At 68.7% G+C, this 114,579-nt stretch carries 98 protein-coding genes, 4 tRNA genes and 1 pseudogene (2 of these 103 only partly in view); 66 read left to right on the top strand and 37 right to left on the bottom strand.

The features are described from left to right. The 13 genes from ACFOGJ_RS02165 to ACFOGJ_RS02105 form a co-directional block, all read left to right on the top strand. On the top strand, window positions 1–119 hold the 3' portion of the coding sequence (locus ACFOGJ_RS02165) for a PaaI family thioesterase (RefSeq protein ID WP_379897762.1). It extends 388 nt beyond the left edge of the window; 119 of the gene's 507 nt are visible here — the last part of the coding sequence; the start codon falls outside the window, past its left edge; the stop codon is at window positions 117–119. Continuing rightward, entirely contained in the window at window positions 116–1,525 is a 1,410-nt protein-coding gene (locus ACFOGJ_RS02160; protein WP_379897761.1) for an amidase, read from the top strand. The genes ACFOGJ_RS02165 and ACFOGJ_RS02160 overlap by 4 nt, the downstream gene beginning before the upstream one ends. A gap of 37 nt (window positions 1,526–1,562) precedes the next feature. Next, window positions 1,563–3,062, top strand: coding sequence for an NAD(P)H-hydrate dehydratase (locus tag ACFOGJ_RS02155; RefSeq protein ID WP_379897760.1), 1,500 nt, complete (start codon window positions 1,563–1,565; stop codon window positions 3,060–3,062). Between the two features lie 67 nt (window positions 3,063–3,129). After that, window positions 3,130–4,701 carry a malonyl-CoA decarboxylase gene (locus tag ACFOGJ_RS02150; protein ID WP_379897759.1) on the top strand — a complete coding sequence of 524 codons (1,572 nt, stop codon included), beginning with the start codon at window positions 3,130–3,132 and terminating at the stop codon, window positions 4,699–4,701. Window positions 4,702–4,932: 231 nt separating this feature from the next. Continuing rightward, window positions 4,933–5,019 (top strand) — tRNA-Leu (locus tag ACFOGJ_RS02145). Between the two features lie 146 nt (window positions 5,020–5,165). After that, window positions 5,166–6,593, top strand: coding sequence for a trigger factor (gene tig, locus ACFOGJ_RS02140; RefSeq protein WP_379897758.1), 1,428 nt, complete (start codon window positions 5,166–5,168; stop codon window positions 6,591–6,593). Window positions 6,594–6,815: 222 nt separating this feature from the next. Further along, window positions 6,816–7,472: an ATP-dependent Clp endopeptidase proteolytic subunit ClpP gene (gene clpP / locus ACFOGJ_RS02135; RefSeq protein ID WP_379897757.1), complete on the top strand. Its 657-nt coding sequence runs from the start codon at window positions 6,816–6,818 to the stop codon at window positions 7,470–7,472. A 445-nt stretch (window positions 7,473–7,917) separates the two neighbouring features. After that, the gene (gene clpX / locus ACFOGJ_RS02130) at window positions 7,918–9,186 is read left to right on the top strand and encodes an ATP-dependent Clp protease ATP-binding subunit ClpX (protein ID WP_379897756.1); all 1,269 of its coding nucleotides are present in this window, start codon (window positions 7,918–7,920) and stop codon (window positions 9,184–9,186) included. 392 nt (window positions 9,187–9,578) lie between these two features. Continuing rightward, entirely contained in the window at window positions 9,579–11,990 is a 2,412-nt protein-coding gene (gene lon, locus ACFOGJ_RS02125; protein WP_379897755.1) for an endopeptidase La, read from the top strand. Between the two features lie 339 nt (window positions 11,991–12,329). Further along, entirely contained in the window at window positions 12,330–12,710 is a 381-nt protein-coding gene (locus ACFOGJ_RS02120) for an HU family DNA-binding protein (RefSeq protein WP_379897802.1), read from the top strand. A gap of 166 nt (window positions 12,711–12,876) precedes the next feature. Next, window positions 12,877–12,952: transfer RNA gene (locus tag ACFOGJ_RS02115), tRNA-Val, on the top strand. A gap of 212 nt (window positions 12,953–13,164) precedes the next feature. After that, window positions 13,165–14,511: an adenylate/guanylate cyclase domain-containing protein gene (locus tag ACFOGJ_RS02110; RefSeq protein ID WP_379897754.1), complete on the top strand. Its 1,347-nt coding sequence runs from the start codon at window positions 13,165–13,167 to the stop codon at window positions 14,509–14,511. A gap of 78 nt (window positions 14,512–14,589) precedes the next feature. Then, a tRNA-Asp gene (locus ACFOGJ_RS02105) sits at window positions 14,590–14,666 on the top strand. Between the two features lie 59 nt (window positions 14,667–14,725). Here the strand turns inward: ACFOGJ_RS02105 and ACFOGJ_RS02100 are convergent. Beyond that, window positions 14,726–15,157, bottom strand: a complete 432-nt coding sequence (locus ACFOGJ_RS02100) for a MarR family winged helix-turn-helix transcriptional regulator (RefSeq protein ID WP_379897753.1) — start codon at window positions 15,155–15,157, stop codon at window positions 14,726–14,728. Between the two features lie 95 nt (window positions 15,158–15,252). Between ACFOGJ_RS02100 and ACFOGJ_RS02095 the strand changes: the two genes are divergently transcribed. The 20 genes and pseudogenes from ACFOGJ_RS02095 (at window position 15,253) to ACFOGJ_RS02000 (ending at window position 35,645) form a co-directional block, all read left to right on the top strand. Beyond that, a complete protein-coding gene (locus ACFOGJ_RS02095; protein ID WP_379897751.1) occupies window positions 15,253–16,071 on the top strand; it encodes an amidohydrolase family protein in 819 nt (272 codons plus the stop codon). A gap of 409 nt (window positions 16,072–16,480) precedes the next feature. Continuing rightward, entirely contained in the window at window positions 16,481–16,846 is a 366-nt protein-coding gene (locus ACFOGJ_RS02090) for an NADH-quinone oxidoreductase subunit A (RefSeq protein WP_379897750.1), read from the top strand. Between the two features lie 116 nt (window positions 16,847–16,962). Continuing rightward, on the top strand, window positions 16,963–17,514 hold the full coding sequence (locus tag ACFOGJ_RS02085) for a NuoB/complex I 20 kDa subunit family protein (RefSeq protein ID WP_379897748.1): 552 nt from the start codon (window positions 16,963–16,965) through the stop codon (window positions 17,512–17,514). Between the two features lie 30 nt (window positions 17,515–17,544). Further along, complete coding sequence (locus tag ACFOGJ_RS02080) at window positions 17,545–18,180, top strand: NADH-quinone oxidoreductase subunit C (protein ID WP_379897746.1); 636 nt, start codon at window positions 17,545–17,547, stop codon at window positions 18,178–18,180. A 94-nt stretch (window positions 18,181–18,274) separates the two neighbouring features. Continuing rightward, entirely contained in the window at window positions 18,275–19,453 is a 1,179-nt protein-coding gene (locus tag ACFOGJ_RS02075; RefSeq protein WP_379897744.1) for an NADH-quinone oxidoreductase subunit D, read from the top strand. After that, window positions 19,450–20,100, top strand: coding sequence for an NADH-quinone oxidoreductase subunit NuoE (nuoE, locus tag ACFOGJ_RS02070; protein WP_379897743.1), 651 nt, complete (start codon window positions 19,450–19,452; stop codon window positions 20,098–20,100). The genes ACFOGJ_RS02075 and nuoE overlap by 4 nt, the downstream gene beginning before the upstream one ends. A gap of 83 nt (window positions 20,101–20,183) precedes the next feature. Next, entirely contained in the window at window positions 20,184–21,467 is a 1,284-nt protein-coding gene (gene nuoF / locus ACFOGJ_RS02065) for an NADH-quinone oxidoreductase subunit NuoF (protein WP_379897742.1), read from the top strand. 92 nt (window positions 21,468–21,559) lie between these two features. Next, window positions 21,560–23,683 carry an NADH-quinone oxidoreductase subunit NuoG gene (gene nuoG, locus ACFOGJ_RS02060; protein ID WP_379897741.1) on the top strand — a complete coding sequence of 708 codons (2,124 nt, stop codon included), beginning with the start codon at window positions 21,560–21,562 and terminating at the stop codon, window positions 23,681–23,683. Further along, window positions 23,676–24,722, top strand: coding sequence for an NADH-quinone oxidoreductase subunit NuoH (nuoH, locus tag ACFOGJ_RS02055; protein ID WP_379897740.1), 1,047 nt, complete (start codon window positions 23,676–23,678; stop codon window positions 24,720–24,722). The genes nuoG and nuoH overlap by 8 nt, the downstream gene beginning before the upstream one ends. A gap of 69 nt (window positions 24,723–24,791) precedes the next feature. Next, complete coding sequence (gene nuoI / locus ACFOGJ_RS02050; RefSeq protein ID WP_379897739.1) at window positions 24,792–25,280, top strand: NADH-quinone oxidoreductase subunit NuoI; 489 nt, start codon at window positions 24,792–24,794, stop codon at window positions 25,278–25,280. 129 nt (window positions 25,281–25,409) lie between these two features. Further along, the gene (locus tag ACFOGJ_RS02045) at window positions 25,410–26,024 is read left to right on the top strand and encodes an NADH-quinone oxidoreductase subunit J (protein ID WP_379897737.1); all 615 of its coding nucleotides are present in this window, start codon (window positions 25,410–25,412) and stop codon (window positions 26,022–26,024) included. Between the two features lie 177 nt (window positions 26,025–26,201). Beyond that, entirely contained in the window at window positions 26,202–26,519 is a 318-nt protein-coding gene (gene nuoK / locus ACFOGJ_RS02040; protein ID WP_379897736.1) for an NADH-quinone oxidoreductase subunit NuoK, read from the top strand. Window positions 26,520–26,527: 8 nt separating this feature from the next. Beyond that, window positions 26,528–28,465, top strand: coding sequence for an NADH-quinone oxidoreductase subunit L (nuoL, locus tag ACFOGJ_RS02035; protein ID WP_379897735.1), 1,938 nt, complete (start codon window positions 26,528–26,530; stop codon window positions 28,463–28,465). Between the two features lie 5 nt (window positions 28,466–28,470). Then, on the top strand, window positions 28,471–29,979 hold the full coding sequence (locus ACFOGJ_RS02030; RefSeq protein ID WP_379897734.1) for an NADH-quinone oxidoreductase subunit M: 1,509 nt from the start codon (window positions 28,471–28,473) through the stop codon (window positions 29,977–29,979). A gap of 10 nt (window positions 29,980–29,989) precedes the next feature. Continuing rightward, window positions 29,990–31,441 (top strand): annotated as a pseudogene (nuoN, locus tag ACFOGJ_RS02025) (NADH-quinone oxidoreductase subunit NuoN); the annotation flags it as partial. Window positions 31,442–31,573: 132 nt separating this feature from the next. Then, the gene (locus tag ACFOGJ_RS02020) at window positions 31,574–32,335 is read left to right on the top strand and encodes a biotin--[acetyl-CoA-carboxylase] ligase (RefSeq protein WP_379897733.1); all 762 of its coding nucleotides are present in this window, start codon (window positions 31,574–31,576) and stop codon (window positions 32,333–32,335) included. A gap of 34 nt (window positions 32,336–32,369) precedes the next feature. Then, complete coding sequence (locus ACFOGJ_RS02015; RefSeq protein ID WP_379897732.1) at window positions 32,370–33,167, top strand: type III pantothenate kinase; 798 nt, start codon at window positions 32,370–32,372, stop codon at window positions 33,165–33,167. Between the two features lie 10 nt (window positions 33,168–33,177). Then, window positions 33,178–34,875: a ribonuclease J gene (locus ACFOGJ_RS02010; protein ID WP_379897731.1), complete on the top strand. Its 1,698-nt coding sequence runs from the start codon at window positions 33,178–33,180 to the stop codon at window positions 34,873–34,875. A gap of 67 nt (window positions 34,876–34,942) precedes the next feature. After that, window positions 34,943–35,347, top strand: coding sequence for a methylmalonyl-CoA epimerase (gene mce, locus ACFOGJ_RS02005; protein WP_379897730.1), 405 nt, complete (start codon window positions 34,943–34,945; stop codon window positions 35,345–35,347). A 37-nt stretch (window positions 35,348–35,384) separates the two neighbouring features. Then, a complete protein-coding gene (locus tag ACFOGJ_RS02000; protein WP_379897729.1) occupies window positions 35,385–35,645 on the top strand; it encodes a DUF1467 family protein in 261 nt (86 codons plus the stop codon). Between the two features lie 9 nt (window positions 35,646–35,654). Here the strand turns inward: ACFOGJ_RS02000 and ACFOGJ_RS01995 are convergent, their stop codons facing one another. Next, on the bottom strand, window positions 35,655–36,731 hold the full coding sequence (locus tag ACFOGJ_RS01995) for an aspartate-semialdehyde dehydrogenase (protein ID WP_379897728.1): 1,077 nt from the start codon (window positions 36,729–36,731) through the stop codon (window positions 35,655–35,657). A 634-nt stretch (window positions 36,732–37,365) separates the two neighbouring features. On the opposite strand from ACFOGJ_RS01995, the gene ACFOGJ_RS01990 reads away from it, so the two are divergent. The 5 genes from ACFOGJ_RS01990 (at window position 37,366) to ACFOGJ_RS01970 (ending at window position 42,049) form a co-directional block, all read left to right on the top strand. Continuing rightward, entirely contained in the window at window positions 37,366–37,971 is a 606-nt protein-coding gene (locus ACFOGJ_RS01990; RefSeq protein ID WP_379897727.1) for a hypothetical protein, read from the top strand. A 161-nt stretch (window positions 37,972–38,132) separates the two neighbouring features. After that, a complete protein-coding gene (gene proS / locus ACFOGJ_RS01985; RefSeq protein ID WP_379897726.1) occupies window positions 38,133–39,449 on the top strand; it encodes a proline--tRNA ligase in 1,317 nt (438 codons plus the stop codon). A gap of 42 nt (window positions 39,450–39,491) precedes the next feature. Further along, window positions 39,492–40,787 carry a lipoprotein-releasing ABC transporter permease subunit gene (locus tag ACFOGJ_RS01980; RefSeq protein WP_379897725.1) on the top strand — a complete coding sequence of 432 codons (1,296 nt, stop codon included), beginning with the start codon at window positions 39,492–39,494 and terminating at the stop codon, window positions 40,785–40,787. Between the two features lie 5 nt (window positions 40,788–40,792). Beyond that, on the top strand, window positions 40,793–41,464 hold the full coding sequence (locus tag ACFOGJ_RS01975) for an ABC transporter ATP-binding protein (RefSeq protein ID WP_449288564.1): 672 nt from the start codon (window positions 40,793–40,795) through the stop codon (window positions 41,462–41,464). Between the two features lie 126 nt (window positions 41,465–41,590). Beyond that, window positions 41,591–42,049 carry a hypothetical protein gene (locus ACFOGJ_RS01970; RefSeq protein WP_379897723.1) on the top strand — a complete coding sequence of 153 codons (459 nt, stop codon included), beginning with the start codon at window positions 41,591–41,593 and terminating at the stop codon, window positions 42,047–42,049. A gap of 152 nt (window positions 42,050–42,201) precedes the next feature. Here the strand turns inward: ACFOGJ_RS01970 and ACFOGJ_RS01965 are convergent, their stop codons facing one another. The 8 genes from ACFOGJ_RS01965 to ACFOGJ_RS01930 all read right to left on the bottom strand — a co-directional run bounded on the left by ACFOGJ_RS01965 (window position 42,202) and on the right by ACFOGJ_RS01930 (window position 49,544). Then, complete coding sequence (locus ACFOGJ_RS01965; RefSeq protein ID WP_379897722.1) at window positions 42,202–43,083, bottom strand: pirin family protein; 882 nt, start codon at window positions 43,081–43,083, stop codon at window positions 42,202–42,204. A 125-nt stretch (window positions 43,084–43,208) separates the two neighbouring features. Then, entirely contained in the window at window positions 43,209–43,673 is a 465-nt protein-coding gene (locus tag ACFOGJ_RS01960; RefSeq protein ID WP_379897721.1) for a hypothetical protein, read from the bottom strand. Window positions 43,674–43,818: 145 nt separating this feature from the next. Then, window positions 43,819–44,739 carry an allantoinase PuuE gene (gene puuE, locus ACFOGJ_RS01955; RefSeq protein WP_379897720.1) on the bottom strand — a complete coding sequence of 307 codons (921 nt, stop codon included), beginning with the start codon at window positions 44,737–44,739 and terminating at the stop codon, window positions 43,819–43,821. Beyond that, window positions 44,736–45,731, bottom strand: coding sequence for a branched-chain amino acid ABC transporter permease (locus ACFOGJ_RS01950; RefSeq protein WP_379897719.1), 996 nt, complete (start codon window positions 45,729–45,731; stop codon window positions 44,736–44,738). The genes puuE and ACFOGJ_RS01950 overlap by 4 nt, the downstream gene beginning before the upstream one ends. Further along, window positions 45,728–46,612 (bottom strand): branched-chain amino acid ABC transporter permease, encoded by an 885-nt coding sequence (locus tag ACFOGJ_RS01945; protein ID WP_379897718.1) that lies wholly within the window; start codon window positions 46,610–46,612, stop codon window positions 45,728–45,730. The genes ACFOGJ_RS01950 and ACFOGJ_RS01945 overlap by 4 nt, the downstream gene beginning before the upstream one ends. Then, on the bottom strand, window positions 46,609–47,397 hold the full coding sequence (locus tag ACFOGJ_RS01940; RefSeq protein WP_379897717.1) for an ABC transporter ATP-binding protein: 789 nt from the start codon (window positions 47,395–47,397) through the stop codon (window positions 46,609–46,611). The genes ACFOGJ_RS01945 and ACFOGJ_RS01940 overlap by 4 nt, the downstream gene beginning before the upstream one ends. Further along, entirely contained in the window at window positions 47,394–48,146 is a 753-nt protein-coding gene (locus ACFOGJ_RS01935) for an ABC transporter ATP-binding protein (RefSeq protein ID WP_379897716.1), read from the bottom strand. The genes ACFOGJ_RS01940 and ACFOGJ_RS01935 overlap by 4 nt, the downstream gene beginning before the upstream one ends. A 111-nt stretch (window positions 48,147–48,257) precedes the next feature. After that, window positions 48,258–49,544 (bottom strand): ABC transporter substrate-binding protein, encoded by a 1,287-nt coding sequence (locus ACFOGJ_RS01930; RefSeq protein WP_379897715.1) that lies wholly within the window; start codon window positions 49,542–49,544, stop codon window positions 48,258–48,260. A 205-nt stretch (window positions 49,545–49,749) separates the two neighbouring features. On the opposite strand from ACFOGJ_RS01930, the gene ACFOGJ_RS01925 reads away from it, so the two are divergent. The 4 genes from ACFOGJ_RS01925 to ACFOGJ_RS01910 are packed head-to-tail and all read left to right on the top strand — an operon-like array spanning window position 49,750 to window position 54,162. Then, window positions 49,750–51,081 carry a glutamine synthetase gene (locus tag ACFOGJ_RS01925; protein WP_379897714.1) on the top strand — a complete coding sequence of 444 codons (1,332 nt, stop codon included), beginning with the start codon at window positions 49,750–49,752 and terminating at the stop codon, window positions 51,079–51,081. 2 nt (window positions 51,082–51,083) lie between these two features. After that, entirely contained in the window at window positions 51,084–51,893 is an 810-nt protein-coding gene (locus ACFOGJ_RS01920) for an N-formylglutamate amidohydrolase (protein WP_379897713.1), read from the top strand. 35 nt (window positions 51,894–51,928) lie between these two features. After that, window positions 51,929–52,588: a cysteine hydrolase family protein gene (locus tag ACFOGJ_RS01915; protein ID WP_379897712.1), complete on the top strand. Its 660-nt coding sequence runs from the start codon at window positions 51,929–51,931 to the stop codon at window positions 52,586–52,588. Between the two features lie 14 nt (window positions 52,589–52,602). Beyond that, window positions 52,603–54,162: a class I adenylate-forming enzyme family protein gene (locus ACFOGJ_RS01910; protein ID WP_379897711.1), complete on the top strand. Its 1,560-nt coding sequence runs from the start codon at window positions 52,603–52,605 to the stop codon at window positions 54,160–54,162. A 22-nt stretch (window positions 54,163–54,184) separates the two neighbouring features. Here the strand turns inward: ACFOGJ_RS01910 and ACFOGJ_RS01905 are convergent, their stop codons facing one another. Continuing rightward, window positions 54,185–56,266 carry a hypothetical protein gene (locus ACFOGJ_RS01905; protein WP_379897710.1) on the bottom strand — a complete coding sequence of 694 codons (2,082 nt, stop codon included), beginning with the start codon at window positions 56,264–56,266 and terminating at the stop codon, window positions 54,185–54,187. A 104-nt stretch (window positions 56,267–56,370) separates the two neighbouring features. Next, entirely contained in the window at window positions 56,371–57,684 is a 1,314-nt protein-coding gene (locus tag ACFOGJ_RS01900; protein WP_379897709.1) for a M20 family metallopeptidase, read from the bottom strand. A 271-nt stretch (window positions 57,685–57,955) separates the two neighbouring features. Here ACFOGJ_RS01900 and ACFOGJ_RS01895 point away from each other — a divergent pair, with 271 nt between their 5' ends. From ACFOGJ_RS01895 to ACFOGJ_RS01870, 6 genes are all read left to right on the top strand, one after another. Beyond that, a complete protein-coding gene (locus tag ACFOGJ_RS01895) occupies window positions 57,956–59,011 on the top strand; it encodes a sensor domain-containing diguanylate cyclase (RefSeq protein WP_379897708.1) in 1,056 nt (351 codons plus the stop codon). A gap of 177 nt (window positions 59,012–59,188) precedes the next feature. After that, window positions 59,189–61,867, top strand: a complete 2,679-nt coding sequence (locus ACFOGJ_RS01890) for a peroxidase family protein (protein WP_379897707.1) — start codon at window positions 59,189–59,191, stop codon at window positions 61,865–61,867. A gap of 125 nt (window positions 61,868–61,992) precedes the next feature. Continuing rightward, a complete protein-coding gene (locus tag ACFOGJ_RS01885) occupies window positions 61,993–62,394 on the top strand; it encodes a VOC family protein (RefSeq protein WP_379897705.1) in 402 nt (133 codons plus the stop codon). Window positions 62,395–62,523: 129 nt separating this feature from the next. Next, window positions 62,524–63,942 (top strand): ethanolamine ammonia-lyase subunit EutB, encoded by a 1,419-nt coding sequence (locus ACFOGJ_RS01880; protein WP_379897704.1) that lies wholly within the window; start codon window positions 62,524–62,526, stop codon window positions 63,940–63,942. Window positions 63,943–63,945: 3 nt separating this feature from the next. Beyond that, complete coding sequence (eutC, locus tag ACFOGJ_RS01875; protein ID WP_379897703.1) at window positions 63,946–64,740, top strand: ethanolamine ammonia-lyase subunit EutC; 795 nt, start codon at window positions 63,946–63,948, stop codon at window positions 64,738–64,740. 339 nt (window positions 64,741–65,079) lie between these two features. Continuing rightward, window positions 65,080–65,328 (top strand): hypothetical protein, encoded by a 249-nt coding sequence (locus tag ACFOGJ_RS01870; protein ID WP_379897702.1) that lies wholly within the window; start codon window positions 65,080–65,082, stop codon window positions 65,326–65,328. A 31-nt stretch (window positions 65,329–65,359) separates the two neighbouring features. Here ACFOGJ_RS01870 and ACFOGJ_RS01865 read toward each other — a convergent pair. Next, a tRNA-Ser gene (locus ACFOGJ_RS01865) sits at window positions 65,360–65,449 on the bottom strand. Between the two features lie 158 nt (window positions 65,450–65,607). On the opposite strand from ACFOGJ_RS01865, the gene ACFOGJ_RS01860 reads away from it, so the two are divergent. The 12 genes from ACFOGJ_RS01860 to ACFOGJ_RS01805 all read left to right on the top strand — a co-directional run bounded on the left by ACFOGJ_RS01860 (window position 65,608) and on the right by ACFOGJ_RS01805 (window position 79,189). Then, window positions 65,608–66,435, top strand: a complete 828-nt coding sequence (locus ACFOGJ_RS01860; protein ID WP_379897701.1) for a hypothetical protein — start codon at window positions 65,608–65,610, stop codon at window positions 66,433–66,435. Between the two features lie 44 nt (window positions 66,436–66,479). Then, window positions 66,480–67,256, top strand: a complete 777-nt coding sequence (locus ACFOGJ_RS01855) for a YdcF family protein (RefSeq protein WP_379897700.1) — start codon at window positions 66,480–66,482, stop codon at window positions 67,254–67,256. A gap of 124 nt (window positions 67,257–67,380) precedes the next feature. After that, window positions 67,381–68,469, top strand: coding sequence for a lytic murein transglycosylase (locus tag ACFOGJ_RS01850; RefSeq protein WP_379897699.1), 1,089 nt, complete (start codon window positions 67,381–67,383; stop codon window positions 68,467–68,469). Continuing rightward, window positions 68,466–69,485: a septal ring lytic transglycosylase RlpA family protein gene (locus ACFOGJ_RS01845; RefSeq protein ID WP_379897698.1), complete on the top strand. Its 1,020-nt coding sequence runs from the start codon at window positions 68,466–68,468 to the stop codon at window positions 69,483–69,485. The genes ACFOGJ_RS01850 and ACFOGJ_RS01845 overlap by 4 nt, the downstream gene beginning before the upstream one ends. A gap of 97 nt (window positions 69,486–69,582) precedes the next feature. Next, window positions 69,583–70,767, top strand: a complete 1,185-nt coding sequence (locus tag ACFOGJ_RS01840) for a D-alanyl-D-alanine carboxypeptidase family protein (RefSeq protein WP_379897697.1) — start codon at window positions 69,583–69,585, stop codon at window positions 70,765–70,767. Window positions 70,768–70,790: 23 nt separating this feature from the next. Beyond that, window positions 70,791–71,450: a dTMP kinase gene (tmk, locus tag ACFOGJ_RS01835; RefSeq protein ID WP_379897696.1), complete on the top strand. Its 660-nt coding sequence runs from the start codon at window positions 70,791–70,793 to the stop codon at window positions 71,448–71,450. 17 nt (window positions 71,451–71,467) lie between these two features. Then, window positions 71,468–72,643, top strand: a complete 1,176-nt coding sequence (locus ACFOGJ_RS01830) for a DNA polymerase III subunit delta' (RefSeq protein WP_379897695.1) — start codon at window positions 71,468–71,470, stop codon at window positions 72,641–72,643. Between the two features lie 72 nt (window positions 72,644–72,715). Continuing rightward, on the top strand, window positions 72,716–74,278 hold the full coding sequence (metG, locus tag ACFOGJ_RS01825) for a methionine--tRNA ligase (RefSeq protein WP_379897694.1): 1,563 nt from the start codon (window positions 72,716–72,718) through the stop codon (window positions 74,276–74,278). 2 nt (window positions 74,279–74,280) lie between these two features. Further along, the gene (locus ACFOGJ_RS01820; protein WP_379897800.1) at window positions 74,281–75,105 is read left to right on the top strand and encodes a TatD family hydrolase; all 825 of its coding nucleotides are present in this window, start codon (window positions 74,281–74,283) and stop codon (window positions 75,103–75,105) included. Next, window positions 75,102–75,860: an MBL fold metallo-hydrolase gene (locus ACFOGJ_RS01815; RefSeq protein ID WP_379897693.1), complete on the top strand. Its 759-nt coding sequence runs from the start codon at window positions 75,102–75,104 to the stop codon at window positions 75,858–75,860. The genes ACFOGJ_RS01820 and ACFOGJ_RS01815 overlap by 4 nt, the downstream gene beginning before the upstream one ends. Before the next feature lie 30 nt (window positions 75,861–75,890). After that, window positions 75,891–78,071: a class I SAM-dependent methyltransferase gene (locus tag ACFOGJ_RS01810; protein WP_379897692.1), complete on the top strand. Its 2,181-nt coding sequence runs from the start codon at window positions 75,891–75,893 to the stop codon at window positions 78,069–78,071. A gap of 149 nt (window positions 78,072–78,220) precedes the next feature. Continuing rightward, complete coding sequence (locus tag ACFOGJ_RS01805) at window positions 78,221–79,189, top strand: mitochondrial fission ELM1 family protein (protein ID WP_379897691.1); 969 nt, start codon at window positions 78,221–78,223, stop codon at window positions 79,187–79,189. A gap of 293 nt (window positions 79,190–79,482) precedes the next feature. Here ACFOGJ_RS01805 and ACFOGJ_RS01800 read toward each other — a convergent pair whose 3' ends face one another. Further along, the gene (locus ACFOGJ_RS01800) at window positions 79,483–80,010 is read right to left on the bottom strand and encodes a superoxide dismutase family protein (RefSeq protein WP_379897690.1); all 528 of its coding nucleotides are present in this window, start codon (window positions 80,008–80,010) and stop codon (window positions 79,483–79,485) included. A gap of 281 nt (window positions 80,011–80,291) precedes the next feature. Between ACFOGJ_RS01800 and ACFOGJ_RS01795 the strand changes: the two genes are divergently transcribed. Continuing rightward, window positions 80,292–81,329, top strand: a complete 1,038-nt coding sequence (locus tag ACFOGJ_RS01795) for a leucyl aminopeptidase (RefSeq protein ID WP_379897689.1) — start codon at window positions 80,292–80,294, stop codon at window positions 81,327–81,329. Window positions 81,330–81,400: 71 nt separating this feature from the next. Here the strand turns inward: ACFOGJ_RS01795 and ACFOGJ_RS01790 are convergent, their stop codons facing one another. From ACFOGJ_RS01790 to ACFOGJ_RS01780, 3 genes are read right to left on the bottom strand one after another with little or no spacing between them, the layout of a single operon-like run. Beyond that, on the bottom strand, window positions 81,401–82,642 hold the full coding sequence (locus ACFOGJ_RS01790) for an acetyl-CoA C-acetyltransferase (RefSeq protein WP_379897688.1): 1,242 nt from the start codon (window positions 82,640–82,642) through the stop codon (window positions 81,401–81,403). A 54-nt stretch (window positions 82,643–82,696) separates the two neighbouring features. Next, window positions 82,697–83,476, bottom strand: coding sequence for an SDR family NAD(P)-dependent oxidoreductase (locus ACFOGJ_RS01785; protein ID WP_379897687.1), 780 nt, complete (start codon window positions 83,474–83,476; stop codon window positions 82,697–82,699). Beyond that, a complete protein-coding gene (locus tag ACFOGJ_RS01780; RefSeq protein ID WP_379897686.1) occupies window positions 83,473–84,255 on the bottom strand; it encodes a TetR/AcrR family transcriptional regulator in 783 nt (260 codons plus the stop codon). Before ACFOGJ_RS01780 ends, ACFOGJ_RS01785 begins: the two co-directional genes overlap by 4 nt. A 385-nt stretch (window positions 84,256–84,640) precedes the next feature. Between ACFOGJ_RS01780 and ACFOGJ_RS01775 the strand changes: the two genes are divergently transcribed. Beyond that, window positions 84,641–86,674, top strand: a complete 2,034-nt coding sequence (locus ACFOGJ_RS01775; RefSeq protein WP_379897685.1) for a sensor histidine kinase — start codon at window positions 84,641–84,643, stop codon at window positions 86,672–86,674. 10 nt (window positions 86,675–86,684) lie between these two features. Here ACFOGJ_RS01775 and ACFOGJ_RS01770 read toward each other — a convergent pair whose 3' ends face one another. The 8 genes from ACFOGJ_RS01770 to mtgA all read right to left on the bottom strand — a co-directional run bounded on the left by ACFOGJ_RS01770 (window position 86,685) and on the right by mtgA (window position 95,592). Continuing rightward, complete coding sequence (locus tag ACFOGJ_RS01770; RefSeq protein ID WP_379897684.1) at window positions 86,685–87,497, bottom strand: enoyl-CoA hydratase/isomerase family protein; 813 nt, start codon at window positions 87,495–87,497, stop codon at window positions 86,685–86,687. A 177-nt stretch (window positions 87,498–87,674) separates the two neighbouring features. After that, entirely contained in the window at window positions 87,675–88,118 is a 444-nt protein-coding gene (locus ACFOGJ_RS01765) for a nuclear transport factor 2 family protein (protein ID WP_379897683.1), read from the bottom strand. Window positions 88,119–88,179: 61 nt separating this feature from the next. Next, on the bottom strand, window positions 88,180–89,697 hold the full coding sequence (locus tag ACFOGJ_RS01760) for a dihydrolipoamide acetyltransferase family protein (protein WP_379897682.1): 1,518 nt from the start codon (window positions 89,695–89,697) through the stop codon (window positions 88,180–88,182). Window positions 89,698–89,702: 5 nt separating this feature from the next. Next, the gene (locus ACFOGJ_RS01755) at window positions 89,703–90,689 is read right to left on the bottom strand and encodes an alpha-ketoacid dehydrogenase subunit beta (RefSeq protein WP_379897681.1); all 987 of its coding nucleotides are present in this window, start codon (window positions 90,687–90,689) and stop codon (window positions 89,703–89,705) included. After that, on the bottom strand, window positions 90,682–91,785 hold the full coding sequence (gene pdhA / locus ACFOGJ_RS01750; protein WP_379897680.1) for a pyruvate dehydrogenase (acetyl-transferring) E1 component subunit alpha: 1,104 nt from the start codon (window positions 91,783–91,785) through the stop codon (window positions 90,682–90,684). The genes ACFOGJ_RS01755 and pdhA overlap by 8 nt, the downstream gene beginning before the upstream one ends. Window positions 91,786–91,800: 15 nt before the next feature. After that, on the bottom strand, window positions 91,801–93,732 hold the full coding sequence (locus ACFOGJ_RS01745) for an aconitate hydratase (protein WP_379897679.1): 1,932 nt from the start codon (window positions 93,730–93,732) through the stop codon (window positions 91,801–91,803). Between the two features lie 87 nt (window positions 93,733–93,819). Beyond that, window positions 93,820–94,800 carry a diacylglycerol/lipid kinase family protein gene (locus ACFOGJ_RS01740; protein ID WP_379897677.1) on the bottom strand — a complete coding sequence of 327 codons (981 nt, stop codon included), beginning with the start codon at window positions 94,798–94,800 and terminating at the stop codon, window positions 93,820–93,822. A gap of 87 nt (window positions 94,801–94,887) precedes the next feature. Beyond that, a complete protein-coding gene (gene mtgA, locus ACFOGJ_RS01735; RefSeq protein ID WP_379897676.1) occupies window positions 94,888–95,592 on the bottom strand; it encodes a monofunctional biosynthetic peptidoglycan transglycosylase in 705 nt (234 codons plus the stop codon). Window positions 95,593–95,684: 92 nt separating this feature from the next. Between mtgA and mazG the strand changes: the two genes are divergently transcribed. Further along, on the top strand, window positions 95,685–96,614 hold the full coding sequence (gene mazG / locus ACFOGJ_RS01730; protein WP_379897675.1) for a nucleoside triphosphate pyrophosphohydrolase: 930 nt from the start codon (window positions 95,685–95,687) through the stop codon (window positions 96,612–96,614). A 25-nt stretch (window positions 96,615–96,639) separates the two neighbouring features. Here mazG and ACFOGJ_RS01725 read toward each other — a convergent pair whose 3' ends face one another. From ACFOGJ_RS01725 to dusB, 11 genes are all read right to left on the bottom strand, one after another. Further along, the gene (locus ACFOGJ_RS01725; RefSeq protein WP_379897674.1) at window positions 96,640–97,503 is read right to left on the bottom strand and encodes an inositol monophosphatase family protein; all 864 of its coding nucleotides are present in this window, start codon (window positions 97,501–97,503) and stop codon (window positions 96,640–96,642) included. A 16-nt stretch (window positions 97,504–97,519) separates the two neighbouring features. Then, window positions 97,520–97,807 carry a co-chaperone GroES gene (locus ACFOGJ_RS01720; protein ID WP_379897673.1) on the bottom strand — a complete coding sequence of 96 codons (288 nt, stop codon included), beginning with the start codon at window positions 97,805–97,807 and terminating at the stop codon, window positions 97,520–97,522. A gap of 82 nt (window positions 97,808–97,889) precedes the next feature. Next, window positions 97,890–99,179, bottom strand: a complete 1,290-nt coding sequence (gene hflX, locus ACFOGJ_RS01715; RefSeq protein ID WP_379897672.1) for a GTPase HflX — start codon at window positions 99,177–99,179, stop codon at window positions 97,890–97,892. 230 nt (window positions 99,180–99,409) lie between these two features. Further along, window positions 99,410–99,664 carry an RNA chaperone Hfq gene (gene hfq, locus ACFOGJ_RS01710; RefSeq protein ID WP_379897670.1) on the bottom strand — a complete coding sequence of 85 codons (255 nt, stop codon included), beginning with the start codon at window positions 99,662–99,664 and terminating at the stop codon, window positions 99,410–99,412. A 166-nt stretch (window positions 99,665–99,830) separates the two neighbouring features. Then, complete coding sequence (locus ACFOGJ_RS01705) at window positions 99,831–100,685, bottom strand: D-amino-acid transaminase (protein WP_379897669.1); 855 nt, start codon at window positions 100,683–100,685, stop codon at window positions 99,831–99,833. 60 nt (window positions 100,686–100,745) lie between these two features. Then, window positions 100,746–102,122, bottom strand: coding sequence for a Trk system potassium transporter TrkA (trkA, locus tag ACFOGJ_RS01700; protein WP_379897668.1), 1,377 nt, complete (start codon window positions 102,120–102,122; stop codon window positions 100,746–100,748). A gap of 137 nt (window positions 102,123–102,259) precedes the next feature. Next, window positions 102,260–103,663, bottom strand: a complete 1,404-nt coding sequence (gene ntrX / locus ACFOGJ_RS01695; RefSeq protein ID WP_379897667.1) for a nitrogen assimilation response regulator NtrX — start codon at window positions 103,661–103,663, stop codon at window positions 102,260–102,262. Beyond that, a complete protein-coding gene (locus tag ACFOGJ_RS01690) occupies window positions 103,656–105,941 on the bottom strand; it encodes a sensor histidine kinase NtrY-like (RefSeq protein WP_379897665.1) in 2,286 nt (761 codons plus the stop codon). The genes ntrX and ACFOGJ_RS01690 overlap by 8 nt, the downstream gene beginning before the upstream one ends. 243 nt (window positions 105,942–106,184) lie before the next feature. Further along, window positions 106,185–107,636 (bottom strand): nitrogen regulation protein NR(I), encoded by a 1,452-nt coding sequence (gene ntrC, locus ACFOGJ_RS01685; protein WP_379897664.1) that lies wholly within the window; start codon window positions 107,634–107,636, stop codon window positions 106,185–106,187. An 88-nt stretch (window positions 107,637–107,724) separates the two neighbouring features. After that, window positions 107,725–108,927 (bottom strand): two-component system sensor histidine kinase NtrB, encoded by a 1,203-nt coding sequence (locus tag ACFOGJ_RS01680; protein WP_379897663.1) that lies wholly within the window; start codon window positions 108,925–108,927, stop codon window positions 107,725–107,727. Continuing rightward, window positions 108,927–109,925 (bottom strand): tRNA dihydrouridine synthase DusB, encoded by a 999-nt coding sequence (gene dusB, locus ACFOGJ_RS01675; RefSeq protein ID WP_379897661.1) that lies wholly within the window; start codon window positions 109,923–109,925, stop codon window positions 108,927–108,929. Before dusB ends, ACFOGJ_RS01680 begins: the two co-directional genes overlap by 1 nt. A 232-nt stretch (window positions 109,926–110,157) precedes the next feature. Between dusB and ACFOGJ_RS01670 the strand changes: the two genes are divergently transcribed. From ACFOGJ_RS01670 to ACFOGJ_RS01660, 3 genes are all read left to right on the top strand, one after another. Beyond that, on the top strand, window positions 110,158–111,384 hold the full coding sequence (locus ACFOGJ_RS01670) for a bifunctional 2-C-methyl-D-erythritol 4-phosphate cytidylyltransferase/2-C-methyl-D-erythritol 2,4-cyclodiphosphate synthase (RefSeq protein ID WP_379897660.1): 1,227 nt from the start codon (window positions 110,158–110,160) through the stop codon (window positions 111,382–111,384). Between the two features lie 68 nt (window positions 111,385–111,452). After that, window positions 111,453–111,956 carry a CinA family protein gene (locus ACFOGJ_RS01665; protein ID WP_379897659.1) on the top strand — a complete coding sequence of 168 codons (504 nt, stop codon included), beginning with the start codon at window positions 111,453–111,455 and terminating at the stop codon, window positions 111,954–111,956. A gap of 381 nt (window positions 111,957–112,337) precedes the next feature. Further along, a complete protein-coding gene (locus tag ACFOGJ_RS01660; protein WP_379897658.1) occupies window positions 112,338–114,053 on the top strand; it encodes a sensor domain-containing diguanylate cyclase in 1,716 nt (571 codons plus the stop codon). A gap of 60 nt (window positions 114,054–114,113) precedes the next feature. Here ACFOGJ_RS01660 and ACFOGJ_RS01655 read toward each other — a convergent pair whose 3' ends face one another. Next, on the bottom strand, window positions 114,114–114,579 hold the 3' portion of the coding sequence (locus ACFOGJ_RS01655) for a type II toxin-antitoxin system RatA family toxin (protein WP_379897657.1). The gene runs 26 nt beyond the window's last position; 466 of the gene's 492 nt are visible here — the last part of the coding sequence; its start codon lies off the right edge, out of view — the gene reads right to left on this strand; it ends in the stop codon at window positions 114,114–114,116.

Genomic DNA, 114,579 nt, shown 5'->3' with positions numbered 1-114,579 from the left:
CCACGGCGGACGCGGTGTTCCGCCTGCTGCCGCGCCGCCACGCCGAGCAGCCCGACAGCGGCCCGTCGCAGACGCAAGCGCCACCGTCGGAGAGAACCGAACCAGGAGAGACAGGATGACGGACGATATCGGCTTCATGCCCGCCGCCGAGATGCTGGCGGGCTTCCGCGACCGGCGCCTGTCGCCGGTGGAGGTGATGGAGGCGGTCCTCGCCCGGGCGGAGGCGCTGCAGCCCCGCCTGAACGCCTTCACCCTGATCGATGCCGAGGGCGCGCGTGCTGCGGCGCGGGCGTCGGAGGCGCGCTGGCAGAGCGGACAGCCGCTCGGGCGCCTGGACGGCGTGCCCGTCACCGTGAAGGACCTGCTGCTGACCCGCGGCTGGCCCACCCGCCGGGGCTCCCACACGGTGGATCCCGACCAGCCCTGGACCGAGGACGCGCCGGTCGTCGCGCGGCTGCGGGAGCATGGCGCGATCCCCTTCGCCAAGACCACCACGCCGGAATATGGCTGGAAGGGGCTCGACGACAGTCCGCTAACCGGCTTCACCCGGAACCCCTGGAATCCGGAGCGGACGCCGGGCGGCTCCTCCGGCGGTGCCGCGGCGCAGGTGGCGGCCGGCATCGGCCCGCTGGCGCTCGGCACCGACGGCGGCGGCTCAATCCGGATCCCCGCCGCGTTCTGCGGCATCTTCGGCCTGAAACCCTCCTTCGGCCGGGTGCCGGCCTGGCCGGCCAGCCCGTTCTCCACAGTCGCCCATGTCGGGCCGATGACCCGCAGCGTGACCGACGCGGGGCTGATGCTGACCGTCCTGGCGGAACCCGACTGGCGCGACTGGTATGCGCTGCCCCCGTCCGGCGCGGACTATTGCGACGGGCTGGAGGCGGGCATCGCCGGCCTGCGGATCGCCTGGTCGCCCGATCTCGGCCATGCCGACCTGCATCCGGAAGTCGCGGCACTGACGGAAGCGGCACTGGACGGGCTGCGCGAGCAGGGCGCGCAGGTGGAGCGGATCGACCCGCCTTTTGCCGATCCGGCGGAGACGTTCTGGACCCACTGGCTGATGGGCGCGCGCAACCTGCTGCGCAACCTGACCCCGGCACAGCGGGAGAAGCTGGACCCCGGCCTGCGGCACTGCTTCGAGGATTCGCTGGACATCACCGTGGAGCAGATCCTGGATGCCCAGAACGCCCGTGCCGCGCTGGGCCTGACGATGAACCGCCTGCACCAGGACTACGACCTGCTGGCGACCCCCAGCCTTGCGGTGCCGGCCTTTCCCCTGGGCCGGCTGGATCCGGACGGCCGGGAGGACCGTAATTGGCTGGGTTGGACCCCCTTCTCCTATCCCTTCAACCTGACCCAGCAGCCTGCGGCGACGATGCCCTGCGGCCTGACCGCGGACGGCCTGCCGGTCGGCCTGCAGCTGGTCGGCCCGATGCATGCCGATGCACTGGTGCTGCGGGCCGCACGGGCCTTCGAGCAGGCGCGCCCCTGGCACGACCGCCGGCCGCTGCTGCCGGCGGGCTGAGCAGCCGCGCCGGCAAGCAGCCACGGAGGCGGGCAGGATGACCGGCCATGGCATCGCGGCGGCGGCCTGGCGCGACCTCGCCCTGCTGAGCACGGCGGAGATGGGCGAGGCCGACCGGCAGGCCATCGCCGGCGGGACCCCCGGCTTCACCCTGATGCAGGCGGCGGCCGCCGGTATCGTGCGGGTGACGACGGAGATGTTCTCGCCCCGGCCGGTGACCATCCTCTGCGGCCCCGGCAACAATGGCGGCGATGGCTATGTGGCCGCCGACATGCTGCGCCGACGCGGCTGGCCGGTGACGGTCCAGGCGCTCGGCGATCCGGCGCGTCTGGCCGGCGACGCGCTGACGGCCTGGCGTCGCTGGGATGCGCCGGTGGCGCCGCTGACGGATGCACCACCCGCCGGCACGGCGCTGGTGATCGATGCGCTGTTCGGCGCCGGCCTGGCGCGCGACCTTGAGGGACCGGCCGCCGCGGCCCTGGGCGGCGTGGCCGCCGCCGGCCTGCCGTCGATCGCCGTGGACGTGCCCAGCGGCCTGGACGGCAATAGCGGGCGGATCCGCGGCACCTGCCTGCCGGCCACCGCCACCGTCACCTTCTTCCGCCTGAAGCCGGGCCACCTGCTGCTGCCCGGCCGCGCGCTCTGCGGGCGGTTGGCGCTGGTCGACATCGGCATCCCCGAAGGCGTCCTGGACGCGATCGCGCCGGGCTATGCCCGCAACCACCCGGCGCTGTGGCAGCGGGTCCTGCCGCTGCCACAGGCCGCCGGCCACAAGTACAGCCGCGGCCATCTGCTGGTCCGCGCGGGCGGGGCGGCGGCGACCGGTGCGGCGCGGCTCGCCGCGACGGCGGCCCTGCATGCCGGTGCCGGCCTCGTGACCCTGGCCGCCGACGCGGCGGCGATCCGGACCGCCGCCTGCCAGCTGACCGCGGTGATGCTGGCCGCGGCAGAGAATGCGGCTGCCTTCGACGACCTGCTGCAGGACGAGCGCCGCAACGCGGTTCTGCTGGGCCCCGGCAACGGGGTCGGGGCGGACACCCGGCAGGCCGTCCTCGCCGCCCTGGGACGCGGCAGGGCCTGCGTGCTGGATGCCGATGCCCTGAGCAGCTTCCGCGACGACCCCGATGTGCTGTTCGGCGCGCTGCACCGCGCCTGCGTCCTGACTCCGCATGACGGCGAATTCAAGCGGCTGTTCCCCGACCTGGCCGATCCGGCCGCCGGCCCCAAGACGGCGCGCGTGGCCGCCGCCGCGGCCCGCAGCGGTGCGGTGGTGCTACTGAAGGGCGCCGACACGACCATCGCCGCACCCGACGGGCCCTGTCTGGTGAACGCCAACGCACCGCCGGCCCTCGCCACGGCCGGTGCCGGCGACGTCCTGGCTGGCATCATCGGCGGCCTACTGGCCGCCGGCATGCCGGCCCTTGCCGCCGCCGCCGCCGGCACCTGGCTGCACGGCGCTGCGGGAACCCTGGCCGGGGCAGGGGCGAGTGCGGAGGACCTTGCCGCCGCGGTCCCGGCAGCCTGGCACCAGCTGTGAGAACCGGGGTCCGTCCATGGTTGCAGAGCCCCCATCCGAGCCTCAAATACCCGTGATGACAGAGCCGATGACCGACCGCACCGATACGTCGACAGCCGCCACCGCGCCCGCTGCGCTGCCCGAACCCCGCCTGCCCGACAAGCCTGTGGCCGAGGCACATGGCGCCAAGACGCGCCTGCCCGAACGTCGCCCCGGCGCGCCGCGCGCCCGCGAGGCGACCCTCCTGGACCGGACCGTGACCCGGCTGGGCCGCGCCTGGCGCGAAGCGACGGGAACGGCACGGCTGCGCCTGGCCGGTCACCTGCGGCCGGACCTTCCCGATGACGATCTGGAGCGTCTGCGGCGGCAGATCGACGATTGCCTGGCCGGGCGGGGCGGGGAAGTGGCGGCGCGGCTGCGCGCGGCGGAACTCGGCCGCGCCTACCTGACCCTGTCCGCCACCGGGCGGGAGCGGTTCTTCCGGCTGCTGGCCACGGAATACGGGCCCGCGCCGGGCGCCCTGGAAGAAGCGGTCGCTGCCTGGCAGGCCGCCACGGACGAGCTTGAGCGCCATCGGGGCGAACGGCGGATGCGCCAGGCCCTGGCATCGCCAAGGATCGTTTTGCTTAGGCAATTCAATATATTGGACCAGGGTGTTAAATTTCTGGTCGATATGCGGGCCGACCTTCTGGCATTGCGCGACAGCCTGCCGGAAGCCGACGCCGCGGTCTTCCAGCCGGTCGACGACGATATCCGCGAGATCCTGGTGGGCTGGTTCGACGTCGGCTTCCTGGACCTGACGCGGATCACCTGGCAGGCGCCGGCAGCGCTCCTGGAGAAGCTGATCGCCTATGAGGCCGTGCACCGCATCGAGTCCTGGGACGATTTGAAGAGCCGCCTGGATTCCGACCGGCGCTGCTATGCCTTCTTCCATCCGCGCATGCCGGACGAGCCGCTGATCTTCGTCGAGATCGCCCTGGTCGACGGCATTGCCGGCGATGTCCAGGAACTGCTGGAGCGGGAAGCGCCGCCGCTGGACCCGCGCGAGGCGGACACCGCGATCTTCTATTCGATCTCCAACTGCCAGAAGGGCCTGCGTGGGGTCAGCTTCGGCAACTTCCTGATCAAGCGGGTGGTGGAGGAGCTTCGCCGCGACCTGCCGAACCTGAAGACCTTTTCCACCCTGTCGCCGATTCCCGACTTCCGTCGCTGGCTGGACAGGGAACTGGCGGAGAAGGGCGACGAACTGCTGCTGGAGACGGAGCGCCGGGCGCTGGCGCCCTTTGCCTCCGGGCAGGTGGAAACCGCGCCGGCGGCGGTGCTCGCCGGGCTTCTGCAGCGCCCCGACTGGCCGGAGGACGGGGCGGTACGGGAGGTGCTGGAGCCGATCCTCATGCGGCTCTGCGCCGGCTATCTGCTGACCGCCCGGCGCGGCCGCCGGGCCGCCGACCGGGTCGGACATTTCCACCTGTCGAACGGGGCGCGGATCGAGCGGCTGAACTGGCTGGGGGACCGCTCCGCGAAAGGCCTGCGCGAAGCCGCGGGACTGATGGTCAACTACCGCTACAAGCTGGACGAGATCGACGAGAACCACGAGGCCTACCGTACCGATGGCACGGTGACCGCACTTGGCAGCGTGCGGCGGCTTGGCCGCAGCTGAACGGCTTGCGCATTCGGCTTTTTGTGTTTCCGACAGCCGTGCTATAGACGCGGGCTATTTTCGATCGCAAGGCCTGATTGCCTTCCGAAACGGGTGTGTTCTGCCTTGCCGGGACCGTCCGCCGGAGCGGCAGCGGCCGGATCCGCAGATGCGGCGGACCGGCTCGCAGGAGGCCTGGGCTCCGGACCGTCTGTTGCAGACTGTACAGGCCCGGGCGCTCCCGACACCGATGCGGGCGTGGCGGAACTGGTAGACGCGCCAGGTTTAGGTCCTGGTGGCAGCAATGCCGTGGGGGTTCAAGTCCCTTCGCCCGCACCAGCCCGTCCTGTCGCGGGGCCGCCGAGGCGCGGCCTGCCGCGTGCAGCTGCGGCGGGCGACGCGGCGTCGCCCCGGCCGGGCCCTTGCGATCGCACGAGAGCTGAAGCCGATGCGCTGAGAGAGGGCGACAAGGAATGGATATCAATGTGAGCGCACCGGAAGGCCTGCGCCGGGAAATCAAGATCAACGTGCCGGCCTCGGAGCTGGACGCGAAGGTCGACGAGAAGCTGAAGGACCTCAGCAAGCAGGTCCGCATGCCGGGCTTCCGCCCCGGCAAGGCACCGGTGAAGCTCCTGCGCAAGCAGTACGGCAAGGCCGCCTTCGGCGAGGTCGTCAGCGAGACGGTGAACGAGGCCATGCAGAAGTGCATGGCGGACAACAACCTGCGCCCCGCCACCGAGCCGGATGTCGATTTCGGCGAGCCGGAGGAGGGCAAGGACCTCGTCTGCTCCGTCAATTTCGAGGTGATGCCGGAGTTCGAACTCGGCGATTTCTCGACCATCGAGCTGGAGCGCGCGACCTCCGGCCCGGAGGACGAGAAGGTCGAGGAGCAGCTCAAGGCGATCGCCGAGCAGCAGAAGAACTTCGCCCGGATCGAGGAGGCACGACCCGCCCAGAACGGCGATTCCCTGCTCATCGATTTCGTCGGCCGGGTCGACGGCACCGCCTTCGAGGGTGGCGCGGCGGAGGACTACGCCCTAGAGATCGGCTCCGGCACCTTCATTCCGGGCTTCGAGGAGCAGTTGACCGGCGCCGCGGAAGGCGAGAAGCGCGACGTCACGGTCACCTTCCCCGAGGACTACGGCAATGCCGAACTGGCCGGCAAGGAGGCCGTCTTCGAGGTGACGGTGAAGGAGATCCGGGCGCCGGAAGCGGTCGAGCTGAACGACGATTTTGCCCAGAAGCTCGGACTGCAGAGCCTGGACGAGTTGCGCGACATGGTGCGCCAGCAGATGCAGGGCGAGTTCGACAGGGCCTCGCGTTTCATGGTGAAGCGCAAGCTGCTGGACGCCCTGGCCGAACGCTACGATTTTGCCGTCCCGGCCGGCATGCTGCAGGGCGAATTCGACCAGATCTGGGGCCAGGTCGCCCCCGACGAGGCGGCGCTGGAAGCCGAGAAGGAGAAGACCGGCAAGGGCGAGGATGAGCTGAAGGACGAGTACCGCGCCATTGCCGAGCGCCGCGTCCGGCTGGGACTGGTGCTTGCCGAAGTCGGCCGCTTCAACAACATCCAGGTGCAGCAGGACGAACTGCAGCGGGCGCTGCTGGACGAGGCGCGGCGCTATCCGGGCCAGGAGCAGCAGGTGCTGCAGTTCTATCAGCAGAACCCGGAGATGATGCAGCGGCTCCGCGCCCCCATATACGAGGACAAGGTCGTCGACTTCGTGCTCGAGATGGCCAAGGTGAACGAGAAGTCGCTTCCCGCGCAGGAATTCATGGCGCTGGCCGAGGCGGAGGACGAAGAGGACGGCCACGACCATCACCACCACGATCATGATCACCACCATCATGACCACGACCATGATCACGACCATGACCACAGCCACGACCATGCAGGCCACAAGGAGGCCTGACCGGCCGGCAGCGTAGCCCGGCGGCAGGGGCCGGGAGCGGCCGCGCAGGCGGCTGCCCAGCCCCGCCGCAGGACCGTCGCAGTGCCGCCGGCCGCGACGGTGGGAAAGGGATCGGCCGCCAGCTTCCCGATCCCACCGGCCCGCGCCCGCAACCTTCGACCGACCGGGATCCTGGCCAGGTCCCCCGGCCGGACCAGCCGATCAAGCCCGAGGACATCCGAGATGAGAGATCCGGTACAGACCGCCACCAGCTATCTGATCCCCATGGTGGTGGAGCAGACCAACCGCGGCGAGCGGTCCTACGACATCTATTCGCGCCTGCTGAAGGAGCGGATCGTGTTCGTAACCGGGATGGTCAACGACGAGATGGCCACCCTGATCACCGCCCAGCTCCTGTTCCTGGAGGCGGAGAACCCGAAGAAGGACATCGCGATGTACATCAACAGCCCGGGCGGTGTCGTCACCTCCGGCCTGTCGATCTACGACACGATGCAGTACATCCGTCCCGAGGTCGCCACACTGTGCCTCGGCCAGGCCGCATCGATGGGGTCGCTGCTGCTGACCGCCGGCGCGAAGAACAAGCGATTCGCGCTGCCGAATGCACGGATCATGGTTCACCAGCCCTCCGGCGGCTTCCAGGGCCAGGCGGCGGATATCGAGATCCATGCCCGCGAGATCCTGGAGATCCGTGCGCGGCTGAACGAGATCTATGCCAAGCATACCGGCAGGACCGTCGAGGAAGTCGAGAAGGTGATGGATCGCGACACCTTCATGCTGCCCAGCACGGCGAAGGACTTCGGCCTCATTGACGATGTGGTAACCAGCCGCGAGGTAGTGGAAGAGAAGGCCGGACAGGACAGCAAGGACGGGAAGGACTGATCCTATCCGTCCGGACAGTCTTGGCGGCGCGCCGCACCGGCACCATCATTCACGGGACCCCGCCGGAGCGGGCAGGTTCAGAGCCTGCGGGCCGGCAACGCCCGGAACGCGTCTTGCAAATGAAGCAGGCCGGAGCGGAACGCCGCATCGACCTGCGTTCCGGCCTGCGACGCCGACGCGGCGCCGGATTGCGGTCCCGGCAGCGGCAGGGCAGGGTTTCGCCCCTGGTTCCGGGCCCTGCCTGATCGGGACCGCGGCGGCGATCGAAAGGCTGAACTTGAGGCAGGCTGCCTCCGCTTTGGGCGGCCCTGCCGGGCGCGAGACATTGGGGCCGGGATCGGCTGTTGCACGCGGGTCAGGTTGTCTAAGATGACCCGACGTGCCACATCTCGGTCATGGACGGACCGCCGGACGCGGCGGGACGGCATGGAGTGACGGAGTTTTCATGACGAAGATCAGCGGCGGCGATTCCAAGAATACGCTCTACTGCTCCTTCTGCGGCAAGAGCCAGCACGAGGTGCGCAAACTCATCGCGGGACCGACCGTGTTCATCTGCGACGAGTGTGTCGAACTCTGCATGGACATCATCCGTGAGGAGCACAAGAGCACGCTTGTGAAGACCCGGGACGGGGTCCCGACCCCGCGCGAGATTTGCGACGTTCTGGACGATTACGTGATCGGCCAGAAGCATGCGAAGCGGGTCCTGTCGGTGGCCGTCCACAACCACTACAAGCGCATCAACCACGGCGCGAAGAACAACGATGTCGAGCTGGCGAAGTCGAACATCCTGCTGATCGGCCCGACCGGCTGCGGCAAGACGCTTCTGGCCCAGACCCTGGCGCGGATCCTGGAAGTGCCGTTCACCATGGCGGACGCCACGACCCTGACCGAGGCCGGCTATGTCGGCGAGGATGTCGAGAACATCATCCTGAAGCTGTTGCAGTCCGCCGACTACAATGTCGAGCGCGCGCAGCGCGGCATCGTCTATATCGACGAGGTCGACAAGATCAGCCGCAAGTCCGACAACCCCTCGATCACCCGCGACGTGTCGGGCGAAGGCGTGCAGCAGGCGCTGCTGAAGATTATGGAAGGCACGGTGGCCAGCGTGCCGCCGCAGGGCGGCCGCAAGCATCCGCAGCAGGAGTTCCTGCAGGTCGACACCACCAACATCCTGTTCATCTGCGGCGGCGCCTTCGCCGGGCTGGACAAGATCATCAGCCAGCGCGGCCGCGGCACCTCGATCGGCTTCAATGCCGACGTGCAGGCCCAGGACGACCGGCAGACCGGCGAGATCCTGGCCGAGGTGGAGCCGGAGGACCTGCTGAAGTTCGGCCTGATCCCGGAGTTCATCGGCCGCCTGCCGGTCGTGGCCACCCTCGCGGATCTCGACGAGGAGGCCCTGATCGAGATCCTCTCCAAGCCGAAGAACGCCCTGGTGAAGCAATACCAGCGCATGTTCGAGCTGGAGGATGTCACCCTGACCTTCTCCGAGGATGCACTGCGCGCGATCGCCAAGAAGGCCATCGCCCGCAAGACCGGCGCGCGCGGCCTGCGCTCGATCCTGGAGGCGATCCTGCTCGACCCGATGTTCGACCTGCCGACCCATGACGGCGTCGAGGAGGTGGTGATCTCCGCGGAGGTCGTCGAAGGCAATGCCAAGCCGCTGCTGATCTATGCCGATCGCAAGCGGGAGGATGTCGGCACCTCCGCATAGGATGCCGGGCCGCAGGCCCCGTCGGCCGGCCAGGCGCCAGAGCCGACGAGGTCTTGCGGTCACGCATTCCTGATGGTCAATATTTAGGCGTCTGCGGGGCCAATCCCGGCCCGATGCCTTGAAGCCGTAGGTTCGGCGCGCCATTTGACTGGACAGAGCGGTGCCTCACGGGCCGCCAAACGTCAGTGTCAGCCGCTGGCGTGCCGTTCCACCGAGATCCGTCGGGCCGCAAGGTATGGCCCCACAGTCAGGTTCATGTCGTTCGATTGCCGCGCATGCGGCCATGCGACAGGGACCGGGCAGAGGGTTTGCGCGTCGGGCCCCTGCCATTCCTGCGGGGCCGAAGGGCCGCCGGATCGTACTGGGCGCCACGCGGCGATTGGAGAGAGCACATGCTGGACACCCCTCAGAAGCACGTCTTCCCGGTCCTGCCGCTGCGAGACATCGTCGTCTTCCCCCACATGATCGTGCCGCTGTTCGTTGGGCGCGAGAAATCGGTGCGGGCACTGGAAGACGTGATGAAGGACGACAAGCAGATCCTGCTCGTCGCGCAGAAGCAGGCATCGCAGGACGATCCCGGGCCGGACGACATCCACGATGTCGGCACCGTCGCGTCGGTCCTGCAGCTCCTGAAGCTGCCGGACGGCACCGTGAAGGTGCTGGTCGAGGGCGGCCGCCGGGCGAAGCTGCTGAAGTACACGGAGACCGACGCCTTCTTCCAGGCGGAGGCGGAGACGATCGAGGACCGCGACGGCGATGCCCGCGAGCTGGAGGCATTGTGCCGGTCCGTGATTTCGCAGTTCGAGCAGTACGTGAAGCTCAACCGCAAGATCCCGCCGGAGGTGCTGGTCTCCCTGAACCAGATCGAGGATCCCTCGAAGCTGGCCGACACCGTCGCCTCGCACCTGACGATCAAGATCGCCGAGAAGCAGGAGCTGCTGGAGATCGAGAGCGTCGCCGACCGTCTGGAGAAGATCTACGGCATGATGGAGGCCGAGATCGGCGTCCTGCAGGTCGAGAAGCGGATCCGCAGCCGCGTGAAGCGGCAGATGGAGAAGACCCAGCGCGAGTACTATCTGAATGAGCAGATGAAGGCCATTCAGAAGGAGCTGGGCGAGGGCGAGGACGGCCGCGACGAACTGGCCGAGCTCGAGGAGAAGATCAAGAAGACCAAGTTGTCCAAGGAGGCCCGCGAGAAGGCGCAGGCGGAGCTGAAGAAGCTGCGCAACATGTCGCCGATGTCCGCAGAGGCCACCGTCGTCCGAAACTATCTGGACTGGATGATCTCGATCCCGTGGGGCAAGCGCTCGCGGGTGAAGAAGGATCTGAACAACGCCGAGAAGATCCTGAACGACGACCATTACGGGCTGGAGAAGGTCAAGGAGCGGATCCTGGAGTACCTTGCGGTCCAGCAGCGGCTGAACAAGGTCAAGGGGCCGATCCTCTGCCTGGTCGGACCGCCCGGTGTCGGCAAGACCAGCCTGGGCCAGTCGATCGCGCGTGCCACCGGCCGCAACTTCATCCGCATGAGCCTGGGCGGCGTCCGCGACGAGGCGGAGATCCGCGGCCACCGGCGCACCTATATCGGCTCGATGCCCGGCAAGGTCATCCAGTCGATGAAGAAGGCGAAGTCGGTCAACCCGCTGTTCCTGCTGGACGAGATCGACAAGCTGGGTGCCGATTTCCGCGGCGATCCGTCGTCGGCCCTGCTGGAGGTGCTGGATCCGGAGCAGAACGCGACCTTCAACGACCACTACCTGGAGGTCGACTACGACCTGTCGGACGTGATGTTCATCTGCACGGCCAACACGCTGCGCATGCCGCAGCCGCTGATGGACCGCATGGAGATCATCCGGCTCGCCGGCTACACCGAGGACGAGAAGGTCGAGATCGCCAAGCGCCACCTGCTGCCCAAGCAGATCAAGGCGAACGGGCTGAAAAAGGACGAGTGGTCGATCTCCGACGACGCCCTGCGCGACCTGATCCGCTATCACACGCGGGAGGCCGGTGTCCGCAACCTGGAGCGCGAGCTGGCCAACCTGGCCCGCAAGGCGATCAAGGCGATCCTGTCGGGCGAGACCAAGTCGATCAAGGTCACCCGCAAGACCCTTGAGAAATATGCCGGCGTGCGGAAGTACCGCTTCGGCGAGGCGGAGGCCGACGACCTGATCGGCGTCACCACCGGCCTGGCCTGGACCGAGGTCGGCGGCGAGCTGCTCTCGATCGAGGCGGTGATGCTGCCGGGCAAGGGCCGGATGACGATCACCGGCAAGCTCGGCGACGTCATGCAGGAATCGGTTCAGGCGGCGAAGTCCTATGTCCGCGCCAACGCGGTGCAGTTCGGCGTGCGTCCGCCGACCTTCGACAAGAAGGACATCCATATCCACGTGCCGGAAGGGGCGACCCCGAAGGACGGCCCCTCGGCCGGCGTGGCCATGGTGACCTCGATCGTATCTGTCCTGACGCAGATCCCGGTCCGCAAGGACATCGCCATGACCGGCGAGGTCACCCTGCGCGGGCGGGTGCTGCCGATCGGCGGCCTGAAGGAGAAGCTGCTGGCCGCGCATCGCGGCGGCATCAAGACGGTGCTGATCCCGAAGGACAATGAAAAGGACCTGCCGGAGATCCCGGACAATGTGAAGCGGGGACTGGAGATCATCCCGGTTTCGACCTGCGACGAGGTCCTGCGCAACGCCCTGACCGCCCCCCTGACCCCGATTCAGTGGGACGAGGAGGACGAGGAAAAGGTCGCGCCGAAGGCCCATGAGGATGACGGCGACATGGACGCGATGATCACCCATTGAGGGCCGCCGCCGCCGGTGCGGCGGACGCATCGCCATCGCTTTGACAAGGGGAAAAGGCCGCAGAACTGCGGCCTTTTTCTTTGCGGGGGGCGAGGCCTTTCGCTAGAGTGCCTTCCGCAGGGACGGGCCACCCGCCACGCGTCACAGGCCATCTTCCCGACCGGGCCATCGTTCCGACCGGGTCGACGGCCGAAGGCGCTGAGGCGTTGGATCGGAAAGACGGGATGCATAACGATAAGCAGGCCTTCTTGGCACTGAATCATCCTGCACTTTCCGGATCGACAGGCGGAACCGCTGCAGTGACGAGCCGAACAGGTGGGATTCTGGCGAATTCGTCCGATGCGGTCGGGGGGCTGCCCGCCGCTTGGAAGCCGGTACCGTGACCTGTCCGACGTGACGGCGCGGCCGGTCGCATGCACAGCAACTTCAATTCAGGGGACTGAATCCGTGAACAAGAACGATCTGATTGCCAAGGTGGCCGATGCCGCCAGCCTGTCGAAGGCCGACGCGACCCGCGCGACCGATGCGGTCTTTGACGCGATCACCGCGGCACTCAAGGCCGGCGACGAGGTTCGGCTGGTCGGCTTCGGCACGTTCCACGTGACCGAGCGGGCCGCCAGCGAGGGCCGCAATCCGCGCACCGGCGAGGCAATCAAGATTCCCGCCTCCAAGCAGCCGAAGTTCAAGGCCGGCAAGGGCCTGAAGGACTCCGTAAACTGATCCACGGCGACGCCGCGGCGTCGCCACGCAGCCAGTACCGTGTGCCGGCCTGACCGCCCTGCACGGTGCCCGGCAAAAGCCTATCCGCACTTCGTCCCGTCGCCCGGCGCTGCCGGCGGACGGCACCGGTTCCGGCCGGCGGGGCGGAGGCGGAGTGGCTTGCCACGGGCGGTTAGCTCAGCTGGTAGAGCATCTCGTTTACACCGAGAGGGTCGGCGGTTCGAACCCGTCACCGCCCACCACCCTTCGCCCCTCAAGAATTGTCCCGGCGGGCTTCGGGTGGCATGCCACCCGGAACAGGATCTTGGGCGACGGCGTGTCGTCCGAAGCCCACCGGAGAACTTTCCCGGGAGCGAAGGGGGGCCGGGGAAACAGGCGCCGCGTCCTGCCGGACCTGCGGGCCTGACGTTACCCCGCACACCATTCCTGTCCCGATATCCCGCCATGCACCACCATGGCCGCTGACCCGACCGGCTTCGCGAGCGAGGAACTGGACGGCATCCGGCTGGGGCTACGCCTGCGGCTGATCGTGCTGCCGGCAGCGATGGCCCTGGTCCTGGTCCTGGTGCCCTGGCCGCAGAGCCTCTTCTACCTGCCGATCCTCCTGCTGATCTGCGCGCTGGGCTATGCGAACTATCGCCTGCGCTGCGGTCCGGCCGGGCGGCCCTGGCATTCCTACCTCTTCGCGCTCGCCGACGCGGTGATCATCTGCATTGCCGTGGCGGTGCCGAATCCGCTGTTCGCCGATCCGCTGCCTGTGCCGGTCGTGCTGCGCTTCAACGCGGCCGGCTTCCTGGTCCTGATCATCGTGATGGCGGCCTTCAGCCTGTCGCCGCGACTCGTGCTGTTCACCGGGCTGGCAACCGTCGCCGCCTGGACGGCGACGATCCTGCTTATCCTTGCCCAGCCGGGCGTGCGGACGGATGTCGGCCGGATCGGCGGCAGCAGCACGCAGTTCAGCAATGCCGACATCCTGTCGGCGATGGGCGATCCCGGATTCGTCGATATCGGCGTGGAGCTGCAGCGGGTGGTCATCCTGCTGCTGCTCACCCTGGCGGCGACCGAGGTGGCGCGGCGCTCCCGCGCCTATGCCGTGCGCCGGTCCGAGGCAGTGCGGGCGCGCAGCAACCTGGAACGCTATTTCCCGCCGAACCTCGTCGCCGAACTGGTGGACAGCCACGAACCCTTCGCCGTCCGCAGCGACCAGCCCGCGGCCGTGCTCTTCGTCGACCTGGTCGGTTTCACCCGGCTGGCAGAGCGGCTGCCGCCCGACGAGATGTTCGCGCTGCTGCAGCAGCTGCACCGGATCCTGGAGGACGTGGTGTTCCAGCACGGGGGCACGCTCAACAAGTTCCTCGGCGACGGTGCCATGATCACCTTCGGCACCCCGCGCGCCGGCGCCCGCGATGCCGTCGCCGCCCTGAGCTGCGTGGTGGACCTGCAGGCCGCGATGGCGGCCTGGAACGGCAGGCGCGCCGCAGCCGGCAAGCCGGTCCTGCGGCTGGCGGTGGGCGCCCATTACGGTCCCGTGGTCCTGGGCGATGTCGGCAGCGAGCGGCAGTTCGAGTTCGCCGTCCTGGGCGATGTTGTCAATGTCGCCGCCCGGCTGGAGGAGGCGACTCGCAGCCAGGGATGCCTGGCGCTGGTCAGCGAGGCGCTTGTCGGCCGCGCCGCCGCGGAGGGGGGCGAGGCCTGCCAGGGGCTGCTTTCCGGCTTCTCCGATCCGCAGGAGATCGCGCTGCGGGGCAGGGCGGAACGGCTTCTTGCGAGAAGCTTCGGCGCCGATGCGAGATCTGCTTGACACCCTGCCTGGGAGCGCTTACATGCAGCGCTCCGTCACCGGCGATACGCATCGGCGCGCTGACGGAACCGGTTGGATGCGGGTGTAGCTCAGTTGGTTAGAGCGCTGGCCTGTCACGCCAGAGGCCGCGGGTTCGAGTCCCGTCACTCGCGCCATCCTGCCGGTGCCCGGATGCCGGGCAAGGCGCATCCGCCGCAGCGGGTGTCTCCGGACCTCAGTCGGCGCGGAACGCGTCGGACAGCCGGTCCAGGCAGTCGGCCAGCGACTGCATCTCTTCCTTCGACAGCACCTCCTCGATCCGCCGGTTGACCCCTGCGAAGGGGGTCTCGATGCGTGCCAGCACCTCGCGCCCCGCCGGGCTCAGCCGCAGTTCCCAGGCCCGCTGGTCCGCGGCGCTGCGGGTGCGGACCAGATAGCCGGCCGTCAGCAGCCGGCCCACCATCGCCGTCACCGCGGATTCGTTGAGGCCAAGCGCCTCCGCCACGCCCCTCTGCGAGGCCGGCTCGCCATCCATCACCACGGCCAGGACCGCGGCCTGCGCGGTCGTCAGGTCGGCGGCTTCGACGACCCTGCGGTCGGCGGCCTTCTTCAGGTCATGGGCGGCGCGCTGCAGCCGGTGGTAAAGGCGCAGCTCCCGGGCGGTCATGGCGCCGGTCGCATCGGTCGGGGCTGCCCTGGTCCGGGGGCATCGATCCGGCTATATACTTCATACATGAAGTTATAATCGGATGGAGGCCGCCGATGGCGATCATCGATGCATGGGCACAGATCACGACCGAACGGATGGCGGAGGCGCCCTGGATGGCGACCCTGCTGCGCTGGACCGGGCGGAGCGGCCGCCGGCCGGTGCCGACGGTGCCGGAGGCGCTGGCCGCGATGGACGCGGGCGGGGTAGAGATCGCGCTCCTCTCGGCCTGGCACGGCCCGCAGGGCGCCCTGATTTCCAACGCGGAGGTCGCGGCGCAGATCGAACAGGCGCCCGACCGGCTCCGCGGCCTGGCCAGCGTGGACCTGACCGACCCGATGGGAGCGGTGCGTGAGATCCGTCGCTGGGTGGACGGGCGCCGCTTCGTCGGCGTGCGGGTCGTGCCCTGGCTCTGGGACCTGCCGCCGAACGACCGGCGCTACTATCCGGTCTACGTCGCCTGCATCGAGGCCGGCGTCCCGTTCTGCACGCAGATCGGCCATACGGGCCCCCTGCGGCGCTCGGAGACCGGCCGCCTGATTCCCTATCTGGAGGACGTTCTGCTCGACTTTCCGGACCTGACCGTGGTCGGCGGGCATGTCGGCTTTCCCTGGCTGGACGAACTGGTCTCCCTGACCGTCAAGTTCCCGAACTTCCATGTCGACACCTCCGCCTACACCCTGGCGCGCCTTCCCGCCGGCTTCGTGGAGTATATGCACGGCCTGGGGCAGAGCCGGGTCATGTTCGGCACCAACTACCCGATGATCACGCCCGCGAAATGCCTCGAAGGCCTCGACGCGCTGGGCCTGGACGATGCGCAGCGGGCGGCTTTCCTGTCCGGCAATGCCCGGCGGGTCTTCCGCCTCCAGGCGTAGCGAGCCGGCAGGCGGGGCAGGGCAAAGTCCCGTTAACCTCTTCTGTCGGCTTCGGAATCGCAGCCGATGCGGCTTTGCCTCCGGCCCCGCCGACCACTATACTCCGCCCCGCGAAGCCTTCGCTGCGCTGCACACTGAATGTCGCACTGCGATGGCGAATGTCGCAGTGCAATGGCAAACCGGTTGGCAAAGGCGTCCGACCGGTATACGGCTAGCGACCGATATCCGCAGCGGCCCCCGGCGTTTCGCCGTCCCTGTCGAAACGGGGCAGCGGGCCCCAGCCAGGCGGGTGAGCGCCGGCCGCGCGGGCGAACGAGACAGGGCAAGAGTAGCCGGACTGGGCAAGAGAAGCCGGACTGGGCAAGAGAAGCCGGACTGGGCGAGAGAGGCCGGACAGGGCGAGAGAAAGATGGACGCACTTCTGCAGGAATATCTCCCGATCGCGATCTTCATCGCCCTTGCCGGCGGCCTGTCGGTCGTCCTGATCTTCATCCCGTTCATCACCGCCCGGCAGAACCCCGATCCCGAGAAGGTCTCCACCTACGAATGCGGCTTCGAGCCGTTCTCGGATTCGCGCCGCCAATTCGACGTCCGCTTCTACCTGGTCGCCATCCTGTTCATCATCTTCGACCTCGAGGTGGCCTTCCTGTTTCCCTGGGCGATCACCCTGGGCGATATCGGCATGTTCGGCTTCTGGTCGATGATGGTGTTCCTGGGCGTGCTGACGATCGGCTTCGTCTACGAGTGGAAGAAGGGCGCCCTGGAATGGGAATGAGCCCGCGGACGTTGACCGGGCAGGGACGGGGGTGCTTCCCGTGCCGGAGCCGAATGGTGCTCCGCCGGGCCGGAGCCCCGGAATGCCCTGCGCATTGTTGATGCTGGAGTAGTCAGATGTCTGTCGCGACACCCGGACCCGCCGTCCAGGACAGGGCGGCACAGGACCTGTCCCAGGACGCCTTCTTCAGGGAGGTCAATGCCGAGCTGGCCGATCGCGGCTTCCTGATCACCAGCCTGGACAAGCTGGTGAACTGGGGCCGGACGGGCTCGCTCTGGCCGATGACCTTCGGCCTGGCCTGCTGCGGCGTGGAGATGATCCATGCCTACATGGCCCGCTACGACCTGGACCGCTTCGGGGCGATGCCGCGGGCCTCGCCGCGGCAGTCCGACGTGATGATCGTCGCCGGCACCCTGACCAACAAGATGGCGCCGGCGCTGCGCAAGCTCTATGACCAGATGCCGGAGCCGCGCTACGTGATCTCCATGGGGTCATGCGCCAATGGCGGCGGCTACTACCACTATTCCTATTCGGTGGTGCGCGGCTGCGACCGCATCGTGCCGGTCGACATCTACGTGCCGGGCTGCCCGCCGACCGCGGAGGCGCTGGTCTACGGCATCCTGCAGCTGCAGCGTAAGATCCGCCGGACGTCGACCATTGCCCGCTAGGCGGGACGCGCAACAGAAGGGACGGGGCAAGTGAGCGAGGCGGCGGACCAGGACCACGCGCTGCACGAACTCGGCAGCTATATCGCCGGGGCGCGCAGCGACGACGTGCTTGGCACCGATGTGGCCCATGGCGAACTGACGATCCAGGTGCGCGCGGACCATGTCGTCGGCGTGATGACCTTCCTGCGCGACGACAGCAATTGCCAGTTCGCGATGCTGGTCGACATCTGCGGCGTGGACTATCCGGACCGGCCGAAGCGGTTCGAGGTGGTCTACCACCTGCTGAGCCTGCGCCTGAACCAGCGGCTGCGGGTCAAGCTGGCGACGGACGAGGAAACCCCGGTGCCGTCGGTGACCGGCGTGTTTTCCTGCGCCAACTGGTTCGAGCGCGAGGTCTGGGACCTTTACGGGGTCCTGTTCTCCGACCATCCGGACCTGCGGCGGCTGCTCACCGACTACGGCTTCGAGGGGCATCCGATGCGCAAGGACTTCCCCCTCACGGGGCATGTCGAAGTGCGCTATGACGCCGAGCAGAAGCGGGTGGTCTACGAACCCGTGACCCTGACCCAGGAGTTCCGGGGCTTCGACTTCATGAGCCCCTGGGAAGGCGCGCAATATGTCCTGCCCGGCGACGAGAAGGCCGAGGCGGCGGCGGAAAAGAAATGACGGCCGGTCCCGCGGCCCGGGCTGCGGGACGAACGGCAGGTGCAGACGGGCATGCCGCAGGGCATGCCCGGGACGGATCTTGAGGAGCGGCGCGATGGGCGAGGTCCAGATCGCCAACTACACGATGAACTTCGGGCCCCAGCACCCGGCGGCGCATGGCGTGCTGCGCCTGGTGCTGGAGCTGGACGGCGAGGTGGTCGAGCGGGCGGACCCGCATATCGGCCTCCTGCACCGCGGCACCGAAAAGCTGATCGAGCACAAGACATACCTGCAGGCGGTGCCCTATTTCGACCGGCTGGACTATGTCTCGCCGATGAACCAGGAGCATGCCTACGCGCTCGCCGTGGAACGGCTGCTGGGCCTGACCGTGCCGCCGCGCGGCCAGTATGTGCGCGTGCTGTTCAGCGAACTGACCCGTGTCATGAACCACATGCTGAACGTCACCACGCATGCGCTCGACGTCGGCGCCACCACGCCCGCGCTCTGGGGCTTCGAAGAGCGCGAGAAGATGATGGAGTTCTACGAAGGGGTCTCCGGCGCGCGCATGCACTGCGCCTATTTCCGCCCCGGCGGCGTCCACCAGGACATGCCGGCCGGCATGGCGGAGGAGATCTACAAGTATTGCGACCGGGTCGGAAAGGTCATCGACGATATCGAGGACCTGCTGACCGAGAACCGCATCTTCAAGCAGCGCAACGTCGATGTCGGCCCGATCACGCCGGAGGATGCCATCGACTGGGGCTTTACCGGCATCATGCTGCGCTCCGCCGGCGTGCCCTGGGATCTGCGCAAGGCGCAGCCCTACGACGCCTATGCGGAGATGGATTTCGACCTGCCGGTCGGCAATAACGGCGACTGCTATGCCCGCTATCTCTGCCGGGTGGAGGAGATGCGCCAGAGCGTGCGCATCATGCGCCAGTGCATCGAGAAGATGCCCGGCGGCCCGGTCCATGCCGACGACCGCAAGGTCGTGCCGCCGCCGCGGGCGGAGATGAAGCGCTCGATGGAGGCGCTGATCCACCACTTCAAGCTCTATACCGAGGGCTATCACGTGCCCGCCGGCGAGGCCTATGCCGCGGTGGAATCCACCAAGGGCGAGTTCGGCGTCTACCTGGTCTCCGACGGCAGCAACAAGCCCTATCGCTGCAAGATCCGCTCCCCGGCCTATGTCCACCTTCAGGCCACGGATTTCCTGTCGAAGGGCTACATGCTCGCCGATGCCGTCGCGATCGTGGGCAGCATGGACATCGTGTTCGGGGAGATCGACCGATGACGGCACCGACCATCGCGCCGCCCGAGGCGCAGCCCGACAGCTTCGCCTTCACCGAGGCCAATGCCGAAAAGGCGAAGCGGGTCATCGCCAAGTATCCGCCCGGCCGGCAGCAGAGCGCGGTGATCCCGCTGCTGGACCTGGCGCAGCGCCAGCACGACAACTGGCTGCCGCAGGCCGCGGTGCGTCATGTCGCCGAGCTGCTGGACATGCCCTACATCCGGGCCTGGGAGGTCGCGACCTTCTACACGATGTTCAACCTGGCACCGGTGGGCCGCCACCTGGTGCAGGTCTGCACCACCACCCCGTGCTGGCTGCGCGGCTCCGACGCCATCGTCGCCGCCTGCGAGAAGCGGCTCGGCATCCACCTGGGGCAGACGAGCGCCGACGGCGCCTTCACCCTGAAGGAGGTGGAGTGCCTGGGCGCCTGCGTGAACGCGCCGATGCTGCAGATCGGCGATGGCTATTACGAGGACCTGACGCCGGAGAACGTGGTGGAGCTGCTGGACGCTGTCGCGGCCGGCAAGGCGCCGCCGGCCGGTTCCCTGGCGGGGCGGCAGACATCCTGCCCGGCCGGCGGACAGACGAGCCTCGTGGCATCGGACGTCAACTACGGCGAACCGGCCAGGCGCGGCGACGCGGCGGAGTGACCGGCGGACGCGGCACCTGGTGTCGCGGGAACAAGAACGGGGCGGGCCGGAAGCGGCGCGCCGGAAGTGAGCGGATTTAGGCGATGCTTGCGGATCAGGACCGGATCTTCACGAACCTCTACGGCCACCATGACTGGCGCCTGAAATCGGCCCGCATGCGTGGCGACTGGGACGGCACGGGCGAGATCCTGGCGCGCGGCCGCGACGCGATCATCGACGAGATGAAGAAATCCGGCCTGCGCGGCCGCGGCGGGGCCGGCTTTCCGACCGGCCTGAAATGGTCCTTCATGCCCAAGCAGTCCGACGGTCGCCCGGCCTATCTGGTGGTCAATGCCGACGAGGGCGAGCCCGGCACCTGCAAGGACCGGGACATGATGCGCCACGATCCGCACAAGCTGATCGAGGGTTGCCTGGTCGCCGGCTTCGCGATGAACGCGGTGGCGGCCTACATTTATATCCGCGGCGAGTTCCACGACGAGGCCGACGTGCTGGAGGCCGCGATCGACGAGGCCTATGAGGCCGGCCTGGTCGGCCGCAATGCCTGCGGCTCGGGCTACGACTTCGACGTCTACGTGCATCGCGGGGCAGGCGCCTATATCTGCGGCGAGGAAACGGCGCTGATCCAGAGCCTGGAAGGGCATAAGGGCCAGCCCCGGCTGAAGCCGCCGTTTCCGGCCAATGTCGGCGTCTGGGGCTGCCCGACCACGGTGAACAACGTGGAGAGCATCGCGGTCGCGCCGACCATCCTGCGCCGCGGCGCGGAATGGTTCGCCGGCCTGGGCCGGCCCAACAACACCGGCACCAAGGTGTTCTGCATCTCCGGCTGCGTGAACCAGCCCTGCAATGTCGAGGAGGAGATGGGCATCCCGCTGCGGGAGCTCATCGAGAAGCATGCCGGCGGCGTGATCGGCGGCTGGGACAACCTGCAGGCGGTGATCCCGGGCGGCGCCTCTGTCCCGCTGCTGCCGAAGGCGACCTGCGACGAGATCCTGATGGACTTCGATTCGCTGCGCGAGGTGAAGTCCGGCCTGGGCACCGCGGCCGTGATCGTGATGGACAAGTCGGTCGACGTGGTGCGCGCAATCGCGCGCCTGTCCAAGTTCTACAAGCATGAGAGCTGCGGCCAGTGCACGCCCTGCCGCGAGGGCACCGGCTGGATGTGGCGGGTGATGGAACGCCTGGTCCGCGGCGAGGCCGAGCTGTCGGAGATCGACACCCTGCTGGAGGTCACCTACCAGGTCGAGGGCCATACGATCTGCGCGCTCGGCGATGCGGCGGCCTGGCCGATCCAGGGGCTGGTGCGGCATTTCCGCCCGGAACTTGAACGCCGGATCAAGGAGCGCTACGCCCCGCAGGCCGCCGAGTGAAGCGGCGGCACAGCGGGATGACGGGCCAGTGATGACGGGCGAGAGCGGAGCGGGCAGGGTGATGCCGAAGTTTGCGAAAGGCGGGAGCTGAGATGCCGACGCTCACGGTTGACGGAATCGAGGTCGAGGTCGAACCCGGCACGACGGTCCTGCAGGCCTGCGAGATGGCCGGCAAGGAAGTGCCGCGGTTCTGCTATCACGAACGCCTGTCCATCGCCGGCAATTGCCGGATGTGCCTGGTGGAGATGGAGCGCTCGCCGAAGCCGATCGCGTCCTGCGCGATGCCGGCCGGCGACGGCATGGTGATCCGCACCAACACGCCGCTGGTCCGCAAGGCGCGCGAAGGCGTGATGGAGTTCCTGCTGATCAACCATCCGCTGGACTGCCCGATCTGCGACCAGGGCGGCGAATGCGACCTGCAGGACCAGAGCATGGCCTACGGGAAGGGCGGCAGCCGCTACGACGAGAACAAGCGCGCCGTCAAAGACAAGTATATGGGTCCGCTGATCAAGACGGTGATGACCCGCTGCATCCACTGCACCCGCTGCATCCGCTTCGCCGGCGAGGTGGCCGGGGTGCCGGAACTCGGCGCGACGGGCCGCGGCGAGGACATGGAGATCACCACCTATCTGGAACATGCGATGACGTCGGAGCTGTCCGGCAATGTCATCGACCTCTGCCCGGTGGGGGCGCTGACCTCCAAGCCCTATGCCTTCACCGCCCGGCCGTGGGAGCTGAAGAAGACCGAGAGCGTCGACGCGATGGACGCGGTCGGGGCCAGCATCCGGCTGGATGTCCGCGGCCGCGAGGTGATGCGGATCCTGCCCCGCCTGAACGAGGCGGTGAACGAGGAATGGCTTTCCGACCGCAGCCGCTTCGTCTTCGACGGGCTGCGTTCGCGGCGGCTGGACCGGCCCTATGTGCGCCGCGACGGCAAGCTGCAGGCGGCCGGCTGGCCGGAAGCGTTCGAGGCGATCCGGGCGCGGCTGGACGGCGTGGCGGGGGAGAAGGTGGCGGCGATCGCCGGCGACCTGGCCTGCGTCGAGGGGATGACCGCCCTGAAGGACCTGGTCACGGCGCTGGGCAGCAGCAACCTGGACTGCCGCGCCGATGGCGCGACCTTCGACCCGACCGACCGGGCCGGCTATCTGCTGAACAGCACCATCGCCGGCATCGAGGAGGCCGACGCGGTGCTGCTGGTGGGCAGCTATCCGCGCTGGGAGGCGTCGCTGGTCAATGCCCGCATCCGCAAGACCTGGCTGCAGCGCCGCGGCCATCTGCCGGTGGCCACGATCGGCGAGTTCCAGGACTGGAACGGCGGCGACCTGACCTATGACGCCCAGCATCTGGGCAACGGCCCGGCCACCCTGACGGACCTGGCGGAGGGGCGGCACAGCTTCTTCGAGGTGCTGGAGAAGGCCGAACGCCCGCTGATCATCCTCGGCATGGGCGCCCTGGCACGGCCCGACGGCGCCGCGGTACAAGCCACCGCCCGGGCGCTGGCGGACAAGGTCGGCGCGGTGATTCCGGCGAGCGAGGAAAGCCCCGGCTGGAACGGCTTCGGCGTGCTGCACACGGCGGCATCCAGGGTCGGCGGCCTGGATATCGGCTTCGTGCCGGGAGAGGGCGGCCGCGACACTGCCGGCATCCTGGCGGCTGCGAAGGCCGGCGAGATCGAGGTGGTGTTCCTGTCCCATCACGACGAGTTCGAAAAGGACGCCTTCGGCGATGCCTTTGTGATCTATATGGGCAGTCACGGCGATGCCGGCGCCGCGCGGGCGGACGTGATCCTGCCGGCGGCCGCCTATCCGGAAAAGGACGCCATCTGGGTCAACACCGAGGGCCGGGTGCAGCTGGGCCGCAAGGCCGCCGCGCCGCCCGGCGATGCGCGGGAGGACTGGAGCATCCTGCGCGCCCTCTCCGCGGTGCTGGACAAGAAGCTGGGCTATGACGACCTGGCCGCGCTGCGGGCGCGGATCCTGGAGCTGGCGCCGCATTTCTCCGCCGTGGACGAGGTGACCCCGGCGGAATGGACGGCCGGCCGCGGCAAGGTGGAGGCGATGGGCGACGCGCCGTTCGTCAGCCCGATCCGCGATGTCTATCTGGTCAATCCGATCACCCGCGCCTCGGCCGTGATGCAGGAATGCAGCGCGCTGGTCCGAGCCACGGTGGCGGGGACGGCGCATGGGGCGGGGGGGACCGGCACCGATGGCTGATCCAGGCTTCTGGACTATTTTCTGGCAGGGCTATCTGTGGCCGGGCCTGATCATCCTGGGTCAGATCCTGCTGCTTCTGGTCCCGCTGCTGATCTGCGTCGCCTACCTGACCCTGATGGAGCGCAAGGTGCTGGCCGCCATGCAGCTGCGCATGGGCCCGAACGTCGTCGGCCCGTTCGGCCTGCTGCAGCCCTTCGCGGACGCGGTGAAGGCGGCGTTCAAGGAGACGGTCATACCTGCGGGCGCCAACCGCATCGTCTTCTTCGCCGCGCCGATGATCACCTACATCCTGGCGATGATCGCCTGGGCGGTGATCCCGGTCAGCGAGGGCTGGGTGATCGCCGACATCAATATCGGCATCACCTACCTGTTCGCGGTCTCCTCCCTCGGGGTCTACGGCATCATCATGGCCGGCTGGGCGTCGAACTCGCGCTACGCCTTCCTGGGCGCGCTGCGGTCGTCGGCGCAGATGGTGTCCTACGAAGTCTCGATGGGCCTGATCATCATCTCGGTCCTGCTCTGCGTGGGCTCGCTGAACCTGACCGACATCGTGCTGGCGCAGGAGAAGATCTGGTTCTTCATCCCGCTCTTCCCGATGTTCGTCATGTTCTTCATCTCCACCCTGGCGGAGACCAACCGGCACCCCTTCGACCTGCCGGAGGCGGAGTCGGAGCTGGTCGCCGGCTACCAGGTGGAATATTCGTCGATGGCGTTCGTCCTGTTCTTCCTGGGCGAATACGCGAACATGATCCTGATGAGCGCCATGACCACGATCCTGTTCCTGGGTGGCTGGCTGGCGCCGTTCGGGGTGGCGCCGTTCACCTGGATCCCCGGGATCATCTGGTTCGTCCTGAAGATCATCCTTCTGCTGTTCGTGTTCATCTGGGTCCGCGCGACGATCCCGCGCTACCGCTATGACCAGCTGATGCGCCTGGGCTGGAAGGTGTTCCTGCCGGGCTCGCTGATCTGGCTGGTGATCACCGCCGGCGTGCTGATGGCCACGGGCTGGATACCGACCTCGACCGGCGCGCCCGGCTGAGGCGAAACATCGTCCCGCCGGGCAGGCCGCGCAGAGGGCCCCCGGCGGACGGGATTGGAGAGTTTGGAGATGTCATTCCTGGATCGCAGCGCCCGCGCGCTCTTCCTGTCGGAAATGGCCTCGGGCATGGCGCTCACCTTCCGCTACATGTTCCGGCGGCGGGCGACCCTGAACTATCCCTACCAGAAGGGGCCGCTCAGCCCGCGCTTCCGCGGCGAACATGCCCTGCGCCGCTATGCGACGGGGGAGGAGCGCTGCATCGCCTGCAAGCTGTGCGAGGCAATCTGTCCGGCGCTCGCCATCACCATCGAGGCGGAGCCGCGCGAGGACGGGTCGCGGCGCACCACCCGCTACGACATCGACATGACCAAGTGCATCTATTGCGGCTTCTGCCAGGAAGCCTGCCCGGTGGATGCGATCGTTGAGGGGCCGAACTACGAGTTCGCGACGGAAACGCGCGAAGAGCTCTTCTACGACAAGGAAAAACTCCTGGAAAACGGGGACCGGTGGGAATATGAAATCGCCCGGAACATCGAGGCCGATGCGCCGTATCGCTGATATCTGGCGGCTGCCCGGCGGCACGGCGATCTCCGGCCCGGCGATCTCCGGCCTGGGGGTGTCCGGCCTGGGGGTGTCCGGCCGCGCGGCCTGCAGCCGCACTAGACGTCTCCGGGGGGCGCTGCGTCCATGATCATCCAGAGCATCGCCTTCTATATCCTCTCGGCCGTGACCATCGGGTCGGCGTTCATGGTGATCGCCTCCCGCAACCCGGTGCATTCGGTCCTGTTCCTGATCCTGGCCTTCGTCAATTCCGCCGGGCTGTTCGTCCTGATGGGGGCGGAATTCATCGGCCTGATGCTGATCGTCGTCTATGTCGGCGCGGTGGCGGTGCTGTTCCTGTTCGTCGTCATGATGCTGGACATCAACTTCGTCGAGCTGCGCCAGGGCTTCCTGCAATACCTGCCGGTGGGCGCGCTGGTCGGCGCGATTCTGCTGGTGGAACTGTTCCTGGTGATCGGCGCCTGGGCCTATTCGCCGGACGTGCCGGCCGTCTCGCGCCTGCCGATCCCGGCCTTCACCGAGGTCACCAACGCGCATGCCATCGGGCAGGTGATGTACACCTACTTCATCTACGCCTTCCAGGTGGCGGGTCTGATCCTGCTGGTGGCGATGGTGGGCGCGATCGTGCTGACCCACCGGGCGCGGGTCGGCGTGCGCAAGCAGAACATCGCCGCCCAGAACGCGCGCCTGCGCAGCGAGGCGGTGAGCCTGAAGAAGGTGGAGCCGGGGCAGGGTATCTGACCGCCGGCGCCAGCGACGACATGGCCGCCAGGGGGCGGCCGGCCTGCCGAGGGGGCAGGGCAGAGACTTGAACCACCGCACCCGGCAATCGGGGAGCGGGTCAGTGGAGGGGATGCCGGCCCCGGCGGCCGGCTGCCCTCTTGGGAATAGCCGGCCGACCGGGCCGGCAAGGGGGACATGACCGTGCCGGATATCGGACTAGGACATTTCCTGACGGTGGCCGCGATCCTGTTCGCGCTGGGGATCTTCGGGATCTTCATGAACCGCAAGAACGTGATCGTCATCCTGATGTCGATCGAGCTCATGCTGCTTGCGGTCAACATGAACCTCGTCGCCTTCTCCACGCATCTGGGCGACCTCACCGGTCAGATCTTCGCCCTGCTGGTGCTGACCGTGGCGGCGGCGGAAGCGGCGATCGGCCTGGCGATCCTGGTGGTCTATTTCCGCAACCGCGGGACGATCGCCGTGGAAGACATCAACATGATGAAGGGCTGAGCGGGCGTATGTATTCCCTGATCGTCTTCCTGCCGCTCATCGCCGCGATCATCGCCGGCCTGGGCGGCCGGATCATCGGCGACCGCGCCAGCATGTGGACATGCAGCGCCGCGGTGGTGATCTCGTTCATCCTGTCGGTCATCGCCTTCTTCGAGGTCGGCCTGGGCGGCGAGGTCGTGCATGTGAAGGTGATGACCTGGTTCCGCTCCGACACCATGGCGGTCGCCTGGGGCATCTATGTCGACCAGCTGACGGTCTGGATGCTGCTGGTGGTGACCCTGGTGTCGTCGGTCGTGCACATCTATTCGATCGGCTATATGGCGCACGACCCGCACAAGCCGCGGTTCTTCGCCTACATCTCCTTCTTCACCTTCGCCATGCTGGCGCTGGTGACCGCCGACAATTTCGTCCAGATGTTCTTCGGCTGGGAAGGGGTCGGCGTCGCCTCCTACCTGCTGGTCGGCTTCTGGTTCAAGCGCACCAGCGCCAACAACGCCGCCTTCAAGGCCTTCGTGGTCAACCGGGTGGGTGATTTCGGCTTCGCGCTGGGCATCTTCGCCGTCTTCTACATGTTCGGCAGCGTCGACTTCGCCACCGTGTTCCAGGCAACCCCGGACATGGCCGGCCGGACCATCTCCTTCCTCAGCATGGAGCTGGACTTCCTGACGGTGGCGACCCTGCTGCTGTTCGTCGGCGCGATGGGCAAGTCGGCACAGCTGGGGCTGCACACCTGGCTGCCCGACGCGATGGAGGGCCCGACCCCGGTCTCCGCGCTGATCCATGCCGCGACCATGGTGACCGCCGGCGTCTTCCTCTGCGCCCGCATCTCGCCGATGCTGGAATACGCGCCCGTCACTCTGGCGGTGATCACCGTGATCGGCGCCTCCACCTGCTTCTTCGCGGCGACGATCGGCCTGACCCAGTTCGACATCAAGCGGGTGATCGCCTATTCGACCTGCAGCCAGCTGGGCTACATGTTCTTTGCGATCGGCGTCAGCGCCTATCCGGCCGCCATGTTCCACCTGGGCACCCACGCGATGTTCAAGGCGCTGCTGTTCCTCAGCGCCGGCTCGGTCATCCACGCGATGAGCGACGAGCAGGACATGCGCAAGATGGGCGGCCTGTGGAAGTATATCCGCATCACGTACATGTACATGTGGATCGGCAGCATCGCGATCGCCGGGCTGCCCTTCTTCGCCGCCTTCTATTCCAAGGACTTCATGCTGGAAGCCGCCTGGGGCGCCGGCACCGGTGTCGGGCTCTATGCCTGGGTGCTGGGTGTCGCGGCCGCCATCCTGACCGCGGTCTATTCCTGGCGGCTGCTGTTCATGACCTTCCACCAGGAGGAGCGGGGCTCGCCGGAGGCGATGGCGAAGATCCACGAGAGCCCGCTGGTGATGATCGCCCCGATGGCGCTGCTGGCGATCCTGGCAGTGTTCGGCGGCATGCTGTTCTACGACCTGCTGGTCGGCCATCACTGGCACGACTACTGGAAGGACTCGATCCTGGTGCTGGACAGCAATCCCGCCATGGAGGCCGGCCACAATGTGCCCCTGTGGGTGAAGCTGGCGACCCTGGTCGCCGCGGTGTCCGGCGTGCTGATCGGCTGGCAGTTCTGGATCCGCAACCGCGCCATCCCGGGCCAGCTGGCGGAACGCAACAAGCCGCTGCACGCCTTCCTGTTCAACAAGTGGTACTTCGACTGGCTCTACGGCCACATCTTCATCGACCCGTATATCTGGGTGTCGAAGCGGCTGTGGCGGGACGGCGACGGGCGGATCATCGACGGCTTCGGTGCCAACGGCATCGCCCGGGTGATGGCCAATGCCTCGCGGCGGGTCGCCGCGCTGCAGTCCGGCTATGTCTATCACTACGCCTTCGCGATGCTGATCGGCATCGTGGCGTTCGTGACCTTCTATTTCTTTGAAAGCGGCGGCGGGCACTGATCGCGATGACCGATGCTCCGATCCTCTCGATCCTGACCTTCCTGCCGCTCGTCGGCGTGGTCTTCATCCTCGGTGTCCGCGGCACCGAGCAGACGGTGGCCCGCAACGCCCGCAACGTGGCCTTGTGGACGACGGTGATCACCTTCGCGGTGTCGCTGATCCTCTGGTTCGGCTTCAACCGCGAGACGGCCGACTTCCAGTATGTGGAGCAGGGCGACTGGCTGGCGGACGGGATCCGCTACCAGCTGGGCATCGACGGCATCTCGATGCTGTTCGTGCTGCTGTCCACCCTGCTGATGCCGCTGTGCATCCTCGCCTCGTGGAACAGCATCACGAAGCGGGTGCGGGAATACATGATCGCCTTCCTGGTGATGGAAACCCTGATGATCGGGGTCTTCACCTCCATGGACCTGGTGATGTTCTTCATCTTCTACGAGGCCAGCCTGATCCCGATGTTCCTGATCATCGGCGTCTGGGGCGGGCAGAACCGGGTCTATGCCTCGCTGAAGTTCTTCATGTTCACGTTCGCCGGCTCCGTCCTGATGCTGCTGTCGATCCTGTACATGTACTGGCGCACCGGCACGACCGACATCCCGACCCTGATGGAGTTCGACTTCACGGCACAGGAGCAGTACTGGCTGTGGATCGCCTTCTTCATCTCCTTCGCGGTGAAGGTGCCGATCTGGCCGGTCCATACCTGGCTGCCGGACGCGCATGTCGAGGCGCCGACCGCGGGCTCGGTGCTGCTGGCGGGCGTGCTGCTGAAGTTCGGCGGCTACGGCCTGCTGCGCTTCTCGATCCCGATCTTCCCGCTGGGCTCCGATTTCTTCGCGCCGCTGATCCTCGCCCTCTCGATCATATCGATCATCTACACATCGATGGTCGCCCTGGTGCAGGAGGATATGAAGAAGGTCATCGCCTACTCATCCATCGCCCATATGGGCGTGGTGAAAGTGGGCATGTTCTCCTTCACCATCATCGGCATCGAGGGCGCGATCATCCTGATGCTGGCGCACGGCTTCATCTCCGGCGCGCTGTTCCTGTGCGTCGGCGTGCTGTACGACCAGATCCACAGCCGCGACATCGCCAGATATGGCGGCGTGGTGAACAAGATGCCGATGTTCGCCCTGGTGTTCATGATATTCATCATGGCATCGGTGGGCCTGCCCGGCCTGGCCGGCTTCGTCGGCGAATTCCTGTCGCTGGCCGGCGCCTTCAAGGCGAACACCTGGGTCGCTTTCCTGGCCACCACCTCCGTCGTCCTGTCGGCGGTCTATTCCCTGTGGCTCTACCGCAACGTGATGTTCGGCGAGCTGGTGAAGCAGGACCTGTTCGGGCTCAAGGACCTGAGCATGCGCGAGATCCTGATCTTCGCGCCCCTGGTGATCCTGGCGTTCTGGTTCGGCCTGTACCCGCAGCCGTTCCTGGATGTCATGGATGCGTCGGTGCAGAAGCTTGTGGCCGACCACGCCGCCTCGCTGGAGGCGGCGGGCCTGAACCCGAACCGGTTCTGAGGACGGATTGATGAACGAGCTCGCAACAACCGTCCCGACGATCTGGCCGGCGCTGCCGGAGATCTTCCTGGCCGCCGCGGTCCTGGTCCTGCTGATGGTCGGCGTCTTCATCGGCGACCGCGGCACCCGCCTGGTCGCCTGGCTGTCGGTCCTGGTCCTGGCGGTGATGCTGGTCCTGGTCTGGCTCGGCCCGGCCGACCGCACCGTCGCGCTGAGCGGCCTCTACGTCACCGACAGCCTGTCGCGCTTCGCCAAGACCCTGATCCTGATCGGCTCGATCGGGGCGCTGATCCTGTCGCTGCACTACAACCGCCAGGAGCGGATGGAACGCTTCGAGTTCCCCATCCTGGTGCTGACGGCGACCATCGGGATGACCCTGATGGTCTCCGCCAACGATCTGATCTCGCTTTATGTCGGCCTGGAGCTGCAGTCGCTGTCGCTCTACGTGATCGCCGCATTCAAGCGGGATTCCGGCCGCTCGACCGAGGCCGGGCTGAAATACTTCATGCTGGGCGCCCTGTCCTCGGGCCTGCTGCTCTATGGCTGCTCGCTGCTCTACGGCTTCAGCGGCACCACCTCGTTCGACGGGCTGTCGCAGGTCTTCGCCAACGGCCTGACCGAGAACCGGGTCGGCGTCGTCGTCGGCCTGGTGTTCCTGATCGCCGGCCTGGCCTTCAAGATCTCGGCCGTGCCGTTCCACATGTGGACGCCGGACGTCTATGAGGGCGCACCGACCTCGGTCACCGCCTTCTTTGCGGTGGCGCCGAAGGTGGCGGCGATCTGCCTGCTGCTGCGTGCCCTGATGGAGCCGCTGGGCGGCATCGACGACCAGTGGCGCCAGATCATCGTGGTGATCTCCGTCCTGTCGATGGTGCTGGGCGCGGTCGCCGCGCTGAACCAGCGCAACATCAAGCGGCTGATGGCCTATTCCACGATCGGGCATGTCGGCTATGCGCTGATCGGCGTTGCCGCAGGCACCGAGGAAGGCGTGCGCGGCGTGCTGCTGTACATGGCGATCTATATCGTCATGAACCTGGGCATGTTCGCCTGCATCCTGGCGCTGCGGAACCGGGACGGCATGGTGGAGAATATCGACGACCTGGCCGGCATGTCGCGCACCCATCCGGGCCTGTCGCTGGCGATGGCGGTGTTCCTGTTCTCGCTCGCCGGCGTGCCGCCGCTGGCCGGATTCTTCGCCAAGTTCTACGTCTTCATGGCGGGCATCAATGCCGGCCTCTACACCCTGGCCGTGATCGGCATCCTGGCCAGCGTGATTGGCGCCTTCTATTACATCCGCATCATCAAGGTGATGTATTTCGACGTGCCGGAGGGCGAGCCGCTGGAGCGGCCGATGCGCCCCGAACTGGCCGTCGTCAGCCTGGTCACCGGGGTGCTGGTGCTGTTCTACATCGTGCTGCCCGGGCCACTGGTCAGCAGCGCACAAAGCGCCGCGCAGCAGCTGATGGCCAACAGCCATGCCCGCATGGATGCGGAGCAGGCCGCCGACAAGGCCCATCTGGAAAAGGAAGCGGCGGGAGAGACGCCGGCGCACGACTAGGGCGTCCGGCAGGCGAACCGCACAAGGACCGGCCGGATGCCGATCGCTGCCCCCGGATGGCGGGTGGAACGGCTGCGCCAGGTCGGCAGCACCAACGACGAGGCGCGCGACCGGGCGCGGGACGGCGATCCCGGCCTGCTGCTGATCATTGCCGAGGAGCAGCTCAGCGGTCGCGGCCGCCGCGGCCGCCAATGGCATTCGCCGCCCGGCAACCTCTACTGCTCCGCCCTGCTAAGGCCCGGCATGCCGCCGCAGGAAGCCGGCCTGTTTTCCTTCGTCACGGCCGTCGCGCTGGCGGCGGCAATCGACGAATGCGCGCCGGCGGCGTCCGCGCTGCTGACCTGCAAATGGCCGAACGACCTGCGGATCGCCGGTGCGAAGCTGTCCGGGATTCTGCTTGAATCCGGGGCACGCCCCGACGGCGGCCTGGACCATCTGATCATCGGTACCGGGGTCAATGTCCGCTTCGTCCCCGACGGCGCCACGGAACGCTATCCGGCGACCTGCCTGGCCGATCATGGCCAGGACGATCCGGAGGCGGTCGCCGCCGCCTACCTGGTCCACCTGGCGGACTGGTGCAGCCGTTTCGCGGCCGAGGGCTTCGCGCCCGTCCGCCGCGCCTGGCTGGATCGCGCGGAGGGCCTGGGGGCCGCGATCACCGTCCGCCTGGGCCGGGAGGAGCTGCAGGGCCGCTTCCTCGACTTCGGCCATGACGGCGCCCTGATGCTGGAACGTCCCGACGGCAGCGTCCGCACCATCGTCTCCGGCGAGATCGTGCAGACCGTGCCCGCCACCTGACGGCCATCGGGCCGACACCAGGACAGCCATCGCCATGCTGCTCGCCATCGACGCCGGCAACACCAACATCACCTTCGCTGTCTTCGACGGCATGGACCTGCGGGCGGAATGGCGGATCGCGACGGATGCCGGACAGCGGACCGCCGACGAGTATGCGGTCTGGCTGACCCAGCTGATGGCGCTCAAGGGGGTCCGCCCCGAAAGCATCGATGCCGCGATCATCTGCTCCGTGGTGCCGACGGTGATGTTCGCGCTGAACCGCCTGTGCCACGACTATTTCAACGCCAGGCCGCTGGTCGTGGGGGAGGCGGGCTGCCGCCTGGAGATCCAGGTCTTCGCCCAGGGTGTCGGCGCCGACCGCATCGTCAATGCCGTCGGTGCCCACCTGATCACCCGGATGCCGAAGATCGTCATCGACTTCGGCACGGCCACAACCCTGGACCTGGTGGACGGGCAGGGGAACTATTGCGGCGGCATCATCGCGCCGGGCGTGAACCTGAACCTCGACGCACTGCACCGTGTTTCCGCCATGCTGCCGCGCATCACCGCGGACCGTCCGCCGGACGACCGGGTGATCGGCACCGACACGATCAGCGCCATGCGCTCCGGCGTCTACTGGGGCTATGTCAGCATGATCGAAGGTCTGGTCGCGCGGGTGAACCGCGAATATGGCCAACCGGCCACGGTGGTCGCCACCGGCGGCCTGGCGCCGCTGTTCGGCGGCGCCACCGAAGCCATACAGATCGTCGCAGGCGACTTGACGATGCGCGGCCTGAGGGAGATCTATCGACGCAACAGCGCCAGCGAGACGGGCGAAACCAAGACGGAATGATTGGAGCGACATGACGCAGCATCAGGACCCGGAAACGCCGGGAATCGATCCGGCCAGCCTGGTGTTCCTGCCGCTCGGCGGTGCCGGCGAGATCGGCATGAACCTCAACCTCTACGGTTGCGACGGCAAGTGGCTGATGGTGGACCTCGGCATCACCTTCGCCGACGACACCATGCCTGGCATCGACCTGCTGACCCCGGACCCCAGCTGGATCGCCGACCGCGCCGAGGACCTGGTGGGGCTGGTGCTGACCCACGCGCATGAGGACCATCTGGGGGCGGTGCCACATCTGTGGCCGGAGCTGGAATGCCCGGTCTACGCGACCCCCTTCGCGGCGGCCCTGCTGCGGCGCAAGCTGTCCGAGTTCGGGCTGGAAGGCGAGGTACCGATCCATGAGTTGCGGCCGGACGAGGCGCTCGCCCTCGGGCCGTTCCGGATCACGCCGGTCGGCCTGACCCACTCGATTCCGGAGATGCGGGCCCTGTCGATCGAGACCCGCCACGGCCGCGTGCTGCATACCGGCGACTGGAAGCTGGACCCGGATCCCCTGGTCGGCCCGGCGAGCGACCTGGCCGCGCTGGAACGGCTGGGCGATGAAGGCGTCCTGGCCCTGGTCTGCGATTCCACCAACGCGCTGTCGCCCGGCACCAGCGGCTCGGAGGCGGATGTCCGGCGACACCTGATCGACCTGGTCGCGAAGCAGACCGGCCGGGTGGCCATCGCCACCTTCGCCTCCAACGTCGCTCGGGTCGAGACGGTGGGCGAGGTGGCGAAGGCCACCGGCCGCCGGCTCTGCATCGTCGGCCGCTCCCTGCACCGGATCACGGAGGTCAGCCGGGAATGCGGCTATCTGGGCGGGATGCCGGACCTGGTGGACGAGCGCGACGTGGGCTACCTGCCGCGCGAGGAGGTCCTGCTGCTCTGTACCGGCTGCCAAGGGGAACCCCGCGGCGCGATGGCCCGCATCGCCGGCGACACCCATCCCAACATCACCCTGGCGCCCGGCGACACAACGATCTTCTCCTCCAAGATCATCCCCGGCAACGAGCGCACCCTTTTCGCCCTGCACAACCTGCTCGCCTCCCGCGGGATCGAGGTGCTGACCGAGAAGGACGCGCCGATCCACGTCTCCGGCCATCCCTGCCGCGACGAGCTGGCGGAGATGTACCGGATCGTCCGCCCGCAGATCGCGGTGCCGGTGCATGGCGAGGCGCGCCACCTGATCTCGCACGCAGCCCTTGCGCGGTCGCTGGGCGTGGGCGAGGCCGTGGTCACCCGCAACGGCCATGCGGTGCGCCTGTCGCCCGGGCGGCCGGCGATCGTGGCCGAGGTGCCGGCCGGCCGGCTGGCCGTGGATGGCGAGGATCTGGTCCTGCCCGACGGGCCGGTGCTGCGCACCCGCAGGCGCCTGATGCGCAACGGCGCAGTGTTCGTGACCCTGGCGCTGGACGGCAAGGGCCTGCCCATGGGAGAACCGATGATCGCGCTGTCCGGCGTGGCCGAGGACGATGACGGTGCCCTGGCCGGGGAAGCGGGCGAGGCGGTTCTGTCTGCGGTCCGGCGCCTCTCCAACGCCGACAGGAACATCGACGAAATGGTGGAAGATGCCGCCCGGCGCGCCGTACGGCGCATGTTTCGCGGCCTGAACGGGCGCCGGCCGATCGTCGAGGTGCATCTGGTCCGCATGACCGGGGTCAAGGCCGCCTGACGAAGGCCGTCAGAATGGATGGGCGCGCCGGCGGGGCGCCCGCAGCAGGGATCGAGAAGGGATTGAGATGATCGGACGCCTGAACCACGTGGCCATTGCCGTGCCGGATCTGGAGGCCGCCTCCACGACCTATCGCCAGATGCTGGGCGCCAAGGTGTCGGAACCGGTGCCGCAGCCCGACCATGGCGTCACGACGGTGTTCGTGGAACTGCCCAACACCAAGATCGAGCTCCTGCATCCGCTGGGGGAGGGCTCGCCGATCGCCAAGTTCCTGCAGCGCAACCCCGATGGCGGCATGCACCATGTCTGCTATGAGGTCGACGACATCCTTCAGGCGCGGGACCGCCTGAAGGAAGAGGGCGCCCGGGTCCTGGGCGATGGCGAGCCGAAGATCGGCGCCCATGGCAAGCCCGTCCTTTTCCTGCACCCGAAGGACCTGCACGGCACGCTGGTGGAGATCGAGCAGGTCTGAGCGGCGGCGTCCGGCGCAACAGCCAGGGAAGCACGAGTTGGACTACGGATCTGCCATCGTCACCTTCATCATCCTGTGGTGGCTGGTGTTCTTCTGCCTTCTGCCCGTCGGCGTGCGGACGGCGGAGGAGGAGGGCCAGGTGCCGGAAACCGGCCACGCGACCTCCGCCCCCGTCCGCCCGCAGATCGCCCGGAAGATGCTCATCACGACCGGTATCGCCGCCATTCTCTTCGTCGGCACCTACCTGGTGGTCGAGATGAATCTGTTCAGCTTCCGCGACTGGGCGGCGCGTTCCTGAACGGGTCCCTCATCGGCCCTGCAGCAGCAGCTCCGCGATCTGCACCGCGTTCAGCGCCGCCCCCTTGCGCAGGTTGTCGCCGCTGACGAACAGGGCCAGGCCGTGCGGCACGGTCGGGTCGACCCGGATCCGGCCCACCAGCACCGGGTCCTGCCCGGTGGCCGCGAGCGGATTGGGCACATCCTCCAGCATCACGCCGGGCGCTGCGGCAAGGATGCGGCGCGCATCCGCCACGGACAGCGGCCGCTCGAACTCGGCATTGATCGATAGCGAGTGGCCGGTGAAGACCGGGACCCGGACGCAGGTGCCGCAGACGGGCAGGGCAGGCAGGTCCAGGATCTTCCGGCTCTCATCGCGGAGCTTGGCCTCCTCCTCGGTGAAGCCGTCCTCTTCCAGGCGGTAGTTCAGCGGCACCACGTTGAACGCCAGCGGCACCGCCCACTTCGCCGGCGCCGGAAACGACACCGCCGCACCGTCGAAGGCCAGCGCGGCGGGATCGCTGCCGGCAGCCGCCAGCTGCGCTGCGAGTTCGGCGATGCCGGCCTGGCCGGCGCCGGATGCCGCCTGGTAAGTGCTGGCGACAAGGCGCTTCAGCCCGGCCGCGTCATGCAGCGGCTTCAGCACCGGCATGGCGGCCATGGTGGTGCAGTTGGGATTCGCCACGATGCCCTTCGCGATGCGGGCAAGGGCATGGGGATTGACCTCCGCCACCACCAGCGGAACATCGGGATCGGCCCGCCAGGCGGACGAATTGTCGATCACCACGGCGCCGGCTTCGGCGACCTTCGGCGCCAGGGCCCGCGACGTCGCACCGCCGGCGGAGAAAAAGACGATATCCAGGCCGCCGAAGTCCGCCGCGGCGGCATCCTCCACGGCGATATCCTCACCGCACCACGGCAGGGTCTTGCCGGCCGAACGGGCGGACGCGAACAGGCGCAGGTCTGCGACCGGAAAGCCGCGCGCCTGCAGCAGCTGCAGCATCATCTGGCCGACAAGGCCGGTGGCGCCGACGAGGCCGACGCGGGCGCCGGCAGCCGCCCGCATCCGTCGGACGGCCGATCCGTCCAGGGGCTGTTGATCTCCCATACCTGTCACTCCTCTTCAGGGAGGCACGGGATCAGCCGGTCAGGGAGGGGAAGGGGCTGCCCCGCGCGTCCGCGGGGCTGGTGTCCGGATTATGCGCGGTCAGTTCGCACGCGCATCGGCCCACGCCCCGCCAAGGCGGGTGGTTTTCCGGACGGTGGTTTTCGTCGGTGCGTGGGTCATGGCCGGTCTCTTAGACCGCTTGCGACGTCCGGTAAATGCCGGAACGACAGAGTCATATGCGGGAATGGAGCGCTGTGGCGACGATGCCACGGTGCGTCGTCGCCGCGAGTCTGGAACACAAGGCAGCGCCCCGCCGCCTCTGCACGTCAAATGAGCGTTTGACCGCCCTCTTTATAGGCAGGTGATAGAAAAATGCGCAACTTACTGAGTTGGCAGGAAAAAATGGCAAAAAAAATAGCAAGACCGAGTTTTCGATCTTGCCATGTCGCAATGCAGCATTCAGGATGTTTCTTACGCAAACGGGCTGAGCCCGCGAGCGTACGCTTGATGGCGTTTCCTCCCTAAACTTGGGCTGCGCCCTCTTGGACACAGGAGGGCGTGGCCCTCTCTTTTTTTCTTGGCGGCCAGTGTACGCAAATCGGGCGGTTGCATGCAAGCGCTTCGGCACCGTTTGTTGTACTTTTTCGAGCAGATCGCATCTTGCCTTTCTCCCCGCCTAGAATTGCGGGGATTTGCCGAAAGGAAAAAGCGGGAATTCATGCTCGACAGACCCATCATGCCGTCCCGAAACCCTCCGATGATTTCGCCACCGACGATCATGCGCCGCGCCTTCCTGGCCGCAGCCCTCGCCCCGCCGCTGTTTCTGGCGCCTTGTCCGCCGGCCGCGGCACAGTCGCAGACACCCGAGCCGGCATTGACCGCCGAGGAGTGCCGGTTGCTGCTGGCCCGCAATGCCGCGGGCACCGCCAGTGGCGCCGACTATGTGCCCGGGGTCAGCACCACCGGACAGACAGTCGCGCCTGCCGACCTGCCGCCTGACCCCGGGGTCTCCGCGGATGCCGGCGGCGCCGCATCCGCCTTCGATCAGGTGGAGATCAAGCTGCTGGGACCGATCGAGGCGGAAGGCGGGACCGGAATCGGCGCACAGCTGCGGCCGGGGACACTCACCGTCAATACGCGGACCGGTCAGGTGCTGCTGGACGGCAAGCCCCTGACCGGCGGCCAGGACGATTCCCTGGCGCGTTACTGCGCGGCGCTGGAGAAGCGCGGCGCCCGCTGAAACGCGCATTCCCCTGCGCTTTCCCGGCGATTGCCAGGACCGTGTTCCCTGCTCTAGAAGGGGGCGGCATATCGTCCCGGCCGCCGCGCCGCGGGCCTTTGTGATCCGTGTCCCCGCGCGCGCCGGTTCCGGCAGTGCTGCACCTCTCTGTGAAGGGTCAGATGCGTCTCAGCTCCTTCTTCATGCCGACCCTCAAGGAAACGCCGGCCGAAGCCCAGATCGTCAGTCACCGCCTGATGCTGCGGGCCGGCATGATCCGGCAGTCCTCGGCCGGCATCTATTCCTGGCTGCCGCTGGGCTTCCGGGTGCTGAAGCGGATCGAGCAGATCGTGCGCGAGGAGCAGGACGCCCACGGCGCCCAGGAACTCCTGATGCCGACGATCCAGTCCGCCGACCTGTGGCGGGAGAGCGGGCGCTACGACGATTACGGCAAGGAGATGCTGCGGATCACGGACCGGCACGAGCGGGACATGCTCTACGGTCCGACGAACGAGGAACTGATCACCGATATCTTCCGCCATTCGGTGCGCAGCTACCGGCAGCTGCCGCAGATCCTGTACCACATCCAGTGGAAGTTCCGGGACGAGGTGCGGCCCCGCTTCGGCGTGATGCGCGGCCGCGAGTTCCTGATGAAGGACGGCTATTCGTTCGACATCGACAAGGATGCAGCCCGGCGGTCCTACAACCGGCATTTCGTGTCCTACCTGCGGACCTTCGCGCGGATGGGCCTGAAGGCGATCCCGATGCGGGCGGAGACGGGGCCGATCGGCGGCGACCTCAGCCACGAGTTCATCATCCTGGCGGAGACGGGCGAGAGCGAGGTGTTCTGCGACCGTGCCCTGGTCGAACGCGACGTGCTGCAGGAGGGAATCGACTATGCGGGCGACCTGCAGCCGCTGGTCGACAGCTGGACCGAGCCCTATGCCGCCACCGAGGACATGCACGATTCCGCGCTCTACGAGGCCCTGCCTGCGGAGCGTCGCGTCCAGGCCCGCGGCATCGAGGTCGGCCACATCTTCTATTTCGGCACGAAATACTCCGCCCCGATGGGTGCGGTCGTGGTCGGCCCGGACGGTCAGGACGTGCCGGTGGAGATGGGCTCCTACGGCATCGGCGTCTCCCGCCTGGTCGGTGCCATCATCGAGGCCAATCATGACGATGCCGGCATCGTCTGGCCCGACGCCGTGGCCCCGTTCCGGGCCGGCATCATCAACCTGAAGCCGGAAGACGGTGATTGCACCGCAATGGCCGAAACCCTGCACGGCCGCCTGCGCTCCGCCGGGGTCGAGACCCTGTACGACGACCGGCCGGAGCGGGCCGGCGCCAAGTTCGCGACCATGGACCTGATCGGGCTGCCCTGGGCGGTGACGGTGGGACCGCGGGGCGCAAAGGCCGGCACCGTGGAGCTGAAACGCCGCGCGACCGGGGAGAAGGAAGAGCTTTCCCTCGACGCGGCGATCGCCCGCCTCGTCGACTGAAATCTCCCGCAACGGCCGGGACACCCGGCGGAGGCCCGAGACATGGCAGCATCGGAGCCCGCGTCCGGCCGCAGCAGACGCGGCGGCACGGCCCCCTTCTCCGCGGTGGAATGGCTGCTGGCATTCCGCTACCTGCAGGCGAGGCGGCGCGAGGGATTCATCTCCGTTATCGCGATCATCTCCCTGGTGGGGATCACCATCGGGGTGGCCACCCTGATCATCGTGATGTCGGTGATGAACGGCTTCCGCGAGGAACTGCTGAGCCGGGTGCTGGGCCTGAACGGCCATGTCGTGGTGCAGGTGCCGAACCGGGCCTTCGACGACTATCTCACGGTGGCGAACACGGCGCGCAATGTCGACGGCGTGCTTGCGGCCACGCCGATCGTGGAGGGCCAGGCGCTCGCCACCTCCCGGGCGGCGGCGGCGGGTGCCGTGGTCCGCGGCGTCATTCCAGAGGATTTCGTGCGCGACAACCTGGCCGGGCAGCAGATCGTCGCCGGCGACATGTCCCTGTTCCATGGCAAGAAGGCGGCCGTGATCGGCTACCGGCTGGCGCGCAGCCTGCAGGTTCGGGTCGGCGACGAGGTGAAGCTGATCGCGCCGGAGGGCATCTCGACCGCCTTCGGCACGGTGCCGCGCAGCCTGACGGTGCAGGTGGTCGGGCTCTTCAACATCGGCATGTACGAATACGATTCCGGCTTCGTCTTCCTGCCGATGGAAGCGGCGCAGCTGTTCTACCGGACCGGAGACGCGGTGTCGGGGGTGGAGATCATGCTGCAGGATCCCGACGATACGGCCGCCGCGATGCGCGACATCGGCCAGGCGCTGGGGCCAGGCTACCGGCTCTCCGACTGGCGGCAGGCGCATGGCCACCTGGTCACCGCGCTGCAGGTGGAACGCAACGTGATGTTCGTGATCCTGACCCTGATCATCGTCGTCGCGGCGTTCAACATCATGTCCAGCATGATCATGCTGGTGCGCGACAAGGCACGCGGCATCGCCATCCTGCGGACCATGGGGGCGAGCCGCGGCACCATCATGCGGGTCTTCTTCATCTGCGGCTCCAGCGTCGGCATCATCGGTACCGGCCTGGGCTGGCTCGCCGGGCTTGGCTTTGCCCAGAACATCGACTGGCTGCGCCGGCAGCTGGACGCGATGCTGGGCACCGACCTGTTCGCGGCGGAGGTCTATTTCCTGTCGCAGCTGCCGGCCAAGGTGAACAATACCCAGGTCCTTTTGGTGATCCTGGTGGCGCTGCTGCTCACCTTCGTCTTCACCATCTACCCGGCATTCCGTGCAGCGCGGGTCGATCCGGTAGAGGCGCTCCGCTACGAATGACTAACATGGCCCTCGAACTGCGCGACGTCCGTCGCACCTTCCGCCAAGCGGAGCAGCATCTCGACGTCCTGCGGGGTGTCGACATGTCCCTGCGGGCGGGCGAGGTCGTGGCCCTGATCGGACCGTCGGGCGCCGGCAAGTCGACCCTGCTGCAGCTCGCCGGCCTGCTGGAAAAGCCCGACGCGGGCGAGGTGCTGATCGAGGGCATGCCCACGGCACGGCTGGACGATTCCGGCCGGACCCGGCTGCGACGCCACAGCCTGGGCTTCGTCTACCAGTTCCATCATCTTCTGCCCGAATTCACCGCGCTGGAGAACGTGGTCCTGCCGCAGCGCATCGCAGGACAGGGCAGGGGGGCCGCCACCGCCCGCGCGCGACAATTGCTGGAAGAACTCGGTCTTGCCGCCCGACTGGGCCACCGCCCCTCGCGCCTGTCGGGCGGCGAGCAGCAGCGGGTGGCGATCGCCCGCGCCTTCGCCAACGGCCCGCGAGTGATCCTGGCGGACGAACCGACCGGCAATCTGGACGAGCGCACCGCCAGCCACGTGCTGGACGCCTTCCTGGGCTTCGCACGCGATCACCGCACCGCCTGCCTGGTGGCGACCCACAATATCGAACTTGCCCGGCGGATGGACCGCATGCTGCGGCTGCATGACGGCCAGTTGGTTGCCGCCTGAAGGGATCGCGACAGGATCGGGGCCGACCTCGGTCTGGACTTTCGGCGTCTGGGCTTTCGGCGTCTGGGCTTTTGCGAACGGCCGCCCCTATACTGCCGGCACCGGGCCGAGATGATGGAGACTGCCATGAAACGGCTTCGCCCCGTTCCCAGGCTTCTTGCCCTGTTTGCCGCCTTCGCCCTGCTGGCGACACCGGCCGCCGCCTCCCTGATGCCGTGGATGTACGACCCGCCGCTGATCGTCACAAACAAGACGGGGAAGGAGGTCCGCCTGGTCTGGCAGACGGCAAAACCCGGGGTGGAGATCTCGCGACCGCGGACGGCGACAATTCCCGCCGGGGCGACGGACCAGCGGGTGGAGCCGGGACTGTTCTGGATCGTCTATCCCGGCGATGACAAGAAGGGCAAGGTCCTCCTCGAGAACTTCGTCTATGTCTCCAGCCTCGACGAGACGGGCGGCTTCGCCGAACAGGCGGTTCTGGAGACGGACGAGTTCACCCGGGTCGCAGACCTTCTGAAGCTGGCGCTCAGGGTCACCGTCCTGGAGGACGGGCGCATCCGGCTGGAACCGTCGCCCGAGCGCTGACAGAGTGCGGGCCGCGGTCCTACCGCGGTTTCAGATCCGAGTCGGGCGGCGTTTTTCAGCGAGTCGGACTCAATTGTCCAAATTGGTCACACGCGGTTTTTGCTTGTTCCTGCGGACAGTTGAGCCCCGACAGGAGGCGCATGTCCGGCGCCTCAGCCCAGGAAACGGCCGCTCTGGTAGTCCTGGAACGCCTGCAGCAGTTCCTCGCGCGTGTTCATCACGAAGGGGCCGTGACGGGCGACGGGCTCGCCCAGCGGGCGGCCGGCCACCAGAAGGAAGCGTGCCCCTTCCGGGCCGACGGATGCGGCCAGGGTGGGGCCGCGATCCAGGACCGCGAGCCTCTCCTTCGCCACGGCGGTTTCGCCACCGTCCGGCCCCTGCACCAGCAGTGTCCCGTCGATGCCGTACAGGAAGGCGTTGTGGCCTTCCGGCAGGTCCTCGACATAGCGGCCGCCGGGCGGGACGGTGACGTCGAAATAGAGCGGCGCCACCGCGACGTCGCGGACCGGCCCCTCGGTGCCCTCGCGGGTGCGGCCGGTGATGACCTTCACCGTCGTGCCGTCGGCGCGCCGTTCCACGGGGATCGCCTCGGCGTCGAATTCCTGGTAGCGGGGCGCCGTCATCTTGTCCGATGCCGGCAGGTTGACCCAGAGCTGGAAGCCCCAGAGCAGGCCGTCCCGCTGCTCCGGCATTTCCGAATGCTCGATGCCGCGGCCGGCGGTCATCCACTGGATACCGCCGGTCTCGATCACACCGGCATTGCCGACCGAATCCTCGTGCCGCATGCGGCCGTGCAGCAGGTAGGTCACCGTCTCGAAACCGCGATGGGGATGCGGCGGGAAACCGGCGATATAGTCGCCCGGCCTGTCGGACTTGAAGGAATCCAGCATCAGGAACGGATCCAGCATGTCCAGGCGCGGCTGGCCGATCACTCGGCTCAGCTTCACCCCGGCGCCATCCTCCGCCGGCATGCCCGCCAGGACGCCGAGCACCGCACGCCGCCCGGCCACATCACGTTCCAGAACCTCGGCCATCTCCGACCCCTTCTTTCGCAGGACCCCGATTGCGCCAACATGTGGCCCGGAAGGCCCTGAAAGGGAAGGGGACGGGGCGTGACGTATTGTTCCCTATCTAGGAACAGTCGGCGACGCGCCGCATGCTACCAGCCCGACTTGGTGACATGCATATGCTGCCGCTCCCGGTAGCGTTCGCCGGGGCGGACGGTGATGTTTTGCGAACAGCGCCGGTACCTGTCGTCGGAGTCGTAGCTGGCAGCCTCTATCCCGACGAAACGCTTGCCGTCCGGCCCACCGTCACGAAGGGTCACCAGGCAATCGATGGCGCCATCTTCGACCTGCGGCACGTGCACGGAAAAGACCAGTTCGCCTTCCGGCGCGCATTCGGCCCGGATGCGCTTGCCGGACGCCGCCACGTCGGGGCAGCCGGCACTGGCATCCACCTCATTGACCGACAGCGGCGTGTAGACGATCAGCTGATAGGCATCCGCCCGGGCGGGGGACGTGATGCCGGCCGAAAGCGCAGCCAGCATCGCCGTGGCGATGGCGGCTGCGGTCTTCGGACCGACGGCGGCGGTCACGCGCCGGCGCATGATTCTGTGCTGCATGGCAGGCCTCCTTCCTGGCGCCTTCGACATCGGGCCCCGGATGGCCCGAACCCGCCGCCGACATAGGGCGGCAGGCACAGCGGCCAAGAGGTAGTCAGAAGGGGGCAGGCGAAAGAGGCGGGGAGGGGAGACGAAAGCGCCCGCCTCAGCCGGGCGGCGGGAAGCGGTCGCGCCAGTGGCGGGCGATCTCCGCGCGCGTTGTCACCCAGACATCCGGATGCCCCCGGACATAGTCCAGGAAGCGCGCCAGCGCCGCGGCCCGCCCCGGACGGCCCGACAGCCGGCAATGCAGGCCGATGCTGAGCATCTTCGGCGCTGTGGCGCCCTCCGCGTACAGGACGTCGAAGCTGTCCTTGCAATAGGCGTAGAACTGCTCGCCGGAATTGAAGCCCTGCGGCATCGCATAGCGGAAGTCGTTGGCATCCAGGCCATAGGGCAGGATCAGATAGGGCTTGCCGGCGACCTCCGTCCAGTAGGGCAGGTCGTCGGAATAGTCGTCGGAATCGTAGAGGAAGCCGCCCTCCTCGGCGACCAGGCGGCGGGTATTGGCGCTGTGGCGGCCGCAGTACCAGCCGAGCGGCCGGCTGCCTGCCAGACGCGTATGCACCTCGATGGTGCGTGCGAGCTGGGCGCGCTCCTCCGCCTCCGGCATCTGCGCATAGTCGATCCAGCGATAGCCGTGGCTGGCGATCTCCCAGCCGGCCTCGACCATCGCGGCCACCGCCTCCGGATTACGCTCCATCGCCATGGTAACCGCGTAGACGGTCAGCGGCAGCTTCCGCTCCGTGAACATCCGGTGCAGCCGCCAGAAGCCGGCGCGGCTGCCATATTCGTAGATGCTCTCCACCCCCAGATGCCGGCCGCCCGGCACCGGCGGCGCGCCGACGATCTCGGTCAGGTAGCTCTCCGACGCGGCATCGCCGTGCAGGATGTTCATCTCGCCGCCTTCCTCGTAGTTCATCACGAAGGAGAGGGCGAGGCGGGCGCCGCCGGGCCATTGCGGATCCGGGGTACGGCCGCCATAGCCGACCATGTCGCGCGGATACGGGGTCGGATCGTCGCTCATGGGCCGTTCCTCCGGGCCAGGCGAACGGCCAGGGCGCGGATGCCGCCATAGAGGCCGCCGGGATAGACCAGCATCACCAGGATGATCAGCAGCGCGATGGTGATCGGCCGCCAGGCGCCGAGGTCGATCATCACCTCGTCCAGGAAGACCAGGACGAAGCCGGCGAGCAGCGAGCCGTAGATCGTCGCCGTGCCGCCCAGCAGCACCATCGACAGGATCAGGGTCAAGAGGCCGACGCCGAACGCCTCGATGGAGGCGTTGCGGACATAGGCGCCGTAGAGGCCGCCGGCCATGCCGGTGAACATCGCGCTGGCGACCATGGTCAGGAGCCGCTGCCGCGCCAGCGAGATGCCGCGGGAAACGGCATATTCCTCGTTGTCACGCAGGGCGACGACGCTGAGGCCGAGGGCCGAGCGGACGAAGACCCGCAGGAACAGGATATTGGCCGCCAGCAGGACCAGGGCCGTGTAGTAGTAGCCGATCTTGCCGTCGCGGATGAAGTTGTGGCCCGGCAGCTTCAGCGACGACACCCCGGTCATCCCCAGGGTGCCGCCGGTCCAGTCGGACTGGCTCACCACCAGCTGCAGGACCAGCTGGCTGAAGGCGAAGGTCACCAGGATGATGTAGATGCCCTTCAGGCGCAGGATCGGGACGGTGACGATCGCCGCGGCGATCATCGCCGTGATGCCGGACAGCGGGATCGCCGCCCAGCCGTTGATATCGCCGAACTTGGTCGCCAGGCCGTAGGTGTAGAGCCCGATCGCGAACAGCGCGAGATGCCCGAAGTTGAAGATCCCGGCATAGCCCAGGCTGAGGTCCCAGCTGGACGCCACGATGGCGTAGATGAAGACCAGGATGATCAGGTGCCGGGTATAGCTGTCGGTCACCACCAGCGGCAGCAGGACCAGCAGCAGCAGGCCGGCCGCCATGGCGGCGAGCTCGCGCCCCTCCAGCGGCATCCAGGAGGGCATGCGGAAGCCGGCGCCGGTCATGTCAGCCTGCGGGAACGGCCGGTCAGCAGCCCTTCGGGCCGGACCATCAGGGTGACGATCAGCACCAGGAACAGCAGCGCCGGCGTCCAGTAGAAGCCGATGAAATAGGTCGCCACCGCCTCGAAGAAGGCGATCAGGTAGGCGGCCAGGATCGGCCCGGTCAGGTTCGCCACGCCGCCGAAGATCACCACCACCAGCGCCTTCACCAGCGGCTCCGTGCCCATCGTCGGCGACATGAACTTCAGCCCGCCGAAGAACACCCCGGCCAGCCCCGCCAGAACCGCCGACAGCGCGAAGGCCAGGGCGTACATCATCGGCACGTTCAGGCCGGCCAGCAGGCTGGCATCCTCGTTCTGCGACACCGCCCGCAGCGCCAGCCCGGTCCGCGTCCGGTTCAGGAACAGCCAGACCGCGGCCAGGATCAGCGGCGTGATCACGATGATGGTCAGCTGGTGCGCCGCGATGCCGAAGCCAAGCACGTCGGCATTGCCCGGGATCAGCGGCGGCAGCTGCTTCGGCCGCGGCCCCCAGGTCAGCAGGGTGACATTCTCCAGGATGGTGAAGGCGGCGAGGGTGGTGATCACCACCGTCAGCACGATGTTCGGCTGGCCGATGAAGGGGCGCACCAGGGCCAGCTGGAACAGCCAGCCGATCACCGCCATCACCGCCAGCGCCAGGATGATGGAGACGAACAGAGGCAGGCCGAAGCCGGCGGCGTCGACCAGCTGCCAGGTGATGTAGGCGCAGAGGGTGGCGAAGACGCCCTGGCCGAAGTTGAAGACGCCGATCGTCGTCCAGATCAGCGCCAGCCCGACCGCCATCATCGCGTAGAGCGAGCCGGAGAACAGGCCGGAGATGACGATCTCGAAGGCCGCGTTCACAGCACCGTCTCCCCGACATTGCCGCCGGTGCCGAAATACATCGCCATGATCTCCTCGTGGTCGATCTGTTCGCCCGGGCGGATCTGCGCCGCGACCTCGCCGTGGTTGATCATGTACAGCTGGTCGGTCAGTTCCATCAGGAACTCCACGTCCTGCTCCACCACCACCAGCGGCATGCCGGCGTCGGAGATGGTGCGGATCGCCGCGGCCAGCTCCTCCTTGATCCGCGGCGCCAGCCCCAGGGTGGGCTCGTCGAGGATCAGCGCCTTCGGATCGCCCATCAGGCCGACCCCGATGGAGGCCATCTGCCGCTCGCCGCCGGACAGGGTTCGGATCTGCTGGCGCCGGCGCTCCTTCAGGCGGGGGAAGATCTCGTAGATCCGCTCCTGGTTGGCGGCCTCGGCGGCCCGCGCCCGCGGGGTATAGGCGCCGAGCTTCAGCGCTTCCTGGATCGTTAGGTCGGGGAAGATCTGGTTGCCCTGCGCGACATGGATCAGGCCCAGCGCCACGATCTGGCGCGGCTTCGCATTGGTGATGTCGCGGCCCTGGAAGCGGACCCGCCCCGAGCGGGCGCGCAGCAGGCCGGAGACGGTCCGCAGCAGGGTGGTCTTGCCATGCCCGTTGGGTCCGAACAGGCCGATATTGTGCCCTGCCTGCATGTCCAGGCTGACTCCGTGCAGGATCGTCACCCGGCCATAGCCCGAAACCAGCCCCTCGACCTCCAGGGTCAGGCTGCCGCCCTCCGGGGCGGCGGCGGCAGGCACGCCTTCAGCAGGCGCGGTCATGCCGCCGCCTGCTTGCGGCGGCCCAGATAGGCCTCGATCACCAGCGGGTTCTTCACCACCTCGTCGGGCGTGCCCTCGGCCAGGATCTGGCCCTGGTTCAGCACCAGCAGATGCTCCGACAGGGTCAGCAGCAGCGCCAGGACATGTTCGATCAGCAAGATCGTCACGCCGCGCGCGGCAATCTGCCGGATCAGGGTGATCGTCGTCTCGATCTCCGGCCTGGTCAGGCTGGAGGCCGGCTCGTCCAGCAGCAGCATGCGCGGCTGCATGGCCAGCGCAGAGGCCAGCATCAGGCATTTGCGCTGGTAGACGGACAGGGCGGCGGCCGGCAGGTCGAAGTCCGCGTCCGAAAAGCCGGTGAAGGCCAGCGCTTCCGCCACCGCATCGCGGCGGGCCGCGGCGCCGCGCTGGCCGAGGCCGTAGGTGACGCCGAGCAACGCGTTCTCGAAGACGCTCAGGCTGTCGAAGCTGGTCTCGCGCTGGAAGGTCCGGGCCAGGCCGGCCTGCGCGATCTCGTGCCCGCGCAGCCCCTGGATCTCCCGGCCGGCGAAGCGGACCTTGCCGCTGTCGGGCCGGAAGGGAATGCCGGTGACGATGTTGAACAGGGTGCTCTTGCCGCTGCCATTGGGCCCGGCGATGCCGAAGATCTGGCCCTCGGCAACCTGGAAGCTGACCTGGTCGACGGCCCGCAGGTCGCCGAACGATTTCGATACGCCGTCGACGTCGATCAGGATCGTGCCGTCGCCCATGAGAAAGCCAGCCTTTGCGTATGGGTCGAGAAGCAAGGGGGCGGCGGCGGGAAAGGCGACGGCAGGCCCGCCGGCTCTCTCCCGCCGCCGCCCCGGACGGTTCCGGCCGGCCTACTTCTTGGTCATCCAGGGAGGCAGCTGGAAATCGCCGGTGGCAAACTGGGTCGGCGAGATCAGCACGCGATTGCCGCTCTGGATCTGGAAGAAGGTGATCGGGATATAGTCGTCGCCCTGGATCGCCAGATGGGTCTTCGGGTCGAACTTCAGGCGACCCTCGGCCACCTTCTTGTCGGTCTCCCCGATCGCCTTGCCGATCGCCTCATGGTCGGTCGGATCGCCGACCTTCTGCAGGGCGTCGAAATAGATGTTCGTCATTTCGTACAGGCCGACGCCATAGGCGCCGGACTTGGTGCCGTACTTGTCCTCGAACTTCTTCAGCAGCTCCGGCCCGCGCGGCCATTTCGGGCTGTCGATCACGCCGCCGAGCAGGTTGTAGACGATGCCGGTCGACTTCTCGCCGGTCAGCTCCACGAATTCCGGCACGCTGGGCGCATATTGCAGGAACACCAGGCTGTTGGTCGGATCCTCCAGGAACTGGTTCAGGAAGGTCGCCGCATTGCCCGGGATGTAGTCGGTGTTGATCACCAGGTCCGGCGGGTTCTGCCGGATCTTGGAGATGATCGGCCGCCAGTCGCTGACCTCGCCGAACGGCACCAGCTCGTCGACGGTGATCGTCCAGCCGCTGTCGGTGAACTTCTTCTTCATGCCCTCCGAGATCGTCTTGGAATAGGCATTGTCGGAGGAGACGATCGCCACCGTCTTGTTCGGCAGGTCGATCTTGCCGGCCTTGGCCAGTGCCTCGACGAACGGCGTGACGTCGGTCTCATAGGCGTCGAAGGACGGGGTCAGCGACCAGCAGCACCAGTACTTGTCCGGGTCGGGCGCGATGATGTCGCGGGTCTGCTGCGAGGTAGCCGCCAGCATGTACGGCATCTCCGCCTCAGCCATCGTCTCGATCTCGAAATTGGTCAGGCTGGCATAGCCGGTGAGCATGAAGTGCACATCCTCGTCCGCCAGCAGCCGCTCCACCGCGGAGGTGACAGCGCCGGCGGAATGGTCCTTCACATCGCCTTCCACCACCTCGAAGGTGTAGCCGGCGATGCCGCCTGCGGCATTGGCCTCCTCGACGGCCATCTGGACGCCCCGCACCGTCTCCTGTCCGTCCGCCGCATTCGGGCCGGTCAGGGCGGCAAGGACGCCGATCTTGACCACCTTGTCGTCGGCCGAAGCCATGCCGGCGAGCCCGGCCAGCGCCGTCGCGCCGAGTGCCGCGGCCATCGTCAGCCGGCGCGCCGCCCGCCCAATGCCACCGCCGGCATGAATATTCCGCTGTATCATTTTTCTTCAGCCTCCCCGCTGGGGTCCCCGGTCGCCCGGACCGTAGCCGATCCGGCGCTGGTTACGGTAGGAGGTATGGCGGGGGCGATCAATGCCAGATGCATACGTTTCGCAGCCCGGCGACGCTTGCGCCGGCGCGCCGGCGGCCGGCACAGTAGCGCCGGATCGTGGCGGTCCGGATATGCGGCGGGGCAGGGAGGCAGGCATGCTGGCAGCGAACCATGACGGCGAATGGGTGATGGTCTCGACCTGCGACCTGGCCGGCGTGGTGCGCGGCAAGGCGGTGCCCTGGCGGGACCTGCCGGGCCGCCTGAAAAGCGGCATCGGCTGGGTACCCGCCAATCAGACCATCGACCCGTTCGGCGGCATCCCTGCGGATGCGCCCTATGGCGCGCTGGGCGACCTGCGCCTGATCCCGGTGCCGGAGACGGGGGTGCGGATCGGCGGCGACGGCGCGCCCAGCCAGGTGCTGATGCTGTCCGACATCGTGGAGACCGACGGCAGCCCCTGGGCCGCCTGCCCGCGGCGCTTCCTGGCCGACGCCCTGGCGGCCCTGCAGGCGGAATTCGGCCTGACGATGCTGGCCGCCTTCGAACAGGAATTCACCCTGTCGGGCCTGCCCGGCGACACCGCCTCCTTCGCCTTCCGGTCCTTCGAGATGGTCGCCCCGCTGGCCGACCGGATCGAGGCCTGGGCCAGCCGTGCCGGCCTGCCGCTGGAACAGCTGCTGCCGGAATATGGCGGCATGCAGTACGAGATCACCATGAAGCCGGCGGAGGGGCTCGCCGCCGCCGACCAGACGGTGCTGCTGCGCGAGCTGGTGATCGCCGCCGCCCGGGTCGACGGCATGAAGGCGAGCTTCTCGCCGAAGCCCAGCGCCGACGGGATCGGCAATGGCGTGCATATCCATTTCAGCTTCCGCGACCGGGACGGCCGGCCGGCCACCGGCAGCGGCCTGCTGGACGATCCGGCAGGACCGGTCTCGCCGCTCGCCGGCAGCTTCTGCGCCGGCATCATCCGCCACATGCCGGCGCTCTGCGCACTGACCGCGCCGTCGCCGCCTTCCTATCTACGCCTGGTGCCGCACAGCTGGAGCGCCGCCTATAACAGCTTCGGCTATCGCGACCGGGAGGCCGGCCTGCGGATCTCCCCGGTGCTGACCATGCCCGGCATGGACCCGGCGGAACAGGCCAACATGGAGTACCGCGCCGCGGATGCCTGCGCCTCGCCCTATATCGCGCTCGGCGCGCTCGTCCGGGCGGGCCTGGAAGGACTCCGGACCGGGCTGCAGACGCCGCCGCTGACCGCCGCGGATCCGGAACAGATGAGCGCGGCGGAGCGGCAGGCCACGCCGCTCGTGCGGCTGCCGGACAGCCTGGAGGCCGCGCTGGAGGCGCTGCAATCCGACAGGGCCGCGAACGGCTGGCTCGCGCCGGGGCAGCGACAGGCCTTTTTCGCGATGAAGCGCCAGGAGGCGAAGGCCGCTGCCGGCATGACCTCGGCCGCGCTCTGCACCCGCTATGCCGGGATCTATTGAGCATGGCGGGGGGCGATGCCGAGCTGCTGGGACCAGGGGATCCGCCGCCGGTCGAGGTGCGTGACCGCGCCGCGGACGGCCCGGTCATCGTGACCTGCGACCATGCCAGCAACCGGGTGCCGGCGGCGCTCGGCGATCTCGGCCTGTCCCGCGCCGACCTGGACAGCCATTTCGGCTGGGACATCGGCGCGGCGGAGATGGCGGCCGCAGCCGCCGCCGCGCTCGGCGCGCCCGCCGTCTATTGCGGCTATTCGCGGCTGGTGATCGACTGCAACCGGCCGCAGGACGCCGCGGATTCCATCGTCCCGCGGATCGACGGCCGCCCCGTGCCGGGCAACACCGCGCTGGACGAGCGCCAGCGACAGCTGCGGGGGCGGGAGATCTTCTCCGCCTACCACGCGGCGATCGCCATGCTGATGGACCAGCGCGCGCGGCGCGGACTGCCGAACAGCCTGGTCTGCATGCACAGCTTCACGCCGGTCTTCGGCGGCGTGCGCCGGCCCTGGCATGTCGGCATCTCCTACGGCCGTCGCGGCCGCCTGGCCCGCGCCCTGCTGGCGGAGCTGCGCCGCGACGGCGACCTGGTCGTCGGCGAGCATGAGCCCTATCCGGTGGAGGTCGAGAGCGATTTCGCGGTGCCGGTGCATGGCGACCTGCGCGGCAACGAGGCGGTCCTGGTCGAGGTTCGACAGGACCTGCTGGCCGATGCGGCGTCGGCGCGGCGCTGGGGCACGCGGCTCGCGGCCGCGCTGCGGGACGCGATCGCCGCCTGCGAATTAGAGGTCGGCGTGGCGCCGGCCGGCGAATTGTAGCGGCCGCCCGCCGCGGCCTTTGGGGGGAGAACGCCATGGAGATCGATGCGCCCGGCGGCGCCTACCGGGAGCAGCCGCTGGATCCGGCGACGACGGCGCTGCTGTCGGTCGACGTGCAGAACATGGAATGCGGCGCCCCGGTGCGCGACCGGATGCGCGCTGACAAGCCGGATTTCGTCGCCCGCATCGAGACCCTGGTGATCCCGAACCACCAGCGCCTGCTGGAAGCCGGCCGGGAGGCAGGGGTGGAGATCGTCTTCACGGTGATCGAGAGCCTGACCCAGGACGGCCGCGACCGCAGCCTGGACCACAAGATCTCTCGCCTGCATGCCGCCAAGGGGTCGTGGGAGGGACGGGTGATCGACGAGGTGGCGCCGCTGCCGAACGAGATGGTGATCCCGAAGACGGCCTCCGGCGTCTTCAACGCCACCAATATCGACTACGTGCTGCACAATCTGGGGATCCGGCACCTGGTGATCTTCGGCCTGGTGACCGACCAGTGCGTGGAATCCGCGATCCGCGATGCCGCCGACCGCGGCTACCTGGTCACCCAGGTCGAGGATGCCTGCGCCGCCTATTCGGAAGCGGACCACCAGCGCAGCGTCGCGGCGATGTCGGGGCATTACTGCCGCACCCGCAGCACCGAGCAGGTCGTCGCCGAACTTCTGGCCCGACCGGCGCGCCGGTCGGCCTGAGCCGGGGAGGGCGCATGTACCGTATCGCGCAGCTCCTCGACCGCGCCCGGCAGCAGCGGCCGGGCCATGTCGCGACCCGGATGGACGACCGGGTCCGGACCTGGGCGCAGGTCCATGAGCGGATCGCCCGGCTGGCCGCCGCCTATCGCGCCCTGGGCGCCGCGCCCGGCGACAGGGTCGCGCTGCTGGGCCTGAACTCCGACCGCTATTTCGAGACGATCTTCGCCACGGCCTGGGCCGGCACCGCCGTGGTGCCGGTCAACACCCGCCTGGCCGCGCCGGAGATCGCCTACATCCTGGAGGATTGCCGCCCCGCCATCCTGGTCGTCGACACCGCGTTCCAGGCCGTGCTGGCGGACCTGCCGGCGGCGCTGCGGCCGGCGGTGACGATCTCGCTGGATGCCGCACCGGTGCCGGACGGGCAGGCCGACCACGAGGCGCTGATCGCCGGCCATGCGCCGATGCCGGCGGCGCCCGCCGGCGGCAGCGACCTGGCGGGCATCTACTATACCGGCGGCACCACCGGGCGCTCCAAGGGGGTGATGCTCAGCCACGACAATCTGGTGACGAACGCCTTCAACACCGTCGACGGGATGCGTTTCGACCGCGACACCAACGTCCTGCACGCCGCGCCGATGTTCCACCTGGCCGACGGCATGAACAGCTATGCGGTGACGGCGCTGGGCGGCAGCCACTGCTTCATCCCCCGCTTCACGCCGGAGGGCGCGCTGGAGGCGATCGGACGCTACGGCGCCAGCCATGCCGCGATGGTGCCGACGATGCTGAACATGCTGAGCCGGGTGGAGGGGCTGGAGCGCTTCGACACCTCGACCCTGCGGCAGATCAACTTCGGCGCCGCGCCGATGCAGGAGGCGGTGTTCCGCCGGGTGCAGGCGAAGTTCCCGCATGTCCGCCTGCTGCATGGCTACGGCATGACGGAGACGGCGCCGCTGCTGACGGTGCTGCCGGCGGAATACAACACCCTGGACGGCCCGCTGGCGGGACGGCTGTCGTCCTGCGGGCTGGCGGTGCTGGGGGTGGAACTGCGCATCGTCGATGCGGAGGGACAGGAGGTCCCGACCGGCACCGTCGGCGAGATCGCCGCCCGCGGCCCCAATGTCATGCTCGGCTACTGGAACCGGCCGGAGGAAACGGCTGCGGTCCTGCGCGACGGCTGGATGCATACCGGCGACGGCGGGTACATGGACGAGGAGGGCTTCGTCTTCATCGTCGACCGGATCAAGGACATGGTCGTGTCGGGCGGCGAGAACGTGTATTCGGCCGAGGTGGAGAATGCCATCGCGCTGATGGATGCCGTCGCCGAGGTCGCGGTCTTCGGCATCCCGCATCCGGAATGGGGCGAGGCGGTGCATGCCACGGTGGTGCCGGTGGCGGGACAGGCCCTGACCGCCGAGGCGGTGATCGCCCATTGCCGGACCGAAATCGCCGGCTACAAATGCCCGCGCTCGGTGGAGATCCGCGGCGAGCCGATGCCGGTTTCGGGGGCCGGCAAGATCCTGAAAACCGAGTTGCGGAAGCCGTACTGGCGGGGTGAGACGCGGGGCGTCGCCTGACCGGCAGCCCGCGCCGGGTCGGCTATCTCTGCGCCGTTCGCCGCAGGTGGAGCCATCGCGCGACGAGCCGCAATTCCGCCGTTTCGGGCTGCCGCCCGGACGCCGACTGCCTGATCAGGGCCAGGAACTTCCGGTCGTCCGGACGCAGCCGGCGCTGCGTCCAGCCGGCGAGGTCGCCTTCCGTCACGGCCACGAACCCGGCGCTCCAATCCTTGAGCTCGGCTGTATCGAAGCCCGAGAGGCCGAGCGGGTCACCGGAGGACCCGGCCGCCTCGAACAGGCGTGTATCGACCGCTTCCAGCTGTTGCGCGAGCAGGCCGATCTGGCGGCCGAGACGCTCGTCGTTCCCCGCAACGGGCGGCACCGCGTCCTGTCCAACGATCCCTTGGAGGAGCTGCGCTGCGGTCAGCGCAAGGGGCGCCGTCAGCAACGCAACGATCCGGCCATCGAGATAGGCGACCGACCTCGGCGGCTCCAGGCCGCCGAGCATCTCCTCCAGCTCGCCGGGTGCCGCCGGCCGTTCCCAGTCGACGGTAAACGATACGCCGTCCGCTTCCTCTTCTCCGCCCGGGGAGGCGAGTTCGGCACGGGCCAGGAGGCTGCGATCGACCATCGTCTCCAATGCGGGGATCCCGGCCAGGGGACGACCGGCCAGCAGGGCCTCCGCCACCGCTGCGAAGCCCGCCCAGCCGCTCTCCGGAAGGTTCCTGTCGGTCGCCGATTGCAGCACCTCCGCCGCCTTCAGCATCTGCATCGCCCAGAACGGCCGCCGCTCTTCCAGGCGCTGCCTGATCCGTTCTTCGGCCGCGGCCGGGGACAGCAGCTCCGGCTCGTCGCCCAGGTCCGGCAGCATCTCGAACCAGGTGCCTGTCAGCGGGAAGGTATCCGCCCAGATGTCGCTGTCGCGGATCAACGCCTCCGGCTCCGGTACCGGATCGGCCGCGCCGCCGCGCAGTCGGGCAAGCCGGTCCGGCGCCGTTGTCGATGTCGGAATCAGCTCCGTCAGGCCGCAGGCCTCCGCAACGTCGAGCAGGCCGGGAGCGGGCGGGCGACCATGACCGAGTCCTTCGGCCAGCGCGGCCGCCACCTCCCGCTTCAGGCAGTCCGGCGGCACGGCCAGGATGCCGACCTCCTGGCGCAGGGAGCGGACGATCCGTTGCTGCCCGCCGGCGCTGGTGCAAGGCAGGACATAGGCATCGCCCACGCCCTGCACCGCCTTCAGCAGCACCATCGCCACCACCCGGCGGCGGCCATGCCGCGCCGTAGCGGCGAAGGTCTGGGTGCCGCTGCCGTCGGGCAGGCTGGCATAGACGCGCAGGTCGCGCGACTGCCGCGGCTTCGGTGCAGCCTGGCGCAGATCAGCTTTCCGTACCGCCTCGATCGTCGCTGGCGCCGGTTCGGGCGGCAGCCAGGCGGCCATCAGCCCAAGGAGCGGTGGCAGGGACGGGTCCAGCGTGCCTTGCCGGGCATGGGCATGCAGCGCCTCTGCGGCGACCTCCCGGATCTCGCTGTCGGGATCCAGAAGCCAATACAGGGCCAGCCGCTGCACCGCGTGGTGCCGCTGCGACAGCAGGCGCCGCAGGACATGCTCCTGGGCCCCGGTCGGCATGCTGCGCAGGATCTCGACCAGGCTCTGATGGGCTTCCAGCGGTTCCTCCGCCGCCGCTTCGGCCATGCTGTCGAAATCCTGGTCGAGCTGCGCCAGCGCCAACTCGGGATCGAGATCCGGTGCCTCGGCCGTCACAGGCCCGGCGGACCGCAATTCCTCCGGCACGGGCAAGCCGGCGCGGACATGGATCCGGCCGAAGGCATGGCGGACGGCGACGGCGGGAGATCGCCGCTCGATCCGTCGCGCCAGTTCCGCCCGCGCCGCGGCCTGGAAGCGCCGGCAGGCGCCACCCATCTGCTGCAGTTCGAGCAGCATCCGGATCTCGGTGAGCAGGCCCTCCAGCAGCAAGGCCGCGTCGCTTTCCTCGTCGCCGGCCTCGGCGGCCTGCCAGGTGAGACCGACGAGGGCGGTTGCGGCCGCCTCGTCCTGAAGGAGTTCCTGCAGGTATGGCGCCGCTGCGGCGACGCGGTCGCCATCGTCGCCGACGGCGGCCATCGCCTCAAGACATTCCGCCAACACGGCATGGGGAGGGACGTCGTCGACGCTGCCATCTCGCCGCTTGCTGCGCCGGCCCCCGCCCGGCCTCGCCTTGCGGGCCGTCACCGCGTGCCGCACCAGTCCAGGATGGCGCCGGCGATGACCTTCGCGCTCTCCTGCAGCGACGGCAGCTCGATATACTCGTCGATGCCGTGGAAGCCGTCGCCGCCGGGGCCGTAGATCACGCAGGTGGTGCCGGCGCCGGCATAATGGGCGGCGTCGGACACCGCCACGAAACCCTCGATGTCCGTGGTCCGGCCCAGTTCCGTGCGGTGTGCGATCAGCGAACCGATCAGCGGATGGTCGGTCGGCGTGTCGACCGGCGGGAAGTGCAGGCCGCCGACCTCCCACTCCACCTTCGGCGGATTGTCGCGCAGCCAGGCATTGGTCTGCGCCCAGTGGTGCACGAAGCCCTCGAACTCGGCACGGACCACCTCCGCCTTCTCGTCGGGCAGGAACTTCAGGTCGAATTCCATCACGCAGACATCGGGGATGATCGCCGGGTTGGTGGTCACCAGCGGCCGCCCGTCGGGCCCCAGCCCGGCGCCGCCCAGCATGACACCGGGGTTGATCGTCGTGATGCCCGGCGGCAGCTGCGGATGGTATTTCCGCATCCCCCATTCGCGCTCCAGCTCGCGCACCGCCTCGATGAAGCGGGCGCCCAGCTCGATCGCGTTGATGCCGGGCTCGGGCCGCTTGTTGCTGGGCACCTGCGGGTAGATCGAGTTGTAGCGCCAGCCGGCATGGGCGTTCTTGCCGCGGATCGTCACACGGACCCATTCCAGCCCGCCCTCCGACGGGTTGATCACGCCCCAGGTCGGCTCCGCGATCAGGGCGGCCTGCGACAGGACACCCTTCTTCACCAGGTCCATGGCGCCGAGGCCGCCGGCTTCCTCATCCACCACGGCATGCACGTCCAGGCGGCCGTCCAGCCTGATCCCCTCGGCACGGATCGCCCGCGCGGCGGCGATGCAGGCGGCCAGGCCGCCCTTCATGTCCAATGCGCCGCGGCCGTAGAGCCGGTCGTCGCGGATCTCCGCACCGAACGGGTCGACCGACCAGAGCGCCGTCTCGCCCACCGGCACGACATCGACATGGCCGCAGAGGATCAGGCTCCTCTCCGCGCTGCCGTCCCAGCGGCCGGTCAGGTTCGGCCGGTCGGGCAGCGGCAGCGACTGCTCGGTGGCGAAGTCCAGTTCCTTCAGCACGCTTTCCAGATGCGCCTGGTGCTCGGCCTCGCGGTTGATCTCCGGATCCGCCTGGAACTTCGGGTTCACGGTGGGGATCCGCACCAGGGACTGCACCAGGTCCACCAGCCAGTCCTGCTCCGCGTCCAGCCGCGCCGACACCTGCCGCCACGCATCGCTTCCGCTCATCCCGCTCTCCCTCGCTGCCGATCCTGTCGGCACGCACTATCGCAAAGGCGGGCGGCAGCGGGAAAGGGCAGGGGCCCGGGCTGGCCGTGGCGGTGCCCGACCGGCGCCGCTCCCGTGCGGAGAACGAAACCCCTTCGCCTGGCGAATACTTCCCGGTACCAAGGAACCGCCGGCCAGGCTCGGAGTTAGGTGAAAGCAGTCCCTGGCCCGGCCCTGGACAACGAAACAGAAAACCCGGACCGCCCCGTCCTCCATTGCCGAAAGCGCCGGTATGTATTTACCGCCCGAAGACGAGGAGGGACGGCTCTCCAGCCTGGAGAGCTTCGCCATCCTCGACACCCCTCAGGAACCCGTCTTCGACCGCATCGTCCAGCTTGCGCAGGCATCGATGCGGATGCCGATCGCCGCGATCTCGCTGGTCGACCGGCACCGGCAGTGGTTCAAGGCGCAGCGCGGCCTGGGCGTGACGGAAACGCCGCGCGACATCTCCTTCTGCACCCATGCGATCCGCGGCCGCGACCCGCTTCTGGTGAGCGATGCCCGGGAGAATCCGGTATTCCGCACCTCGCCTCTGGTCACAGGGGAGACCGGGATCCGCTTCTATGCAGGCGCGCCGCTGCGCAGCAGCGAGGGCTATACCCTGGGCACCCTGTGCGTCGCCGACACCAGGCCGCGGCGCATGACGGCACGCCAGGTCGGGCTGCTGACCGGCTTCGCAAGCCTGGTGGTGCACGAGCTGGAGCTGCGCCGGCATGCCGCCCGGGACCCCCTGACCGGCGCCCTGGCGAAGGCCGGCTTCATGGTCCTGGGCGGACGCGAGTTCCATCGCGCGGTGCGCTACCGGCGGGCGCTGTCCTGCCTGATGCTGGACATCGACCATTTCAAGCAGGTGAACGACCGCCATGGCCACGCCGCCGGCGACCGGGTGCTGGCGGCGGTCGCCGATGCGGTGGCGGATGCGTTGCGGCCCGCCGATACCCTGGGACGGGTCGGCGGGGAGGAGTTCGCCGTCCTGCTGCCGGAAACCGGCACCCGTGGCGCGGTCCGCGTCGCCGAGCGGCTGCGCCGCCAGGTCGGGCGGCTGAAGGTACCCGCCGGGGAGGCCGCCATCGCCGTTACCGTCAGCATCGGCGTCGCGACCTGCGGCACGGCCGATGCGGACTTCCCAGGCCTGCTGGAATGCGCCGACGCGGCGCTCTATGACGCCAAGCGCGGCGGGCGCGACCGGGTCGTCGCCAACGGCGCGCAGCCCGAGGCGGCGGAAGAGGCCTGCGGCAATCCCGAAGCAGCCTGCGAATTGACAGGACCGAAGCGGCTGGTACCGTAGCGGTGCGGGCCTCGAACTTTCGAGGCGGATTCCGACTTTCCAGGACATGACGGGCCGATCGACCTGTGGCTGCGCCACCGGTGCGGGCGTTCTGCGCCCATGTCCGGCAGGCGGAGCGTGCAGCGGATCGGCGCGTCGCTCCGGGGCCCGGACCGCCTCGCTTGAGGCGAGGCAGACATGCCGGACATTCTCGATACGCTGGCCGGGCGCACCGGCGGCTCCCTCAGTCATGCCCTGTTCGGCCGCGGTCGCGGCGGGCGGGACGATGAAGATCGCGCCATCGACGGCAGCGGCAACAACCCGCGCGACGCCGACCTGGGCGCGGCCGGGACCACCTTCACCAGTTCCCTCGCGCCGGGCTATGCCGACGGCTTCGACAGCCCGTCGGGTGCCGACCGCCCCAACGCGCGGACCGTCAGCAACGAGATCTTCGCCCAGGACGCGGTGATCGACAGTGCGGCCGGCACCTCCAACCTGTTCTGGATGTGGGGCCAGTTCCTGGACCATGACATCGACCTGACCGAGGCGGGCAGCAGCGAGGATTTCAGCATCGCGGTCCCGACCGGCGATGCCTGGTTCGACCCCTATGGCACCGGCACGCAGAGCATCGCCATGACCCGCTCCGCCGCGGCGGAGGGGACAGGCACCGGGGCCGGCAATCCGCGGCTGCAGGTGAACGAGATCACCGCCTTCGTCGACGCCTCGAACGTCTATGGCTCCGACACCGCGCGTGCCGCCGCGCTGCGGGCCGATGGCGGCTACCTGAAGGTCAGCGACGGCGACCTGCTGCCCTACAACACGGGCGGCTTCGACAATGCGAATGCCAACCCGTTCCTGACCGACGCGGAGCTGTTCCTGGCCGGCGACGTGCGGGCGAACGAGAATGTCGGCCTGACCGCCATGCACACGATCTTCGTGCGGGAGCATAACCGGATCGTCGACGAGTTGGGCGCGCGCTTTCCCTCCGCCAGCGCCGACGAGCTGTACGAGGGCGCGAAGGCGATCGTCGAGGCGGAGATCCAGGCGGTCACCTACAACGAGTTCCTGCCGCTGCTGGTGGGAAGCCGGGCGCTGGGCGACTGGCATGGCTATCGCCCCGACATCGACCCGCAGATCGCCAGCGAGTTCGCCACCGCGGCCTTCCGCATCGGCCATTCCATGCTCTCCGGCACCCTGGCGCGGATGACGGAGAGCGGCGCGGAAGCCGCCGCCGGCGACCTGGCGCTGCGCGACGCCTTCTTCAACCCGGCGGCCCTGGCCAGCGACGGCATCGACAATGTGCTGCGCGGCCAGGCGGCGACCTTTTCCCAGGAAATCGACACCCAGGTTGTCGACGATGTCCGCAACTTCCTGTTCGGCCCGCCGGGCTCCGGCGGCTTCGACCTCGTCTCCCTGAACATCCAGCGCGGCCGCGACCACGGCCTGACCGACTATAACAGCGTGCGGGAGGCCTATGGCCTGGGCCGGGTGTCGAGCTTTGCCGAAATCACCTCGGACACAGGCCTGGCGGCGCGCCTGCAGGCCACCTACGGCTCGGTCGACCGGCTGGACCTCTATGTCGGCGGCCTGGCGGAGGATCATGCCGCCGGCGCCCTGGTGGGAGAGACCTTCCAGGCGATCCTGGTCGCCCAGTTCGCCGCGCTGCGCGATGGCGACCGCTTCTGGTACGAGGGGCGCCTGTCGCGCGACCTGGTGGCGCAGATCAACGCCACCAGCCTGTCCGACATCATCCTGCGCAACACCGATATCGACCATCTGCAGGACGATGTCTTCCTGGCCTCGAACCGGGTTGGCGGCAGCGACGGCGCGGAGAGCCTGAGCGGCAGCGGCGGCCGCGACCTGATGATGGGCCTGGGCGGCGACGACCTGCTCAGCGGCGATGCCGGCAACGACAGGCTGCTGGGCGGCGACGGCCTGGACACCCTGCTGGGCGGCGACGGCGCCGACTGGCTGCAGGCCGAGGGCGGCAATGACAGCCTGGACGGCGGGCTGGGCGGCGACAGCCTCTACGGCAATGGCGGCGACGACAGCCTGTCCGGCGGCGACGGCGCGGACATGCTGCACGGCGGCGTCGGTGCCGACAGCCTGGACGGCGGTGCCGATGGCGACCTGATGGTCGGCATGTGGCAGGACGACAGCCTGTCCGGCGGCAGCGGCGATGACAGCCTGTACGGCAATATCGGCAACGACATCCTGGCCGGCGGCGACGGCGCCGACATGCTGCATGGCGGCAGCGGCAGCGACACCCTGTCGGGCGAGGCCGGCGACGACCGGCTGATCGGCCTGTGGGACGATGACAGGCTGTGGGGCGGGGCCGGCAACGACAGCCTGTACGGCAATCCCGGCGACGACTGGCTGGCCGGCGGGGAGGGGGCCGACATGCTGCATGGCGGCGCCGGCCGCGACACCCTTCAGGGCGGCGCCGGCGACGACACCCTGATCGGCCTGTTCGACGACGATTCCCTGTCCGGCGGCGCCGGCGCGGACATGCTGGCCGGCAATCACGGCGATGACAGCCTGGCGGGGGAGGCGGGTGCCGACCGGCTGCACGGCGGCATGGGCAGCGACCTGCTGGACGGCGGCGACGGCGACGACAGCCTTTTCGCGTTCGAGGGCGGCGACACCCTGACCGGCGGGTCGGGCGCGGACCGCTTCGTCCACCAGCGCGGCGGCGGCCATGCCGTCACCGACTACGATGCCGGCGAGGGCGACATGCTGATGTTCGACCAGGGGATCGGCCCGGTTTCCGTGACCGTCAGCGGCAGCAGCCTGCTGGTGACGGACATGCGCGGCACGCAGCTCTTCACCGTCGAGGAGCTGACCGATCCGAACCTGCTGAACATCGGCTATCTGTGACCCGGATCCGCAATCGCCACAGACAAGTCCCGATCCGGCCCTCTTCCTGCCACAGCACCCGCCGATCTTTCCAACGGTCGGCGGGGCACGGTGCCCGACCGTCGCAGGGCAGGGGAGGCAGGCAGATGCCGCAGCGCAACGGGGTGGAGATGGTGTTCCACCACATGGGCATCCCGACCCATGTGCCGCAGCCGGGCGAGCGCTACAGCGCGGCCTTCGGGCTGTACACCAGCGACGTCACCGAGTGCCGCGGGCTGAAGGTGCAGTACCACCGCTTCGAGGCCGACAGCTGCCTGCACCCCCTGATGCAGACGGTGCCGCATGCCGCGTTCAAGGTCGACGACCTGGAACGGGCGGTGGCCGGCGCCACCCTGATCCTGGGCCCCTACGAGCCCCTGCCGCACTACCGGGTGGCGGTGATCGACGATGGCGGCGTGCCGATCGAGTTCATCGAGACGGCGCTGACCGACGAGGAGATCTGGGCCAGCGCCGACGCGAACGAGCTGCGGCTGCCGGGCTACCGGTAGCCGCCGCCCGCGCCGCCCCCGGTCATCCCCAGGCCCGTGGAGAGACCGGGGGCGGCATCGCCCGGGTTGACAAGACAGCCGGGCGGCGGAAGCGTTGCGGCAGGCTGACGCAACCGCAGGACCATCGCCGTGCCGCTCCATTCCGCCAGCATCGACGGCGAGACCTGGCGCTTCGACGGTCTGGCGGCGCTGCTTGCCTGTGCCTCGCCGCCGCGGTCCGGCGACGAGCTGGCCGGCATCGCCGCCGGCAGCGCCGTGCAGCGGGTCGCCGCCCGGATCGCCCTGGCCGACCTGCCGCTGGCGGCCTTCCTGGCGGAGGAACTGGTTCCCGCGGAACGCGACGAGGTCTCCGACCTGATCCGCCGCCAGCACGACCCGGCGGCCTTTGCCCCGGTGGCGTCGCTGACGGTCGGCGGCTTCCGCGACTGGCTGCTGTCGGCGGCGGCGGACGAGGCCGCGCTTGCCGCGCTGGCGCCGGGCCTGATGCCGGAAATGGCGGCCGCGGTCAGCAAGCTGATGCGCAACCAGGACCTGGTCGCCGTCGCCCGCAAGTGCCGCACAATCTCCCGCTTCCGCAGCACGATCGGGCTGCCCGGCCGGCTGTCGGGGCGCAACCAGCCCAACCATCCCACCGACGACAGCTTCGGCATCGCCGTCAGCCTGCTGGACGGCCTTCTGATGGGGTCCGGCGACGCGGTGCTGGGGGTCAATCCGGCGACCGATTCCGTCGCCGACTATGTCCGCATCTGCCGGCTGCTGGACGACCTGCGCGGCCGGCTGGAGATCCCGACCCAGTGCTGCTGCCTGGGCCATGTCACCACCGCGATCGAGGCGATCGGCCTGGGCGCACCGGTCGACCTGGTGTTCCAGTCGATCGCCGGCTCGCAGAAGGCGAACGAAGGCTTCGGCGTCACCCTGGCCCTGCTGGCCGAGGCTCAAGAGGCGGCGCAGGCCCTGAACCGCGGCAGCGTCGGCCGCGACGTGATGTATTTCGAGACCGGGCAGGGCGCGGCGCTGTCGGCGGACGGCCATCACGGCGTCGACCAGCAGACCATGGAGGCCCGCGCCTATGCCATCGTGCGGGCGCACGACACCCTGCTGGTGAACTCCGTCGTCGGCTTCATCGGCCCGGAATATCTCTACGACGGCAAGCAGATCCTGCGCGCCGGGCTGGAGGACCATTTCTGCGGCAAGCTGCTGGGCGCGCCGATGGGGGTCGACATCTGCTACACCAACCATGCCGAGGCCGACCAGGACGACATGGACACCCTGCTGGTGATGCTCTGCGCCGCCGGCGTGAACTTCGTCATCACCGTGCCCGGCGCCGACGACATCATGCTGAACTACCAGAGCCTGTCGCATCACGACCTGCTGTTCGCGCGGGACAGCCTCGGCCTGCGGCCGGCACCGGAATTCGAGGCCTGGCTGCAGAAGGTGGGCCTGGCCGATGCGGCCGGACGCCTGCGCGATGCGGCGCAGCCGGCGGCGCCGGATACGCCCCTGGGCCGCGAACTGGCCCGCCTGGCCCTGCCCGGCGGGGCAGGGTAGGCGATGCCGCGGAAACCCGACCCGCCGCTGCCGGCGGCCCCCGCCGGGGATGCGGTCACGCCCGCGCCGCGGGGACTAGCCGCCCTGCGCCGGCACAGCGATGCGCGGATCGCGCTGGGCCGGGCCGGTGCCGGCCTGCCCACGGCGGCGCAGCTGCGCTTCGCCCTGGACCATGCGCGCGCGCGCGACGCGGTCTATTCGGCACTGGATGCGGCGGCGCTGGCCGCCGGCCTGCAGGCGATGGGCCTGCCGGTCGCCTGCCTGCACAGCCGGGTGCCGGCCCGGGCCGCCTATCTCCGCCGGCCGGACCTGGGCCGGCAGGTGGCGCTGGGCGACGGCACGGCGCTGGCCGGCCTGGCGCCGGACCGCGACGTCCTGCTGGCCCTGGTCGACGGGCTGTCGGCGACGGCCGTGAACCTGAACGCGCTGCCGGTGGTCGAAGCCCTGCTGCCCCTTTTGCAGGCGGAAGGGCTGTCGGTTGCCGGTGCGGCGCTGGTCGAGCAGGGGCGGGTGGCCGCCCCCGATGCGGTGGCGGAACGGCTGCGGGCCGGCTGCACGGTGGTGCTGATCGGCGAGCGGCCCGGCCTCTCGGCGGCGGATTCGCTTGGCGCCTACCTGACCTGGCGTGCGGCGCCCGGCACCCCGGACAGCCGGCGCAACTGCATCTCCAACATCCGCAGCGGCGGCCTGCCGGCAGGGGCCGCAGCCGCAAAGATCGCCTGGCTGGCGGCGCAGATGAAGCGGCGCAATGTCAGCGGCATCGCGCTGAAGGAAGCGGCGACCCTGCCGCCGGCCTGAGGCCCCGCCGGAGCGACGGGCTCCCCAAAAAAATCGCCCGCAGCCGGAGGGGCTACGGGCCAGTCGCTACGCACATTGTGGGCAGCGGCGCGCCGGGTAGGGGGGACCGCGGGGCGCCGCCGCTCGGCTTATGTGACGGGCGAGGGGGGGGAACGCCCGTCCGGCCTTTTTGCAGGCCTTTCCATTGGAGCGCGAAAGGCCTTGCGTTTCCGTTAAGCCGCCAGACGGCATTCGGTTCCCGGCACCTGTGCCCGGATGACGGTGCGTGGAACAAAGACCGGCAGCGCGGGGTTTCACGGCACAGCACCGACCCAGACGGCAGCAGCCGAGGAGGGAGCGATGACCCGCCGCGACGCCACATTGATGGACGAGGCCAGCGATCCGGAAAACGCCGCCGGCGGCGTCGAAGCCGTGCGGCAATCCTCGCGCGAGCCCCTGCCGGAACCGACCGCCGGCATCGAGAGCGAGACCGACGCCCCCGTCGTCAAGCCGCAGCGCCAGCACCAGGCCCCGGTCGCGATGATGATCGTCCTGTCGCTGATCTCGCTGGCGCTGGGCTTCGGCTATGTCGCGTATCTGATCGCGTGACGGCGAGCGGGAGCATCAGGCGGATACGCAATGGCGGATGGGGTGGGATTCGAACCCACGAAGACGTTGCCGCCTTGCCGGTTTTCAAGACCGGTGCCTTCAACCGCTCGGCCACCCATCCAGGCTTGCGCCAGCGCCTCCACTTAGCGAGCCTGCGCGGCGGAATGCAAGGGTGGCGGCGGGACGCGCGGCGCGCGACGGCGGGGCGTCATCCGGTTTAGTATCGGCGCATTCGGCCACCCCGTCGGTGGCCCGGTGCAGTGGTCGGGAGCGGGACTCATGCGTGCTTTGCAGGTGATGGAACAGCGGGATGTCCCGCAGGACGGGGGCCTGCGCGGCCGGCATGGCCAGGCCCGCAAGGCCAACCGCACCAACGTCTTTGCGCCGCTGGCCCTGCTGCTGGGCGCGCCGCTGGCGGCGCTGTGGGGCGGCGATGCCGCGGCGGCCGGCGGCGGCAACAGCTACCGGGTGCAACTGGTCAACAATACCTGCGCGGAACTGAAGATCACCTGGGACGATGGGCTGGCCTGCGACACGCCCGACGCGCCCGGCTGCTCCATCACCCTGCGCAGCCAGGTCACAACCAACCTGAACTTGAACCTGGAACGGCCGGCGCAGAACCTGAAGCTTCACGCCACCGGCCGCTGCGGCGGCGGCAGCAGCAGTGCGCCGGTCCGGGTCGCCGGCGACAGCGATCCCGGGCAGGTGGCGAAGGCCCTGCAGGCCGCCGATGCGCCGACCGTGGTGACCGGCACCTGCGTGCTGTCGCTGGCGAAGATGTTCCCCTACGAGGGCAGCAACCTGTCGGAGACCGAGACGGTCGGCCCGGCGCCGCTGGTGCAGCCCGCCCCCGGCGGCGGCTATGCCTATGGCAGCCCGGTGCCCGGCGATCCGTTCGGGCCGATCGGCCCCTGGGGCAACCCGGATTCGGTTGGCATCACCACCACCATCCCCGATATCACCAGCCCGGTGCCGGTCAGCCTGGAGCTGGGCGAATGCCAGCCGGGCGCCGACGGCGTCACGCAGTGCGGTTTCGCCTGCACGGCGGAGGACCGCAAGGGCGGCCTGCCCACCGTCTATCCGGGGCAGCTGGACAACACCAACTGAAGGGCGGGCGCGGGGGCGCGGCAGAGGAAAGCAGCGGCGGGGCGATGTTCGCCGTCTCCAAGATCGCCTGGGCGGTGATCATGCCGGGCAATTTCCTGGCTCTGGCGCTCGGCCTGGGCCTGCTGGCCTGGCTTGCCGGCTGGCGCGGCCTGGGCACCGGACTGGTGCTGTTCGCCGGTCTGGCCTTCCTGGCGATCGCGGTCCTGCCGCTGGGCATCTGGCTGGCGCGGCCGCTGGAGGACCGGCACCCCCGGCCGGAGCTGGAGGGCCGGCGGATCGACGGCATCATCGTCCTTGGCGGCGCCTCCCTGCCGGCGCTCAGCGCCGACCGGGACGCGCCGCAGATCAACATGGCGGCGGAACGGCTGATCGCCTTCGGCGCCCTGGCCCGCGCCCATCCGGAGGCGCGCCTGGTCTTCGCCGGCGGGCAGGGCACCCTGGCGAAGGCGCCGATCAGCGAGGCCGATGTCGCCCGCCGGGTGTTCACCGAGCTGGGCCTGCCGGTGGAGCGGGTGATCTTCGAGGACGGCTCCCGCAACACCCACGAGAATGCCGCGATGGCCCGGCCGCTGGCCGACCCGCAGCCCGGCGAGACCTGGCTTCTGGTGACCTCCGCCCTGCACATGCCGCGGGCCGTGCAGGTCTTCGCCGCGCAGGACTGGCCGGTCCTGCCCTATCCGGTCGACTATCTGACCCTGTCCCGCGACACCGGCGTCCTGCCGGGCATCGGCTTCGATCTGGCCGGGCACCTGGTGCTGCTGAACGCGGCGATGCGGGAATGGATCGGGCTGGCCGCCTATCGCCTGCTGGGGCGGACCTGAGCCGGCAGTTCGCCGACGGATCCATGCCGGCTGACCCGTTCCGGCTGACTTGCCCCGGCTGACGGCGGACGAATCTTCTGTATATTGTCGTCCTGGGGTTGCGACCTACCACATCGGCCGAAATATGACCTATCCAAGACAAGATTCCCGGCGCCCCACAGCCCGTTCCAGGCAGGGCCGCCACGGCACCGGACCGCGCGCGGCACTGCTGGCCGCGGCGCTGCTCCTCCTGCCGCTGGCGGCGGTGCCGGCGCAGGCCGCCGGCACCGACCCGGAAGCCCCGGAAATGCCGCCGGTGGAGGCGGTGGACGATGCCGCCTTCCAGGCCTGGCTGAAAGGGGTGGCGGAGGAAGCCGCCGCCCGCGGCGTCAGCCGGGCGACCCTGGACCGGGCGCTGTCCGGCCTGTCGCCGATCGAACGGGTGATCGAGCTGGACCGGCGGCAGCCGGAGTTCACCATGACCCTGGACCGCTACCTGCGGAACGTGGTCAGCCAGACCCGCATCGACCGCGGCCGGCGCCTGCTGGCCGCGCATCGCGACGAGATCGAGGCGATCGCCGCCAGCCATGGCGTGCAGCCCCGCTACCTGGTCGCGCTGTGGGGGATCGAGACCAACTTCGGCAGCAATACAGGCGGCTTCCAGGTGATCCCCGCGCTTGCCACCCTGGCCTATGAGGGGCGCCGCGCGGAGTTCTTTCGCAAGCAGCTGATGGACGCGCTGGTGATCATGGACCGCCAGGGCATGGAAGTGGCCGAGATGAAGGGGTCCTGGGCCGGCGCGATGGGGCAGGTGCAGTTCATGCCCTCCACCTACATGGCCTATGCCCATGACGGCGACGGCGACGGCGACATGGACATCTGGGAGGACCGGGTCGACGCGCTTTCCTCGGCCGCGAACTACCTCTCCTCCCTGGGCTGGGACCCGGGCGAGACCTGGGGGCGGCCGGTGCGCCTGCCGAAGGGCTTCGATACCGCCCTGGCGGAGAACAAGGTCTACAAGGGCCTGAACGAGTGGCAGGCGATGGGCGTCCGGCGGCCGGACGGCAGCGACCTGCCGAGCCCCAACCTGCGCTCGCGCATCCTCCTGCCGTCCGGCCCGGATGGCCCGGCCTATGTCGTCTACGGCAATTTCGACCGGATCCTGAACTGGAACCGGTCGAACTTCTTCGGCATCGCGGTTGGCACCCTTTCGGACAGGATCGGCGGACGATGATGGCGGCAGGGGCGGCCCGTGGGCCGGCGGCGGGGCGGGTGACCATGCGCCTGGCGGCGGCCTTTGCAGGGCTGCTCCTGCTGTCGGCCTGCTCCGAGGTCCAGCTGGCCAGCCATGCCACCAAGGAGGCGACCGGCGAGCTCTATACCACCACCGAGATGGCGGGGATCGGCGGCCGGCAGAAGATCGGCCGGCCCTATCAGGTCGCCGGAATCTGGTACCACCCGAAGGCCGATCCGACCTATGACGAGACCGGGATCGCGTCCTGGTACGGTCCCGGCTTCCACGGCCGCGACACCGCGAACGGCGAGGTCTTCGACCAGCACAAGATCAGCGCCGCGCATACCACCCTGCCATTGCCCAGCCTGGTGCAGGTCACCAACCTGGACAATGGCCGCTCCCTGGTGGTGCGGGTCAACGACCGCGGGCCTTTCGCACATGGCCGGATCATCGACATGTCGCGGCGCGGGGCGCAGCTGCTGGGCTTCGAGCAGCAGGGTACCGCGAAGGTGCGGGTGCGCGCCCTGCGCGACGACGAGGTCGGCGAGATCCAGGTCGCCCAGGCGGGTGTCGGCCTGACCCCGCCCGAGCTGCAATCGCCGATCACCTCCTCGCCGCGCGGCAAAGTGACGGCCGAGGTGCTGGCCCCGCCGCCGGACAATGCCACATCCGCCGCCGCGGTTGCGTCGGTGAAGTCGGCGCCGCAAGGTCCGCAGCGGGCGCCGGCGCAGCTGATCGCCGATGTCGACCTGGAGAAGACCCTGGCGGTCGGGCCGGCACAGCCGGACGCGGCGATCTTCGTGCAGGCCGGGGCCTTCACGAACCGCGAGAATGCCGACCGTCTGAGCGCGAAGCTGGCCGGGCTGGCCGCGGCCGCGGTGTCGCCGACCCAGGTGGAAGGCGTAGAGTTCTATCGCGTCCGCCTGGGCCCGATCCCGGACGTGGCCACGGCGGACCGCCTGCTCGACCAGCTGGAGAAGCTGGGCCATTCCGGTGCCCGCATCGTCGTGAACTGAGCCTTCCGGCTCCGTCAGCAACGGCCGGCGCATCGGGCCGCCCAGGTCGGGCGCAACCCGGCCCGGACCGTGATTTCTGCGATACGGAAACAGCAAGATGACTGCCATTGCCTTCCCCAACCGCCGTCCCGCCGGCCGGCTCGCGGCCGCCGCCATGCTGCTGCTCTTCTGCCTGCTGCTGCCGCTGCAGGGACAGGCGGCCAGCAGCCTGGATACGGTCGCGGAAGAGGCGATCATGATCGACGATTCCACCGGGACGGTGCTGCTGGAGAAGAACGCCGACAGGCCGATGCCGCCCTCGTCGATGGCGAAGCTGATGACCGCCTATATCGTCTTCGACCGCCTGAAAAAGGGGGAGCTGAGCCTGGAGGACACCTTCTCGGTCAGCGAGAAGGCCTGGCGCACCGGCGGCTCGAAGATGTTCGTGCTGGTGAACGACCAGGTCACCGTCTCCGACCTGCTGCGCGGCATCATCGTGCAGTCGGGCAACGATGCCACGGTGGTGGTGGCGGAGAACCTGTCCGGCTCGGAGGAGCGCTTCGCGGAGCTGATGACGGAAACCGGCCGGCGCATCGGGCTGACGGATTCGGTGTTCAAGAATGCCAGCGGCCTGCCGGCCGAAGGGCAGCACATGACAGCGCGGGACCTGGCGACCCTGGCCAAGCGGATCGTCGAGGATTTCCCGGAGCATTACGAGATCTATTCCGAGAAGAACTTCACCTATGCCGATATCAGCCAGGGCAACCGCAACCCGCTGCTGTACAAGTCCGTCGGCGCGGACGGCCTGAAGACCGGCCATACGGAGGATGCGGGCTACGGCCTGACCGCCTCGGCGATCCAGGACGGTCGCCGCATCTACCTGGTGCTGAACGGGCTGGAGAGCCAGAACGCCCGGGCGCGGGAGGCGGAGCGCCTGATCCGTGCGGCGTTCAACGACTTCAAGTCGGTGCAGGTCTTCAAGGCGGGCGAGACTGTGGCGGAGGCGAAGACCTGGCTGGGCAGCCCGTCCGCCGTGCCGCTGGTCCTGGAGGAGGACCTGGCCGTCACCCTGCCGCGCCGTGCCGGCGAACAGCTGAGCATGAAATATGTCTATGACGAGCCGGTTCCGGCGCCGATCTCCAAGGGCACGCCGATCGCCCGCCTGGTGATCGAGGCGCCCGGCATCGAACCGATCGAACGGCCGCTGCTGGCCGGCGCCGACGTTACCGAGCTGGGCCTTGTCGGCCGCATCGGCGCGGCGCTCAACTACCTGGTCTGGGGCAATGGCGGCGAGCCCGGCTGACCCGGCCGCCTGACGGTTGCGCCGTGACCATACCGGCGGGGGCAGGGCGCTTCGTCACCTTCGAGGGCGGCGAGGGCACGGGGAAGTCGACCCAGGTCGCATTGCTGGCGCGGCGGCTGCGGGAGGCCGGGCAGCAGGTAGTCACCACCCGCGAGCCCGGCGGTGCGCCCGAAGCCGAGGCGATCCGGGAGCTGCTGGTGACCGGTGCCGCCGACCGCTGGGACGCGGAGGCGGAGGCGCTGCTGCATTTCGCCGCCCGGCGCATGCACCTGGTGCGCACCGTCTGGCCGGCGCTGCAGGCGGGGCAGTGGGTGCTGTGCGACCGCTTCGTCGATTCCACCATGGCCTATCAGGGCATTGCCGGCCGGCTCGGGACGGACAAGGTGGCGGCACTCGCCGCCTGGACGATGGGCGATTTCCTGCCCGGCCTGACCCTGGTGCTGGACCTGGCGCCGGACCTGGGCCTGGCCCGGGCCGCTGACCGCCAGGCTGCCCGCGGCGCCGCTTCGGACCGCTACGAGCGGATGGGCGCCGACTATCACGAGCGGGTCGCCGCCGCCTTCCGCCGCATCGCAGCGGAGAACCCGGACCGCTGCCGGCTGGTGCCTGCGGGCGGCGCGCCGGAGGCGGTGGCGGACCGGATCTGGGATCTCGTCGCGGCGCGGTTCCCGCTTCCGTGCTGACAGGCTAGCCTGCCGCCATGGCGGATTTCGACGAAACCGAGGCGGCCTCATGGGCGCCGCGCCATGCCACGGCCCTGGTCGGGCATGAGGCGGCGGAGCGGCAGTTTCTGCAGGCCTGGTCCTCCGGCCGGATGGCCCATGCCTGGCTGATCGCCGGCCCGAAGGGCATCGGCAAGGCCAGCTTCGCTTTCCGCTGCGCGCGCTTCGTGCTGCAGCGGCAGGCCCAGACAGCGTCAGGGGCACCGGCGGGTGCGGATGACGGCCCCGGCCTGTTCGGCGACGAGCCGCCGCCGGCCGCGGAACCGCAAAGCCTGGACGTGTCGCCGGACGATCCGGTGTCGCACCGCATCGCCAGCCTGGGCCATGCCGACCTGCTGGTGATCGAGCGTGCCTGGGACGACAAGGGCAAACGCTGGCGGTCGGAGATCGTGGCCGAGGATGCGCGGCGCCTGGTGCCGTTCTTCGGCATGACCGCGGCGGAAGGCGGCTACCGCATCGCGATCATCGATTCGGCCGACGAACTGAACCGCCATGCCGCCAATGCGATCCTGAAGATCCTCGAGGAGCCGCCGCCCAAGGGGCTGCTGTTCCTGGTCAGCCACAGCCCCGGGGCGCTGCTGCCGACGATCCGTTCGCGCTGCCGGCGGCTGGACCTGCAGGCCCTGGCCCCGTCGGAGATGGAAGCGGTGCTGTCGCGCCAGGCGCCGGACCTGGGGGAGGCGGACCGCGCCGCGCTGGCGGCCCTGGCGGCCGGCAGCCCGGGCCGCCTGGACGCGCTGCTGCAGGAGGGCGGACTGGAGCTTTACGACGCGCTGCTGGCCCTGCTGGGCCGTCTGCCGGCGGTGCCGGTGGCGGAGCTGCACGCCTTCGCCGACCGGCTGGGCCGCGCCGGCGGCACCGGCGGGACCGGCGCCTTCGCCACGGTGATGGAGCTGCTGCGCGCCCTGCTGGCACGGCAGATCGCCGGCGCCGCCCGCGGCCGCGCCGATGCCGGCGTCCGCCCGGGCGAGGCGGCGCTCGCCGAACGGCTGTTCCCGCCCGGCTGCGACCTTGCGGAGTGGATAGCCGTATGGGAAAAGCTGGGCGAGCTTTCCCGGGCGACCGACGCGCTCGCCCTGGACCGCAAGCATGTGCTGCTCAGCCTGTTCAACCGCCTCGCGGCGGCCGCACGGCAGGGCATGCGGGCCGCCTGACTGGCCGGGCCGGCCCGCCGGCTGATACCCGCCACCCCGAAAAGGCCGATCGAGGGAGCCACGAGCGCGGCTATGACCGACGCCTTCTACATCACGACGCCGATCTACTATGTGAACGACAATCCGCATATCGGGCACGCCTATACGACGATCGCCTGCGATGTGATTGCCCGCTTCATGCGGCTGGACGGCCGTCCCGTGCGCTTCCTGACCGGCACCGACGAACATGGGCAGAAGGTGGAGAAGTCCGCCCAGAACCATGGCGAGGCGCCGCAGGCGTTCTGCAACCGGGTCAGCCAGCGCTTCCGCCAGCTGGCCGAGGCGCTGGACATCTCCAACGACGATTTCATCCGCACCACAGAGGACCGCCATGTCCGTGCCACCCAGGCGATCTGGCAGCGCATGGCGGAGGCCGGCGACATCTACCTGGGCTCCTATTCCGGCTGGTACGCGGTGCGGGACGAGGCGTTCTACGGCGAGGATGAGCTGACGGTGGATGCCGCCGGCAACCGGGTGGCGCCCAGCGGTGCGCCGGTGGAATGGGTGGAGGAGCCGTCCTATTTCTTCCGCCTGTCCGCCTGGGCGGAGCGGCTGCTGGCCTTCTACGAGGCCAATCCCGGCTTCATCGCGCCGGAGAGCCGCCGCAACGAGGTGATGAGCTTCGTGCGCGGCGGCCTGCGGGACCTGTCGATCTCCCGCACCACCTACAAGTGGGGCGTGCCGGTGCCCGGCGACCCGGACCATGTGATGTATGTCTGGCTGGACGCGCTGACCAACTACATCACCGCCATCGGCTATCCCGACACCGACGACCCGCTGTACCGGACCTTCTGGCCCGCGGACCTGCATGTCATCGGCAAGGACATCCTGCGTTTCCATACGGTGTACTGGCCGGCCTTCCTGATGTCGGCGGGCCTGGAACCGCCGAAGCGGGTCTTCGCCCATGGCTGGTGGACCAACGAGGGGCAGAAGATCTCCAAGTCGCTGGGCAACGTGATCGACCCGTTCGAACTGATCGACACCTTCGGCCTGGACCAGACCCGCTATTTCCTGATGCGCGAGGTCCCGTTCGGCAATGACGGCGATTTCAGCCGCCGCGCCGTGGTGATGCGGATCAACGGCGAGCTGGCGAACGGCTTCGGCAATCTGGGCCTGCGCACCCTGTCGTTCATCGCCCGCAACTGCGGCGGCAGCCTGCCGGAGCCCGGCGCGCTGGCGGAGGCCGACCGGCAGCTGCTGGCGCAGGCGGAGGCCTGCATGGGCGGCATGCGCAATGCCATGGGCCGCCAGGCGGTGCACCAGGCGCTGCAGTACTGGAACGACCTGGTGTCCGCCGCCAACAAGTATATCGACGACCAGGCCCCCTGGGCCCTGCGCAAGAGCGACCCGGGCCGCATGGGCACGGTGCTGTGGGTGCTGGCGGACACGATCCGCCAGATCGCCATCCTGGCGCAGCCCTTCGTGCCGGCCGCCGCCGCGCGGCAGCTCGACCAGCTGGCGGTGCCGGCCGATGCGCGCGGCTTCGACAGGATCGGCGCGGCCGGCGCCCTGGCCGGCGGCACCGCGCTGCCGAAGCCGGAAGGCGTCTTCCCCCGGGTCGAGCTGCCCGACGAAGAGGCGGGCGCGCAGGGATGAGCCTGCTGGTCGACAGCCACTGCCACCTGGACTTCCCCGATTTCGCCGACGACCGTGACGGGGTGATCGCCCGTGCCGGCAATGCCGGGGTCGGCCTGATGGTGACGATCTGCACCAAGGTCAGCCGCTTTCCCGAGATCCTGGCGATCGCGGAGGCGCATGAGAACGTCTACTGCTCCGTCGGCATCCACCCGCACGAGGCCGGCAGCGAACCGGAGGTGTCGGCCCAGCAGCTGGTGGACCTGGCGCGGCACCCGAAGGTGGTCGGCATCGGCGAAACCGGCCTGGACTATTTCTACGAGCACAGCCCGCGCGAGGCGCAGGCGCGCAGCTTCCGCGCCCATATCGCGGCGGCGCGGGAGAGCGGCCTGCCGCTGATCGTCCATACCCGCGACGCCGATACCGACACCAATGCGATCCTGGCGGAGGAGATGGGGCAGGGGGCCTTTCCCGGCGTCATCCACTGCTTCTCCTCCAGCCGGCAGCTGGCGGAGGAGGCGGTCGCGCTGGGCTTCTACATCTCCGCCTCCGGCATCATGACCTTCAAGAAGGCCGACGAGCTGCGGGATGCCTTTGCCGCGGTGCCGCCGGAGCGGCTGCTGGTGGAAACCGACGCCCCCTACCTGGCGCCGGTGCCGAAACGGGGCAAGACGAACGAGCCGGCCTTCGTGGCGCATACCGCGGCGCGCCTGGCGGAGCTGCACGGCATGTCGCCGGAGGCGATGGCCGGGATCACGACGGCCAACTTCCTGCGCCTGTTCTCCAAGGTGCCGCCCGCTGCGATCGCGGTGCCGCAAGATGCTCCTCCGGCCGGACCGGCCGCATGAAAGTCCGCATCCTGGGCTGCGGCACCTCCGGCGGGGTGCCGCGGATCGGCAATGACTGGGGCGCCTGCGACCCGGCGGAACCGCGCAACCGGCGGCGCCGCTGCTCGATCCTGGTGGAGAGCGGCACGACCAATGTCCTGGTCGATACCAGCCCGGACCTGCGGGAACAGCTGCTGGATGCCGGCACCACCCGCCTGGACGGGGTGATCTGGACCCACGAGCATGCCGACCAGGCGCATGGCATCGACGATGTCCGGGCCCTGGCCCTGCGGCAGCGGGCGCCGCTGGACGGCTGGCTCGACGCGCGCACCTACGGGATCCTGGGCCAGCGCTTCGACTATATCTTCGAGGCGCCGCCCGGCAGCTTCTATCCGCCGATCGTGAAGCCGCACATCTTCGACGGTCCGTTCCGGATCGGCGATATCGATGTCCGGCCCTTCGCGCAGGACCATGGCAGCATCCCATCGACCGGCCTGCGCTTCGGCCCGATCGCCTACAGCAACGACGTGGTGGCGCTGGACGATGCCGCCTTCGCGGCGCTGGAAGGGGTCGAGGTCTGGATCGTCGACGCGATGCGCTACAAGCCGCATCCGACCCATGCGCATCTGGACCTGACCCTGGAATGGATCGCGCGGCTGCGGCCGCGCCGGGCGGTGCTGACCAACATGCACCTGGATCTCGACTACCGCACCCTGTGCAAGGATCTGCCTGAAGGTGTAGAACCCGCCTATGATGGCATGATGCTCGAGATCTGACCTCTCAACTTTAGAAAACAGATAGTGACAATGTATCGGGCTGAAGCTTCCGGCTCTGCAATCCTTCGCTACGACAACGTGCATCGTTGTGTGTGGACCGCCCTGGCGGACGCACACCGTCCAAGGCTTGCCGAGGCTGTCCTTCAGATCGGCCGGGAATCGACATCGCCCTTGATCCAGGCGACAGCTGCGACAGCCCTGATGGCGCTGGGTGCCGCCGACCCATCATGGCTGCCGGACCGGATCAAAGCCGTCGTCAAGGCGGGCAGAGATCCTTTCGCAATCTTTGGTCCGGACGTCACTCGCCTGAACGACGGCAGGCCGGTCGAGTTGGCAAAGATGGTGCGGACCATCGTGCTTGCGCCTGATCCGTCTGAAGCTGCTGCATTGATCGAAAAACTGCTGGCAGCGGTCAGACCGGCGCACGGAGTAGCGGCAGCACCCGGCTACATAGCGGCCGCCGTCGTCGTCAATTTCTTTTATCCTGCCAAGTACCTGAACATTGGCGGTGGTTCGTCCTTCGTACACCCGTTCTGGTGTAATCTCGACGAGGTTTGCCATCCCTGCGGCGGTCTGCAATTGAAGCTGTCGCCTGAGTTTGTCGTTCCTTTTGCAGATGGCAGCGTCGATTGTGCCTATTCGTCACACTGCCTGGAGCATCTCGACGATCCGACAGTTGAGCGGGTCTTGTCTGAGATTCGCAGGGTCCTGCGGCCAGACGGACGGTTCGTCCTTAAACTGCCAGACTTCGATTCGATCATTCACAACCTGCAGCAGAAGAAGGCAGACTATTTCCAGGATCCTGCCTGGTTTTTCTCAGACGTCGTGTGGAGTTGGGACACGCGGCAGATTGCCGACACACTGGAGAATCGCTTCGTCTATCTGCTCTGCGGCTACTGGAACCAAGCCTGGACCGAAGCAGCCGGCGGCACCGTCGGCAACGCGATCAAACTGGGCGCCTATAACGGCCCGCCTCGAGTTGCCGCAGACGAAGTCTGGGAGCGGACCCGCACTAGCACACCCCACGAGATCGCCGCCTGGCTGTGCGAGAGAGCGCTTTCGGAAGCACCTGATGCCCATTTCAATCACAGAAACGCCTGGAGTGCCGACGAACTCTGCCAACTCCTCGAACGGCATGGCCTGACACCAAGCCGCTTGTCGGACGAGACTGCCGTCCAGAGGCATGAGGCGATCCCCGATATCGGCAAATATGCTCATCTGAGCATATATCTTGAGGGCGTGCCGAACGGGTCAGCCCACACTGAGCGCAGTGTTGTTGAGCCAGCACAGACAGATCGGTATTGGGACGTAGTTCCAGGCACCAACAGATCTGCGTGGTTTCCCGCGGATGTCGCGGACGTCAAACCCAGACGGTACCAGCCTGGACTGCATCAGCTCCATGCCGTTCTCTGGGCATATCATGATTTAGCGGTGAGACAATCCTGGGCGAACATGCCGGAATCGGATTTCTCCAAACACGGCTTCGTAAGTGGGCAGACGCCCGATCGATATGTTAGCGAGATGGAAGAAATCTTCCGCGGGGAATTCTACCGGACGGCGATCTCGGATTTCCGGGCGGACGGCATCCATGAACGCCTCACCCCGTCCGAGCTGGCGGCGCTGACCGAGCATGTCCGCTATGTTGCCCCGACCGAATCCCAAAGAGAAACGATCGTTGAGTTCCTTAAGGAATTGAAACCTCTCATCAGCGAACAGATCCAGTCTGCGTGGCGCGTTACCAACATTCGCTGCTATGAAACCGACGTCACATTCGAAGGCGGCCCTCAGGACTGGCACAGCGACAGACTTCCCCAGTCCCTCATCAAACTCTTGATATATCTATCCAAAGATGAGGTTGCCGTTCGTGGATCCGAGTTGATCGACAGGCAAGGCGAGCATGTGCGTATCTCAGGCCCGAGCGGTCGCTGGCTGCTGTTCGATTCGACTGACCTTCTCCACAGGGCCCCATCCGAAGGCGAAGGACCAAGGCAGATCATTGAAGTGTTACTGTGCCGGGATTTCGATTTCGATATCGAGTTCCGCTTCGGGGGCACAAATTATCGAGCGCCTCTCTGTCCGCCGAGCATCAATCCGTTCGACGGCGTTGACCCCGAGAATCTGTCACCCCTCATGAAAGCGGTGATGGTTGCCGCTCGCCAAATCACGGAATTGCGGTGGCAGCTGAGTGTTTTGAAGGATTCCAATAATTGAAACACTGCCCTGAGCTGCGGAGAACGCCGGCGGCATGATGGCTGAAGACTTAGGACACTTGGTTTATGTAGCGGTTCATGAAATCCGCATGTCCTATTGATATCGCTGAAAATTTTGTGATTTGGACTCTGACCCAGGGCGCCGCCGGCATGCAGAGCCAGGTGCGCGGCCTGGCGGCCGCTCTCACTTGTCCACAGGTTGTGGAAAAGACCTGCGGCTTGCGGCTGCCTTGGCGCTGGCTGCCCAACCGGCGCCTATGGGCGCATCTCGCCGCGGCAGAAGGCGATAGCCTAACACCGCCCTGGCCCGACCTTCTGATCAGCTGCGGTCGCAAGGCGGCCCTGCTGTCGATGGCCGTGCGGCGCGCCTCGGGTGGCCGGGTGCGGACGGTGCACATCCAGGACCCGCTCGTCGACCCGGCCGCCTTCGATCTGGTGGTCGTGCCGCAGCATGACCACCTGCGCGGCGACAACGTCCTTGTCAGCCGCGGCGCCCTGCATCGTGTCACGCCGCAGTTGCTGGCCAGTGCGGCGGACCGGTTCGAGGGCGCGATCGGAAGGCTGCCGCGGCCCCGCCTCGCGCTCCTGACGGGCGGCTCGAACCGCTATTTCGCCAGTCCGCCAGACTGGCTGCGGCAGCTGGGCGGCGAGGCCGCGACCGTCATGCGGCAAAGCGGCGGCAGCGTGCTCGCGACGATATCGCGGCGCACGCCAGCCGATGCCCGCGCGGCATTGCGCGACGCGCTGGTGGATGTCCCGCACGACTATTGGGAAGGGGAGGGCGAAAACCCCTATCTCGCCTACCTGGCGCTGGCGGATGCCATCCTGGTCACCGGCGATTCCACCTCGATGATCTCGGAGGCCTGCGCCACGGGCGCGCCCGTCCATGTCGCTCTGCCGCCGCTGAAGCGGCCGGCGCGCGGCGTCCCGCACCGGTTCGCTGCCTTCTACGACAGCTTCCGCGCGGCCGGTGCCATCAGCTGGTGGGAAGGCGGGCGCTCATGGACCACCGCTCCCGGCGAACTGCCGCAGCGCGTGACGCCGCTGAACGACACGGCGGAAATCGCAGCGGCCGTCACACGGCGGCTGCACCTTCCCGAGGGCGCCGCCGCTACCTGATTGCGACCGCCCGCAACGTCGATTGGCGGGCGCGGCCACGGTTCGGCGACAGGGTCAGTGATGATGGCCGTGATGCGACGGCTTGAAGCCCGTGCGGCGGATCCAGTCGGTGCCGGCGAACCAGACAACGCCCAGGATCGCGATGTTCACCAGTATCGGCAGCAAGTAGCTCATGGCACGCCCGTTCCGTGTTCCGCATGCCCGGCAGAAGCGGGCGGGGGGGGGGGGGGAAGCTAGCGCAAAGGCGGCCCTGCCGCAAAGGGCTTCCCCCCGGGCCCGATGGTTCGGGCCGATCAGCCGCCCTGATTGATCACACCGCAGGCGATCCGCTCGCCGGCGGCGCCCGCAGGATCGGTGGCATAGTCGTCGGCACCCTGATGCATCACCACGGCCGCACCGTCGTCATCGAAAAGGCCCCCTTCGCCGCCGTCGAGGGTCAGGCCGGTGGCAAAGAACTCGACGGCGACGACGCCGTTCTCGCCGACATGCACGTTCGGCAGGTCGCCGGCGTGATGGCCCTTGGGATTGTCCCAGCCATGTTCGGTACCGGTGGGATTGAAGTGGCCGCCGGCCGACTTGAACCCGGTGCCGGGGTCGCAGCTCCCGGTCTGGTGGATGTGGAAGGCATGGACGCCGGGCGGCAGGGCATTGGCGGACAGCACCACCCGGGTGCCCTGTGCCATGGGCGTGAGGCTCACCTTTGCAACCAGGTCGCCCTCACGGTTGACCATGTTGGCGGTGGCGGGCTTCTGCATGTCCTGGGCGCCGGCGACGGACGGCATCCCTGCCACGGCGCTCAAGGTCATGACGCTGATGGCCATGGCGGCAATCCCCGTGGAAGGGGTCGCTGCGGCACGACGGGTCCGATCGAACATGGTGGAAACCTCCAGACTGGATGACGCGGCCCGGCAGACTGCACCGGGCGTCCTGTCGCGACAACGGCTGGCGGGGGCCGGGCGTTCCGCCCCGGACAGGGACCGGCTTTCGTGCGCACCCGTCCAAGACCGGCGCCTTGCCGCCGCCGCGCGGGCCATGCTCGAATTCCGCACTGCTGGCGGCACCCCGCAGGTACGGCCGCCGAAACCGGTAGGGGAGGAGCAGAATGGAACCCGTGACGGATCATGCCGGCCTGGTGAAGCTGTTCACAGACAACTACCGCCTGTGCGAGATCGGCCCCGGCCAGACCGTCGCGGTCCTGTCGGAGGGCGGGCAGCTGCGCGACTATGCCGAAGCCTCGCTGGCGGCGGTCCGCGCCCTGGGGGCGGAGGCGGTCGACGTCAACGTGCCGTCGGACACGGCGATGGATGCCAGCCAGCGGATCGCCAATATCGGCCAGAACCCGCTGTCGCAGCATCCCGCCGCCATGCAGGCCTGCAAGGATGCCGACATGGTGATCGATCATATGCTGCTGCTGTTCAGCCGCGAGCAGATCGAGATGCAGAAGGCCGGCAGCCGGATCCTGATGGTGGTGGAACCGGTAGAGGTCCTGCAACGCCTGTTCCCGACGAAAGCGCTGCGCGCCCGGGTGGAAGCCGGCGAGCGGCTGCTGGCCGACGCCTCCAGCCTGCGTTTCGTCAACCGGGCCGGCACCGACGTCACCTACCGCCTGGCAGGCAAATCGATCCTGACGGAGTACGGCTATACCGTGACGCCCGGCCGCTGGGACCATTGGCCCGGCGGCTTCCTGGCCACCCTGGCAGCGGATGGCGGCGTGGAGGGCAGGGTGGTGATGGACCGCGGCGACCTGCTGTTCCCACAGAAAAGGGCGCTGACGGAGCCGGTGGAGTTCGTGATCCGCGACGGCTGGGTGCGGGAGATCAACGGCGGCCGGGAGGCGGCCGAGCTGCGCGCCTTCATCGAGGGCTATGACGATCCCAGGGCCTATGCCCTGTCGCATATCGGCTGGGGGCTGAACGATGCCTGCGTCTGGGACCCCGACCTGCCGGGCATCGGCATGGACGGCCGCGCCCATTACGGCAATGTGCTGTTCTCGATGGGGCCGGACACGGAGTTCGGCGGCGACAACGACACGCCCTGCCACCTGGACCTGCCGATGCGCAACTGCACCCTCTGGCTCGACGACAGGCTGATCGTCGAGGATGGCGAGGTCGTGCCGGCGGAGATGAAGCCCGCCGCCTGAACCCGGGCAGGAGAGCCTGGAAAGAATGACGGGGGCGCGGTCAAAGCCGCGCCCCCGGTCGCATCTGCAGGTCAGACCCGCTCGATGATGATCGCCGGCGCCATGCCGCCGCCGGCGCACATGGTGACCAGGCCGCGCTTCAGGTCGCGCCGCTCCAGCTCGTCCAGCACGGTGCCGATCAGGATCGAGCCGGTGGCGCCGATCGGATGGCCCAGCGCCATCGCGCCGCCATTCACGTTGACCTTTTCGCGGTCGAGGCCGAGCTTGCGGATGAAGCGCTCCGCCACCACGGCGAAGGCCTCGTTGATCTCCCACAGGTCGATATCGTCCTTGGTCAGGCCGGCCTTCGCCAGCGCTTTCTCCGCCGCCGGCACGGGCGCGTTCAGCATCAGGGTCGGGCAGTCGCCCATATTCGCGGTCGCCACGATGCGCGCCCGCGGCTTCAGGCCGTTCTTCGCCGCATAGTCCTTCGAGGCCAGCAGCAGGGCGGCGGCGCCGTCGACCACGCCGGAGGAATTGCCGGCATGGTGGACATGGTTCATCGGCCCCAGGTCGCTGTACTTGCGGTAGATCATGTCGCCATAGGTGGCGCCGCTGTCGTCGACCGGGATCGAGGCCCACTTGTCGAACACGGTCTTCAGCTGCGACAGGCCTTCCATCGTCGTCTCGGGCCGCGGGAACTCCTCATGGTCCAGGGCGACGCTGCCATCCTCGTTGTAGACGGTGACCAGGGACTTGGCGAAGCGGTTCTCCTTGATCGCCTGCGCCGCCCGCTGCTGGGAGACCAGCGCCAGCTCGTCCACCGCACGCCGGTCGATGCCCTCCATCGTGGCGATGGCATCGGCGCAGACACCTTGCTGGGTCTGCGGGTGCAGCTTGCGCAGGTGCAGGTTGCCGGCATCCAGCATCGGCGGCGTGTTCGGATCGGCGGTGGCGGCGGTGTAGCTCATCATCTCCGTGCCGCCGGCGATCACCAGGTCCTCCATGCCCGACATCACCTGGGCCGCGGCCAGGTTCACCGAGGTGATGCCCGAGCCGCAGAAGCGGTCCAGGGTCACGCCGGACGCCTTGATGTCATAGCCGGCGTCCAGCGCCGCCATGCGGCCCAGGTCGCAGCCCTGCGCGCCGCGCTGGGTGGAGGTGCCCCAGATCACGTCGTCGACCTCGGCCGTGTTGAGGTCGTTGCGCTCCGCCAGCGCCTTCAGGACGGTGGCGCCGAGATGCTGCGGGTGCAGATGGGCGAGGGCACCCTTGCCCACCTTGCCGATGCCGCGGGGGGTGCGGCAGGCGTCGATGATATATGCCTCAGGCATTGGACGTCTCCTTGATCGCGTGTCTTGTCTCAGAGTTCGGGGTTCGGCGGGAAGTCAGCGCGGCGCCATGCGGATGGCGCCGTCCAGGCGGACATCCTCGCCATTGAAATAGCCGTTGCGGCACATCTCGACCGCCAGCGAGGCATATTCCTCCGGAGCGCCCAGCCGTGCCGGGTTCGGCACCTGTGCGGCCAGCGCCCGCTTCACATTGTCCGGCGCGCCCTGCAGCAGCGGCGTGTCGAAGATGCCGGGCAGGATGGTGTTCACCCGGATCAGCTCGGCGGCCAGGTCGCGGGCGATCGGCAGGGTCATGCCGATGATGCCGCCCTTCGATGCGGAATAGGAGGCCTGGCCGACCTGGCCGTCCTCTGCCGCCACCGAGGCGGTGTTCACCATCGCGCCGCGCTCGCCGTCCACCGGGTCCAGGGTCATCATCCCCGCCGCCGACTTGGCGATGCAGCGGAAGGTGCCGACCAGGTTGATCTGGATGATCCGGTCGAAACGGTCGAGCGGGAAATGCCTGATCTCGCCGCTCTTCTTGTCGCGCGAGGCGGTCTTGATCGCCTCGCCGGTGCCGGCGCAGTTGATCAGGATCCGCTCCTGGCCGATTGCGGCGCGCGCCTTGGCGAAGCCGGCATCGACATCGTCCTCCTTGGTGACGTCGACATGGGCGAAGACGCCGCCCAGTTCCTTCGCCAGCGCCTCGCCCTTCTCGTCGTTCAGGTCGAACAGCGCCACCTTCACGCCAAATTCCGCCAGCTTCCGGGCGGTCGCCGCACCCAGGCCCGATGCGCCGCCGGTGATCACGGCGGATACGGTCGAATCAAGCTTCATGTCGTTTCTCCACTGCTGTCTTTCTGGATGGTAGATTGGATGGCATCGCCGCAACCGCCCGGCCCGGCCGCCTGTGAGGCAAGGCCCGCAAGCTGGTTCGCCGACCGTTCCAGGGAAACGGCCAGGGCTTCCAGCCGGGTCATCACTGCATCCGCCGGCGCGGTCCGCGGCTCCGCCGCGCCGCTGGCGGGCAGACCGTAGCAGGCCCGGATCTGGCCGATCACATTGTCCACCGCCGCCTCGGCATCGCCGGGATGGCGACGGCTGCGCTGCACGATGGAGCGGGCGGAATATTCCAGGCTGCCGAAGAAGCTGTCCCGCACGGCACGCAGGTTCGCCTTCGGGTCGATGACGCCCCGGTCCATGCCGCGCCGGAACACCTCGTCGAAGACGGCGGCATAGCGGCGCATCTTCTCGCGCGATGCCGCCAGTTCCTCGCCGGTGCGCCGCAGCGCGAAGGTCAGGTTGATGAAATCGAAATTGGCGATCAGCGCCGCCAGATGGTAGCGGGCGAGGGCGCGAAGCTGCGCAAAGCTGTCCGCCTCGGACGCCACGGCGGTGAGGGCGCCGTCCGTCAGCCCGGCCCAGAACTCCGCCAGGACCGCCTGCATCAGGTCGCTCTTCGCCTTGTAGTAGGAATAGAGCGCACCGTCGGAGATCCCCGCTCGGCGGGCGATCTCCGTCACCCTGGCGCCGTCATAGCCCTTCTCCACGAAGACGGCGCGCGCCGCTTCCAGAAGCAGGCGCTCCTTCTGCTTGACCCTTTCGCTGCGGGTCACGAGCTGACTGGCTCCGGCGCCCAAACCTGCCTCTACTCCCTGCTTCGCCGGGTCCCTTGCCCCGAGATTTGAAGGCCATTCATAATTTCCGAACGGCTTTCAGGCAAGGGGGTGCCGCAATGCCGGAAACCGGCATTGCTGTTTGATGATTCCCCCGTAATTCCATGGAGTTGCAGCGGGTCGTTCAGAGGGCCTTGCAGATTTGCGCCCCCGCCATGCGCATCGGGCCGGTGTCTGGATATTCCCGCCAGCGCGAAGCTGGTGCATCGTTGCACTTCCTGGCCGAGCGCCGGCCGCCCGACCGTCCGGAACCACCCGAGATGCGTGACACAAAGCCTGCCTGTCCGCTGCGGCCAGGCTGCATGCCCCCCCGCAGCGCCGGCAGATGAGGATCAAGTCCCTCCGGCTGCTCATCGTCGGCAGCCTGCTGGTCATCCACATCGCCTCGACGGCGATCTTCCTGGCCGTGGCCTGGGAACTTGCACAGGCCGACCAGCGGAGCTTCGCCGATTCCTCGATGCAGGGGACGGTGGATAACGTGGCGGACCACAGCCAGGCCTTCATCGGCCGGCTGTCCCGGGTGGCGCTGCTCAGCCGCAACCTGGCCGAGGCGACGATCCTCCGGACCGAAGACTTCGACGTCCTGGAACGCTATTTCCTGGAGATCCTGGAGATCAATCCGGAGATCACAGGGATCTATTTCGGCACCGTCCGGGGCGCCTTCGTCTTCGTCACCCGCGAGGCACCGGAACTGGAGGGCGAGGCGGTCTACTTCTCCCGCCTGATGCGCGAGGCGCCCGGCGGCCGCAGTTCGCAGACCCGCCTGCGCGATGCCGGCTTCGACATCATCCGGCAGCGCGACCTGGGCCTGTCCGACCCCTACGACCCGCGCGAACGGCCCTGGTTCGCGCCGGCAATGGCGGGGCAGGGCGTGTTCTGGACCGAACCCTATCCGTTCTATACCTCGCAGCAGCCCGGGATCAGCAGCGGGATCCGTGTCGACAGGGCGGACGGATCGCCTCTGGGCGTGGTGGGGGCCGATGTCTCGCTCGCCTCGCTGCAGGCTTTCGTCGGCGGGCTGACCGTCGGCAAGACCGGCTATGCCTTCCTGCTCGATCCGAAGGGACGGGCGATCAGCCATCCGGCGATGACCCTGGACGGGGATGGCGGCAGGAGGCTCCGCGACCTGGCGGAACTCGACGACCCGGCGCTCGAAACGGTGGTGGAGCGGCTGGCGGCCGAGGATGCCGGGATCGGCGATGTCCTGGAGGTCGAAGGTCCCGACGGAGAAAGCCGCCTGGTGCTGGCACAGCGCATCCGGTCGGAGCAGGGCGACTGGATCGTCGGCGCCGCGGTACCGGCATCCGACCTGTTCGGCTGGTTCGGGGAGCTGACCCGTTCCATCGTGCTGCTGGCCCTGGGCCTCACCCTGTTCTGGTGCCTGGCCGGCATGCTGCTCTGGCGGCTGGTCGACCGGCGCTTCGCCACCCTGCGGGCTCTGGCCAACCAGTACCTGAAACGCGGCCCGCCGCCGCCGGAACGCAGCGGGCGGTTCGGCACCTTCAGCGAACTGGAGGAGACGGAGGCCGCCATCGAGGCAGCGCTGGCCGAGCTGGACCGTCAGCGGGCGCACAATCTGGGCCTGCTGCAGGAGGCCCGGCGCGCCAACCACGCCAAGACACTGTTCCTTGCCAGCATGAGCCACGAGCTGCGCACGCCGCTGAACAGCATCGGCGGCTTTGCCGAACTGATCGCCGAGGAGCAGTTCGGCCCGGTCGGGCAGCCCCGCTATCGGGAATATGCCGGCCTGATCCTGCGCAGCAACCGCCGGATGCTGGAACTGGTCCAGCAGCTGCTCGACCTCTCGGCCTATGAACTCGATCAGGTCCAGCTCACCCTGGAAACGACGGACCTCGGCGCCCTGGTCGACGAATGCATCGCGGAGGTGGCGGCGGAGGCGGAGCGGAAGGGGCTGGCCCTGACGGTGGACGCGCAGGCCGGTCCCGCCGCCTGGGTCGACCGGGTGAAACTGCGGATCCTGGTCTCCAACCTGCTGCGCAACGCGATCTCCTATACGCCGGCCGGCGGCCAGGTGGAGGTCGCGCTGCGGCGCACGCCGGAGGGCGCGCCGCAGCTGCAGGTCACCGATACCGGCATCGGCATGGACCCCGCGAAGCTCGACCAGCTGCGCGAGCCCTTCACCCGGAACAGCGACGACCCCTTTGTCGCCGAGGCCGGCGGCTCCGGCCTCGGCCTGGCGATCGTCGACCGGATCGCCGCAAGCCATGGCGCCGACCTGGTGATCGAGACGGCACTGGGCGCCGGGACCAGGGTGATCCTGACCTTCCCGCCGGACCGGGCCGCCCCCCGAACGGAGGCTGGTGAAGCCGGAAAAGAGGAAGCGATTACATCACTTTAGGTGATTTTTCTCATCTGTCCTGGTAGACCGGTGCGCGCTTTTCCAGGAAGGCGTCGATCGCTTCCCTGGCATCCTCGGAATGCGACAGCAGGGCCTGGTGGCGGTCCTCTACGGCCATCACCGCGTCCAGGCTGGGCGCGTCGATCGACAGGTTCAGGGCCTCCTTGGACATCCGCAGGCCAAGCGGCGCGGTCGCCAGCATATGGTCGATCAGGGGCTGTGCCGCCGCATCCAGCCCGGCTTCCGGCACCACGCGCGACACCAGGCGCATCGCCAGCGCTTCCTCGGCCGAGACGAAGCGGCCGGTCAGGATGATCTCCGCCGCCATAGAGGCGCCGACCAGGCGCGGCAGGAAATAGGACGAGCCCATATCGCATCCTGTCAGGCCGATCTTGATATAGGCAGCGTTCATCTTCGCGGTCTCGGCAGCGATGCGGATGTCGCTGGCCAGGGAGAGGGAGAAGCCGCCACCGCAGGCCGCGCCATGCATCAGGGCGATGATCGGCTGCGGGCAGCGGCGCATGGCCCGGCAGATGTCGGAGAAACGGTTCTGGATCTCCCAGATGGCGTTCGGGCTGCGGTTCTGGGCAATGCTCTGGGCGACGTCGGAATCCGGCGCCATGTCGAAGCCGGCGCAGAAGGCACGGCCGGCGCCGCGCAGCACGACGATCCGCGTGTCGCGGTTGCGGCGCAGATCCTCGAAATAGCTGCGCACCGCATCGACCAGGGCGAAATTCAGGGCGTTCAGCCGGTCGGGCCGGTTCAGGGTGACCCAGTCGACGGGGCCGCGTCGTTCGACGATCAGGACCTCGTCGGTGCTCATGTCCGTGCTCATTGAGGGCGCTTCCATCATGTTTCGTTGGGATGGCAGCGTAGCGGAAGCGCCAAGGGTCTGAGAATGCAGGACTTTCTGGATCGTCCTGTGCTTTCCATAATATACATTATGCGATTATTAGATATACGGGGGCGGCCTGTCCCGCACAGCAATCCATGGGCTCCCCTAGACCGCCCCGGCCGTTTTCATTTGCTGCAGGATCCCGCCCATCCGGGCATGGATCGCGTTGATCCCCTGCAGCGGCCGGACCATCACCTTGAAATCGACGATACGGCCCTCGGCGTCGCAGGTGATCAGGTCGATGCCGTTGACATGGACGCCGTCGATCTCACATTCGAACTCCAGCACCGCCGCATTGCCGGCGGCGATCTCCCGCACATAGCGGAAGCCGGGTCCGAGGCGCCCGATGCCGGTGCGCCAGTCGGTCACCTCGCCGCCGAAGGCCAGGCAGGCGGCCAGCAGATAGGTCCGGGTCTTCTCCCGGCCGACCTGCGGCGTGTGCACCACCGGCGAATGGAAGACGCAGTCCTCCGCCAGCAACCGGTCCAGGCCGCCCTCCAGCTCTCCATGGGTGAACCGGTGCCAGTCGGCAATCACGGCTTCGATCATCGCGGCAATCCCCCTTGTCCCATCGCTCTCTGCCCGCGCCCGCGGAAGGCTGCCAACGCAATCAGCCCTCCAGGAGAACCTCGCCGGGGTCCGAGAGCAGCCTGCCGACATGGGCCAGGAAATGCGCGGCATCGGCACCGTCGTTCAGGCGATGGTCGAACGCCAGGCAGAGCGGCAGCAGCAACCGCGGGACAAGTTCCCACTGCGCGAGGTCGCCGTCCACCACCGGCTTCAGCTGCGCCCGGGCCAGGCCCAGGATGGCGGCCTGCGGCGGATTGATGATCGGCGCAAATCCGGTGCCGCCGATCGGGCCCGGATTGGTCAGGGTGAAGGTGCCGCCCTGCATCTCCGCGCGCTTCAGCTCCCCGTCCCGCGCCCGCCGTGCCAGGTCCGGCAGTTCCAGGCTGAGGTCGAGCAGGCTCTTGGCGCCGACATCCCGGATCACCGGGGTCAGCAGGCCGCGATCGGTCGCCACTGCAACGGCGATGTCCGCCCGTGCGTGCAGCACGATCTCCTCCGCGTCGACGTCGAGGCTGGCATTGAAGCGCGGGTAGCGGCGCAACGCCGCCGCCGCCGCCTTCAGCGCGAAGGCGGTCAGGGTCAGGCTGCCGCCCAGGTCGGACACACGTTGCTGGCGGGCCCGGCGATAGCGCTCCAGTTCCGTGATATCGGCGACATCCTCATGCAGCACATGGGGAATCTCGCGCCAGGACTGCGCCATCCGACGCGCGGTGGCGCGCCGTACCGAGCGCAGCTTCAGGCGCCGGTCCTGCCGACCTTCCCCGCCTTCTTCTTCCGCCCTGCGCCGTTGGCCGGCATGCCGGCGGACATCCTCCGCTGTTACCCGGCCGTCGGGCCCGCTGCCTTCTACGGCCTGCAGGGACACAGACAGTTCGCGTGCCAGGCGTCGGGTGGCGGGGGCAGCCGCAACCGGGCGGCCGCTGCTCTTGCCGTCATCATCCCCCGCGCCATCCCCGGCCGGCGCTCCGCCATGTGCCTCCTCTTCAGCCTGGCGGCTCTTTTCCCGCCGGGTTGCCGCCTGTCGCGCCACCCGACGGCGATCGCCGCCTTCGCCGGCTTCCTCATCGCCGTGCTCGTCAGCGTCCGCCGCCTCTTCGTCGCCCTGGCCGGTCTTGCCGGAGCGGGTCTTGCCGGACTTCGCCTTCGCCCTGTCCTTCGCCGGTTCGGGATTTTGCCTCCCCGACCTGGCGGAGGCCTTCTCGCCGCCCGCGGCGCCAGGGTCGGAATCCTTCGCCCCGGTGTCCACCCCCTGTTGCACCGGCCGGTCGTCGCCCTGCTCTGCCTCGCCGCCGTCCTCCTGCCGGGCACCCCCTTCCGCCTCGCCGGTCTCGTAGCTCAGCAGCGTCTCGCCCACCTGCACGGTATCGCCTTCTTCGACGCGGAGGTCGACGATGGTGCCGCTGAAGGGTGCCGGGATCTCTGTGGCGGCCTTGTCGGTCTCGACCACCATCAGGGTGTCGCCGTCCGACACCCGGTCGCCGGCCTGGACGTGCAGCTCGACGATCTCCGCTTCGTGGATCCCCTCGCCCGGATCGCGCAGCACAAAGTTCTCGGCCATCGGGATCAGGCCTCCACGTTCAGGGTCTCGCGGGCGGCCGCCAGGACCCGCTCCGCATCCGGCAGGTAGGCCTCTTCCCGCGCGAAATAGGGAATGTGCACGTCGTATCCGGTAACCCGCCGGACCGGCGCCTCAAGCCGCCAGAACGCCTCCTCGACCAGGCGGGCGACGATCTCCGCACCCGGGCCGAAGCTGCGATGCGCTTCATGCACCACGACGGCCCGGCCGCAGCGGCGCACCGATTCCGCCACCGGCGCGATATCCAGCGGTGCGATCGTCTGCAGATCGATCACATGGGCCTGGACACCGTCCTCCTGCTCCAGACGGCCGGCGGCCTGCAGCACGGGCTGCAGCATCGCCCCATAGGTGACGATGGTGATGTCATCGCCGTTCCGCGCGGTGCGTGCCTCGCCCAGGGGCAGCACCTCCTCCGCATCGGGCACCTCCTCCCGGAACGCGCGATAGATCCGCTTCGGCTCGAAGAACACCACCGGATCCGGATCCCGAATCGCTGAGAGCAGCAGGGCACGACCGTTTCGCGGGCCGGAGGGGATCACCATCTTCAGACCCGGGATATGCGCGTAGAACACCTCCTTGCTCTCGGAATGGTGTTCCAGCGCATGCACGCCGCCGCCATAGGGCATGCGCAGCACCATCGGCACGGTGAAGCGGCCGCGCGACCGCCAGCGCAGCCGCGCGGCATGGTTCTCCATCTGGGCCAGCGCGAGGTAGGAAAAGCCGGAGAACTGCATCTCTGCCACCGGCCGCATCCCGTAGACGGCCAGGCCGATCGCCATCCCGGCGATGGCGCCCTCCGCCAACGGGGTGTCCATCACCCGTCCCGCGCCGAACCGGTCGAGCAGCCCGTCGGTCAGCCGGAACACGCCGCCATCGACGCCGACATCCTCGCCCATCAGCAGGACATCCCCGTCGCGTTCCATTTCCTGCCGCAGGGCCAGGTTCAGGGCTTCGATCAGGTTGCGTTCAGCCATCATTGTCATCCCTGTCCGTGCCGTGCCCGGCACCTGCCTGGCGGCGCTGCACCAACAGCGCCTCCGGCGGCTCGGCGAGAAGATGGTCGAACATCGACGCAGGCTCGGGCGGATCCTCGATCCGGGCGCTCACCTCGTCCCAGGCCGTGTCGATCTCCTCCGCGATCTCCGCCTCCATGCTCTCGACATCGTCGTCGCTCAGCAGTGCCTTGCCGCGGAGGTAGGTGGCGAAGCGGATCAGCGGGTCCCGCTCCTGCCAGCGCTCGACCTCTTCCTCGTCGCGGTATTTCGACGGATCGTCCGCGGTGGTGTGGACCGACATCCGGTAGGTCACGCATTCGATCAGGGTCGGTCCCTCCCCGTCCCGTGCCCGCGCTGCGGCCTCGGTCGCTGCGCAATGGACCGCCAGCACGTCGTTGCCATCGACCTGCAGGCCGGGCATGCCATAGGCGAGGGCCTTCTGCGCCAGGGTGGTCGTGGCCGTCTGCCGGTCGCGCGGGGTGGAAATCGCCCAATGGTTGTTCTGGCAGACGAACAGGACAGGGCAGCCATAGACTGCGGCGAAGTTCATCGCCTCGTGGAAGTCGCCGGTGGAGGTGGCACCGTCACCGAAATAGGTACAGGCCAGGGTCCCCGCCCCCCGCAGGGCCATGCCATGGGCGATGCCGACGGCATGCGGCAGCTGCGTCCCGACCGGGATGGCGATCGGCAGGGTGTTCTGGCCCTCCGGTATCGCGCCGCCCTCATTGTAGCCGGCGTTGAACAGCAGGATCCCCGTCATCGGCAGCCCGCGCCAGAGCTGGATCGCGGTCTCCCGGAACGAGGGCACCAGCCAGTCGTCGTCGCCGAGCACGGCCCCCACGCCGATCTGCGCCGCCTCCTGGCCGTGAACGGGCGCGAAGGTGCCGATCCGCCCCTGCCGCTGCAGGGTCAGAAGCCGCTCGTCGAAGCGGCGCGCCCGCAGCATGCCTCTGTGCATGGCGATCAGCAGGTCTTCGTCGATCTCGGGCTCCAATGCCTCGTCGACGACTCCGTCCTCGTCCAGAATCGACAGATGCTCGACCTGCCCGGGCAATTCCAGGCTGGTGCGCGGCATGCTCTCCTCGCTTCCTCAGGCCGCACGGGCCAGGTTGATGCGCCCGCCCGCCAACAGGATCTCGCGCTCCGTCCCGGTGGCGCGCAGCTGCAGGCTGATGCGCTGCTGCCTGCCTTTCACCGCCGCCTCGATGCTGTCCCGATCGCCGACGGCCTCCCGCAGGCCCTCCAGGCACAGCAGGTCGCCGCGCTCCAGGCTCTGCGCGGCACCGTCGAGCTGCAGCGGCAGCACCCCGTAGTTGATCAGGTTGGCGCGATGCAGGCGCGCGAAGGAGCGGGCCAGCACCGCCCGCAGGCCCAGGTAGCGCGGTGCCAGGGCCGCATGTTCGCGGCTGGACCCCTGCCCGTAGTTGCGCCCGCCCAGAACCGCGTGGCCACCGCCATCGCGCGCCTCCTCGCTGCGTTGCGGATAGCTGGAATCGACGGCGGAAAAGGTGAATTCGGCGATCTTCGGGATATTGCTGCGGAAGGGCAGTATCTCGGACCCGGCGGGCAGGATCTCGTCCGTTGAGAGGTCGTCGCCGGCAGCCAGCAGGATCGGCAGCTCCAGCCGGTCGGGCAAGGGATCGAAGCGCGGCAGGGAGACGATGTTCGGCCCCTTCCGCAACTCTACGCCGGGTCCCGCCTCCGATCCGGGCGGGCATTCGGTCATGGCAACCCGCGTGACCGGAGGCTCCGCCTCAATATCGGGACAGGCGCTTCCGAGGTCGCGGGGGTCCGTGATCCTGCCCTCCAGTGCCGAGGCCGCCGCGGTCTCCGGACTGCACAGGAAGACGCTGTCCTCGCGGGTGCCCGAACGGCCGGGAAAGTTCCGCGGCACGGTGCGCAGGCTGTTGCGCCCGCTGGCCGGCGCCTGCCCCATGCCGATGCAGCCGTTGCAGCCCGCCTGGTGCAGGCGCGCACCGGCGCGGATCAGGGTGGAGAGGTGGTCGGCCTGCGCCAGGCTGACCAGCAGGCGGCGCGAGGTCGGGTTCACGTCCAGGGAGACCGTCGGATCGACCTGCCGCCCCTTCAGAATGGCGGCCGCCACCGCAAAGTCGCGATAGCCGGGATTGGCGGAGGAACCGATATAGGCCTGGTAGATCGGCGCCCCGGCGACTTCGCGCACCGGGACCACGTTGCCCGGGCTGCTCGGCCGCGCGATCAACGGCTCCAGTTCGGAGAGGTCGATCCGGTCGGTGACGTCGTAGCCGGCATCCGGGTCGGCCGCGACCGGGTCGAACGCCGCTTCCCGCCCTTCGGCGGCCAGAAAGCGGCGCACCGCATCGTCGGCGGGGAAGACCGTCGTCGTGGCGCCGAGTTCCGCCCCCATATTGGCGATGACGTGGCGATCCATGGCGCTGAGGCCGTCCAGCCCGGGACCGTGATACTCGATGATCCGCCCGGTCCCGCCATCCACGCCGTGGCGACGCAGCATTTCCAGGATCACGTCCTTCGCACTGACCCAGTCGGGCAGCCGTCCGGTCAGCTCAATGCCCCAGACCTCGGGCATCGCGATGCGATAGGGTTCGCCGGCCATCGCCATCGCCACGTCCAGGCCGCCGGCGCCGATCGCCAGCATGCCGAGCGCGCCGGCGGCACAGCTATGGCTGTCCGAGCCCAGGAGCGACTGACCAGGGCGGCCGAAGCGCTGCATATGGACGGGATGGCTGACCCCGTTCCCGGGGCCGGAATACAGGATGCCGAACCGTCGGCAGGCGCTTTCCAGGAACAGGTGGTCGTCGGGATTGCGATGATCGGCCTGGATCAGGTTGTGGTCGACATATTGCACCGACAGACCGGTGCGGACCCGGTCGAGATCCAGCGCCTCAAGGGCCAGCATCACCAGGGTGCCGGTGGCATCCTGGGTCAGGGTCTGGTCGATCCGCAGGCCAATCGGCGTACCCGGACGCATTTCGCCTTCGGCCAGATGGGTCCGGATGAGCTTCTGTGCGAGATTGCAGGCCATTCCACCTTGCGCGCTCCCATGCGCTCGCGGGGGACTGCCTGACAAACACCGGCCGCGGACCTGTCGTTCCGCCGGCAGGCCGGCAGCTCAGCCGGCCGGGCCGTCCTCCGGCATCAGCACCTGCAGGGCCATCGGCAGGATCCGGATCTCCACAGGCGAGGGGAAGAGCCGCAGTTCGCCGTCCACGGAAAGGTGGATATGGCTGCGTTTCGTCTCAAGGGTGATCCGCTCCCCCTCCGCAAGGATGAAGCGGTCCAGCAGGCCCTCGTCCCGCGCAGCGACGAACTTCTCGCGGCCATGACGGCGGGTCGCCTTCGCGGACAGGCCATAGACGACCAGCCGGCCGCCATCCAGCCTGTCGCGGGCGAAGGGATGCTCCAGCCGGCCGCGGAAACGGTTGAGCGACACCATCAGGACGGCGGCGCGAACCTCCATCTCCGCCTCGTCGATCGTCAGGCGGAAACGGGTCCCGGGCCGCCGGACCAGGCTGCGCAGCGCATACCAGCCCATCTTCAGCCAGGCCAGCGCGCGCAGATGCTTGCGCTGGATCTCGCGCAGGCGGATGGTCGCACTGAGGCGGCCGGCCATCGCTTTCAGCAGGCAAAGTTCGCCGCCGACATCGGCGACATCGATGCGCCGCACCGCCCCGCCGGCCAGGACCGCGGCGGCCCCCTGCAGGTCCAGCGGGATCTGCAGGTCGCGGGCCAGGATGTTGAGCGTGCCCAGAGGCAGGATGCCGAGGATCTTGTCGGATTCGATCGCCATGCCGGCCGCATGCTGCAGGGTGCCGTCGCCGCCGCCGACCAGCACCACCTCGGCATCGGATCCGAAGGCCGCCTCCATGGCCGCCTGCATCTCCTTCGGTTCGGCGAGCCGGAAATCGATCAGGTCGTGCGCCGCCCGCAGGTCGTCGCGAAGCCTGTCGGCAAGCGCATCACCGCCATGGTGCAGCAAGGTGCCGGCCTGGGCGTTCAGGACGGCGAATATCCTGCGGCGCCGGGTTCCCTTACCCTCCGCCGCACTATTGGATGCAATCGTCTCTGCCTGCTGCGCCACGTCCGCCGTCATCCTCTCCCCGCCGCGGCAACCCGCCGGCGGCACCGCATCCAACAACAACCATTCATCAACACGCTTGGATGTGCTGCGGTTTCCTCCCTATCCGGCAGATATGGTGACGCAGTCCAGCAATGGTCCCAGCTGGCCGACGCGGCGCTCGATCGTGGCAGCACGTCCGCTGATCCGCCCGGAAGGGCGGCCGGCGGACCATTCCCTGGGGTTCGGCAATACCGCCGCGAGCAGGGCCGCCTGGCGCCGGCTCAGATCCGCGGCCGCACGGTCGAAATGGTGACGGGCCGCGGCTTCCGCGCCATAGACCCCCGGCGCCCACTCGACGATGTTCAGATAGACCTCGATGATCCTGCGCTTCGGCCAGAGCAGTTCGATGGCAAAGCTTATCGGCAGTTCCAGCGCCTTCCGCAGGGCGCTGCGACCCGGCCAGAGAAACAGGTTCTTCGCCGTCTGCTGCGTGATGGTGGACCCGCCCCGCCCCGGCCGGCCGGCCAGGAAGTCGGAGACCGCCGCGCGGAATGCTTCCTCGTCGACGCCCCAATGGCTGCAGAAATGATTGTCCTCCGAGGCCACGACGGCGCGCGGCAAGGCCGGTGCGATGGCGGTGAGCGGCACCCATTGATGGTGAAGCGGCGGCATGCGCATCAGCATCAACGGGGTGACCGGCACCGGCAGGACCCGGAACAGCACAATCAGCCCCAGCAGCACCGCAACAATGGCGGTGATCGACACCAGCACCAGCCGCAATGCCCTGCGCCAGCGCGACGGCGCGGTCACGGCCCCCGCGTTCACCGGGCCCTCCCCCGCCCTTGGCTGCGGGACAGAGACGCGGCGGCGCAGGCCAAGCTTGCCTCCACCCGGAACGCCACCGATACTCCGGCGCCATGTCCTCCACCGCAAGCCCCCCCTCCGCCGCCCACGACGAGCCCCCGGAGACTGCGTCCGGCAGCCGCATCCAGCGCCTGCTTGCCATCATGGCGCAGCTGCGCGACCCGCAGGGCGGCTGTCCCTGGGACCTGGAGCAGGATTTCCGCAGCATCGCCCCCTACACGATCGAGGAGGCCTATGAGGTCGCCGACGCGATCGAGCGCGACGACATGGCGGATCTGCGGGACGAACTGGGCGACCTGCTGCTGCAGGTCGTGTTCCACAGCCGCATGGCGGAGGAAGCCGGCCGCTTCGCATTCGCCGACGTGGTCGAGGCGATCTCCGACAAGATGCTGCGGCGTCATCCCCATGTCTTCGGCACTGCCCGCTTCGCCGATGCCGCCAGCCAGACCGTCAACTGGGAAGCACAGAAGGCCGCGGAGCGCGCGGCCAAGGCGGAAGCCGATCCCACCGCGGCGCCGGCCGGCACCCTGGACGGCATTCCCGCCAGCCTGCCGGCCCTGCTGCGGGCGCTGAAGCTGCAGAAGCGCGCCGCACGGGTGGGATTCGACTGGCCGTCGACGGGCCCGGTCTGGGAGAAGCTGGACGAGGAAATCGGCGAACTGCGCGCCGCCGCCGCCGGCAGCGACAGGCAGGCGCTGGAAGACGAGCTGGGCGATGTGCTGTTCGTGCTGGTCAATCTCGCCCGGCACTGGGACCTGGACCCCGACAGCGCGCTGCGCCGGACCAATGCCAAGTTCGAGAGGCGGTTCCGGCGGGTCGAGGCATGGCTGCGCGCCGAGGGCCGCGACCCGGAACAGTCGAACCTCGACGAGATGGACCGGCTCTGGGACCGCGCAAAAGCGGAAGAGCGGGCAAAAGCGGAAGAGCGGGCAAAAGCGGAAGAGCGGGCAAAAGTGGAAGAGCGGGCAAAGGCGGAGGAATAGGCCGCCACCTTCGCCCGGCCCCGCCTCACCCGGCGGCGCCGGCCCGGGGCTGCAGCCAGCTGCCGAACAGTTCGTTGCGGACCATGTGCCAGCCGGCCTCGCTCTGCGCCACCAGAAGCGGCCAGTGCTGCTTCGGCGGCAGGCCCGGACGATAGCGCGTGCCGTCGAGCCGCGCGGCATGGCCGCCCGCCTCCTCCACAATCAGGCAGCCGGCGGCATGGTCCCAGGGATACATGCTGCCATAGGCGGCGAAGTCGATCTGGGCCTGCGCCGCGGCGAGATATTCCACGCCGGAGCAGCGCAGGATCAGCTGCGTGGCATAGCGGTCGCTCACCGCGGCAAGTGATGCCACCGCGGCACGATCGGCATGGCTGCGGACATTGACGCAGCCGGTCATGTGGCTCAGCGCCGGCGGATTGCCGGTGCAGGCCGGGCGGAATTCCCGCCCCTTCGCCAGCAGGCGCGCACCGCCGCCGCGCTCCGCCACGGCGGTCAGGTCCTGCACCGGATCATGGATCCAGCCCATCTGGGTCTCGCCCCGCACGACATAGGCCAGGATGGTGGCGAACATCGGCACGCCGGTGGCGAAGTTGATGGTGCCGTCGATGGGGTCGATCACCCATACCGGCTGATCGCCGTCCAGCAGGGACATCAGCGATGGGTCGGCCGCAACCGCTTCCTCACCCAGCACCACGGTGCCGGGATAGGTGGCGGACAGCCATTCCGTCAGCGCCTCCTCGACCGCGACGTCGGCCACGGTGACGAGGTCGTTGGGCCCCGTCTTCTGCTTGACCTGCGCCGGGTCGAGCTGCCGGAAATGATGCAGCGCGATCTCCTCGCCGATGCTGCGGACCCTGGTCGCGATCCGCACGGGATCCGGAGCGGTCATCGTCCCGGCCCGGCGCTCAGCCGACCACGCCCATGATATCGGCTTCCTTCATGATCAGCAGTTCCTCGCCACCGACCTTGATCTCGGTGCCGGACCATTTGCCGAACAGCACCCGGTCGCCCTTCTTCACGTCCAGCGGCAGCAGGCGCCCGTCCTCGGCACGGGCCCCGGCGCCCACGGCGATCACCTCGCCCTCCTGCGGCTTCTCCTGCGCGCTCTCGGGAATGATGATCCCGCCAGCGGTCTTCGCCTCGCTCGCCACCCGGCGGACGAGGACCCGGTCATGCAATGGCCGCAGCTTCATGGTGCCACTCTCCTTGCGGTTGGGCTCCGTTGGTCGTGGCGGTGATAAGAACCGGGTTGCAGGCTGTCAACCGGTGCGGTGGCTACCGCCCCTGCCCCGGGCCGCCCCCCTGGCCGCTCTCCGGGCCACCTTGGCCGCCATGCAGCTTGAGGAACCGGCCATGATCCGCCGGACGCAGGCGCACGGTCACCGCCACCCGGCCGGATTCGGTATCGCTGCGGGCGACCACCTCGCCATGCCGGTAGAGCCAGGACAGGGCCGCGCCATCCTCCGGCGGCAGCTCGATCTCGTAGCTCTGCAGGTCGCGGCCGATCTGCTCCGAGAGCAGCTGCAGCAGCGCCTCGATCCCCTCCCCGGTCAGCGCCGAAACCACGACGCGCGCCGCGATCCCTTCGCCGCCGATACCGGCACCGGCCGGCCCGTCGGCGAGGCGCGCCCGCTGCTCGGGGGTCAGGCGGTCGACCTTGTTCATCGCCTCCACGATCGGGACCTCACCGCGGGTCACGCCCAGTTCCTCCAGGACGGAGGCGACATCGGCGGCCTGGGCCGCCGTATCGGGGGCGCTGGCATCCCGCACGTGCAGCAGCACGTCGGCGGCCAGCACCTCCTCCAGGGTGGCGCGGAAGGCGGCGACCAGCTGGGTCGGAAGGTTGGAGATGAAGCCGACCGTATCGGAGATGATCGCGGTGCGGCCACCCGGCAGCTCGATCGCGCGCATCGTCGGATCGAGGGTCGCGAACAGCATGTCGGCGGCCTTCACCTCGGCGCGGGTGAGGCGGTTGAACAGGGTCGACTTGCCGGCGTTCGTGTAGCCTACCAGCGCCACGATCGGATAGGGCACGCGCTCCCGGCTCTCGCGATGCAGGGTGCGTGTGCGCACGACATCGGTCAGCTCCAGCTTGATCCGCGCGATCCGCTCGTCGATCAGCCGGCGGTCGATCTCGAGCTGCCGCTCGCCCGGCCCGCCCAGGAAGCCGGCACCGCCGCGCTGGCGTTCCAGGTGGGTCCAGGACCGGACCAGGCGCGAGCGCTGATAGGTCAGATGCGCAAGCTCCACCTGGAGCCGGCCTTCACGCGTGCGGGCGCGCGCGCCGAAGATCTCCAGGATCAGTCCGGTGCGGTCGATGACCTTGCAGCCCAGGGCGGTTTCGAGATTGCGCTGCTGGCCCGGCGTCAGCGGGCCGTCAACGATCACCAGGGCGATCTCCAGCGTCTCGACCTGTTGCGCCAGGTGGGCGACCTGGCCGCCGCCCAGAAGGGTCTGCGGCCGCGGCTTGCGCAGCGGCAGGACCTCGCCCATCACGACATGCAGGCCGATCGCCCGCGCCAGCCCGATGGCCTCCTCCAGCCCCTGCTCGGGCTCGCGGGACACCGATTCAGCAGGGACATCCGCCCGAAAGGCCCGGTCGCCCGCCCCGCGCTCCGCGCCGCCGGAATCCCGGCCGGCGGGGAGCACCGGATGAACGACATAGGCTCGCTGGCCCCCGCCTGCGCCTGCCGGCCGGCGCGGGTCCGACTGTTCCGCGGCCGGGCCCTGCCCGGCCGCGCGACCGCGCGCGGCTTCGCCGTCTGTCGCGGGAGGGAACAATCCGATCGCCTGCCTCAGCTCGCCGCAGCGTCGTGGCTGGCCGGGTCGAACAGCTGGATCGGCCCGGACGGCATCACGGTGGAGATGGCGTGCTTGTAGACGAGCTGGACATGTCCGTCACGACGAAGCAGGACGGAGAAGTTGTCGAACCAGCTGATCACCCCCTGCAACTTGACCCCGTTGATGAGGAAGACGGTAACCGGCGTCTTGTTCTTCCGGACGTGGTTCAGGAACACGTCCTGGACATTCTGCGCCTTATCAGCAGGCATGGCTGACCTTTCTTATTGGCGGCCGATTTTTCGGCTTCGCAAGTTGTGTGTCACGGAGGTCCATGCACCCCCGCACGGCCCTCACAATCAGAGATAGCCATCATGTTGCGCTGCGGCAAGACACAGTTTTCGCGGATTTCGGGGGTATGCAGATACGCACACCCGCTCAGACCGCGGTGGCATGCTCCACATAGCTCTGCCGCAGGCGCTCTGTCAGCATGCCCGGTGCCCCGTTGCCCACCGGCCGGCCGTCGATCTCCACCACCGGCATGACGAAAGAGGTGGTCGAGGTCAGGAACGCCTCGCGTGCGGCCATCGCCTCCTCCAGGGTGAAGCGCCGCTCCACGATCTCCGTCCCTGCATCCGCGGCAAGCTGCAGCAGCGCGCGCCGCGTGATGCCGTTCAGGATGTTCGGGCTGACCTCCCGGGTGACGATCCTGCCGTCGGCGTCGACGATCCAGGCATTGGTGGAGCTGCCCTCCGTCACATAGCCCTCGTCGTCCACCATCCAGGCCTCGAAGGCGCCGCGATCCTTGGCTTCCTGCTTGGCCAGGCAGTTCGGCAGCAGGGAGACGGACTTGATGTCGCACCGGTCCCAGCGGATATCGCGCACCGACACGACCTTCACCCCCTCGCCGGCCTTCCGGGCGATGCCGTCGAAATCCATGCTCTTCGCCGTCATCACGACCGCCGGCTTCGCGGCCTTCGGAAAGGCATGGTCGCGCCGGGCCACGCCGCGGGTCACCTGGGTATAGACGATGCCGTCGCGCACCCGGTTGCGGCGCGCCGTCTCTTCCATCACCGCCAGGACCGCCCGCGGGCTCATCGGCATCGGGATCCGCAGTTCGGACAGGGAGCGTTCCAGGCGCTCCAGGTGCATGTCGGAATCGACCATGCGGCCGTTGCGCACGGCGGTCACCTCATACACCCCGTCGGCGAACTGGTAGCCGCGATCCTCGATATGCACCATGCCGTCGCAATGCGGCAGGTAGCGGCCGTTCACATAGGCGATGCGGGACATGCGTCTTCTCCTGCTGTGCGGACGATGATTCCCTCCCGGCGGCGCTTTTTGCGTTTCTTATCAGAAATATTCCAGGCGCACCGCGAACATCTTCTCCACGTGGCGCACCATCTCCGACATCGCGAACATGATCACCCGGTCGCCCGCCTCGATCACGGTATCGCCGCGCGGCAGGACGACCTCGCCCCCGCGGACGATGGCGCCGACGATGATGCCGTCGGGAATGTCCATCTCCCGCAGGTTCTTGCCGACCAGGCCGGAGGTCTTCAGCGCCTCCGCCTCGATGATCTCTGCGGTGCCGTCGCGCAGGGAATAGACCTGCCGGATCCGGCCGCGCCGGACATATTGCAGGATCGTCGACACCGTGGTGCCGCGCGGATTGACCACCACGTCGATCCCCAAAGAGGTGATCAGGCCGCGATAATCCTCGTTGTTCACCAGCGCCACCGCGCGCTGGCAGCCGGCGCGCTTGGCCAGCAGGGAGGCCAGTATGTTCACCTGGTCGTCGTTGGTCAGCGCCACGATCGCCTCGGTGCCGGAGATGTTCGCCTCGTCCAGCAGCTCGCGGTCCAGCGCGTCGCCGTGCAGCACCACGGAATGGTGCAGCCGGTCGGCAGCGGCCTCGGCATGCGCCAGGTCGCGCTCGATCAGCTTGATCCGCACGCCGGGATGGGTCTGCTCCATCTGCCGCGCCAGGAACAGGCCGATATTGCCGGCGCCGACAATGATCAGGCGGCGCGCCTCCTTCTCCTCATGGCCGAACAGGCCCATGGCGCGCTGCACCTGCTGGGTATCGGCGATGAAATAGATCTCGTCGCCCGGGAACAGCTGGTCGTCGCCATGCGGCACCACCAGCTTGTCGTTGCGCACGATGCCGCAGACCACCGCCTTCAGGTCCGGGAACAGGTCCGTCAGCTGCCGCAGGGGGGTGTGCACCACCGGGCAGTCCTCTCCCAGCCGCACGCCGATCGTGCGCACCCGGCCGTCGGCGAAGGGGATCATGTCCAGTGCGCCGGGCACCTCAAGGCGCCGCATGATCGCGCGCGCCACCTCGACTTCCGGGGAGATGATGACGTCGATCGGCAGATGGTCGGTGGAGAACAGGTCCGACCATTCCGGGTTCAGATAGGCCTGTGCGCGCACCCGGGCGATCTTCGTCGGCACGTGGAACAGCGAATGGGCGACCTGGCAGGCGACCATGTTCACCTCGTCGGCGAAGGTTACGGCGATCAGCATGTCGCAGTCCTGCGCCCCGGCCCGCTCCAGGGTGTCCGGATAGGAGGCCATGCCGACCAGGCCCTTCACGTCGATGCTGTCGGAGATCCGCTGGATCAGCTCCGGCGTGCGGTCGATGACGGTGACGTCATTGCCCTCGCGCGCAAGCTGCTTGGCGATGTTGGAGCCGACCATGCCCGCGCCACAGATGATGATCTTCATCGCTCGACCTCTCCGCGGGCCGTAGCGGCCCCCACCGTGATGCCTGTCGCCCGCGATGCCACCCGCGGCGCGGCGCCCGCACTATGAACCCGGCGAGGCGGCAAGATAAGCCTGCGTCCAGGCGGCGGCCGCGCCGTTCAGGCGCGCTGCGTCGACTTGTCCAGGGTGTTGACCCCCAGCGCGTTGAGCTTGCGGTGCAGGGCGGACCGCTCCATGCCGACGAAGGCGGCGGTCTTGGAGATATTGCCGCCGAAGCGGGTGATCTGCGCGGTCAGGTATTCGCGCTCGAAGATCCGCCGCGCGTCGCGCAGCGACAGGGCCATGATCTCCTCGTTGCCGCCGGCGCGGCTGATCGCCGGTGCCGAGGCGGAGATGTCGGACGGCAGCATGTCGCTGCGGATCGGCGTATTCGGGTCGCCGGGCGCCAGGATGATCAGCCGGGCGACCAGGTTGCGCAGTTCGCGCACATTGCCAGGCCATTCCGCGGTCTGCAGGGCGGCCATCGCGTCCTCCGCCACCCGCCGCCGCAGCAGGCCCTGCGCCTCCGCCTCCCGCGCCATGAAATAGTCGACCAGCGCGGGGATGTCTTCCCGCCGCTCCGACAAGGACGGCACCCGCAGCGGCACCACGTTCAGGCGATGGAACAGGTCCTCGCGGAAGCGGCCCTCCTCGATTTCGCCGGCCAGGTCGCGCGAGGTCGCGCTCACGACCCGCACGTCGACCTGGACCCGGGCGCGACCGCCGACCCGCTCGAAGGTCTGGTCCACCAGGACCCGCAGGATCTTCGCCTGCGTCTCCTTCGGCATGTCGGCGACCTCGTCGATGAACAGGGTGCCGCCATGCGCCTGCTCGAAGGTGCCGACCCGGCGCCCGGTCTCGGCACCGGGCGCGCCCTCCTCGATGCCAAACAGCTCCGCCTCCATGCGCTCCGGCGCCATGGAGGCCGCGTTCAGCACGACGAACGGCCCGTCCGCCCGGCGCGAGCGCAGGTGGAGCATCCGTGCCACCAGCTCCTTGCCCGATCCGGGCGGACCGGAAACCAGGACCCGGCTGTTGGTGGGCGCCACCCGCTCGATCGCCTGGCGGACCGCGTTCATCGCCGTGGAACGCCCCACAAGGTCCAACTCGCCGCCCGCGCGCTGCCGCAGCTCCGCATTCTCGCGCTTCAGGACGGCCGCCTCGATCGCCCGGGTCACCTGGATGATCAGCCGGTCGGCGTTGAACGGCTTCTCCAGATAGTCGTAGGCGCCGTACTTGATGGCCGCCACAGCCGTCTCGATATTGCCGTGCCCGGATATGACGATGACCGGCATTTCCGGATGGATCGCCTTCAGCCGCTCCAGCACCTCCAGCCCGTCCATGTCGCTGCCCTGCAGCCAGATGTCCAGGATGGCCATCGTGGGACGGCGCTGTTCCACCGCATCCAGCGCCTCGCGCGCGGTACCGGCCAGGCGGGGCTCGAAACCCTCGTCCTCCAGGATCCCGGCGACCAGGTCGCGGATGTCGGCCTCGTCATCGACGATAAGGATGTCCTTAGCCATTTGCCGCCTGCAGTTCTCCTGACTTGTCCATGCTGTCCTCCGATTCCTTCAGCCGGTCCAGCGGGAAGCTGAGGGTCACCACCGCACCGGGGCCGCCGTCGGCCGGCTCCTCCAGGTGCAGCGCGCCGCCATGCTCCTCCATCACCTTCTTCACGATCGCCAGGCCCAGTCCCGTGCCCTTCTGCTTGTGGGTCACGTAGGGCTCGGTCAGCCGGTCGCGATCCTGCTGCGGCAGGCCGATTCCGTTGTCACGCACTGCGACATGGACCGCCTCTGCCGTGCGCAGCAGCGTCACCTTGATCTCGCCGCGCGGCAGCGCGCCTTCCGCCGGGTCCGCCCGGCCGTGGATCGCATCGGCGGCGTTCTGCAGCAGGTTGGTCATCACCTGCGACAGCTGCCGGCCGTCGCAGCGCAGCAGGAAGCCGTGCAAGGCATCCGCCCCGTCGACCCGGTAGCCGATATCGCCATGCGCCACCTGCTGCAGGAACACCGACTGGCGGACGATCTCTGACAGGTCCTCGTCGCGGAAGGTCGGCGCCGGCATCCGCGCAAAGCTGGAGAACTCGTCGACCATGCGACCGATATCGCCGACCTGCCGCACGATGGTGTCGATGCAGCGTTCGAAAACGTCCGGATCCTCCGACACGTAGCGCCGGTACTTGCGCCGCAGCCGCTCCGCGGAGAGCTGGATCGGGGTCAGCGGGTTCTTGATCTCGTGCGCGATGCGGCGCGCGACATCGGCCCAGGCCGCCGTGCGCTGCGCCGCCATCAGCTCGGTCACATCGTCGAAGGTGATGACATAGCCGGTCACCGAGCCGCTGCGCTCCTGCCGGGTGACCCGGACATGCAGGGTCAGGCTGCGCCCTGTCCCGGCGACCACGATCTGCCGGTACAGGTCGCGGGCGCTGCCTGCGGTGGCGTCGTGGAACAGCGCCGCGAACTCGGGCACTACGGCGGCCAGCGACTGCCCCATCAGCTCCTCCGGCTGGCGGCCCAGCAGGTCGCTGGCGCGCTCGTTCGGCAGGGTGATATGGCCCTGCGCATCGGTGCCGATGATCCCGGCGGATACATCGGCCAGCACCGTCTCGGTGAAGCGCCGCCGCTCGTCGATCTGATTGTAGGCCTCCACCAGCTCGGCCCTCTGGCCGGCAAGCTGCTGGGTCATGCGGTTGAAGGCACGGCCCAGCGCGCCCATCTCGTCGTCCTCCGCGCCGGGCATCACCCGCGCGGTCAGGTCGCCCTGGCGCACCCGTTCCGCCGCCCCGACCAGCTCGCCGATCGGCCGCGCCATCCGGCTGGCGATGAACAGTCCGACCCAGACGGCCGCCAGGAAGACCAGCAGCGCGACCACCAGCACGGCGCCGATGAAGGCGAACTCGATGCGCGAGTTCTGCTGCTCCAGCAATTCGTACTGCCGGGCCGCCGCCTGCGCCTTGGCGACATGGGCCAGCACCCGCGGATCGACGAAGCGGCCGACATAGAGATAGGCGTCGATGAAGTTCTCCAGCCGCACCAGGGCCCGCACCCGGTCCTCCGTCGGCGAGGTCAGCACCACCACCTCGCCTTCGCGCGCCTTCTCCAGGGCCCATTCGGGGGCATTCTCGAACGCCATCACGAAGGACAGGTTGGATTGTGCGATCGGCCGGCCGGAACCGGAGAAGACCACCGCCTCGGCCAGCGCCCGCAGGCGGACCTGGGTGGTCAGCACAGAGTCGAACAGCGCCTTGTTGCGCGACAGCGCCGGCGCATCCCGGTTCAGGTCGGCCGCCATCGCCAGGGTATCGGCCTGGATCACCTTCAGGTGCTCCTGGATATAGGCCTCCGCCACCGCGACCGATTCGTTGACCGCCTGGCTGACCTGCTGGCCGAACCAGGTCTCGATCCCCACCCGCACGAACAGGATGGAGAAGACCGCCATCAGGATCGCCGGCATCAGGGCCGCGGCGGCGAACACCGCCACCAGCCGGGCATGCAGCTTCCAGCCGGCGGAGCCGCGCCGCCGCGCCACCCAGATCGCCACCAGGCGCCAGGTGATCACCGCGGTCAGCGCCAGCAGCAGGAAGAAATCGACCAGCAGCAGGATCCAGAACAGGCTGGGCTGGGCGGTCGGCCCGGTGCCCTGGGTCAGCTCGATCACTGTCGCTGTGCCAGAGGCGACTGCCGCGACCGACAGCAGGATCGCCAGCTTGCCGGCGATGCCGGTGCGGCGGGCCCAGCGCATCAGGGCCAGAACGGGAGCAAAGACGCTGCCGCGCGCCGGGGCGGAATCCGCGGTCACGGCTTGTTGCCGTTTCGACGCAGTTCTGCAGCAGCCGCGACCGCGCCCCGCGCGACCGGTCCGATGCATGGAATTCCATAGGGAATCCCATGGGAAACGATTGGGATATGCGTCAACTCGGCACCGCTCTGCCGTACCACGACTGTTGCCCGTGGATCACATGTTACACAGGCTGTGGCGAAATTACATCATCAAATCGCAGGCGGTACAGCCGCTTTTTCCCACCGGCGGCGATGGCGGGGCCTATTTGACGCCGCGCACCACCTCGATCTCCAGATCTCGGATCTTCTTGCGCAGGGTGTTCCTGTTCAGGCCGAGCAGCTGTGCCGCCTTGATCTGGTTGCCCCGGGTGGCCGCCAGGCTCACGGAGATCAGCGGCCGCTCCACCTCCCGCAGGATCCGGTCGTAGAGGCCGTTCGGCGGCAGGGCATCGCCATGGGCACCGAAATAGCGCGACAGGTGCCGCTCCACCGTGGCGCTGAGGTTGGCCGGCTCCGAAGCCTCGTCGCCGGGCACCAGCGGCGGCGGCTCGCCCAGCTCCCGTTCGATCACCTCGCGATCGATCACGTCGTCCGCGTACAGGGCGGCCAGCCGCCGGACCAGGTTCTCCAGCTCGCGCACATTGCCCGGCCAGCGATGCGCCTTCATCAGTTCCAGCGCTTCCGGCGTGATCGACTTGGCCGGCAGCCCCTCCGCCTCCGCAGCGCCCAGGAAATGGCGCACCAGGTCGGGAATGTCCTCGGTGCGCTCCCGCAGCGGCGGCAGGCGCAGCGGCACCACATTCAGGCGGTAGTACAGGTCCTCCCGGAACAGGCCCTGGTGGATCAGCTGGCGCAGATCGCGGTTGGTGGCGGCGATGATCCGGACATCGGTGCGGATCGGCACCCGGCCGCCGACGGTGGTGTACTCGCCTTCCTGCAGGACGCGCAGCAGCCGGGTCTGCGCCTCCATCGGCATGTCGCCGATCTCGTCCAGGAACAGGGTGCCGGCCTCCGCCTGCTCGAAACGGCCGGTGGCGCGGGCGCTGGCGCCGGTGAAGGCGCCCTTCTCGTGCCCGAACAGCTCGCTCTCGATCAGCTCGCGCGGGATCGCCGCCATGTTGATCGCCACGAAGGGCCCGCTGCGGCGCTGCCCGTATTCGTGCAGCGCCCGGGCAACCAACTCCTTGCCGGTGCCGGATTCGCCGGAGATCATCACCGTCAGGTCGGTGCCCATCAGCCGCGCCAGGACCCGGTAGATCTCCTGCATGGCGGCCGAGCGGCCGATCAGCGGCAGATGCTCTTCCTCGTCCGGCTGCGCCGGGCTGCTTTCCTCCACCGCGGAGCGGCGATGGGGCGCGGACATCGCCCGGTGCACGACCTGCAGCAGCTCCTTCAAATCGAAGGGCTTCGGCAGATACTCGTAGGCGCCGCGCTCGGTGGCCTTCACCGCGGTCATCAGGGTGTTCTGCGCGCTCATCACGATGATCGGCAGGTCGGGACGCAGCCGCTTGATCCGCGGCAGCAGGTCGAGCCCGTTCTCGTCCGGCATCACCACGTCGGTGATCACCAGGTCGCCCTGCGCCTCTTCCACCCAGTGCCACAGGGTGGCGGCATGGCCGGTCGAGCGGACGTCATAGCCGGCCCGGCCGAGCGCCTGGTCCAGCACCGTCCGGATCGAGCGGTCGTCGTCGGCGACGAGGATCGTTCCCTTCATCCCAGTCTCTCTGCCTCCCCCAGCGCACTGGCGTGTCGCCGCGCCGGCGCCGCCTGCTTGTTGTTCGTTCGTTCCGCCGGGCCGCGCATCAGCGGCGCCGCCGCGACCGCCGCTCGGACGGCAGTCTGCCGCCTGCAGCCGCCGCGGGGCCGGCGCCGCGGCCCCGGCGTGGCGCTTCGCCGCCGCCCCCGCCGCCCTCGTAGAGCGGCAGGTTCACCTCGAACCGCGTCCGCCGCGGCCGGCTGTCGCATTCGATGACGCCGCCATGATCGCCGATCACCTTGGCGACCATGGCAAGGCCGAGCCCGCTGCCCTGACGCTTGGTGGTCACGAACGGATCGAACAGGTATGGCAGCAGGTCCTCCGGCACGCCGGGGCCGTTATCGGTGACACAGACCTGCAAGGGCAAGCGCAGGCGCTCCCGGCTGCCCGGAACCGACAGGCGCAGGCCATGACGATAGGCGGTCGACAGGGTGATCTCCCCCTTGTCCTCGGGCACCGCCTCGGCGGCGTTCTTCACCAGGTTCAGGAACACCTGGATCAGCTGGTCCCGCGCCCCCAGGACCGGCGGCAGCGACGGATCATAGCGCTCGACGAAGCGCACCCGCCGCGCGAATCCGGCCTGGGCGACCTTGCGCACATGCTCCAGCACGTCATGGATGTTCACCGGCCCCTTCTCGACCGGGCGCTCGTCGGAGAACACCTCCATCCGGTCGACCAGGCCGACGATGCGGTCCGCCTCGTCGCAGATCAGCTTGGTCAGGTGGCGTTCCTCCGCCGGGACGCTCAGCTCCAGCAGCTGCGCCGCGCCGCGGATGCCCGAAAGCGGGTTCTTCACCTCATGCGCCAGCATCGCGGCGATGCCGACGACCGACCGCGCCGCGCCGCGGTGCGTCAGTTGCCGGTCCAGCTTCTGCGCCACGCTCAGCTGCTCGATCTGCAGCACCACCTGGCCGGGGCTTTCCGGGATCGGCGAGAGCTGCAGGTTCACCTGGCGCTCGCCCAGCTTCGGCGAACCGATCACCACGCCATATTCGGACATCGAGTAGCCGTCGGAGATCACCTTGGCCACCATCGTCAGGATCGGGCTGCCGAAGGGCACCAGGTCGCTCAGGTTCTGCCGGGCCAGCGCGGCGGCGCCGGATTCGAAGAACTCCTCCGCCGCCGGATTGGCCAGCCGGATCTCCCCGCTCCCCGAAACCACCAGGATCGGATTCGGCAGGGCCGCCAGAACGGCGTTCGGTTCCGCCCGGTCGTGCACCGGGAATGCCTTGACCTTCGCCCTTGCCATCAGGCGGCCACCGCTTCGTGCAAGGGCGCCAGATGCCGCCTCAGCGCCGCCACCACCTGCCGCGGATCGTCCATACGGTTCAGCTCCCGGTGCAGCGCGGCGCCCTCCGGCAGGTCCTGCAGCCACCAGCCGAGATGCTTGCGCGCGATCCGTACCCCGCGGCTCGTTCCGTAGTACGCCAGCATGTCGTCGTAATGCTCCAGGATGAGCGCCTCCCGCATCGCGCCGTCGGGCGCGGCGCGCGCCACCCGGCCGGCCAGCCGGTCGGCAATGTCCCGCAACAGCCAGGGCCGCCCGCAGGCTGCGCGGCCGACCATCACCCCGTCGGCGCCCGAAGCCGCCAGAGCCGCCTGCGCCTGCGCCGGGCTGGCGATATCGCCATTCACCACAACCGGCAGGGAGACCGCCGCCTTCACCGCCGCCACCGCCGCCCAGTCGGCGCGGCCGCCGAACAGCTGGCAGCGGGTGCGGCCGTGGACGGTCAGCAGCGCGATGCCGCAATCCTCCGCGATGCGCGCCAGGTCGGGCGCGTTGCGCATGCCATCATCCCAGCCCAGGCGCATCTTCAGGGTCACCGGCACCGTCACCGCACCGGCGACCGCCTGCAGGATCGCCCCGGCGAGCGGCAGGTCCCGCATCAGCGCGGACCCGGCAAGGCCCCTGGTGACCTTCTTCACCGGACAGCCCATGTTGATGTCGATGATGTCCGCGCCGCAATCGGCAACCGCCCGCGCGGCATCGGCCATCACCGCCGGCTCGTTGCCGGCGAGCTGCACGGCCCAGGGCATCCCCTGCCGGCGATCCGACGGCACCTGGCACGCTTTCTCCAGCGATTCGCGGCTGCGGCGGACCATGCCCTGGCTGGCCACCATCTCCGAATAGACGAGCCCGGCGCCGAAGCGGCCGACAAGGCGGCGGAACGGCGGGTCTGATATGCCGGACATCGGTGCCAGGAGGACCGGCGCCGCCAGGGCGAACGGTCCAATTTCGATGGTCATTATTTGTGCAAACTCACAGGTTTTTGCCCACAGCCGCAGCAAATTAGGTGCAGTGCAGCGTATGGGCAAGCGTTGCATTCAGGGCAGCCATGCGCCGCCGCTGCCGACCGGCACCGGCGCGACTGCCGCCGGGCCCTGATCCGGGCATGCCGGCGTGCGGTATCGCCGCGGCCGCAGACCGCGCCGCCGCATGCCGATGGACGACACGCAGCGCCGCGCCTAACGTGCGGCCGTGACCGTCGACGCCCTCATCGTGGCTGCCGGGCGCGGCCTGCGGGTCGGCGGCGGCCTGCCCAAGCAGTACCGCCCGGCCGCGGGCCGTGCGCTCCTCTGGCATGCCTGCCGGGCCTTCCTGCACCATCCCGCGATCCGTCGGGTGCAGGTCGTCATCAGCGCCGGCGACGAGGCGTTGTATCGTACCGCGGTCGGCGACCTCGACCTGCCGCCGCCGGTCGCCGGCGGTGCCACACGCCAGGAATCGGTGCATCGCGGTCTTGCCGCGATGGCCGCCGCGCCGCCGGAACGGGTGCTGATCCACGATGCGGCGCGACCCTTCCCGCCGGCCGACATGATCGACCGGGTCGTCGCGGCCCTGCAGCAGGCACCGGGCGCCCTGGCCGCGCTGCCGGTGCCCGACACGCTGAAGCTGGGCCGGACGGGACCGGCGGGGCTGCCGCTGGCCGCACAGGGACCATCCCGGGACGGGCTGTGGCGGGCACAGACGCCGCAGGGCTTCCGGTTTGACGAGATCCTCGCCGCGCACCGGCAGGCGCAGGCCGCGGGCTTTGCGGCGACCGACGACGCGGCGATCGCCGAATGGGCGGGCCTGGACGTCGTCCTGGTGCAGGGCGCGGAGGACAATTTCAAGGTCACCGACGGCAACGACCTGGCCCGGGCCGCGGCGCTCGCCGAGGGCCGGCACGCGCCCCCTCCCCCGTCGTGCGCCACGGCAGCCGTGATGGCGCCCCGGGTCGGCCAGGGCTTCGATGTCCACCGCTTCGCCACCCCGGGCACCCGGCGGCCGCTGCAGCTCTGCGGCGTGACGATTCCCGGCGCCACCGGGCTTGCCGGCCATTCCGATGCCGATGTCGGCATCCATGCGCTGTGCGACGCGATCTATGGCGCCCTTGCGGAGGGCGATATCGGTGCGCATTTCCCGCCCAGCGACGGCCGCTACCGCAACGCCGATTCCGCGCTGTTCCTGGAACATGCCCGGGACCGCATCGCGGCCCGCGGCGGCCGGCTCTGCAATGCCGATGTCACCCTGATATGCGAAGCTCCGCGGATCGGCCCGCATCGCCAGGCGATGCGGGCGCGGCTTGCACAGTTGCTGGCCGTGGCGGAGGGGCGGATCTCGGTGAAGGCGACGACGACGGAGCGGCTCGGCTTTCTGGGCCGGGGCGAAGGGATCGCTGCCCAGGCGGCGGTCACGATCGCCCTGCCCGACACGGACGGCTAGGCTCGCTTGCGGGTGCGTCCGGGTGCATCACGCCCCGGCAGCAGCCCCAAACGGCAGCGGAGTGCCAGATGTTCGAACAGACCCTGCGGGATGCCGCCGCGCAACTGCTGGACGCCGCCCGCGGGCGCGGCTGGCACATCGCCACCGCGGAAAGCTGCACCGGCGGCCTGATCGCCGGCTGCCTTACCGCAATCGCCGGCTCCTCCGACGTGGTGCTCTGCGGCTTCGTCACCTACGACAATGGCAGCAAGAGCCGGATGCTCGGCGTGCCGCCCTCGCTGATCGAGCGGGACGGTGCGGTCAGCGAGAGCGTCGCCCGCGCCATGGCGGAAGGCGCCTGCGCCAACTCCCCGGCGGAACTCAGCCTGGCCTGCACCGGCATCGCCGGCCCTGGCGGCGGCAGTGCGGAGAAGCCGGTCGGGCGGGTGCATATCGCCGCCGCGGCCGAGGGCCGGGTCCTGCACCTGCAGCGCGACTATGGCGAGATCGGCCGCGACGCGGTCCGCGCCGCGACGGTCGCCGACGCTCTGGCCCTGGCCCTGCGCCTCGCCCGGGAGCCGGTGACGGTCTGAGGCGGGGCTGACAGCGGCGCGCAGACGCCCCGCCTGGACCGTGAAGGTCGTGTCGTTTCGTTCGCGGTTGGCGAAAGCCGCAGACCCTGCATCCGGCTGAGCCTGCCTGTTGCCGCGGCGCGCAAGTGCATGTGTCTGCACGAATGCCACCATGCCTTGCGCGAAATGCCGTATCTCCCGTCTGTCCAAGGTGGGAACAGCCGATGCGCCTTCCGATCGATGGCCATTTGCTGGCGATGGCAGTAGATCAGTTTCATGCAGCGGAAGACGAGAATGGCGGGACGAATGGTGCCGGCGCAGGGCGGGCAACGACAGTTGCGGCCGTCCCCCCGGCCCTGCCACCATCGCGGCAAGAGGCCCTGAATGCGGGGTCTCTGGTTCATGAGGCCGCTCTCGGTCTATCTGGACCGGGTGCCGATGGTGCTGCAGGTCAGCGTCGTGGTGTCGCTGATCCTCGTCGCGATCCTCGCCGCCTGCCTGATCACCGTCTCCAGCGTCCTGACCTCGTCGATCCGCGGCAATGCCGGCGGTCATATGGAAAGCGTGGCGATCGACCTGGCGGACCGTCTCGACGACGGCCTGTTCGAGCGCTACCAGGATGTCGTGGCCATGGCCTCCGCCGATCCCTTCGTGCGGCTTGAGGTGGGCCAGTCCGGCCAGGCGCAGGCCTGGATCGACAGCCTGCAGGACCTCTATCCGCTTTATGCCTGGATCGGCATGGCGGGGCCGGACGGCACCGTCCTGGCCGCCAGCGACGGCGTGCTGCGCGGCGCCTCGGTTGCCGAGCGGCCCTGGTTCGACGCGGCCAGCGCCGGCCCGCATCTGGGCGATGTCCATGAGGCGGTGCTGCTCGCCGACATCCTGGGCCGCGGCGATGGCGGTCCGGAAAAGGCCGGTCAGGGCCCGAACGGCGAACCGATGCGGCTGGTCGATGTGGCGGCCCCGGTCCGGGGGCCGGACGGCGCGCTGGTCGGCATCGTCGGTGCGCATCTGAGCTGGGACTGGGCCAGGGACCTTCGCGATACCGCGCTCACCACGCGCCGCAGGGAATTGCAGACGGACCTGCGGATCGTCGACCGAGCCGGCCGCCAGATCCTGGGCGGCGGCTTCGGCGAGGAGCTGGGCCGGCTGCGGTCAGTCCAGTCGGCCCTCAGCGGCAAGCATGGCTGGATGATCGAGGAACTGGACGGGCAGAAGATGCTGGTTGGCTATGCACCGACCCACGGTTTCGCCGAACTGGACGGGCTGGGCTGGATCGTGATGGCCGCGACCCCGCTCGCCGTTGCCGACGCCCCGCTGCACGAGGTCAACCGGATCATGGTGCTGATCGGCACCCTGCTGGCCGTGGTCGGCGTCATCGCCGCCTTCGTGACGGCGCAGCGGCTGGGACGCCCGCTCAGCACCCTGACGGCGGTGGCCCGCGGCATCGGCAGCGACACGCCGCGCACCCTGCCCCGCCTCTCCGGCTCGCGCGAGGTGGTGAGCCTGTCGCTGGCGCTGCGTGCGCTGCTGCACCGGATCGGTGCCGTGACCGAGCGCCTGCAGGACACGCAGGAACAGGCGGCGGAACTGGCCACGCAGAACCGCGAGCTGGAGCGGCTGGCCAGCCTCGACCCGCTTACAGGCTTGCGCAACCGGCGCGCCTTCCTGGAACTGGCCGAGCACGAGATCGCGCGCGCCCGCCGCGACGGGACGAACCTGTCGGTGCTGATGATCGACATCGACCATTTCAAGCGGGTCAACGACACCTACGGCCATGCCGCAGGCGACGAGGTGATCCGCAACATCGCGCAGCTGATCCGCTCCCTGTCGCGGGAGGCCGACATCGTCGCGCGGTTCGGCGGCGAGGAATTCGTCATCCTGCTGCCGAACTGCCGCTACGCCGACGCACGGGCGTTCGGCGAAAGGCTGCGGGCCCAGGTCGCCGACAATGCGACCCGGCATGGCGATGCGAGCATCACCGTGACCGTCAGCGTCGGCTGCGTGGAGTTCAAGCCGCAGAGCACCGACCTGGACACCGCGATCGACAGTGCCGACCACGCGCTCTATGTCGCCAAAAGGCTGGGCCGCAACCGGGTGGAGGGCAGCGCCGCCTGAGCGGCAGATCCACGCCCTGCCCCGGGATGGGGCCCCGCCAGAAGATGGTGGGCGAACGGGTCAGCTGTTCGTGCCCGCCTGGGTCGCCGGAACCGCCTGCCCGGCTTCGCCGCCGGCCGGACCGTAGAGGTCCGCCGCCCGGTCCTCGAAGGCCTGAACCATGCGGCGCACGGCCTCGCTGAACAGGCTCTCGATCGCCTTCTGCAGGATCCGGTTGCGGAACTCGAACTCCACGAAGAAGTCGACCTCGCAGGCCCGCGGGCCGGTCTCGATGAAATCCCAGTGGTTGCGCAGGAAGCGGAACGGCCCTTCCGAATAGGCGACGTCGATGCGCAGGTTCGGCCGGTCGAGATGCACCCGTGAGGTGAAGCGTTCGCGGAACATGCGGAAGCCGATCAGCAGGTCCGCGACGACCTCCTCCTCGCGGCGCTGCCGGACCCGCGCGCCGACGCACCAGGGCAGGAATTCCGGATACTTCTCCACCTCGGCCACCAGGGCGAACATGTCCTCGGCCCTGTAGGGCAGG

It is taken from the genome of Marinibaculum pumilum, assembly GCF_042646425.1.
Classification (GTDB): Bacteria; Pseudomonadota; Alphaproteobacteria; order Ferrovibrionales; family Ferrovibrionaceae; genus Marinibaculum; species Marinibaculum pumilum.
The sequence above is the reverse complement of the archived record's forward strand: the minus strand, read 5'-3'. Positions and strand labels throughout refer to the sequence as shown.

Coding starts and splice junctions, on each gene's coding strand:
- ACFOGJ_RS02160 (WP_379897761.1), top strand. CDS start 116: ATGACGGACGATATCGGCTTCATGCCCGCCGCCGAGATGCTGGCGGGC.
- ACFOGJ_RS02155 (WP_379897760.1), top strand. CDS start 1,563: ATGACCGGCCATGGCATCGCGGCGGCGGCCTGGCGCGACCTCGCCCTG.
- ACFOGJ_RS02150 (WP_379897759.1), top strand. CDS start 3,130: ATGACCGACCGCACCGATACGTCGACAGCCGCCACCGCGCCCGCTGCG.
- clpP (WP_379897757.1), top strand. CDS start 6,816: ATGAGAGATCCGGTACAGACCGCCACCAGCTATCTGATCCCCATGGTG.
- clpX (WP_379897756.1), top strand. CDS start 7,918: ATGACGAAGATCAGCGGCGGCGATTCCAAGAATACGCTCTACTGCTCC.
- lon (WP_379897755.1), top strand. CDS start 9,579: ATGCTGGACACCCCTCAGAAGCACGTCTTCCCGGTCCTGCCGCTGCGA.
- ACFOGJ_RS02120 (WP_379897802.1), top strand. CDS start 12,330: ATGCGGTCGGGGGGCTGCCCGCCGCTTGGAAGCCGGTACCGTGACCTG.
- ACFOGJ_RS02110 (WP_379897754.1), top strand. CDS start 13,165: ATGGCCGCTGACCCGACCGGCTTCGCGAGCGAGGAACTGGACGGCATC.
- ACFOGJ_RS02100 (WP_379897753.1), bottom strand. CDS start 15,157: ATGACCGCCCGGGAGCTGCGCCTTTACCACCGGCTGCAGCGCGCCGCC.
- ACFOGJ_RS02095 (WP_379897751.1), top strand. CDS start 15,253: ATGGCGATCATCGATGCATGGGCACAGATCACGACCGAACGGATGGCG.
- ACFOGJ_RS02090 (WP_379897750.1), top strand. CDS start 16,481: ATGGACGCACTTCTGCAGGAATATCTCCCGATCGCGATCTTCATCGCC.
- ACFOGJ_RS02085 (WP_379897748.1), top strand. CDS start 16,963: ATGTCTGTCGCGACACCCGGACCCGCCGTCCAGGACAGGGCGGCACAG.
- ACFOGJ_RS02075 (WP_379897744.1), top strand. CDS start 18,275: ATGGGCGAGGTCCAGATCGCCAACTACACGATGAACTTCGGGCCCCAG.
- nuoE (WP_379897743.1), top strand. CDS start 19,450: ATGACGGCACCGACCATCGCGCCGCCCGAGGCGCAGCCCGACAGCTTC.
- nuoF (WP_379897742.1), top strand. CDS start 20,184: ATGCTTGCGGATCAGGACCGGATCTTCACGAACCTCTACGGCCACCAT.
- nuoG (WP_379897741.1), top strand. CDS start 21,560: ATGCCGACGCTCACGGTTGACGGAATCGAGGTCGAGGTCGAACCCGGC.
- nuoH (WP_379897740.1), top strand. CDS start 23,676: ATGGCTGATCCAGGCTTCTGGACTATTTTCTGGCAGGGCTATCTGTGG.
- nuoI (WP_379897739.1), top strand. CDS start 24,792: ATGTCATTCCTGGATCGCAGCGCCCGCGCGCTCTTCCTGTCGGAAATG.
- ACFOGJ_RS02045 (WP_379897737.1), top strand. CDS start 25,410: ATGATCATCCAGAGCATCGCCTTCTATATCCTCTCGGCCGTGACCATC.
- nuoK (WP_379897736.1), top strand. CDS start 26,202: ATGACCGTGCCGGATATCGGACTAGGACATTTCCTGACGGTGGCCGCG.
- nuoL (WP_379897735.1), top strand. CDS start 26,528: ATGTATTCCCTGATCGTCTTCCTGCCGCTCATCGCCGCGATCATCGCC.
- ACFOGJ_RS02030 (WP_379897734.1), top strand. CDS start 28,471: ATGACCGATGCTCCGATCCTCTCGATCCTGACCTTCCTGCCGCTCGTC.
- ACFOGJ_RS02020 (WP_379897733.1), top strand. CDS start 31,574: ATGCCGATCGCTGCCCCCGGATGGCGGGTGGAACGGCTGCGCCAGGTC.
- ACFOGJ_RS02015 (WP_379897732.1), top strand. CDS start 32,370: ATGCTGCTCGCCATCGACGCCGGCAACACCAACATCACCTTCGCTGTC.
- ACFOGJ_RS02010 (WP_379897731.1), top strand. CDS start 33,178: ATGACGCAGCATCAGGACCCGGAAACGCCGGGAATCGATCCGGCCAGC.
- mce (WP_379897730.1), top strand. CDS start 34,943: ATGATCGGACGCCTGAACCACGTGGCCATTGCCGTGCCGGATCTGGAG.
- ACFOGJ_RS01995 (WP_379897728.1), bottom strand. CDS start 36,731: ATGGGAGATCAACAGCCCCTGGACGGATCGGCCGTCCGACGGATGCGG.
- proS (WP_379897726.1), top strand. CDS start 38,133: ATGCGTCTCAGCTCCTTCTTCATGCCGACCCTCAAGGAAACGCCGGCC.
- ACFOGJ_RS01980 (WP_379897725.1), top strand. CDS start 39,492: ATGGCAGCATCGGAGCCCGCGTCCGGCCGCAGCAGACGCGGCGGCACG.
- ACFOGJ_RS01975 (WP_449288564.1), top strand. CDS start 40,793: ATGGCCCTCGAACTGCGCGACGTCCGTCGCACCTTCCGCCAAGCGGAG.
- ACFOGJ_RS01970 (WP_379897723.1), top strand. CDS start 41,591: ATGAAACGGCTTCGCCCCGTTCCCAGGCTTCTTGCCCTGTTTGCCGCC.
- ACFOGJ_RS01965 (WP_379897722.1), bottom strand. CDS start 43,083: ATGGCCGAGGTTCTGGAACGTGATGTGGCCGGGCGGCGTGCGGTGCTC.
- ACFOGJ_RS01960 (WP_379897721.1), bottom strand. CDS start 43,673: ATGCAGCACAGAATCATGCGCCGGCGCGTGACCGCCGCCGTCGGTCCG.
- puuE (WP_379897720.1), bottom strand. CDS start 44,739: ATGAGCGACGATCCGACCCCGTATCCGCGCGACATGGTCGGCTATGGC.
- ACFOGJ_RS01950 (WP_379897719.1), bottom strand. CDS start 45,731: ATGACCGGCGCCGGCTTCCGCATGCCCTCCTGGATGCCGCTGGAGGGG.
- ACFOGJ_RS01940 (WP_379897717.1), bottom strand. CDS start 47,397: ATGACCGCGCCTGCTGAAGGCGTGCCTGCCGCCGCCGCCCCGGAGGGC.
- ACFOGJ_RS01935 (WP_379897716.1), bottom strand. CDS start 48,146: ATGGGCGACGGCACGATCCTGATCGACGTCGACGGCGTATCGAAATCG.
- ACFOGJ_RS01930 (WP_379897715.1), bottom strand. CDS start 49,544: ATGATACAGCGGAATATTCATGCCGGCGGTGGCATTGGGCGGGCGGCG.
- ACFOGJ_RS01925 (WP_379897714.1), top strand. CDS start 49,750: ATGCTGGCAGCGAACCATGACGGCGAATGGGTGATGGTCTCGACCTGC.
- ACFOGJ_RS01920 (WP_379897713.1), top strand. CDS start 51,084: ATGGCGGGGGGCGATGCCGAGCTGCTGGGACCAGGGGATCCGCCGCCG.
- ACFOGJ_RS01915 (WP_379897712.1), top strand. CDS start 51,929: ATGGAGATCGATGCGCCCGGCGGCGCCTACCGGGAGCAGCCGCTGGAT.
- ACFOGJ_RS01910 (WP_379897711.1), top strand. CDS start 52,603: ATGTACCGTATCGCGCAGCTCCTCGACCGCGCCCGGCAGCAGCGGCCG.
- ACFOGJ_RS01905 (WP_379897710.1), bottom strand. CDS start 56,266: ATGGCCGCCGTCGGCGACGATGGCGACCGCGTCGCCGCAGCGGCGCCA.
- ACFOGJ_RS01900 (WP_379897709.1), bottom strand. CDS start 57,684: ATGAGCGGAAGCGATGCGTGGCGGCAGGTGTCGGCGCGGCTGGACGCG.
- ACFOGJ_RS01895 (WP_379897708.1), top strand. CDS start 57,956: ATGTATTTACCGCCCGAAGACGAGGAGGGACGGCTCTCCAGCCTGGAG.
- ACFOGJ_RS01890 (WP_379897707.1), top strand. CDS start 59,189: ATGCCGGACATTCTCGATACGCTGGCCGGGCGCACCGGCGGCTCCCTC.
- ACFOGJ_RS01885 (WP_379897705.1), top strand. CDS start 61,993: ATGCCGCAGCGCAACGGGGTGGAGATGGTGTTCCACCACATGGGCATC.
- eutC (WP_379897703.1), top strand. CDS start 63,946: ATGCCGCGGAAACCCGACCCGCCGCTGCCGGCGGCCCCCGCCGGGGAT.
- ACFOGJ_RS01870 (WP_379897702.1), top strand. CDS start 65,080: ATGACCCGCCGCGACGCCACATTGATGGACGAGGCCAGCGATCCGGAA.
- ACFOGJ_RS01860 (WP_379897701.1), top strand. CDS start 65,608: ATGCGTGCTTTGCAGGTGATGGAACAGCGGGATGTCCCGCAGGACGGG.
- ACFOGJ_RS01855 (WP_379897700.1), top strand. CDS start 66,480: ATGTTCGCCGTCTCCAAGATCGCCTGGGCGGTGATCATGCCGGGCAAT.
- ACFOGJ_RS01850 (WP_379897699.1), top strand. CDS start 67,381: ATGACCTATCCAAGACAAGATTCCCGGCGCCCCACAGCCCGTTCCAGG.
- ACFOGJ_RS01845 (WP_379897698.1), top strand. CDS start 68,466: ATGATGGCGGCAGGGGCGGCCCGTGGGCCGGCGGCGGGGCGGGTGACC.
- ACFOGJ_RS01840 (WP_379897697.1), top strand. CDS start 69,583: ATGACTGCCATTGCCTTCCCCAACCGCCGTCCCGCCGGCCGGCTCGCG.
- ACFOGJ_RS01830 (WP_379897695.1), top strand. CDS start 71,468: ATGGCGGATTTCGACGAAACCGAGGCGGCCTCATGGGCGCCGCGCCAT.
- metG (WP_379897694.1), top strand. CDS start 72,716: ATGACCGACGCCTTCTACATCACGACGCCGATCTACTATGTGAACGAC.
- ACFOGJ_RS01815 (WP_379897693.1), top strand. CDS start 75,102: ATGAAAGTCCGCATCCTGGGCTGCGGCACCTCCGGCGGGGTGCCGCGG.
- ACFOGJ_RS01810 (WP_379897692.1), top strand. CDS start 75,891: ATGTATCGGGCTGAAGCTTCCGGCTCTGCAATCCTTCGCTACGACAAC.
- ACFOGJ_RS01805 (WP_379897691.1), top strand. CDS start 78,221: ATGCAGAGCCAGGTGCGCGGCCTGGCGGCCGCTCTCACTTGTCCACAG.
- ACFOGJ_RS01800 (WP_379897690.1), bottom strand. CDS start 80,010: ATGGCCATCAGCGTCATGACCTTGAGCGCCGTGGCAGGGATGCCGTCC.
- ACFOGJ_RS01795 (WP_379897689.1), top strand. CDS start 80,292: ATGGAACCCGTGACGGATCATGCCGGCCTGGTGAAGCTGTTCACAGAC.
- ACFOGJ_RS01790 (WP_379897688.1), bottom strand. CDS start 82,642: ATGCCTGAGGCATATATCATCGACGCCTGCCGCACCCCCCGCGGCATC.
- ACFOGJ_RS01785 (WP_379897687.1), bottom strand. CDS start 83,476: ATGAAGCTTGATTCGACCGTATCCGCCGTGATCACCGGCGGCGCATCG.
- ACFOGJ_RS01775 (WP_379897685.1), top strand. CDS start 84,641: ATGAGGATCAAGTCCCTCCGGCTGCTCATCGTCGGCAGCCTGCTGGTC.
- ACFOGJ_RS01770 (WP_379897684.1), bottom strand. CDS start 87,497: ATGAGCACCGACGAGGTCCTGATCGTCGAACGACGCGGCCCCGTCGAC.
- ACFOGJ_RS01765 (WP_379897683.1), bottom strand. CDS start 88,118: ATGATCGAAGCCGTGATTGCCGACTGGCACCGGTTCACCCATGGAGAG.
- ACFOGJ_RS01760 (WP_379897682.1), bottom strand. CDS start 89,697: ATGGCCGAGAACTTTGTGCTGCGCGATCCGGGCGAGGGGATCCACGAA.
- ACFOGJ_RS01755 (WP_379897681.1), bottom strand. CDS start 90,689: ATGGCTGAACGCAACCTGATCGAAGCCCTGAACCTGGCCCTGCGGCAG.
- pdhA (WP_379897680.1), bottom strand. CDS start 91,785: ATGCCGCGCACCAGCCTGGAATTGCCCGGGCAGGTCGAGCATCTGTCG.
- ACFOGJ_RS01745 (WP_379897679.1), bottom strand. CDS start 93,732: ATGGCCTGCAATCTCGCACAGAAGCTCATCCGGACCCATCTGGCCGAA.
- ACFOGJ_RS01740 (WP_379897677.1), bottom strand. CDS start 94,800: ATGACGGCGGACGTGGCGCAGCAGGCAGAGACGATTGCATCCAATAGT.
- mazG (WP_379897675.1), top strand. CDS start 95,685: ATGTCCTCCACCGCAAGCCCCCCCTCCGCCGCCCACGACGAGCCCCCG.
- ACFOGJ_RS01725 (WP_379897674.1), bottom strand. CDS start 97,503: ATGACCGCTCCGGATCCCGTGCGGATCGCGACCAGGGTCCGCAGCATC.
- ACFOGJ_RS01720 (WP_379897673.1), bottom strand. CDS start 97,807: ATGAAGCTGCGGCCATTGCATGACCGGGTCCTCGTCCGCCGGGTGGCG.
- hfq (WP_379897670.1), bottom strand. CDS start 99,664: ATGCCTGCTGATAAGGCGCAGAATGTCCAGGACGTGTTCCTGAACCAC.
- ACFOGJ_RS01705 (WP_379897669.1), bottom strand. CDS start 100,685: ATGTCCCGCATCGCCTATGTGAACGGCCGCTACCTGCCGCATTGCGAC.
- trkA (WP_379897668.1), bottom strand. CDS start 102,122: ATGAAGATCATCATCTGTGGCGCGGGCATGGTCGGCTCCAACATCGCC.
- ntrX (WP_379897667.1), bottom strand. CDS start 103,663: ATGGCTAAGGACATCCTTATCGTCGATGACGAGGCCGACATCCGCGAC.
- ntrC (WP_379897664.1), bottom strand. CDS start 107,636: ATGAAGGGAACGATCCTCGTCGCCGACGACGACCGCTCGATCCGGACG.
- ACFOGJ_RS01680 (WP_379897663.1), bottom strand. CDS start 108,927: ATGGCAAGGGCGAAGGTCAAGGCATTCCCGGTGCACGACCGGGCGGAA.
- dusB (WP_379897661.1), bottom strand. CDS start 109,925: ATGACCATCGAAATTGGACCGTTCGCCCTGGCGGCGCCGGTCCTCCTG.
- ACFOGJ_RS01665 (WP_379897659.1), top strand. CDS start 111,453: ATGTTCGAACAGACCCTGCGGGATGCCGCCGCGCAACTGCTGGACGCC.
- ACFOGJ_RS01660 (WP_379897658.1), top strand. CDS start 112,338: ATGAGGCCGCTCTCGGTCTATCTGGACCGGGTGCCGATGGTGCTGCAG.